This window comes from Spirosoma panaciterrae DSM 21099, assembly GCF_000374025.1.
Classification (GTDB): domain Bacteria; phylum Bacteroidota; class Bacteroidia; order Cytophagales; family Spirosomataceae; genus Spirosoma; species Spirosoma panaciterrae.
The window spans coordinates 57,672-167,624 of record NZ_KB893183.1 but is presented as its reverse complement, the minus strand read 5'-3'; the positions used below and the strand labels follow the sequence as shown (position 1 = coordinate 167,624).

The window sequence follows — 109,953 nt, the reverse complement described above, 5'->3', positions numbered from 1 at the left end:
GGTGTATATGCAGGAAGTGCTGCGGCAGTTAAAGTCGGAAGGTTATCCAGTTGATGAAACGCATTTCGAACACTTGTCTCCTTGCCGCTTTGAACACATCAACCGATTGGGGAAATATAGCTTTGAAAGTAGTTCTGCGTTTGATATTGGAAACCGACGACCTTTACGTCGTCCCGACAAAGAATAACTAAACCCTTAGTTGCTTAACGTGTAAATCTGCCCCATTGGAAGAAGAAGGCCTATAGGCATTGACATTGGGACAGATGGGACTGTTGATAGTTACTATAGACTACCAACTCCCATGGTGTGGATTTTTCGAATTCCTCACCCAGATGACGTAGAGACTTACACTCAAGTGGAGACGATTGTAACGAAAGTAGCCGTAAGCCTCATACCGGCGTCTGCCGAAAAAAAGGCTACAGCATGGGTGGCTCCCCTGAATGAAGACGACGAACCCGATATTAACGGGGCTTTAGCCTTTGAGGGAGTCAATTCGTATGAGGGGGTATTAGTCAAATTAGGATTTACTCCTGCTTTGCCAGCTAACTAACAAGTTAGCTACCCATATATTAATATTAATCAGAGGGACGTTTTTCTGAACGGTTTTTACAAAATGGCCAAATCAAAGCCAACTGCTTTATTTACAGACAGTAAATGGGTTTAGAAAATTAGTATTATTGACAGTTAATTGACCGATTTTGAATAGGGGAGAGGTTGGGTTGCTATTGACCGGTTTTGAATAACCGTCAACACTTGTTCATAGCATACGGTGTTCAATGGTAGACGCACAATCGAGCGATTTCAGGAAAAGTCACATTACAATCCTTCGATTTCAAGATAAGACAGTGCGTAGTATTGACAGCACCTGTAAGGGACCTCTATGTACGTAGTATCCACATAAATCTGATCTGCAAAAACGAGCAGCATAGCATCTGCCGAAAAATTGTGCATCACCCGCCAGTCGGTAGGTTCTACCAGAAGCGTTTGCGTGGGCGAATCAAGCCGAAAGTGCTGATCCATCTCTGAGTTCTGGATATAAATCTGTACCGAGCCTGTCAGGCAAGTTAAGACCATCCGACACGTCTTGTGACGGTGAAAACCACGAACGGTTGTTGCTGGGGTATCGTAAATAAAAAAGATTCTCTTGATGTCACTACCCCAATGCGAGCGTAACCAGTCGAGGTTTTCAATAGCCTGATGAATAATAAGTTTTGCCATAGTTAGGGGAGTATAGTTAAAGGTGTTGAGTCGGCAGAATTACGGTTCGGTTAAGGAATATGAATGGTCTGTTGCCCAGGCTTCAGGGATATGGTTTTCCCTTTCCAGTGCAAGTTCCCAGTCAGTGTCGCGGGTAAGGTGACGGTGCCTTTCAGACCACCTGCTGGTGTTTTGTCGAAATGAACAGCAATATCCCCCCACTGATGAGGTAATTTTCCTTCGGCAAATTGCAACGCCCCTAAATAAGGTTCGATACGGACCGTTTGGAAGCCTGGCGAGGCAGGGTTAATGCCGCACACGGTCGACAAAAACTCGTATAAAGGTGAGGCACTCCAGGCATGGCAATCAGATCGGGTGGGTTCGGGGTTTTCGGCGAAGGTGGTTAGGCCCATGGCCAGCATATCGTACCAGGGCTTTAGCTGCACGATGTACTCATCGCCTATGCCTGCTTTTTTCAAAGCTTGAAACAGGTAAAATTTAAAGTAAAACGTAGCCTGCGTCAGAGTCGAATCCTTGATAGTTTTGCGAACCAGAGCGGTTTGCTGACTGATCGGAATCGCATTGGTCAGTACGGCCAGGATGTTGGCATGTTGACTAAAGCTAGTCTTATCGGGCGTATCAGCGAACAATCCTTTGGCAGCATCCCAGCAGCGATCCAGCACCGCTTTTTTCATCCATCCGGCCATAGCGCGGTAATGAGCCGCTTTGTCCCGCTGCCCATAATGATCGAACAGCTCAGCTGCCATGCCCAACGTGTATACCTGTTGCAAGGTCAGCACGCTGGAACCACCCCGACGAGCACCGGCTGGAACGCCCCCAGCTGTTTCGTCGTTTGCGTTCCACTTGGCCCAATCCACAAAATTCCACCATTCCAGGGGGCCATTTAAGCCGTTCGGTGCCAGCCGCTGTTCGTGCCAGGCCAGCACGCTTTCGATGGCAGGCAGCATGGATTTAATGAATGCATCGTCCTGCCGGTGCATCCAGTAGTCATGCACCATACAGACCCAGAACAGCGAGAAGGGCGGAATTGTCTGAAAAATAGCCGATGGATACCGGCTTTGTGTAAGTCCGTCGCTAAAACGGCTCTGATAAAAATCGGTAATGGCTTTCCGCATCAGCCGGTCGTCGCCCGTTATGTAGAGCGAAATCAGGGCCTGCACGCGGGTATCGGCTACGTATTGGAGTTGTTCATAATACGGGCAATCATAGTAGTTTTCTCCCGCACATAGGAGAGCCGTCCGCCAGCCTACGTCCCAGATAGGCCGCAGGCTGGTGTCACTGCTGACAAACCGGGCTTTATTCTGAAATGGATAACCCGTGTATCGTCCAATCAGGTCGTTTAGAATCAGCGGTTTGTCCAGCGTTTCAACCGTAAGCTGGAGGTATCGGTAGGTTCGGAACCAAAGCGGCCGAAAGGTACGCTTCTGGCCACCATCGCTGATAAACTGGTCGTCGAAACCGAACAGCACCCGCCCATCAATCTCGTTGCGATTCCCTTTCTGGCGTTTGGCGTCCATCATAGCTTCGGCATAGGATAGGGTAATACTGGCTCCTTTTCCGCTACTGACGGTCAGTTCGGGATACGCATTGGTCAGTACACCATTGTCAAGCAGAAAAACGGATTTGGTTCGGGCGGGGATGGTCACGGATGATTTCCCTTGCAGGAAGGCATCCGTCATGGCACCATTGTCAACCCGCCGAACGCTATGGAGTCGTTGCGGATGGTCGTCCATCATCGGAATCGTGCGGGGAGTGAGCTGCCAGAAACCATCGTTGCCCAGGGCGCGGGGTTTGGCTCTAAAACGGAGGTTGGCAGCCGCCACCCAGTCCTGATCGTTAAACGTCGGCAACTCCCATCCCCAGGGGTAACGTTGCCCATCGACCCGGTCGCCATCACCAACCACCATAAATTGACGAAACTTGGCAATGTCGTTTTTGATCGGGGTATAGGCTGGGTTCTGATACACTTTCCAGCTTTCGTTGGTGTTGATCGGTTTTTCCGCGTCGGTATCGCCCTGTACAATAAACCCAGTCTGATAACTGATCTGGGCAACGGGCGTTCCTTCGCCCATGTTCCAGACCTTAGCGGCAACAATATTGGAGCCGGTTTTCAGGTAGGGAGCCAGATCGATAGTCTCGTAATACCAGCTTTGCCAGTTGCCACGAGCTGGCCCTGCCGATACTGCTTTTCCGTTGACAAACAGCTCGTAGCGATTATCAGCCGATACATGCACGATAAATCGAGCGGGTTTTTGCAGGATGTCGAGCGTTTTGCGGAAGTGATAAATGCCATACGCTTTACTCCCTGCCGTCGGGTGAGCAATCCACTTTGCCGTCCAGAAGTTTTGCTGCCAGAAACTTTTGCTAGACTGCGTCTGACCATAAGTAAATTGGCACAGTAATAAGAGGATTAACAAGTACTTTGTTCTCATGAAAAGGGAAGGGGGCAGAGGTAATTGAAGAAAGGATTTAGGGAAAGCTGATCCAGCTAATTGTCGTGCTGTAGCGAACCACATCCAATTCGTCTCTCTGCTGGGTAATAAGTGGCTCCATTGTGTATCCTAGTTATTCATACGCGGCTATTCCACCGACCAGTTTACATCTGACCAGTTCACATGCTGTGGCAAAAGATTCTTCTTTGCCGCTAGGGCTGCTACCCGTCCGGCTGCCTGCCCCATGTAGGCCGCATTGCCTGTAACACGGTAGCTCGAATGGGCCACAAAATCACCACTAATACACCGACCAGCCATCATCAGGCCCTGTACATCTTTAGCAATCAGGGATCGCACCGGAATGTCGTAAGGTTTGCTGGAAGTGCCCCGGCTGTATTGAGTGGTGGTTTCGTCTTCTTTCTTCACCGAATGCACATCTACCCCAAACGTAACCCGGCAAACCGCGTCCTCAAACCGTGACCCTTTTATCAGATCCAGGCGCGATACGGTATACAGTCCATGAATCCGACGGCTTTCCCGAACCCCAATTTGTTCACCCGTAGCCATGAGCCGCAGATTCTCCCACGGCCCACCTAATGATTGTAGACTGTGGATGATCTGATGCACTTCGGCCCGCCCTTTCAGTGTCGCTTCGGTCACTTGGCTAGCATTGGTTCCGTTATAACCGTACTCATGATTCGCCATCAGCATTAGCAGGTCGTCGTAAATCGGGTGCAGGCTGGGCCGGGCGTAGGAAGGTTTATGACCACCCTTGATAATGGCTTCCTCCAATCGTTTTTTCGATGGAGAACCAACTTTGCTGTCGGCTTCGTCGCGGATAAAGTCTTTGATTTCGTTGTACTTAACGCCCGAAATCAAACACAGCATACTCATGGGTTGCCCCTGACCGGCACTGTCGCCGTAGTCGAAGTTACAACCCGCACGAGCTGCCAAATCGCCATCGCCTGTACAGTCGATGAAGATTTTGCCGCCCCAGGCCTCCCGCCCGGATTTCGATTCGGTAACGATATGGGTTAGCCGTCCGTCTTTTTGCGCTGCCGATACCAGCCGGGTAAACAAACGTACCGTTACGTTGGCTTTCAGGCATAGTTCTTCCAGCAGAATTTTCATTTGTTCGACGTCGAACGAGAACGTGCTACCTGTAGGTACGGTAGCGGCTCCCTTTTTCAACCGAAGCCCGTCCTTGATTTCGGCAACCAGCCCTTTCTTATTTTTATTGTCGATGATCCAGGTCAGGCAACCCGACGTCCAGACGCCCCCCAGACACCCATGAACTTCCAGTAGCAGGGTTTTGGCCCCCGTTCGTCCGGCTTCGATAGCTGCAGCCACCCCCGCCGGGCCTGCTCCACAAACAATCACATCGTAGGTATCGACCACCGGGATTTCGCGGGCGGCTTCGCTGATCGTATTGGCTGCTGGTGCGGATACAGTCTGTGCCAAAGCGGCAGCCGGCAGTGAAGCCGAAGCGGCAGCACTGGCCAGGGTTGCGGATAAAAAGTCTCTACGTTGCATATCGAAAAGAAGTTATTGATCTGTTTGTAAATTGGTTAACTCACTCTTGTTGCCTTTGCCACTTTGGTCGATCACGACGTTGCGCATCGTCACCAGCCCGATGGGTTTGGATGGCACACCCACTAACCACCAGCCATAATCACGTGCCGAGCGCACATGAACGTTTTCAAACGTAATCTGGTCGAAATCGGGTGGGAAGTTGCCACCCCGGTAGCTGTGGTAGTCCATTTGCATCCGAATGGCCGCCTGCCGACAACTGTCAATCGTGACATTACGCACCCACACATTACGTACAAATCCACCCCGGTCGAGGTTGGCTTTCAGCGTGATACCCTGCGTGACATTTGGCATCGTGCAGTGATCGACCCAAACGTTTTCGACCCCGCCCGACAGTTCGGACCCTACACAAAAGCCGTTGGCAATCCGCGACCGCAGCGTACAGTTTCGCACCACCACGTTACGGGTCCCCCGGCGTTTCCAGGCATCCTGATCGCGACCGGCCTTGATAGAAATCGGGTCATCATCCGTACTGATATTGCCGTTTTCAATCAATACGTCTTCGCACGAATCGGGGTCAATGCCGTCGTCGTTGGTGATGCCGTGACCGATGGTAAGGTTGCGGATCGTGATGTTTTTCGAGAATACCGGATGAATGGTCCAGAATGGACTTTGCCGGGCCGTAAACCCATCGAGCAGAATGCCTTCACAGTCGTAAAATTCGAGCAGCGTAGGACGTAATTTGTAGCCTTCGCCAAATATCCGTTCGCTTTCCGGTACGCCCGTTTCACCCATTTTTCGCAGGATTGTTTTAGCCTTTTCCTGATCATCACCGTTGGGTTGTTTTTTCCAGGCAAACCAGAATTGGTCGGCCTGCCCGTCGAACGTACCATTTCCCGTAATGGCGATGTTTTTCTGTCCGTTAGCGTAAATCAGGGGCGAAAAATTGTAACAAACGGTGCCTTCCCAACGCACCTGCACAACGGGCAGATAATCAGCCGGATTTGTTCCAAACCGAATGACTACCCCGTCAGACAAATGTAGATTTACGCTCGACAGCATCCGAACCGGACCATTGCAAACGTACTCGCCTTTGGGAACGACAACCCGTCCACCTCCGGCCTTGTGACAAGCTTCAATAGCATGATTCACATCCCTCTGAAAATCATCGCCCGCCTTAACCCGAAACTCTTTTTTAGGGAACGTAGGAGCTTTAATAAGCGCCAAAACAGCCGCTACCTGCCGGTCGAACGTATCGCTGGACGGTGGGTTTTGCGGCTGACCTATCGTGACCAGCCCAAGTAGCAATCCAATATAGATCAGTCGCTTTGCCAAGACGGAAAATGTTAAACGTTGAACAGTTTTTTTATTTCATCAACCATTCCACCAGCGCATCACTTGTCCCCGTTACGCTCACGTGCTTCCATTTCTTCGAATACATAGTCTCTAGTTCCGACATAGTCATCGGTTGTCCACTGCCGTTTACAACGCCTGATAGCCATACCTTTCGGGGAGCAAGTGCTGCAACCAGATCGGGCAGGTCATACGTTGTAATAGCTCCGGCCACCACCGACGGGACGTAACGCGGCAAATACTGTTCCTGCTCAAGCAACGAACGATACGTTGCCAGACCATTCAGCAACGCCAACCGACCGATGGACGGGTTGAGTAATGTAGCGTGCAATACGTCTGGCACAAACGTACCGACACCCACCGCCGAAATCGGCGTTGTTCCCGCTTTCTTCTGGATAAATTCGGTCAATAACTGAATCTCCTCCATCCGGACCGCCACCAAACTTTTCTGGGTCAGTATCCCCGCAAACCATAGGTTCAGCGACGTACTGTCAATCTGCGAGTCGCCACCGGGCAGGGCAGCATTTGCCAATTCGCCCGCTCCGCTCAGGTCGGGAAGCACGACGTTGTACCCCGCCCTGACCAACTGCTCGGCTACCCCGCCTTTTCTGGCGGCTGCGGCCTTCCCTTTCGAGTCGATATACACGATGGTGTTGTTAGTAGCTTGCTGCGGTTTGAACCACACGACGGGCAGGTAATACGCCCCCGGACCTTTTACCAGATACCGTTCCAGATCGTAGCCTTCGTGCGGAAATTTCCCGGAGAAAATCACTTCCTCCAATTTTGGGGGAGTGTATCCTGATGACGCAATTATCTGTTTAATAAGACTTTGCGATGGCATATTGATGGCCTTTTCCGGAGCCGCCGATACCGCTCGTTTCTGGGTCAACGATAATAACGTTTCGCTTTTCAATGACGTAAAAACGTTACCCGTTGGCGTTACCTTAAGTTCGTCGGCACTAAACGGTGGGATTTTCTCATCGGCACTGGAACCTGGATTCTGGAGGTGTTTCTGAAAAAACGCGTAAGTAGCTTCTCGGTTTTTGGGCGTTGACGCATGACCCGCATCATCCTCCACCTTGTCCAGACTGGCTTCGGCTCCCAGGGCTTTGTAGGGCTTTTGGGCTTCGTCGAACAATTCGCGGGCACCGTCCATGCTGAACATATCGCGAGTGGTGGTCACCATTAGCGTCGGACGTGGGGCGCGTACCTCCACCAGATCGCCCAGGTCCAGCCCTTTTGCCAGCATACCGGTCAGAATTTGTTCGGCATCCTGCGGGCCGTTAGAACGGAGCAATTTATCATAAGTAGTGAGGTAACATTCCGGGGCAGCCGCCCGAATGCGTGGGTCCATCGCGGCAATATAAGCACTTTGTGTGCCGCCCCCCGACCGCCCCGTTACACCAATCCGCGTACCGTCGATTTCAGGCCGGGTCAGTAAATAATCGACCGCCCGAATGCCATCCCAGATGAAGTATAGGGCTGGCGCAACCCCCACTATAAACGACTGAGCACCGGGGTACGAATGTTCGAGCGTGGGTTTCAGATCACTAAAACGCTTGCCGCCGTCTGACTTGCCATACTGGATTCGCTCGCCCTGCCCGATGGGGTCGAAGGCCAGCACGGCAAACCCTTTCCGGGCATAGTTCAGCACCATCTGCTGATACACGCCACTCCGAAACGCCGGGGCACCATGACCGCTGCAAAACACAATGGCGGGTAGTTTTTCGCGTTTACCGGCTGGCATGAACAAAGCCGCCGTGACGTAGTAGTTTGGCATCGACTCGAAATACAGCTTTTCAACTGTGATACCGTCCCGTTCGACTTTGCCCGTTACGACCGGGTTGAGGGGTGTTTTTTCGGGAAACGTGCCAATGGCTTCCTGCAACTTTTGCCGTACCAGCGTCTGTCGTTTCTGCCAATCCTGCTGCGTTTTTAGGCTCTGAATCAGTTTTTTGCGCGCGGCCAACTGCCCAAACGCCTGCTCACACAAATGCCGATACAGTGCTCCCGGTTGATTGTTGTAATATTTCCAGTACGGCAATACGGACAGTTCATCGGGCGCCTGCGCCGAAGCGGTTAGATTGAGACAAAGGCCAGCCAGCAATGTTGGCGCAAACAGTTTCATAAATAGGATTTACTACCAGAAGACAAGTAATGACCTAAGAACTACTTACAGGATATTTGACAATTTTTAGTATTTCATGGATAAATCCTTTAGCGCAATTTAGGACAGGAACCCAATTGTATTAGTTTTTTCCGGTTGTTGCCTGGTTGTAATCTGGATTGGGTAGGGGCATTTGCGCCTGTAGCTGGCTGCGCCAATCGGACAGCAGTTTTTTCAATTCGCGGGTTTTGTCGGGCAGTTTCGTCGAGAGGTCGTTGGCTTCCGGCAGGTCATCCCGGAGGTTATACAGTTCGAGTTTGCCCGTTTCATACAACTCTACCAGCTTGTAATCGCCCACCCGAACCGCCCCTGCTGGACGACCCATCTGGTTTGAAAAGTGCGGATAATGCCAGAACAGCGGACGTTGCGAAGCCGGAGTTTTGTCTGGTTGCTGAAACAGTGCCCATTGGCTCTTGCCGTCTACATCCGTGGGCAGCGACGTAATACCCGTCAGTTCGCAAAGTGTTGGCAGATAATCAATGCTGCTGTAATACGTATCCGACACAACGCCTTTCGGCAATTTTCCGTCCCAGCTTACAATGGCCGGAATCCGGGTTCCACCTTCATATACGTGCCCTTTCCACTTCCGTAACGGCTCGTTGGTGGTCGGTGTTGGGCCTAGTTCGGCCATCCCCAGACCGCCGTTGTCGGAGGTGAAAATGACAAGCGTATTCTCCAGCAGTCCCTGCTCTTTTAATGTTTGCATAATGCGTCCAACGCCATCGTCCAGACTTTCGAGCATAGCTCCATAGTTGGGATTATACTTGCCACCGAATTTTTCGTACTTCTGCATATACTTGCTCAGCTTGTCGGCACGGGGAATCAACATAATGTGCGGGGCGGAATAGGCCAGATACAAAAAGAAGGGATGGTTCGACACTCGACGGTCCGACGCTTGACCGTCGGACATTCGGTTTTGGGCATTCTGCCGGATAAACTCAACCCCATAGTCGGTCAGTTTATCGGTCAGGTAAGTTGTGCCCTTGTCCTCATAGTCAGTTTGTTGAGGTGAATCTTTGAGGACGGAATAGTTGTAATAATCCAGCCCGTTTTTACCAATCATGCGGCTGTAGTCGAAACCCTGCGCCCACGGTCCCTGGGTCTGAAGCTTTCCCGCTTCTTTCGATTGCAGGTGCCATTTGCCAATCATGCCCGTCGTATAGCCTTTGTCTTTGAGCAGTTCGGCAAGGGTGGTTTCCTTTTCGTCGAGTTGTGCCTCCCATTTCGGCGGAATCACGGGCGATGCTTTATCGACCCGATTGCCCGCGATATAATTAGTGAGCCGCAAACGGGCTGGATATTTGCCAGTCAGGATCGACGCGCGCGTAGGTGAGCAGACCGGACAGGCGGCATAGGCCTGCGTAAATCGAACGCCGTTCTGCGCCAGTTTATCCAGGTTGGGCGTTTCATGAAATGGGTTGCCATAGCAACTCAAATCTTTCCAGCCCAGATCATCGGCCAGAATGAATACGATATTGGGTTTGGTTGATTGCTGCCCAAAAACAGATAATGTAGTTGCCCACCAAGCTATTAAGCAGACATTGATAACGATTTTCAATTTCATGCGGCTCGAAATTTATACACGTATTATTTATCGGATTTAAGTACTTCAATGGTCGAATTGCCAGTCAGTTATTCGGTTTTCACGTCCAAAACAATTCAGTACACGACGTTGCCCAACGCCCGTTTTAGTTTTGGGGCGTCAATCTCTTTCTTTTCAACCCTAGCCGCCATACTATTGGGGTCATAACGCATCAGTAAATCGAAGTCGCTGCCTTTCAGGATTAGTTCACCCGCTTTGGGTTGTTCGCTGGCTATGGTGGTTAGAAAATGCAGACGGGAACGTAACGTTGGCCATTATACGACCAACGTTACCCTTAAGATATCGTCTACAGCCGTTACTGCTTGAGCAATTTCAGATGCTGTACCTGCTGATCCTGTACTACCCGTAATAGATAGGTGCCTTGTGGCAGTTGGCCAACCCGAATCGGTGTTTTGAAATAGGTCTGCTCCCGTTGCATCGTCTGACCTGTCAGGCCAAAAATCGTTATGTCGATGACTTTTTCAGTGTTGCCCCCATCCAGAATGACCTGATCGTTAGCCGGATTGGGGTAAATCGTCCAGTTTTCCGTTACATTCTCGGCATCGACAGCCGCTACCCGCGCACCGCCCGACGCTGGCTCCGATCCGTAGAGCAACTGGCCTTTGTAGTATACCGTGATCTTGCTGTTAGCCGTCATCGGCCCCACAACTTTGTAGGAATGATCGTCGGTTTCATTAAACGAAGACCAGTCGTTCTTGGCGATCCGATACTGAATGTTACCCGTCGAACTGGAGGGTTCCAGGCTCCCCAGACTCGCCGAAAAGTTGAACTCCAGATACGTGTCGGCACCGGTGCGGGCGGGGCTTGGTTTCACAACTTGCCCTGTGATGTTGTTGCCGCCCAGTGCGGCATAATCGATCCAGTAGTTTAGCGGCTGATTCCCCTCGGCGGTGAACCAGTAACGAACTTTCAGGTCTTTGTAAGCCAGTGCTACGTTGCCCGTGTTCTGAAGTCGCAGGTACGTATTGATCGTGTTGGAATTGGTTGTCTGGTTCTTGTTCTCCGACTCGGCTACCACCTGCGTAACTGAACTCACCGCGCCGGGTTCGACTCCCCAAATCAGCGTTCCATTCCGATACAGAGTTACTTTACTGGTTGTGGCAAAGTCAGTATTGTTCACATACGAATAATCGTCCGCTTCGTTAAAAGCCGTCCAGGTTTGTTTGGCAATTCGGGTTTGAATCAGGCCAGATTGGCCGCCCGCAGCCAGTTGTCCGGCCCCGGCCTCGAAGCCATACTCGACATAGCCATCGGCTCCCTGATGTGGGTCACTCAGCCGAACGTACTGGGTTTTAACCTGCGAGGTTCCCAGTTGCGCCCAGTCGATAAAGGTATTGATGGACGCGTGATTCTCGCTGGTAAACCAGTACCGAACAGTTAACTCCTGATACGGTACAGCCGTACTACCCAGATTCTTGAGTTGGAGCTGGGGAGCAATCTGGTTGTTGGTCAGTTGGCCGTTATCGCCATCTTTGTGCAGCACCTGCAAGGTCGGTGTCGTTAGGTCAACGGTGTTGGAGTAGGCCGACTTCCCCCCGTCGTTCGACGCATAAACGCGATACGTATACGTAATACCGGGTTGCGCGTTAAGGTCGGTAAAGGTAGTGATATTGGCCGCCACAGTTGCCAGATTGGCAAAGCTACCTCCAGCCGGTTTACGCTGAATGGTAAAGCCTGTTTCATTACTGGCGTTGTCGCTCCAGGTCAAAACGGGCTGTGCATTCCCCGACAGACTGAGATTGGTGGGGGCGTTGAGGAGGTCTACGTAAAGGGTTAACAAGGGGCGCTGGCTGGCGTTTGAGGCTTCTCTACTACCCAATGTCAATAAGAGACTCTCCAAGACACTGATTTTCATCGTTAGTAGTCCGCCAAGCTGATCCTGAAACAAATCCGTCTCCAAATCGACTGTATTGACACCTAAAAAGGGGTCCCAGCGGTGCAGTTCTCCCAGCGATGTAAAGGAGCGGCTGTTGTTCCAGGTAATGGTCGTTTCATCCCAGTCATTCTGCTGAATCAAATCCAGCCGTGCGGTCAGGGGATTGGTTGTACTGGCTTCAATGCCACTTGCATACAGACGCAACGTAGCTCGCCGAATGCGTTTGGTAACACTACTTAGATCGAATCGCATAAAGGATTCCCTGGTGGCACTGTTGGTTGCTCCGGCCCACTTCACATTCAGGAAGGTACGAGTTCCGTAATTACTTCCGCTGGTACTAGCCCCCGCCTGCACATACGCATCGGCTACCGGGGTAAAGCTTACCGAATCCTGTGCTACCAGTGGTAGCGTTTCGGCAGTTGTCAGAATGACCGGAGAAGAACCCGCCAGATTAAACGCCGACAAGCGATATTCATAGATCGTTTCGGGTTGTAGGCCCTGGTCAACGTATTGGGTTGTATTAGCGGGCAGATTACTTTGAATATCCTGAAACGAACCATTGGGCATTTCTCGACGCTCCAGCCGGAAACCTGTTTCGGTCGTGGCGCTGTCGGCCCAGGTCAGGGTTAGTTCACGCATCTGAATATTGGATGCCGTTAGGTTAACAGGGGCTTCGGGAGCCGAAACCTGTTCCAGTTCCAGATCATCGATTAGCACCTCTGTCGAACCCGAATTGGTGATAATGAGTTGATCGCCACTGGACGCTGTCAGATCGGCTATGGCAATAACCGCCGTTTCGTCGGTACTAAAACTACTGTAGGTACGTAACACCTGATCGTTCAGTTTCACCGTTACGGAAGGCGAACCCTCGCCTGACAAATTGCGTACTTTGAACCGGATGATTTTAACGGGTTTGGTTAGGGTCGAACGGAGAACACCACTGTTGGCCGCCAAGGCGATAAACTTCGTATCGTTGGGTTTTACGCCCGATGCACCTGCCTGACGGGCCTGGGTGTAGTTCCACACTAGCCCCTGATTTCCCGTAAACTGCCCATCCGAAAAACTGCTGCCGAGCGTTACGTCCGTAAAAGACTCGGTTAAGGTTGGCGACATCAGTTCGAGCAGGTTCATATCCTTGCGATCCCAGAGGTAATTGATCCAGATATCCTTCAGGAAAATATAGCCAAAGGTGATGCCCGTCGGCTCCGTGTGCGTCAAAAATTCACCGTTCGAGCGACCCCGATACCCCGCCTTATATTTATAAAGTAAGTCGATGGAACCGACGCGTATCCGACGGTCAATGTCCTGATGTGCCGCCGTGTTACCCCACAAACCCAGTGTTCGCAAGGACGCATACGTCAGAATGCTGTTCGACCAGCCATCATAGGTGTACCGAACCGAACTCCGCTCGCCAGACCCATCCGACCCTTGTAACTCGTTACACATACCCATAAGCCCCGTCATGGGCGAAATCCGGTTGTTGAGAATATAGGCTTGCCCGCTGTTGGATTGATTGTGGGTGATATGCCGATACATCCGCTCGGTCAGTGCCTGATAAATCTGAAAAGGCTCGTAGGGAACCTCTGCAAATGGGCTGTAATAGCTTTCAAACGTAAACGGCCGTTTAACTCCCTGCTCATTGATGGTACCCCCGCCCTTGTCGGTGCCACCGTTCTCCATCAGGCTTTTCATCTGAGCACGACCTTCGGGAGTGTTGCCATAAGCATAGGTCCAACCGAAAATGATGTTGGTAAATCCCAGACTTTCAAACGTTGCCAGATACGTATCATAGTTAAAATCAGCCAGTAGCTGATTGACCGCAGCCGCGCCACCCCAATACCGGTGAGCCGTAATCATAATACCCACGTAGCCCTCTACGATGTTTGGCGCATTGCGTTTGCCCGCATATTGAAACACATTCAGCAGGCACACCTTTGGTTCGTTATAGTAGTTCTGGAAATAGTTACCCGCCACGGTCAGCGCCCGCATTAGCCAATCACATTTATTGATTTCAGCGGGGGTAAGCTGCCCCCACACGGCTGGAGTATTCTTGGCCAGGGTTAAACTCTGAGCCAGTGCATTGTCGGTCCAGCCCAGAATGGCTCCCCGGCAGGTGGGTTCGTTTCCGCCCGCAATGACACTGCGAATCTGAGACAGCAATCGATTGACAGCGGCCGTATTCGAGGGATTATGGTAGGCTACCAATGCCAGGTAGTTCATGGCCTTTGCCGTGGCCAGCGCGTTATAGGTTGTGTATTCGGGGTTGGTTTCGGGGTCAGCTTTCCAGCGAACCAGATTGGCGTTCAGTGCCTCATTTAGCACATCGGGCGAGGGCGTAAAGGTTTGCGCGTGAGTCGCTATCGTTGCCAGAAAGCAGAAGGAGGCCAGCCAAAACCAGCGGAGTTTGATGTTCCTCATAAATTGAATAGTTTAGAAATTGAAGGAAGAGAAGGTTTATTGTTTGAGGAATTTGAGCTGTTTCACCGTATTTGCTTGCTGAACTTCAAGTAGATATAGGCCTGTAGCGAGTTTTTCGATCCCAATCGGCTTCTGGAAATACGTATGCGATTTCATCAGAACATGGCCATTCACGCCCCGAATCGTTACGTCGATGGGTTGGTCAGGGTTACCACCACTCAGCATAAGCTCTTCACTGGCTGGATTGGGGTAGATGGCCCAGTTTGTACTCACTCCTTCCACATCAATAGTCGCTATACGCGCTCCTGATGCCGTTGGCTCCTTGCCCCAGATGATCTCTCCGTTTCGATAGACAGTTACCTTATTGGTTTGCACAAAACTTGTATTACTTACATAAGAGTAGTCGTCGGCTTCATTGAAGATGGTCTGATTGATCTTACGTATTCGGGTTTCAATACTCCCTGAATTGCCTGTAGCAGGCAGCATACCAGCCGCCGATGTAAAGGTGTACTCCATGTACCGATCTGCTCCCTGACGACCAGGCGATAGGGCATAGTCCTGCATGAGAACATTCCCCGTTCCTATACTGGCCACATCGACGAACGTTTCCAGCGTATTGTGGTTTTCGCTGGTAAACCAGTACCGTAGGGTCAGTGACTGATACGTAATCGTATCTGTAGTCTGTTTAGTCAAGCGAAAATGGGGTCTAAGCTGGTACGTATTTGGAGAACTGGAATTGCCATTTCGTAGCTGGACAAAAACCGCAGCATCCTCCAGTTCGACATCGTCGATCAGAACTTCAGCCGTACCTGTATTATCGATCATGAGTTCCTGCCCCGTCAGTGCGTAGATATTGGGTACATGAACCACCTCAACCTCCGTCGATGAGAAGCTGGTATAGGTGCGTACCGCTGTTCCATTGACCCGAACGGTTACAGCAGGAGAACCAGAAGCCGTCCGGGCACGCACTTTGAACCGAAGTCCTTTTAATGGTTTGGTAAGCGTCGTTCTGAGGTTGCCATTATTGGTAGCTGACAGCGCGATGATGTTGTTATCATCTGGTTTTACCTGATCGCCATTCCCTTTCCGGGCTTGCGTGTAGTTCCAGGTAAGTCCCTGCGCACCGGTAAATGTACCGTTGGTGAAACCACTACTAAGTGTAACAGAATTAAACGACTCGCTAACCGTGGGCGACATGAGCTCCAGCAGGTTCATGTCCTTGCGCGACCACAGGTAATTAGTCCAGATATCCTTCAGAAAGATATAGCCCAACGTGATGCCCGTCGGCTCTGTATGCCTCTTAGATTCGCCGTTTGAGCGACCCTGATAACCTGCTTTGTATTTATAAAGCAGGTCGATAGAGCCTACTTTCATCCGACGGTCAATGTCCTGATGAGCTGCCGTGTTACCCCACAAACCCAGTGTTCGCAAGGTCGCATACGTAAGGATACTGTTCATCCAGCCATCATAGGCATACCGAACCGAACTCCGCTCGCCAGCCCCATCAAGCCCTTGTAACTCATTACACATACCCATCAGCCCCGTCATGGGGGAAATCCTATTGTTAAGTATATAAGCGTACCCGCTGTCCGATTGACTGTGGGTAATGTGCCGATACATGCGGGCGGCCAGTGCCTGATAAATCTGAAACGGATCGTAGGGGATTTCCACGGCTGGCGAACTATAGTCGCCGAAAGTGAAGGGGCGACGCACACCCTGCGTGGCAATAGTGCCACCACCTGCGTCAGTGCCTCCGTTTTCCATCCGGCTCCCCATCTGCGCCCGCCCACTCGATGTATCCCCGAAGTTGTAGGTCCAGCCATAGATAATGTTGGTAAAGCCCAGGCTGGTAAATGCCGCCAGATACCGATCATAATCAAAATGGGCCAGCGTGTCGTTGACGGCAGTCGCTCCTCCAAAGTACTTGTGAGCGGTAATCATAATACCGACGTAGCCTTCCTGAATATTTGGGGAAGTTCTTTTTCCTCCAAACTGAAATACGCCCAGAATACATCTGGCGGGATTATTATGGAAATTCTGATTGTAGTTACCCGCTACGGTCAGCGCCTTCATCAGCCAGTCGCATTTATTCTTCTCGGCAGAGGTGAGTTTAGACCAGACAGTAGACGTATATTTAGCCAGGGTCAGGCTTTGAGCCAAGGCATTGTCGGTCCAGCCCAGAATAGCTCCCCGACAGGTAGGCTCATAGCCTCCCTTAATAGCACTGCGTATCTGCACCAGCAGCCGATTGACAACGGTGGTGTTCGAGGGATTATGGTAGGCTACCAGCGCTAGGTAGTTCATAGCCTTAACCGTCGCCAGCGTGTTATACGTCGTGTATTCGGGATTGGTATTTGGGTCGGCTTTCCAGCGAACGGAATCAGCGCTGAGGGCCTGTGTCAGCACATCGGGTGAGGGTGTAAAGGTTTGCGCGTAAGTCGCTTTTGCGAGGTTCAGGATGAAATAAAAAGCGAGTATGGATGTAAAGCTCAGGAATTTCATAACAAGACAAAGTTGAGGTTGAAGAATTTACGCAAAGGGTAATAGCAGCCAGTCCAGCCCGATTTCGGGTCGGCTGTTTACGTTCGATCAGTCCACTAAAACGGATCAGGGGCGTTGATTGGAGTGCCGGTAAAAGGCGCTGTCAGAAGGAATGTTTCATCTCATCCAGTCTGCAAAAGTTGTTAAGGGCTTGGTTGTCTGTATTGCTGGTTAACCGATGGATGGTGTGTATATAGTTGCCCTGCTAACAAGGTATGTCACAAACGCCAACAGGTTCTGACTCAACGCAGCACAACGGATAACGATACTCTATAAACGTCAGGCATAGGCCATGCAGGAAGAAAGCCAGCCAGCATTGCTATACCGGCTTTCTGATTACCAACAGCACGGGCCGCCCCGCTACATAACATAGATCTTACCAGCCCGGATTCTGAGTCAGGGCGGAATTCATCTGCCGATCGGTAAATGGAATAGGCCACAGGTAATCCCGGTCGGTGAATTTGCGCGTAAAATGCGTTTCGCCAAACAGGTTCTTGATGATGGTACCATCCAACTGGGCCTTCGCAATACCCCACCGCCGAACATCGCTGAACTGATGACCTTCACCGGCCAGTTCAACCTTTCGTTCGTGAACAATCCGGTCGAATAGCTGCGCTTTGGTCGTTACTGCCAGCACAGCAGGGCCACTGTTCAGCCCCGGCATGCCGACGCGAGCCCGAACTTTGTTAAGTTCCACGATGGCTTTGGCTAGCTGCCCGGCTTCGTTGTAGGCTTCTGAAAGCATTAGTAGTACATCGGCGTAACGGATAATGGGGAAGTTGAAAGGCGTGTGTTCGCGGACACTCATGGCTCCGTTTTCGTTTCCCTCCGGCACAAATTTGCGCCACAAGTACGTATACCAGCCCGAATTGTTCCGGCATTGCCCGAAGTTTTCGCTCACGCCGGCTGCTACCACAAACTGCAAGGTCCGAACCTGATTGGCAACAAAACCGATGTGATAGGAATAGGGAACAATCAGGGACGCCGTCATCCGTGGGTCGCGGCTCCGATAAACTTTACCCAGCAGCGCCGTGTCAGGAATCGATGTGAGTTTGCCATTGGTATGCGTCGCCCAGAAAGCCTTGCGTTTGACCGTATTGTCTTCGTTGAATTTAGGAATAAAGTCGTTCCAGTTGAACTTCGAGCCATCCTTATTTTCGTAACTATCAGCCAATTCAGTGGTGGGTATGCTGAAGTTTCCTCCACCAAAAGAACCTCTGAATCCCATATAATAGGCGAATGGAATGCCGTACTCTAAGCCAACCCCCGCCAGCGTTTGAACCGAAAAAATCATTTCATTGCTTTTATGCCCGGCCAGCTTGAACAGATCGGCATATTTCGGATAGAGTGCGTAGCCGTAATTGTTGGACTTATTATAAACGATCTCTTCAAAATCGGCGATGGCTTTTTGCCAGTCTTTGGCGTATAGATAAACCTTACCACGTAACGCAAAAGCAGCCCCTTTCGTAGCGCGGCCATAGTCAGCCTGCGGCCAGGCAACGGGCAAATCGGCAATGGCTTCAGTGAGATCTTTCACGATAAAGGCCCGCACTTCCTCGATTGTACTCCGTGGGTTTTTCAGGTCATTGAAATCGGTATTCAGGTCGACGGATTCATTGTAAAGCGGTACGCCCCCGAAATAACTGATCAATTCGGCGTAGTGAAGTGCCCGCAGGAATTTGGCTTCGGCCACGACGGGCTTTTTTACTGCTTCGTCAATGGGCATACCCGGCACCCGGCGAATCACCTGATTGGCCCGCTGAATTTCGTCGTACTGGTTTCGCCAGAAATTGCTGATGTACGTCGTTTGTTCGTTAGCCGTTCCCAGCATGGCACTCAGATAGCCACTCTCCTGCCAGCCAAATGCCAGGCCACCCATGTTATCATGTAGGCATTTCTTGCCGTACAGGTCGTCGCGTCGCAAACCGCCATAAACACCCATAATGGCTTGTTTGGCATGTTCGGGCGTTTGCCAGAACGTTTCGGAGCTGATTCGGTCGTAAGGTACTGTATCTAATTTGACGCAGCTACCCAGCAAAGCCAGTGGGGCGGTTAGGAACAGAAATTTAATGTATCGTTTCATGGTTGGTTCTGGTTTAGAAATCAATGCTTAGCCCCACGGTCGACTGTTTCATGGTCGGATAGTTGAAACTGTCGATACCCGAATCGCCCCCCCGTATTTCCGGGTCGAAGCCTTTGAAATTGGTGATCGTTAGTAGGTTTTCCAGTGAGCAGTATACCCGAATCCCCTCAATCGACATTTTTTGCGTGACTGCTTTGGGAAGACGATACCCAAATTGAAGATTTTTGACTCGTAAATACGACTTATCGACAATCCAGAAATCACTAATTGCTTTGTTAATGGTTGTTGAGTTAGTCAACAGACGGGGGTACGTAGCATCAGTACGTCCTGGAATCCAGCGGCCATCGGCAATGTCTTTATTGATTAAAAATTGCGTGGCGGGGGTAGGTGTCCGAAAGTCATCGAGCCAGTAATCCTTGAAGCCACCTGTGCCCTGGAGCAGGCAGGAAAAATCGAAACCTTTCCACTGAAGGCCCAGGTTGAGGCCATACGTAAACCGGGGTGAGGTGCCATTGCCGACTACGTATTTATCGTCGTTATTGATAATACCATCACCATTCAGGTCTTTGTAGAGCAAATCGCCCAGTTGTGGCGTACCGAACGCAGCAAACGGGTTCACTTTTGTCCCCGACGCATTCACGGGCGCATTGTCGATGAGTTGTTTCACCAGCGCCATATCGGCATCGGTTTGCAAAATGCGATCCGTGGCCAGCACGTAAAGTACGTTGGCGGGAAGTCCTTCCTGCAACAGGTTTTCGTTGCTGATGGTCTGTTCAGTACCTTTAAACTTCGTCACTTTGTTATTGATGAAGGCCATGTTGCCGCCAATCTGGTACCGGACTTCACCCGCCCGGCCGTTCCAGTTCAGGGCTAGTTCGACACCCCTGTTACGCACGCGGGCTGCGTTCTGCTGAGGCAGTGAGGCCGTTCCGCGCACGTTCGGAGCGGGTAATCCAATTAAAATATTGCGGGTATCCTTGTCAAAAAGTTCCAGCGAGCCCGACAGGCGATTACGGAAGAAACCAAAATCGAAACCGAGGTTCGTTACGTAGGTGCTTTCCCACGTAATGATCGAGTTGGCAATGGCCGTTTGGGCAAAACCGGTTTGCAGGGTACCGTTCAGGATGTAGTTCGACGATGCATATACCGCCTGATAATCGTAGTTACCGATGCTGTTGTTGCCCAGGGCACCGTAGGACGCCCGAACTTTGAGATTATCCAGCCAGTTAATCCCTTTCATGAACGGTTCTTCCGAAATCCGCCAGCCTGCCGAAACTGATGGAAATATACCCCAACGGGTATCCCCTGCTTTAAACCGCGATGAACCATCGTACCGGACGTTCGCTTCGAGCAGATATTTTTCTTGCCAGCCCAGATTCAGGCGGCCAAAGTAGGAATTCATACCCCAGTCGGAAGCATTGCCCGATGCATCGGCATCTAGCGTAGCTGCATTCAATACGGTCAGGGATGGGTCGGTTAGGTCATATTTAGTCGTTTCGAACCACGACGATTTGTAGTATTCCTGGCTGGTTCCGGCCATTGCCTGGAGATTCAGCCCATTGGCGAAGGTGTTCTGGTACCGGATAATACCGTCCATGTACTTACGATACGTCCGTTCGCTCCGGTTTAATACGTAGGTTCGGCCCGTACCCGCCACCACAATCGAATTGGTGCGAAAACTCCAGCGATCCAGAAATACCGGCTGTTGTTCTTTCAGGTAACCCGTTTGTTCGAGGTTGAACGAGCCTTCGAGCGTCAGCCCTTTTACGGGGTTGAAAATACCGAAGAAGCGCGTTGCCAGGCGGTTCTGGCTAATGTCGCCTTTGCGGGCGTTGACCGTGGCCAGGGCATTGTTAGTTACACCACTGCCATCGGGACTGTTCGATGCCCCGTAGCGTCCGTCTGGCGAGCGATAGACCATCGCTGGCGACGTAGTAGCCGCCCATCGAAACGCATTAGAGCCGTCCAGCGCGTCGGTGCCAATATCGGTGCTGGAGTTCGTTCCGCTGGCCAGCAATCCCAGCGTCAGGTACGGTTTCACTTTGGCCTCCAGATTGACCCGGCCTGAATACCGTTGGAAGCCCGTATTTTCCAGAATACCGGGGTTGTTCAGATAGCCGAACGAGCTAAAAAATTTGATTTTGTCCGTACCGCCGTTGATCGATATGTTATGGTTCTGCGAAATCACGTTCTGTCCAAACAGGTCGCGCCAGTCGGTGTTGGGATACATCAGGGGATTTTGTCCGGCATCGTTTTTCCACAGATCGATGGACGATTGCGGGAAGGGGGGCGTAACGCCGGGAGTCGTGTTTAGCACCGACTCGTTATACAACTCCATGTGCCGGACATAATCGCTGACCATTTCGACCAGCCGCGTGGCTTTCTGAGCGGCAACGTAGCCGTTGTAGTTGATTTTTAGGGTACCTTCCTTGCCTTTTTTGGTCGTAATCAGGATGACTCCATTGGCCGCCCGCGATCCGTAAATAGCTGCTGAAGCGGCATCTTTCAGCACCGAAATCGTTTCAATATCCTGCGGGTTGAGGTTATTCATATTCGATTCGACGCCATCGACAATTACCAGCGGGCTGGCATTATTGAGTGTTCCTGAACCCCGAACCAGCAACGAAGCTCCATCGCCCCCCGGTCGGCCATTGCCCTGATTGACCGACAAACCCGGAGCCAGTCCGTACAGGCTGGAGGATACCGACGTAATGGGCCGACTCTCAGCCACTTTCGTCATGTCGATGGTCGAAACCGCCCCCGTCATGTTTACTTTTTTCTGCGTACCGTAGCCCACCACGACCACTTCTTCCAGGGCCTTCGTATCGGTTTGCAGTGATACGTTGATCTGGGTCTGATTTCCGACTGCTACTTCTTTCGACAAGTAGCCAACGAACGAGAAAACCAGTATCGATTGTCCGGTGGGTACGCTGATGCTGTACTTTCCACTGCCGTCGGTGGTAGCTCCGCGCTGAGTGCCTTTCACCACCACACTTACGCCCGGTAAACCTTCACCCTTTTCGTCTGAAACGGTGCCCGAAAGCTGGATGTCTTTAGGAACGGACTCAACAACTACTGATCGATTGATTTCCTGCTGAACGTCGCTAGGCGGAGTAGAAAGTATATCCTGTTGAATCGCTTCGGGAGTACCGGATAGCGACTTTTTAATGGGCGCGTTGCCCGCTTCTTTCGGTAACGCAAAAATGACGTAGGACCCACCAGCCTGTTTAGAAAAAGACAGATTGTTTGGCTGTAGAATCCGGTTCAGGTTTTGCTCCAGACTTAAACTCCAGTTTACGGCTGATGGCAACACCTGAATACGGCGTACTACCCGGTCAGCATAGAGTACATCGACTCTGTAGTGGTTTTTTAACTCTTGGAGTAAGGTGCTCAGTTTTACCGCTGTCGTTGACTGCTCATACGTACGTTGCTGAACCCGTGATGTCGCTAAGGTCTGGGCAGGGCAAGCCGAAACCGACAGATTGGTCAAAATCAATAGCGCCTTAAAATGCGTAGAGGTCTTCATTGGCAGAAAGAAGGGAATAGGAATAAAAAAGACAGGCATTAATTGGCTCGGGCCGAAAAGGTTACTTTTTTGCCACGGCGAATGGCCTGAATGTCAAGGGCTTTGGATAATGAAGTGAGCAGTTCATCGGCGTTCGTGGCTTTGAATGAACCAGAAACCGTTTCTCGTGCCAGAGCCGGATCGGGAATATCCACTTTGAGGCCATAATTGTCGCGCAGGAGTTGGGCCACCTGACTCAGCGGAGTGGCTTCGAACACAAATAATTCGTCTTTCCAGGCCGAAAACCGTTCGGGATTGGCGACGTGTTTTCGTTGAATTTTCTGATCAACGAGCGTTACTATGTCGCCGGGCTTCAGCATAATGGGTTCGGTTGGTTTACTGCTTTCACTTTGTAGCGCCACCTTCCCCTGATTGAGCACCACCTGCATCCGGTTGGTACGGCTGTAGACGGTAAACTCCGTGCCCAGCACCACCACATCCAGGGCATTTGGTGTTTTCACGATGAACCGTCGATTGTCTTTTGTGTGCGTGACCGTAAATTGGGCCTCTCCCGTCAAAAATACTTCCCGGTTTTTCTGTCCGAACAATGCCCATTTTAAACCAAACCGGGGGACTTTGAGTGTCGAGTTGGCGTTCAGTGTCACGCGGCTACCGTCGTCCAGAGTCCAGCTACGAAACTGGCCGGGTTGAGTGGCGTATGTCCGGTTCATGATCTCCGACCGAAACCCCCAGGTAACTAACAAAATGGCTGATACAGAGGCCGCTATATACCAGCTGTTTAGGCGATTAAAAATAAACGTCCGCCTGTTAGGCGTGTTGAGCGGTTGGGATTGAACAGCGGGTTGCCGTGCTACGTAGTCCCGATACCGGTCGATGGCCGCGGGCACATCAGTCATATACTGGGGGTGTGCCAGTTCCCAATCGACCAGGCATTTGTAGAAAAATTCTTCGTTTTCTGGTTGCCTGGCCCATTCGTCGATGTATTGTTTTTGAACGGCTGACGCGCGCCCACTAAAATAATCGAACAGAAGGTCTTTCGTAATGAGAAGATTCATGGTGAGTCAAATGTTCAGGTTGACAGAAGCTGAAAGCACGCGGGTTAGTGGAGGGAAAACAGAGCCAGAATAGTGATCAACAACCACTTGTCTTTCAGAAGTTTTCGAATAGCCTGACTGGCTCGATATACCTGCGTTTCTACGGTTCGCACCGAAATCTGCAAGTCGTCGGCAATGTCGCGCAGTTTTTTGCCCTCGAACTGATAAAGCAGGTAAATCTTCCGGCGGTCGAGTGGCAACGTATTGATGGCCCGTTCTACGTCCTGGCAGAGTTCTTCGTATTGCGTTATGGCATCGGGTTGCCGGTATTCCTGTACGGAAAACGTGCTGGCGTCTTCCAATGGCGATTTACGGCTCAACTCCCAGCGCAGGTAGTTGTACGCCCGATTACGGGCCGTTCTGAACAGATAAGCCCGGTACGAAGTCGTGATCTGACTAAATAGCTCTTCTGAATAGAACTGATAAAAAATCTCGGAAACCAGATCTTCCGCTACCTCCCGCGACCCTACGAAGCGTACCGTGTGCGTACAAAGCGGTTGGTAATAGCGTTTATAAAGCAATTCCACACCCTGTTGCGGGTTGTCCACCAGGGTTTTTCGAATAAACAACTCGTCGTCGCTAAACGACGCCTGAAAAGGGGTATCGTCCTGATCCAAATCGGTTTCAATACGTATTGGCTGGTTTGGCTGCCGAAAAACAGATACAATTTGCCCCATAACTCAAAATTTATCTACGTGTATCTGGAAATACTACGTTCTCAGTTCTGCAACAAGACAAGTTAAGGGGTATCGACTACGTACAGAGGATTGAAAAATTTTGTTATTTTTTAGTAAAAAATATTGAGTGATGGTTCTGTAAATACCCTGGCGCGGCCTAGTGAGGTGTAGGGTTAAGGTATTTACGGCAGGGCGAAGGCTACAACCTGATTACCTTTTTTGGTGCCTAATTTCGTTCCGCCACAGGCAATGACGACGTACTGTTTGCCGCCAACCTGATACGTACTCGGCGTAGCGAATCCTGCGGCCGGGAGTTTGGTCTCCCACAGAAGCTTGCCCGTTCGTTTATTATAGGCCCGAAACATCCCATCCCGCGTAGCGGCAATGAACAGGACCCCTCCCGCTGTAATGACCGGACCACCGTAGTTTTCGGTACCCGTAGCTGGAATGCCAGCGGCTTTCAGTTCCGGATATTCGCCGAAGGTGTTTTGCCAGACCCGCTTACCCGTGTTCAGATTGATGGCCGTGAGCGTTCCCCAGGGTGGTGCAATGGCCGGATATCCTTTGCTGTCCAGAAACTTGTTGTAACCCGTCGTTTTGAACGGTAGTTGCGGCCGCTTCGTGGTGCCAGCCTTCGCGACGCCCGTTACTTCATGTTTTTCCTCGCCGAATAAAAAAGCGATGAGTGCCTGTTTCTCGCCAGCTTTTAAGGTGGTAAAACCCGGCATCATGCCTTTGCCATTGCTCACAATCTGCTCAACAAAGGCCCTGTCGCGCCGTTGCCCAATATCGACCAGCGACGGATAACCGCTTTGGACATTGCCTTTCCGTTCACGCCCGTGACAGGCCGAGCAGGTCAGCGTATAAATCCGTTCGCCTGGGCTCAGGTGCGCCAGTTCATCCTGCTTTGGGGCATCGATCATGGTTAATACCCAGGCCATTTCATTGGCATTGACGTAGAGAATACCATCAGGATCAACGGCCGAACCACCCCACTCGGCTCCCCCATCGTAACCCGGAAAGATCAGCGTTCCCTGCTTGTCGGGGGGCGCGAAGTAGCCTTTTTTGATCCGTCGGAAAATGGTCTTCAGCGAGTCACGATCGGTACTGTAGGGGTTCAGGTCGGCTTCGGTGAGCGATTGTCGCGAAAAGGCAACGGGTAGTTGAGGCTGGGGTTGAGTGGGCCAACTGGCTTCGCCCGGTAACTGACTTTTCGCTACAGCTACTTCCCTGATAGGGTACAACGATTTACCCGTCACACGGTCAAACACCAGTATATGCCCCGATTTGGTCGACAATGTAACGGCATCGATCTTCCGGGGTTTACCATCCGACCCGGTTTTTGTAATTGTAACCAGATTCGGTGGCGACGGGAAATCCCGATCCCAGATGTCGTGGTGCACAAACTGGTAATGCCAGAGTCGTTTGCCCGAACGGGCATCGAGCGCCAGCAAACAGTTGGCAAACAGATTCTGCCCTTTGCGGTTACCGCCATAAAAGTCGAAGGCTGCCGAGCCGGTCGGTACGTAAAGGATGCCCCGTTGCTGGTCGATGGCCATGCCTGCCCAGTTGTTGGCTCCGCCCACTTCCGTATTTTTCCAGGTATCCTTTGGCCAGGTTTCGTAGCCAAATTCGCCCGGATGCGGAATGGTGTGAAAAACCCAGGCCAGTTTACCCGTTCGGACATCGAAGGCCTGAACGTAACCCGGAGCCGCATCGGCCCCTTCCGACAACCGCACGGGCATCACAATCAGGTTCTCGAAAATAGTGCCGGGTGTATTGGAAATCACGAACTTATCTTTCGCCGACTCCCCCAGGCCACTACGTAGGCTGATACGTCCATTTTCACCAAAGCTGGGAATGGGTTGACCCGTTTGGGCATTTAATGCATATAGCCACACGCCACTGGTAAATAAAATCCGGTTATCGGTTTGGCCATCGGTCCAGTACGAAACGCCCCGGCTGGTGCTGGAGCCAGACTTGAAGGGGTTGCCGAATCGCCATAATTCGCGCCCGGTGGCGGCATCGAGGGCAAATACCTGAAGAGCCGACGAAATGCCATACAGGACTCCGTTAACGATGATAGGGTTCATCTGCATCTGGCCTGTATCAGGGGCCGAATACGACCAGGATACTTGTAACTTTGTTACGTTGTTAGTATCGATTTGAGTTAAGGTCGAATAATGGTTACGGTCGGGACCGCCGAGGTATTCGGGCCAGTCGGTACCATCTTTCCAGCGAGGAAAAAAGGCAAAACAAGCTATAAGAACGGCCAGCAAGAGAATCGGTCGAAGCATAAAACTCAGCGTAATTCTTTATTACTTTTATAGACTATAGACTAATCGCTCAAACAAAAAGCTACGTATCGATCCCCCGATTTGGTGTTCAATTTGCCACCCCCACAAGCGATAACAACGTACTGTTTACCCCCAATCTGGTACGTACTGGGCGTAGCGTAGCCAGCCGCCGGAAGTTTCGTCTCCCAAACCATCTGCCCTGTTTTGGTATCAAACGCCCGAAATTTCTCATCCCGACTGGCAGCAATGAATACCAGTCCACCCGCCGTCACCAGTGGGCCACCGTAGTTATCAGTTCCCGTAATGGGCACACCTTTTTTCGTCAATTCGGGGTATTCGCCCAGGGGCACCTGCCAGCGGTGTTCGCCCGTGTTGAGGTCGATAGCCGTCAGCGTTCCCCAGGGCGGACTGCTCACCGGATAGCCATTGTGGTCATACCAGCGGTTGTAGCCCGTATGCTGATACGGAATCATAGCTTTTTGGGTAGTCGCAACGGGTTTTTCGGGGATTTTATTGAATAGAAAATCGACTATGGCGTTGCGTTCAGCTTGCGAAATATGCGAAAACGACGGCATCATGCCCCGGCCTTTCTCCATCACCTGCATCACCTGCTCCCGCGAAATCCGGCTGCTCACCTGTAACAACGACGGGTACGATCCATCGTGATTGCCTTTGCGATCCTGACCGTGACAGGCTGAGCAATAAAGCTGATACTGGCTGTTGCCAGCCACCGCTTTGTCCAAATTGGCCGTCGGTTGCCGACGGGGAATCAGGGAGGTGTAAACCGGCACTTCTTTCGACGGTACGTAGAGAATACCATCTGGGTCAGTAGCCGCTCCACCCCACTGCGCACCGCCATCCGTTCCCGGAAAGAAAACCGTCATCTTACCGGTCAACGGAATGTAGGGCTGGCCAGTGTTGGCGGAACGGAGCACGCCCACCAACGAATCGCGGTTGGCGGCAAACGGGTTAATTTCTTTCTCGGTAAATGCCTGACGAGCAAACGGAGCCGGTAGCTGCGGAATCGGCTGGGTCGAGCTGGCCTGCTCACCTTCCACCACCTCCTGCGGGAACGGTGTTTCTTTGATTGGAAAAATTGGCTTGCCTGTTACCCGGTCGAATACGAACGTAAAACCCTGCTTGGTAACGATCGCCACTACGTCGATTTTCTGGGACTGGCCGTCTGAGTCTTTTTGACTGATGGTCAGCAGATTCGGCGGAGCGGGTGGGTCGCGATCCCAGATGTCGTGGTGAACAAGCTGATAATGCCATAGCCGTTTGCCCGTAGCCGCATCCAGTGCCAGTAAACAGTTGGCGTACAGGTTAGCCCCTTTCCGATTGCCGCCGTAAAAGTCGTGTGCTGCCGAGCCGGTTGGCGCGTAAAGAATTCCGCGCTGTCGGTCGATGGCCATGCCCATCCACGGATTAGCGGCTCCAATTCGTTCGCGTGGGTTTTCGGGTTGCCAGGTTTCGTAGCCGGGTTCGCCTTTAGCCGGGATAGTATGAAACGTCCAGACTAGTTTGCCCGTGCGGGTATCGAATGCCCGAATGTCGCCCAGCAAAGCTGTTTCGCTTTCGGCCACTCGCGCTCCCACGATAAGCAGGTTTTTGTAGATGGTGTTGGGTGTATTGGACGTAACGTAGTTGTCGGCTCCCGGACGTTGGATGCCGATTTTGAGGTCGATCCGTCCGTGGTCACCGAAGCTGTCGATGAGTTTGCCCGTTCTGGCATCGAGTGCGTGCAGCCACGATCCAGCGCCAAAGAAAATACGTTTATCTTGTCCGTCTGCCCAATACGTAACCCCCCGGCTGAGGGTGCCATCCTTATCCGTCAAGGCCGTTTTCCAGATGGGTTTGCCTGTAGCCGCTTCTACTGCAAATGCCTGAATATCCGCCGATACGCCATACAACAGGCCATCGACGATGATAGGATTGCACTGCATCTGGGTTCGGTTTCGGGCGGTATCGGCCCCACCTGATGCATACGTCCAGGCTACTTTCATCCGATTGACGGTAGTTTTGTTGATTTGGTCAAGGGGCGAGTAATGACTTCGGGCACCATCGCCGTTGTATTCGGGCCAGTCGGTATTGAAATCTGCCATCTGGAAGGCCAGTACGGCAGCGAACACCAGACCACTAAGAACGATCACTCTTTTTCTCATACTGGCTTTAGCCTAATTACTTCGTATTGGGGAGCGGTTTCAGGTACCCAAGGCGGGTCAAAAACTGATCGGTCAGGCCGATAATCTGTTTGTTAAGTTCTGGATTGTTGTTGAAGAAGCCATGTTTCTGCCCTGCAAACCGGTGTAATTCACAAAGATTACCAGCGGCTTTCATGCGCTCACAAAACTCTTCGGCATTCTGAATCGGTACGGTGGTATCGGCCTCGCCATGAAACACAATGGCCGGTGGCGTGCCGGGCTGCACATGCGCCACAGGGGAAAGGTCTTCGGCCCGGTCGCCCAGCCGTTCGTAGCCATAGCCACCAGCGGTCGTTTTAGTCACCGGATTGAACAAAACGAGGGCATTGGGTTTGGTGCTGACCGATGTATCTTCACCGGGTTCATTGATTCGATCCAGTAGAGCCGTAGCTAAAGCCAGATGCCCACCCGCCGAGCCACCACTGGCCACAATTCGGTCCGATTGAATACCTAATCGACTGGCATTTTTACGTACCCAACGCATGGCTGAACGAGCATCCTGAACGGCTTCGAACGGTGTGGTTTTGTGCCGACTCGACACCCGATAATCGAACGCTACCGCAATCATACCCCGGTTGGCAAAATAGCGACAGGCATTTTCAAACTGCGTGACACTGCCGCGTATCCAGCCGCCCCCAAAAAAGAAAACGATTGCAGGATAGGTTTTTCCGGACTGGTAATCTGGCGGATATACGATACTCGCCCGCAAATCGGTTAGTCCGACTCGTTTATAGATTTCGACCTGCGCTCCCGGCAAAACGCGTTGCGCCAGTTGCCCTGTATCACGGCTCTGTGCCGACGTTATACAGGGCCTAAGTAGCCACAGTATAACCAGCCCAAACGGGTACACAAACCACCTGTTGATTGCCTTCTTCATCAATTGATACGTTGCTGGCCCAGTAGCTAAAAATACGACTGGATGGCCTTCGGATAATCGGCAAAAGCGAGTTCTGGTTCAGGGATTTCAGGGTGCCACATTTTTTCCCATTCAAAACTATAGTAGCCTGAATACCCACCCGCTTTGAGCGCGTCGATGGCTTCTTTCAGGGGTGCTTCGCCTTTGCCAATGAACGTGTAGGCGGGTTTGCCGGCCACCATGCTGCCATCTTTGATATGGGTATGTCGGATGTATTTTTTTAGTGTCTGATACACCTCCGCCGGGGGTTCTTTGGTAATCGACCACATATTGAAAATATCCCAGATCAGTCCCACGTTCGGATGCTCGGCTTTTTGCATAATCTGGACCAATAAGTCTTTCCAGACCACCTCGCCGTGCGATTCGAGCAATACCGTTACGTTGGCACCCTTGGCGTACTGGCCCAGATCAAGCAGGTTTGCGCTGATGAGGTCGATGGTCTGTTGGCGATCCTGGTCTTTGGGTAAATCGTTAGGGAAAACCCGAACATAGGGGCAGGTCAGTTGGCCAGCCAGGTCGATAAATCGTCTGGCTTCGTCCATGTTTTTCTGCCGCCTGGTCGCGTCCATGTAGTGCAAGTTCGAGGATGCACCTAAGTTGCAGAGTTTAAGATTATTGTCAGCAAACAACCGGCGTGTTTCAGCAATAGCCGTACTGAACTCCGGGCGTTTAGGCAGGTACATTTCTTTCTCCAGCCCCCTGATTTCGACGGCCTCGTAGCGTTCGTCCACGGCCGTTTTAACGATTTTCGACAAGGGCCAGGTCGGGCAACCCAATGTTGAAAAAGCCAGGCGTGGTTTGGCTTTTCTGGCGCTAAAGCCCAACGCTGAGGCTCCAGCCAGCCATACGGCGGTTTTTAGAAATGTTCGGCGTGTTGTGGCCATACACATAGGTGTGAAAACCGATACTGGTTGTTTATGCAGTTTTTATTGGCCGGGCGGGTGGATTCAAATTCATAATCCAACGAATTTAGTGCCTTTAGATGGAAACTATCAAGTGTCAGCAAAACAAACCAGTTATGATTCATTGGAAAAACAACCGGTTCGTATCAACTGCCAGAAGACAAGTAAAGCGGCTTTAACTACTTACATGACATTTGACAATTTTTAGTACTACTTGGATAAAACACACTCACCAAGTAGGTATCCAGGAAATGTTCGGGTAATGTGTCTTGTGCTAAAATCGCTCGATTGTGGGGTGTCTTGCCCTGATTACTCTCGGACGTTTTTCTGAACAGTGGTCGAGTAGGAGGGAATGGGCTGGAAACGGCCCTTTTTGCGTTCAATAAACCCGTTCAGTTTAATAGTTCAGCACTTTTTACCAAGTAGAGATTTATCTGAACGAATGACCTCCATCTGAGTACCTTGCTTATATACTCTGATCGCCTATCCTTCATCCTTTATTGAGTAACTTCGCCGTTGGGAATTTGTGTCTGTTACGATCCCATTTTACTCAAAAAGACTTCTTTGCTTTCCCGTTAAATGGATCAATTAGTTTCTGAAATTCGGCAGATTATTCATCAATCAAGAGAAAGTGCGGCTCGCTCTATCAATCATGCTTTAGCCCTTATGTACTGGCATATTGGCCGGGTTATTGTCGAGGATGAACAGCAAGGTCAAGACCGGGCTACGTATGGTAAAGGGCTGATTAAAAACCTGTCAAGTCAATTAGTTGCCGAATATGGCGAGAACTTTTCCAGCCGAAATCTCCAGTTAAGCAGACAGTTTTACCTCACCTATCCAATTGTGAACTCACTGAGTTCACAATTAACCTGGACGCACTATAAAGTCTTGGTGCGCCTAGAAGACGCTAGTAAGCGAGCGTTCTACCTGGCTGAGACGGAGAAAAATGCCTGGACAGTGCGGCAACTGGAACGACAGATCAATAGCCTTCTGTATGAACGGCTATTAATGAGTCAGGACAAGGAAAGCGTTTTAGCTATTGCCCAATCGCAGGCTAAGCCAACAAAGCCCCATCAAGTGATTAAAGATCCTATGGTGTTAGAATTTTTGGGCTTAAAACCACAAGCCAGTTATTACGAGCATGACATTGAAAGCGCCATCATCACCCATATTCAGGAATTTCTGCTGGAGCTAGGCAATGGTTTTTCTTTCGTTGCCCGGCAAAAGCGGATCATCATTGACAGTGACGAATTCAAAATTGATTTAGTCTTCTACAATCGATTATTACAATGTTTTGTGCTGCTGGATCTAAAAATGGATAAGATCACTCATCAGGATTTAGGCCAGTTACAAATGTATGTTAACTACTATGACCGTAGTATAAAGGAACCCTACGAAAATCCCACCATTGGTGTTCTGCTGTGTGCAGATAAAAATGACGCTGTAGTCCGGTATACACTTCCAGAAAACAATACCCAACTATTTGCCAGTAAGTACCAACTCCATTTACCAACGGAACAACAACTCATTGACGAGATCCGTAAAGAATTAACAGATAACGAGAATGAGCCACTTTAGCTCATTCTATGCTATGTATTGCCTAAAGATTTGGGCATTTTATAAAACTTAAATAATTAAAATTGAATTGTATTCTCAATACGAGCCAGTTCGACAAAGTATTTAAAATACTGACTATAGATGGAACAGAACTTTCGTTGCTTTTGAGTTTAATTTTATGGCAATTAACGGAATCTAGGGCAGTTCCTATTTATAAGCTCCCTCTAAAGTAATAGTGTTAACGTTTTCAAGCTCCTCAAACGCTTCTCCTGCAATAATAACTTGAACTGTATTATTTGCCGATTCACAGAGTTCTATAAAAGGTTTTATTAAATAATTCTCGGAAGACTTTACGTCACCGTCGGCCAAAACAGGAGGAAAATCAATGATTAGTAATCCAGGGTAATTATAGGTGTTTTGTAAGCTCAGTTTTAATAACCCGTAATGGTAAGCGAGTAAAAAATATGTTTTAGGCTTGGCACCGATGGAATACCAATTGGTCCTACCAACTCGAAAGTTGAAGCGCTTGTCATTCAGGTATAGCCTGATCCGATTGTTTCCTTCCGTAAAAGGCCACCGATCCGGTCTAGTAGCGGCTATTTTATTGATGTATTCCATCATCCCATCACACAAGTCATCGGCTCCCTGTTCGTATTCTATGGTTTCGGTATTTTTAGGAAGATCATTAATTTGTCTTTGAATTAACGCATTGAGATCATCAATCTTTTTTGAGAGTTCATCTCTGTAATTTAAAGTCTTTAAGACGCGGTTGAAATTCTGAATTTGTTCTTCCAGCTTACCCCGACGTAGATCGAAGGCACTTACCTGGGCTTGTACAAGACCTGAAAGCCGTTGTTTCAAGGGAGCTAATTGTTGATCGATTGTGATTAACGAGTCATACAATAGCGTATGTTTATGCATTGACTCCTCCTGTTCACCTTTTATTCGCTCAATTAATTCCCGCAGTTCTTTTCGTTCACTGTCCAATTGATGAAGCTCAAACTCAACACGGTCTTCGTTCGCAGAATGATTTAAAGGTTGATGGCATAGAAAACAGGTATCTTCATCTACCGGTTTCGGGTCAATTTCCTGATCACAGGCTGGGCAATGCGTAATTTTAATGTCAGCCAGTAACTCACCAGCTGATTTTGCGCGATTTAGTTTACTATACTCGGAGTCAACCGACTTGAGTAAATTCGCAAAGCGATTCAACTTTTCAGCTTCTCGTTTCCGCAATTCTGCCGAAGTCTCTAAATCCTGAACGATACGGGCTCGATCTTCGGTTAACTTAATCTCTAAAGCTACATCCGGCTTAGCCTCATCTAACGAAGCATTAATCCCGTTGGCAATGACACTTTGTCGTTGGGCAAGTAATACCTGTGACTGATCGCGAAGTTCCCTAATGCGCTCATTCAAGGAATCTACCGTAACAAATGTTATACTCTTTTCACCGGCAGGAAGCAGACGTTTCGTGATCTGGTCAAGAACTTCCTGAAATTGATCTTTTTGGGCTTGAAGGCGAATTAACTCCTTGCGCTTGTCAATAAGTTCATTGCCCAAAGGAGAAAAGAGATATTCGGCTAAACCAAGAAATTGACAAATGGCCGCATGTTGTTCACTTTCCGGCTGCTTATCCGCCAAATCGCCCCAGAACCGTTCTTGACGATAGATATGCCTGAATAATATACGGAACGTAAGTTCAATCCAAGCACCATCCTGATAAGGGTTGCCTTTGGGAAATTTTATAACAGGGATTGATAGCTTTTCTAGAATAAATTTTGAGAATTCGGACGCATCATAGGCTTGGTTGTCAACAAGAATTTTAGATTTTAATCCTTTCTGTTTCCACTTGCGTTCGATTAAATAATCTACGTTATTAATTTCAATAACCACACTCAGTTCGTCGAAAATCTCATACAAAAATTGACCATCCCGGTCGTCTTTATTAAGCGCGTCTTCTACCGATCCGGCATCACCCAGCAGGTAATCCAACATCATCAGCCAAACAGTCTTTCCACTGTTTGAAGCACCAACTAATAAATTGACGCCACTAGTAAACTCAATCATCTCTTTTTCGCCTAAAGAGTTGATGCGGGTAATATTTTTAACCAGCAATTTTTCACTCATATGGTCGGTGGAATCAGATAAGATCATCTAAGTTTTTTTCTTTGACTTCTTCGTCAAAAACCTTATAAATAAGTTCTTTTAAAAAATTGCCTGTTTTCCCACCCAGTAATTTTTTAACGGATTTCATGCGTTCGGAGACTTCGCCAAACTCGTTATGGGCAAGGAGTTGTTCAGCAATGGACTTTCCCAAATTAGTGAGGACGAAATTATAGGCACTACCATTTTTTATAACCTTAATTAAGCCTCTAGCTTCCAAGTAAGGTATAACTTGGTAATATCGTTTATCCCAAGGCCCATAGTGAAACCGGACCATTTTTGATTCAACATCATCACTTTGTATTGAATCCGTACTGCTCAAATGAGCGGCTACTTTGTTGAAAAAAGCAGGATACCGAACAAAGAAATCAAGTTTAGCTAACTTAGTTAATCCTTCAATTTTTGACGTTTTTGTTTTTGAATCCTTAATGCCGCATACTTGGATTAGCAGTAATAGTCGAGAAGCATGAAACTCGATTAGATCATCTGAGGAAAGTGTCTTCCCTGATGAGAACCCCTTAAGATTAAGAATCGATCTCATCAGTTTTCTACAGTAAAACGCATCAAACAACGGTTCGTAACCTGATAAAAAAAGCCTACTGCAATATGCTCTGGTAAAGAGAATTCACGTAGTCTATCCTTTTCTATCACTTTGTAAACCTCATCAATGCAGAATTTATGAAATTGCAGCGAATCAAAAGAGCTGCTTAGACTATATTGATAAGATTGTAACCGTGGTAGCAGAGACATAACCTCGTCCTCTAGTCGTTTGAATGCGGTTGGACCACCGTAATAATCTGGATCCAAACGTGCTTCTCGGTAGCGCCAATGCAAATCTTCCGCTGTAAGGACAAGAGGGGCTGGTAAGCCTGCATCCTGCATTTTATCACGAAGTGGATTGTCAGATCGACTATAATTTAACAAAACTGATAGTGTCCTATCAAACCAGTCATTTAGGTAGCTACGAGTAATTTTATAACACCCGGGAAAAGCCGTCAAATTTTTTGATGAAGCTTCTTTCACTAAAAAGAGAAGCTTCATGTACAGTTCGTCCCTATGCTCAGGTACCAAGTTGACCCTTTTACTCTTGAACACTTGCTCAGAGAGGAGTTTATTGTGATTTTCAACTTGTAAAACGTCATCAGGACGTTTGTCCCACCGGCAGTTATCAACCCAGAAATCAACACCTACACCAGATTCCGGTACGACTACATCTCCTCCTAAACGCCTTTTTATCTTTGTAACTAATGCCTTCAGTTCTTCTGAATCATTAATACACGGACGACCAGAAAATCCAAGTTTTAATAGTTCTAAATCAGCGTGAACGTCATAAGCCGTTACAATCCGAAACGTTGAGGTTTCTGTACAGCGATACTGAAACAAGGATTTTTCAAGCAAAGATGATCCAGGACCACTATCACGATGTGTGATTGATTTTACTGACCATCTAGAAGGAAGATTATTGGATTTGACCTGAACAAACTCGACGCGAACTTCGGGTTGGTCACGCCATAAAAGCGTGATATCATCATGGGTTTCAAACCAAATTTCTTCGAGATCTTCCCGAAGCAGCATGTCCAAGCAAAAGCCTGCGCCAATATGGTCTTGATAGTCAAAACCAGTTCTCGCATGACGACCGCTGATATCAATAGGTTGTAGTTCGTAAATCGATTTCACCAAATCCTGCTCACTTTAAAGTTAGTCAACGTTAAAAAGGCGGCTATCTGCGGGCATGCCACGACAGATAGTAAGAAAATAAACCAGTGAGGTCTACTTAAATAGTACAATTTTTGTGAAAATAATTATCGGCAACTAAAAACTACATCTCAAGACACTTTTACTTGTAAGCTTTTGACTAGATGGTCAATGGGATGTAATTATGCAGTTTATTAAGTCAATCATCGAAACTTATACGTTTACTTGCCTCATCAATGTATTTTCTATGTTGATCCTTTCGTAACTGTAATGATTCTGCTTCTTGTTGCTTCTGCTTTAAAATCTCAGAGTAACGACTGTTGGCAACGTCTACGGCTAATTTCAACGTCTTTTTATGGTAGCGCTCTACTTCTTCTATGGTAGTACCGTCTAAATAGATTTTGTTACCAATGACAGAAGCTATACCTGGCCGGTGCATAGACGTAAATTCCGAGGGCCTGTCGAATGCATCAATGAACAAATGTATCCATTCGGAATTTGGCCGTTTGTTCAACTCAAAAGGTATTTTATATAGACTACTACCCCTTGAACCGTCATTTATTGGCTGTGTAACCTCATCAACTACTATTCCTTTTATTTTTACGTTATCATTTTCACCAGGAATTGATGAGTTTGCCGATATGGAGCTTTGTCGGAATCTATCAGGAATGAGGCCCAGATTAGGGGCAACTTCTCGGGCATTAAATATAGTAGTCAGTAAATCTTCAAAGTTGTGATCAAAGTGGCTGCTAGTTGATAGATCAATATAATATTTGCCTGCAAGCCAGGAGGGGAGTGACTCATGTTTAGTTCCATACTTTAATATTGGAATAAACTTTCTATGATTACTACCCGCTGCAACCTCAGCAGTCATTATATCTCCTTCATAGCCAACACCACCCGTTCTGTCCTCCGACTTCTTTTTGTAAGCAGGGGTACACACGATCAAGACATAAGTATTCTCTCTGATCGACTTTTCCATAAAGTGTGTCATCTGATCACCAGGGACCATTGCCCATTGATCTATTATCGCATCAACTCCGTTCTTTCTCAAATCAGTTGCTAACTGTTTCACCCATTTTTTTAATTCATCACTTTCCCAAGCATAGGAGATAAAAACGTTAGGATGTCCTGATGATACCGGTTTAGATGCCAGCTCTACTTTGTCTTTATCCGACGGTTTATGTTGATGAAACGAAATTTCATCTTGCGTATAAAACTCATCAGTTGGTTGAAAACTATTTTTCATTTCCTCTGCAGTCTCATACAATCTGTTGATTAGTATACTTCTATCTGATTCGTTCATTTCGAGAAGTATATCATAGAAGTAATCTTTCCTACTTGTACTTTTATTATCACTTTTTCTACTATTGATAAATTGAGTATAATCAGGAAAGTATGGGTCGATCTCTCTTACCACACTGATAAATTTACCACCCGAAAAATATGACTCCTTTCTGTTTAATACTTCCAGTAATTTATTAAATTCTCGAGCAAAAGTAAGATTGTTCATAGCTTTGTTGTCTATTGATGGTTGAACTACATTATATTCGCTTTGGAATAAAATGTTATATTAATTCATAAACATACTTTGCCATACCCGAAATTAATATACTTTCACAACTTTGAGCTCTTAATAACACTTCTCTTAAATCCTCCTGCTTCAATCTTAACTTTTTAAGACCTAGCGCTAATAAAAACTCTAATAATGCTTCACCGTCTTCTGTGTCAAACTTTTCAATAATACTTATTAGGAATTCTTTCATTTTTAAATTAGATTCAGCATCTAAATCATATGAAAAGAAATCAGATTTACCAGCTCTCAATAGCGACGCTTGAATTATTCCATCATTAAATCTATGAAAATTCCTAGGACTTAATATATTTCTAACGTAGTTAGTTTGTTTTAAAGTTGGGAAAGAATTAATATCGTTATTTTCTAAATTTGTAATTATAGTTGATATTGTAAAATACACCTCGGATTGAGATATATTTTCTTCACTGTAATCAGTAAAATTCCAAAAGGCAAAATTTTTCCTTAAATACAACTGATCACCATTGTATTTCTTTAAAAACACTTTGTCTGACAAACCTCTTGTTTCTTTGTTTTTTATTAAAGTATCTAATCTATCGTTAACATAATTATACAATTCTTCATCGGTCTCATCATTAAGGGTACTAAGCATTTTTTCAAAAAAATACTTTTCGCGCTCCCAAGAGGTATTTACTTGTTGTATTGAACAATTTATTTGTTCAACTGCTATAAAGGGTCTTTCATCACTCTTATCCTTACCCTTTTTTAAATCATTAATAAGATTTATAGAAAATTTTTCAGATATTGGTCGGTATATACCTACGAAGTATATCAAATTTATATTTTCGCGGCTTCTCATAAGCCTACTTATCTGTAGCAATTTTTTACCAGTTGAAATACAAGATGCAACAATTATTAGAGAACCACTTTCTTCTGTAATATTATTAATAAAATTTTGCTCCAATTTTATTAACTTTAAATTTGGGTTGGTTGGTATTTTTGTAATAATATACTCTGCAAGTTTTTTTGATGCAATATCAGGAAGATACAATATATATTTAGTATTGGCAGGAATAGTTTTATCAATATATCTATTTAATGACTCTTTGAATTTGCCAAATTTATCATCTTCAATATTTTCTATGAGATGTGTGAAATCTAAGTAAATCTCATAGTCAGCATTAGCATCATTTTCTTTATAAAATACTTTAATAATACTATCCTTAATAGAGTTTCCCCTAAACTTTTGAACAAACTGGCTAACAGGTTTAGGATTGTAATCGGTTGTTGTTTTTAAAAGATGAACTTCAACTTTAGGCTGAACAGTAAGAAAAACATCACTACGTATATTTATTGGTCTTGAATGCGCAACAGTACACAATTCACATTTATCAGAAGAACTATATGTTTTGAATTCTAACTCTCCTAAATAAAAGTTTTCATCTCTCGTTAAGTTACAAATTACATTCGAGGTATGATTTTGATATTTCTCAATAGGTCCCAAAAAGTATATTACCTGAATTTGTGACCTTTCGGCGCGTCTTTCTTTTAATATTCTATCTACTATATTACCAGATGTCGAAGCCGATATGAGTATTAAAGAATCAAATGGGAAGCTTTCTTTATAAGATTCAAACATCTCATAAGATGAAAAGCTGTGAACAGTTGGACATTCAAACGACAACTTGAATCTTCTTTGAAGTTCAAAAACGGCAAAAGGTAGAACATTAATCGAAGAAGTATCGCAATAAATGCTACTAACTTCTTTCATGTGCTTTAAGAGTTGTATGGCTAAAAAGAAAATTTCAGATTGATAGATCAGTACATTACCTGTCCTTAAAAATTTTGAGCTATGCTTATTTGATGGAAAAACGAAGTGATGATCAGGTGTTGACTCAACTAAACCACCGTTATTCTTAAATATAGTTGTTGAACCACTTCTTAGTAATAAACTAATAAATTTTTTTTCGTTCTTAGGCTTGCTCCCAAATAACAATTTAAATTCGCATGACGAATTAAATGAATATATAAGTAAACTTTTTTCAAAATAATCTGAAGATTTACCTGGTATTCGGACAAAGGTATCGTTCCTGTGCTCAAAGAAGTATTTTAAGGAATCTTTGTCAAGATATTCCGGAAGGATTACAATTAATTTTTCCGTAATACTATTTTCTTGAAAGAAATGACTTATTTCTTGTGATAATGAATTTTGGGAATGAATTTTTTCATGATGAATGAATATTACTGTTGCTCTAAATCTGTGCTTTGAAGAAACTAAGTCTTCATATTGAAATATAAAGTAGTTTCTCATTATTTGTAGGCTAGCGGAAAGAAAATAGAGATTAATGTACCTTCAGCAGGAGGAAACACCGAAAAATTTATATCGCTGTTAGTTTGCCAATCGTAAAGCTGTATATCTGAAGCGTTATCATGATGAATATACCTTTTAGACTTCATATCTCTAAAAATATCAACACGACCACTTTTAATCCTTACAAATCCTCGACCATCAATGGTTTGTAAAACACGATCTAAACCTATGCCTTTAGTATCAGACTTAAAGCTACTAGTTGAAGTATTATGCCTGTATAAACATTTTTTTATTATATCAACTTCTTCATTTATGCTCATATTATAGGTTGAAACGCCTTTATATCTTTTGACTAAGCCTGGCCCACTATCTAATATAGAAATTTCAATAAGATATAGGTCTCCCAATTGGTTTACATTAAATCCTGAACTGAAATATTCTGAAAGCCCTTTGAATTCCTTATAAGTCTCAATGTATTTTTCAACAGGCTTTTTATGGAATTTTAATTGCAAGGCTCTAATGTTAGGATATAAATTAAATCCTAATTCATTTGTCTTTGCGTGCTCATGTGTATTCGAAAAAAGCTCATGAATAACTGAAATAAATGAGTTTAAACTGTCTTTGATACTATTTTTATATACTGTCGGATTATGGAAACCAATTTTTTGAAATGCTCTAAATAAATTAAATCCCAATACATCTTCTGAAACTAATTCTCTATTCTTACTATAAAAATGTTTAGACAATCCTCTGTCTGATTTATCATGGTCGAAGCAATATAGAGGAACTGATGTTCCTTTTAAATCAAAATAATCCATCTTTTCATAATACTTTTTGCTCGGAATTTTAAGATGGTTTTTAAGGTTATTGCCATTTTCATCAATGATCTCTTTCTCCCACGAAAGAACAATTGATGGATAAACGAATTCGTTATCGTTAAGATAATTAATCGCTTCCTCGGAGCCTTTGATAGGTAAACACAATTTACCTGAATTTTCTTTTCTGATCCACGTGGCTAGAAACTGAAGTAGCGAAAAAAAGACACCAAAATCTAATTTTTCTATTCTCTTAGGTAGATAAATATCTATAGACAAATCATTATTTAATGATAAATCCGCATATAATTTATGTATTTTTGGTATTGTTATATTTCCAGGGATCTTAATCATAGGATTAATTTAAATTAAATAATTGTGTTAATTTCCATTATGTAGCAGCGCAATTAATGTTGAATTTTTCAGTAAGAGGATGGTGTTAAGCTTTTAAGCAAATTTTGATTACCCTTCAAGCAATGTGAATTAACGGTCATTTTAATGTTTTTATAAAGGTCCACATAAAATACAATCATGGTAGTAAAAGAATTTTTTTCTTAATTACCATTGCATTTTTTTACTAGTATATCAGAATACAAAAGCTTAAAGCACACTTATCCTAATGCTGTGATGATTACTTTATTAAGTATACAACTTAATTCTTTTGAAAGAGCTAGTACTTATTACAAAGGTCTTAGGTCTATTTGTTTGACGCTCATAGCCAAAAAACTCTTGTCCTCGTCGAGTTCTATAGCCTATCTGATTCATCCAATCAGTAATGGCCCGGTACCCATACGCATTTTTGAAGCCTAGAAAGACTGTTTGCTTTCGTTTGGATGTCCTGGATTATCCTTCTCCTCTTGACTAGCCCGTTCCACAGTTTCGACAAACTCCTCTGTTGATACAGTAGCATATACGGATCGTCAAGTTCTTCAGCCGTATCCGGGATGGTTGTTAGTTTAGCTATCATCATACACGCAAGCTAATCTTTTTGGCCTACCCGAAGTAGCCCCTACCTAAAGTTTCTAAAGTCGATAGCTCATTCCATATAATCTGTGAAAACCTGTTAGTCTGTCAACTTGTCAGTCTGAATCAAATTGAAATTGTTATTGTAACAAAGCCATGACGGACGTTGTGCGGTTGATTCACTTCCACTCCTCTTCCGATGTGGCGGAGAAATTAAGCTCAAACTGATTTTTTCTAAATTTTACGTATCATTTACGCTGATTCACGTTTAGTCATCCCCTGCTGACGGGCTTTTACTCGCGATATGATTTAACATTGAGAAGTTCGGCGAAAGTCCAAATATTAACGTTTTCAACAAATCTCGGAAATCCGTATTTCCAAGATGTTGAAAATACTTGTACATTGCTTCTTTTAAACCCTTGGCCATGCCTAAGCAATCGTGTACTCTTTCTAATGTTAATACTACAGACGGGGCTATCCAAACAAGTAGTGGTAAGCTGACACTTACCCAGGTGTTGACCTACTTTGCCGCCTGGTTACCCAAACCCGGTAACTATCCAAGGATCGTGCGACCATACTTGGTTTACTGTCTAACCAACAAGTATTCCATTGATCGATTCAGTCTAAGTTTATTTGCCGCTGGTTTGCCTGCTAACCGTATTTCCCCTCTGCGGAAATTTCTGCTGTTTTATCAGATTCAAGGCTTGCCCCAGCTGACCGCCGACCCTCCACCAACTTCTACCAAGATTCCAGCCGCCAATGAATTAATCCTTGGCTTCCTTCATGATTCAATCACTTTACGAGGGGAAGAGTCCAGAGATACGTATACCAAATCGCTGAACGCTTTCTTTCGTTATTTGGCTGATGAGCAAGGCCAGGGCAACCAGGCTTCTTTTAGTGGTCAAACGGTGGGTCGATACGTCGAATGGCTCAAGAAAGAGGGTCTATCTGCATTTACGGTCAATATTCGCCTTTCGGCCATTAAGCAACTAGCCGCCTGGGTGATTAAAAATCGCAGTCAGCTTGGATTAGTTGCGGATCAGGTCGATTCGCTTAGGGATGTCGATGCTGTGCGTGGCCTGACGACCGAACGTAAGTTTTATAAAGATAGTCTGGAACGGGCCGAGCGAGATGAACTCCTGAATTCTATTGAGGATGCTGCCGACCGGGCATTGGTCGCTTTATTGGTTATTGAAGGCTTACGGACTGTAGAAGTGACCCGGTTACGGGTGGGAGACATTGATTTTGAACGTAAACAGTTATGGGTCAAAGGGAAAGGAAAAGATACTCGAAAAGATGTCCACCTGTTTGATTCCTGCGCTCAGGCTCTGATTTCCTACTTACAGGATAAATCGTACTGGCCAATTCCACCACAGGCAGGCAAGGCCTTGTGGACCGATTTAAAAACCTATCAAATCAGGTATCGGGTTGATAAATATCTGCGGCAACTGAACTTGAAACGTCCCAGGCTATCCGCGCACAGTCTACGTCATACAACAGGCCAACTTCTTATTCAAGAAGGCGTTGAGCCAATTCATGTGCAGCGCCACTTGCGCCATGAATTATTTGAAACAACACAATTCTATATAAAGAAACAAACCGAGAAGGACTACTATATTAAAATAACGGATATACCTGTAAAGGATTGATTGTCAAAATTTTGTAATTGTTAACAACGTAACAAATTTACTTTGTATATTATATATTTTATTGCATAGTTAATTTGTTACATGAGATTTATAAGGAAACTGGACAGCGGGGAAAAAAAGTGAAGCGGCATGGTTTACTTTCTTTTTCCAAAAACTACAGTTATTCCATGATTATTTTGGTCGATGTCGATAGCTTTTACGTTAGCGCCGAACGGATTTTTCGACCCGATCTGGAAGGAAAACCCGTTGTGGTGCTTAGCGCGAACGATGGAAATATAATTGCCCGTTCTAAGGAGGCCAAGAAGCTGAAAATAAGAATGGGGCAACCCACGTTTGAATTAGGGGGCGTTGTTAAGCAACATAAAGTAGAGATTATAAGCGCCAATTTTACCCTGTACGGCGATGTTTCCGGCCGATTAATGCGAATCTTAAACCAATTCATTGAGAAGATCGAGATTTATTCAATCGACGAGGCATTTTTAGATGTGACTGGGTACGAGCGGATCTATACCGACTTAGTAGCATTTGGCCATCGGATCCGAAAGACAATTAAGCAGTGGGTGAGTTTGCCGGTTTCGATTGGTATTGTGCCAAAAGAAACCTTAGCAAAAGTGGCGAGCTGGTACGCTAAAAAGCAACCCAACTACAACGGAGTTTTTGAGCTACGGGAAGCGGATCGCATTCAACAGGCACTTGCTGATTTCCCCTGTTTGGAGGTGTGGGATATTGGTCACTAGTACAATCAACTCCTCAAAAAAAACGGAATTGAAACGGCGTATGCGTTAACCCAGTGTCATGATGTGTGGATTCAGAAACACATGACAATTGAAGGCTTACGTTTAGTCGATGAATTGCGAGGAAATACCCGTCGACCCGTCCAGCAATATCCTGCGCCGAAAAAGTCGATTTTAACCTCACCTTGTTTTGGTACGCCTGTTGACGATCTGAAAACACTGCAAGAAGGACTGAATACGCACGTAGTTCGATGTGGAGAAAAACTAAGAAGACAACAGTCGGCTGCCTGTTTAGTAACTGTGTATTTGCAGACCAATCCATTTAGAGCTGACCAGCCGCAGTATTTCAATAGCCAGGCTACAGCACTGCCGCATCCTTCTAGTGCTACCCCTGAATTACTTCAATATGCCATTGGTGTGTTAAATGCGATCTACAAGCCCGGATATAAATTTAAGCGTGTAGGCGTGATGCTATCAGGTTTTGTACCTCATGATTATCAAAAGCCAACCCTCTTTAATGACGTTTCCGATCCTCGACTACGAGCGGTAAGCCAAACCGCTGATAAACTCAACGCGAAGTATGGGCGGGACAAAATACGATTTGCCAGTCAGGGATACAGCGTACATTGGAAACCGCGCAGCAAGTTTTTAAGCGGACGGTATACGACTCGATGGAGTGAGATTTTGAGAGCACAGTAAACTAAAAACGACCGTATAAAATTAAAGGGTAAAGATTAGTTGAAGAGTAAATAAGCGTTTTGTCCAGAGTGTAGTATGTCAAAAATTATTTTAATAACTGGTGCCTCAACGGGCTTAGGAGAAACTATCGCCACCTATTTGGCGCAGAAGGGCTTTACCGTATACGGAACATCCCGATCAATTGAGCAGAAGTCAAAACCTTTTTTGACCATGGATTTGGATGTCTGTAATGAAGCAAGTATTCAAAAAGGGGTGAACCGAATTATTGAGAAGCATGGCCGAATTGATGTATTAATTAACAATGCTGGGTTGGCTATTGCGGGGCCGGTTGAGGCTTTACCGCTTGCCGAAGTACAGCGGGTATTCGATACAAATGTCTTTGGTACGATCCGAACGATTCAAGCCGTTTTACCTACGATGCGTCAGCAAAAGTCTGGTTTAATTATTAATATTAGTTCCATTGCGGCAGAAGCAGGGTTACCGTTTCGAGGAGGTTATTGCGCTAGTAAAGCCGCCGTTGACCGGCTGACTGAAGCACTCCGATTAGAGCTGGCCTCATTTGGAATTCAGGCTTGTTATATCCAACCAGGTGGTACGAAAACGGATATTAACAAGAATCGGCTTCGGGTATCTTTACCTGCCAACAGTGCCTATAAAGAAACGTTTGACCGCACGTATGCATTAATCGACGAAAGTGTTAGTGAGGGAATAGAACCCGACGTGTTTGGGCCACTGGTCGAAAAAATCATTCAGTCGCCCCAAGTTGATCGATTGTACCGGGTTGGTAAATCCCTGGAGAAATTTTCCGTTTTGTTAAAAAGTATTTTACCAACGGATATCTACGAACGTATGATTCGAAATCACTATAAAATGTGAGGCAATAAATCAATGAATAAGCTATGCCCTGGCAGATTTGTCAGGGCTTTTATGTAAACAATAATCAGTGAATACAAATGCCTAATTCTAACAGTTCATCGGGAAGAAAAGCAGATAATCAATCTCTAATTACATTTTTCTAATTAGAAATTTGCAATTAGAGAATTAATAGTTATTTTAGTACACGAAAGGTAATTGAACAGGCAAACACTATTTTGTATGGCATCCGTAAGCACAACCCCTTTAAAAACAGACAGTTGGAGCGACATTTGTTTCCCTGTGGAATCGGTAAGATTAATTGATATGCTACCAGGCTACCAGATTGTGCCATCGGACCGTCAGAACTCGATTGTTGGCTATCCAACTGGTAGTAACCCAGTGGTCTATGCGATTCAATCTGAGCAGTATTCAATCGTGCCTAACACCCTTTTGCGAGAAGTTGTGACTAAGTACATACCTCAGCATGAAATCAACATACGGTATACGGACCGAGGAGAATTTACTATAAACGTAATTACACCGAACGAGATCAGTATCGGCGACGAACGGTTGTACCGCAATCTGATAATTAACAATAGTTACACGGGTAAATCACCTTTTACGGTTCAGGGAACGATTGTTAATGAACGAACTGTGACAGAAACGGGCGTACGGGTTAGCTACTATCGACAGATATGTAGCAATGGTTTAATGGGTTGGGCAGATGAATGGTTGGAAATGGATGCTTACTTAAACTGGCTATTAGCTGGGAAGCCCAAGAAGCACAAAAAAGCTTTGGATATAAAGGAAAGTGGTATTGAAACCAAAACCTATACGAAGCAAGAAGTCGATGAAGTCGTTCATAAAAAACTGCATCATATTCGGTTAGATATAGATTCCCTAAGCTCCTATTTAGGAAAGGTTCTTACGCAATTTATGGCACATAAAGGCTCCCTAACCGCCCAAGTTTATCAGCGATTATATAATAAACCTGTCCAAGAAGCCACAGTCGAAAAATTAGCCAAAGAAGTTAAAATCCCGGTACAACTGGTAAAGCAAGCCCAGGAACGTATGAAAGTAGAAGAACGGATATTAAAGTCAGAGCCCACGATGTGGCTGTTGTATAACGCTTTTAATTACTCGCTGATGAATAGCCGCGTCAGCCTTTCTCTTTCAGATCGGTATGCTATGGATGAAAAGGTTTTTCATGAGTTAACCCACCAAGCGTTGAATGTGAATTAAACTAATATCAGGGCTGCTATTTCTTGCAGCCTTTTTATACTAACCTATTTTTTCTAATTAGAAATTTCTAATTAGAAAAAATATAGCCAAATCGATAGTTTAAAACTCATTAGGGATTGAAGCACGTATTGTAAGATGAATTTTGACTATAAAGCTGTTTAAACTTTCGGTTTTCGATTGATTTTTCGTAGAAAAATGACCGAGAATGCGATAAAATGTAAGCTCATCCAATTTTTTACAGAAAACTCAAACCGCACTAATAGGGCTTTGAAGCCGTCAATCCAAGCGTTTGCATGTTCAATAACGGAGCGATCTTGATAAAGAGCGTCGTCAAAAACGTGAGTGCCACGTTCGTAAGGCTGGCACCTCTGATGAAATGAATTGCGTGGGTTTTCCTGCACATTGGCAATGATCTCTTCTTTCTCACAAGCAGCCATAAAATCAGCCGAATCAAAACCTGAGTCGGCATTCAAAAACAGCCCTTTCAGATTGATCTCGGCTGCTTTAAGCAAGCCACAGATTTCGTCAAACAAAGCCTGAATGTCATATACGTCATGATGTTGGCCTTCTTGAGGAGTAGACATAGCCAACATAACCCCTTGATTATCTGACAGAAATAAAGCATTCGTGGTGTTACAGGCTTTGCGGCCCTGATAGCCCACCGCATCTCCCCCATTCTTGGCGGGCGTATGGCTACCATCAAATTCAACACTCGATAAGTCTAGATACTTCCGATTTTTAGTCAGGATATTGATCCAAATCGTGCGCCAACAGTCAGCTTTGCACCACTTATTATAGTAGTAGAATACCGAATTCCAGCAAAGCACCTTGTCCGTAAAAAACTGTTTGGTAGGTAACTCTCGCCATTGACAGCCAGTTTTTAGCCGATGGAAAATGCATGCTACCACTTCTGTCAGAGGTACGGTGGTGTCAAAGCCACGTGTTCCGACGGTAAGATGTGGTAAAATCCACGTTTCAATCATAGCTTTGTGTATGATCCCCATTGTAGTGTTTATTTGAAGTTCGCACCTCAAAATTCACACAGCTTTGGGGGTTTTTATTAAAGTTTAAACAGCTTCTATATAATCAATTGGCACTATAAAAACTTTAAAGACTGTTATTTCATCAGTCTTGGTATAGTGATTGAAGCTAGTGCGCGCACTTGTGGAGACGGTATCGCAGTATCAATTTACAGATAACTATCAATGGATACCAAGGCGAATGAATTTAGAAGACCAGTCTATAAAGCAGAATATTAATAGAATTTCTCTACACCAATTCATTTACCATCTTTTCGAACGACTTTTCTATCAATCAGTTGATATAAGGATTTCCGGTATGATTCTCCTACAGGTAATTCCTTCAATTCTCCTTGTCGAAGAATACTGACGGTGTTTTTATCCTTATTGACCACTCGTATTTTAGTCCTGGCAGCAATGAAGGATTTATGAATTCTAGAAAAGAAAGTATGAGGTAATTGGGACTCAATGTCACTAAGTGATAAATGGGAGGTTAGACGGTCATTTTGCGTAAAAATATGAATGTAGTTGCGCTCTGGAGCTGTTTCAATCCAACAGATTTCGTCAAAGTACACGGCGATCAAGTTACCTTCTGACTTCACATAAATAAACGATTCTCTAGGCAGAGCCGGACTCGGTTTCGCTGAAGGCTCTAGGCTAGTTTGGGCTTTTTGTACAGCTTTTAAAAAACGATCAAAGCCAAATGGTTTGTGCAGAAAATCAATGACATCTAAATCGTAGCCTTGTAGTGCGTATTGAGGGTATGCTGTCGTCAGGACATATTTCTGAAATTGTCCAACGATTTTAATAAAATCAATTCCATTAATAGCATGATTTGGCATTTCGGCATCGACGAAGATGAGATCTACTGGATTTGCCTTCAAATAGACAATGGCTTCGGAAGGGTCAGAAAATGAGCCTTTTAACTCAAGGTACGGCACTTTATGGATCAAATCCTCAAGATACTGGATAGCAAATTCCTCGTCATCAATTACGATACAGGTCATGGCAATAAAAATTAGGTACTTACGCTAGGATCGATAACCAACAAGAAAAGGAATCCTCATCTTGTTCGATTTTAAAGGTATAGGAGGAAGGGTACGTCAAATCAAGTCGGCGCTGAATGTTCGCTAAACCTACATGCGTTGAATCTACAGTCGGCTTATGACCTTTCTGATTCCGCATATAAAACTCGATTCGGTCTGTATAGCAGTTCAGATTAATAGTAAGCGGGAAATCCATATTTGTCATCCGTCCATGTTTAAACGCGTTTTCGACTAAACTGATTAATATAAAGGGAATTATGAACTTCTGATCGGTAGGGCCTTGGACGTTAAATTCTATTTGAAGCTTATTTTTATATCGCATCTGGTGTAAGGCGATGAAATCTTTTAAATACGTGATTTCTTCCTGAACCAGCACGAATTTTGAATCCTCCCGCAAACTATAACGCATAATGTCAGACACCTTTAAAAGTGAATCAGCTAAATCGTCAGAGTATTCGCGGCTCTTTACATACAAATAGTATAAGGTGTTATAGAGAAAATGGGGATTCAACTGAGATTTTAAAAAGTTAAGCTCAGCATGCAGGGTTTCCTGTTCAAGACGCATTTTCTGCTCTTCTTGTAAATTCTTTTCCCGCTCCCGTTCCAGCTCCTGCTCTTTAACCGTATCGATGGCATTTGCTAACCGTTGGGTAACGGACGGAATGATTTTTATCATATCCAGCGAAATACCCGTAAAGAAATAAGCCGTGAAGAAGGCAATCAAGATAAAGACAATCCATTCATTCAGATACCGGACTACTTTGGGTGGGTTTAAGCCTTCCCGTTGCAAAGTAGCTTTTCGTTGTAAAGCCCAGTTTTCATTCCGTTCAAGGGCTTTTTCGTAACGAGTTGATTCGGCCTTAGTCAAGTAATTATATTGATAAGTAAAGCCTATACTATACGCTTTTAGAAAAAGAGTACCTAGGACAATCAAAAACCAGACAAAGGCAGCTTTGCGGCCAAGAAGGATAGCAGCTAGAACAATTAAAGAATGGCCAAAGGCAAAATCGACCAAGATTGAATCATTAGAAGGGTTTTCAAATCCGATCATGTTTAGGAAAGCCAGAAACATAATGGAAACGATACTTACCCAACGGGAGGCAATATCAAACTTACTTTCAGGGTCTAAATCAATCTGTTGACCCACTAGGGTAATTTTAGTTTTTCCAGCTAAAATCCAATAGTTGTAAAGGGCAGAAAAGAAATTCGCAGCACCGACGAATAAATAAACATAGGCCAGTGCGACATGAGGGACAAAGTTTCCAGTTTCTATTTTTTCAAAGGACAGAAAAAATATGGCCAGTGTGATATAAGCAATATTGAGATAGGTAAGCAATTTGCGTTGCTTATGCGCAAAAGGTTGGGACAAGTGTTGCCTTGCTTGTTCCAATAATTCTGTTAGCTGCGTTGAGTTCGAAGTTTCCACTAATTACGTAAAGTCGAAAGAAGAGCAATAAACCGGAGATACCTGTAGCTGAGCTAATTGGTTAGCGGATAAGCCGCAGGCTTTAACCATGGCATGTGTGGTAACATCGGCCTGATAGCCGCTGAGTAAGCCCATCCGGGCGAGCATGGCTGTTAATCGCTTATCCTGGCAGTCAACCTCGAAAAGAGCGCTGTTTAAGTTGAAAAAAGCTAGTATACTTTCGATGAGAATTGGGAACAAACCCTCTTGCCCGGTAGCCAGGTAAATACCTTCCAATGCTAAAAACGAATAGTCTGGTTGAAATAGTTTTTTTAGGTAGGGTATTCTTGGTAGGATATTCATGAGGAACCAGCCGGTCCAGTGGGGCATTTGTAAAAAATTCCAAGTAACGGGATTGGCTTGTACCCCTCCTACAACTTGCTCCCCTACTGTCAGTGTAAAGTAATTTCCTTGGTAGCCTATTTTATCAAAGTTTACCAATCCATAATCAGCGTAATAGGTCGCCAGAAAAGATTTGATTTTGGGAAGTTCTGCTGATGAGGCCCTTTTCAGTCGCACATCTGCTTTTGGATTTAGGCTACGGAAGACAAACGTTTTAAGTTGTGCAACACTTGCAAAATTTGTTTGGTTTGACAAGGAGAGGGAACGTGTGTTTTTCTCTTCGATGAACGAGTACAACAGATAAGGTGCATGAATTGTCTCCGTAATGTAATTGACAGCCGAAGTTTTTAAAAATCGACCATATCCCTTTCCCTGGGCTGATTCATGGATGGCAAAATAGCGCCCATAAAAGGCATTCATACTACTAAATGGATAGGTAACAAGCCGATGATCGAGGCAATAAAAACCTTGAAGGATGTCAGAAATATATAGATGAAAGAAAAAAGGGTTGGACAGTTGGTTTAGTTTTTGGTCTTGGCCAGTTTGTTGATAACGAATACCGCTTGTGCCGTAAACAGCATTTTTTAATAAGACAATAGACTCTGCATCAGCCTCTGATTTTACGACCAGCTTAACTGATCCTATTTGGCTAAGAATCGTTTCTTGTGGAGCATATACTGGTTCTTTGGAAATCGACATTGAGTAATCAAATAAGTTGAAATTTCGAGTTTTAACTGATCTTCCTGACCGGTTGATTTATGAGTAATCAAGGAGATTAAACACTGTAGAGCCAGCTAAGAAATGGATGTAGTGTTCACTCCGCAACTAAAACGACTCATAATTAAATCATTTATATGTAGCCTATTTGAGTGTACAGGATTCATCACGCATCTAGACCTGTATAGCACAAGTTTATACCTGTTTAGCCATCCTCCCATTCATAATTGGGGTTTTATGTAGATCTTGGTTTAGTTCTTTATCTAACCATAACGATCATGAATCAGATTTCAACCATGCTCTCCGTTACAGATGTAGAAAAATTGATTGTGCACCCTGAAACCTTCACTGTTCAAGATATTATTGGTATAGCCAAGTTGCTTAGGAAATCGCCAACAGAAGTTTTTGAATTAATACTTAATGAATTAGAAGTGGGTAACATTTGTGAATTCGAAAGATAATATAACAAAAGGCCGCTTAATCAAAAGTGGCCTTTTGGCTAACCATTCTACAGCCACAAGTACATAATACTTGACTGAAAACTTTGAATGAATAAAAAAGCTTAATAGTTGACAGAGGTTTGCGTTGTTTTCAAAACTCAGTCTTCAATTAATCCTTATCCTTTTACATGTCACTGAACCATTTAATTAAACGGATTTATTGAACGCACAAAGGGCCGTTTCCAGCCCCTCTACCCTCCTACCTGAGTATTTCGGAGTAAATTGACCCACCTACCACGGAATGTCACGTCCTGGAAAAACCTTACAGATTCCGAAAGTTAATCCTAAATAGCACTTGTCACTTCAAAGCCCTGAGTACTTAATTATTCGCTTTTGCATCTAATCTACTCATACCCTGTATTATCACCCTTCTGTAAACCATCAGACGGTCAGTTCATTACTGGCTCGACTCTATCTTCCTGCCTGATCGGTTTCGGTCTTCGATATTGCTTCCACCGTTTTTTCAATAAGCCACTTCGCTCATGAGCGACTTCGGGGGTCAAGTAATCCAGACTAGAATGCGGACGTTGAGTATTGTACCGAGCAACAGCTCGGGTGATCGCTAGGTCAGCTTCCTGGTGGTTTTGGTAAATGGTTTGGGAGAAGAACTCAATTTTAATAATTCCATTTACCCGCTCGGCTAGGGCATTATCGTATGGACTGCCGGATTGAGTCATACTAATCGCAATCTGCTCGTTTTCCAACAATGAAATATACTGAGCTGAACAGTATTGAATACCACGGTCAGAATGGTGAATCAGTGTATAATCGGTTATGCGTTTTCGATCCTTTAGGGCCATTTTTAAGGCTAAAACACAGCCTGTTGCCTCTAGAGTTGGATAAAGCGCATAACCAACAACTTTTCGAGAGTAGGCATCGGTGATCAAACTAAGATAGCTAAAACCTTGTACAGTTCGAATGTAAGTCAGGTCACTAACCCACAATTGTTCAGGGCCGTCTACCGTCAATTCCTTGATTAGATTGGGGTATTTTTTTAGCCAGTGATGCGAATCAGTCGTCTTGACCATGCGCTTGCGTCTGCGAATGAGCAGGCCGTGAAACCCCAATAAATCAAACAATTGGTCTCTGCCCATCTTTATCTGGTGGTTGTCTAACTGGGGCTGCAATAGATGAAACAGCTTTCTGGTACCTAGTAAGGGCATATCTCTGCGCAGGTCACTAACCAATCTGAGCACCACTACGTGGGCAATGCTGGTTTTCTTCTCTTGAGCAGCCGCTTCATAAAAAGCCTGACGAGTCACACCAAACAGATCACAAAGCTGCTCCAGGCTTACTTGAGGATGGCTTTGCTTCATTCTTTTGACCGTTTGGTACCAGACTTTTTTCGGATCTTGATCTTCAAGTCTTCTTCAGCCACCTCGATAACCGTCTGTAAGCTGCTGATTTTTAATTCAGCTTGAGCGAGCGCCTTGGTTAGGGCTTTCACTTGCCGAGTTAATGTTTGGTCCAATTGAGGGTCGGGCATGGTGGTAGACGGCTCAGGAGTAGCCAGTGTGTCCGTCGTTGGCAAAGAAAACACAACCAGCCAACTTCGCAAGGTATTGCGGTTAAGTCCGTACTTACGGCAGGCGGCTCGTATGCCGATGATTCCCTGGTTTACTTCGTGCACAATCCGACGCTTTTCTTTTTCGGTTCGTCGCTCGAATGGATGTCGGCTGCCCATTCGTAGTCCCTGTTTTTTCGTGTTCTTGTGAGTCATCCTGATATGCTTAATGTAAAGCTATTTCAGGACTAGACAACCCGACCACCGTTCAGAAAAAACTTCCGATTTACTCAATCCACTGGGAGGAGTAGTCTTGCCATTGTTCAAGTAAGAAATCAGCTAAGTCCGCTCCGGCAACTCGTTCATCATCCGTCGCATTATCTTCCAAATAAGTCGAAACGGTGATATCAAACCCCTGAGCCAATAGTTCACCCGCTACCCGATTCCAGCGATCAAATGCACTTCCATCTTTGGACAGGTCAGGGTATAAAACGATTCGCCGTCCACGCAGTGGAGCCAATCGTTCAGTATTCAAATACGATAAAGCTCCCACGGCCATCCAGATAAATCCCGGGAAATAAGGAGTACAGATGACAGCGGTTTTGGGTGCTTCAACAATTGCAATTGGTTGACTTATATCGGCGTTTAAAAGTTGCGGTAAACCAAATAGGCAGGGGGATTTTTGCACGTCATTTTCCTCATCTAGATAAGCCGTCAGCCAGGCTGGATAGGGCTTATTTAATTCATCACAACGACGTGCATACGATGAATGGACCCAGGTGGTTCGGCTACGTTTTTCGCCCGCTTTAATGACGTATTTGACCGTGTGAAATGTATCATCAAACAGTTTGATCTGCCCTCCACGTATTCGATGCCACTCATCGATATACCAAAACACACAGGCACCTGGCCAACGTCCAGATGTGCCAATATTAAAACGCTTTAACAGTTCATCGGCAACTATATTTCCAAAATGACGACTTAATAGTTGGGCAAACTGATTGCGTTCATAATGATCCAGTGACTGTTTAAATACATCCTCCGGAATAGTGCAAAGCTGACTGGCTTGAGCTGTCGAGATAGATTTTTTTGGTTCAATGGGTCGGTTAAAGGTCGAAGATTTTTCAAAAAGGAAATCCGCAACTCTTTCTGCTTGCTCGAGCCTGGCACCTTCCAGTTGCAAAAGATGAGCAATGATATCCTGTTTCAATACGCCAGCATGCTTCTGACGAGCTGCAAAGGTAAACCAAGATTTAGGGATTGGCCCAACCTGAGTCTGGGCCTTCATCTCCTCAAAATAGGACGTTCCAGACTCTCCTTTGTGGTATGGATTTAGATGATAACCACAATTGCTTTCCCTATCGCACCGGCCATACATTTCAGGTAAGGGTTCGCCGGTTTGCGTGTCTATATACCGACTTAACGTTTTGTGGTGTTTAGGACCGCAACTCGGACAATCGGATTTGATTGCTTTTTTGGGTAGCTGATAACGGAATATATTGGCAGGCATGGAAGTATATTACTAATAGCCTTAATTCATTTAAAATGATAGCCCCCGTATTCAAGACGCAAGTATTTCTTTTAAATTGTCGTACTTGGGCATGGCCAGAATGCCATATTAACGCAGTTGTTTAAAGCCCTTGAAAAATTGATTTACAAGTTTTTAATTGTCTCTACAATTTGTGTGATTTTTTCAACCTCCTCTTTACTCCACAAGCGAGGGTCTTTCTGCTTTCGATAAAAACTTGAAGGATCCGTGTCTAACTTTTTGCAGATGAACGTAATAGTCAAATCAGCCTCTTTTATATATTCGGCAATTACCTCGGAAAGTTGTTGAGCTAATGCCTGAGTCTTGTCATAAAGTTGAATCAGGGTATCGTCGTTAAGCAGCTTTGAGAAGGCAGCAATTTCGTTGGCGGGAATATTCTGCGGGTAATTCAATCGCTGGTAGTACATATTACCTGTTAAGCCTAGCTCCTCTTTTAAGGCCTTCAGCGATGAACTCGCTTTCACGCGACTCTTTAAAGTACTAGCTAGTTCAGTTAACGCACCTTTATAAACATTAAAGGCAGTTATTATTTTAGATTCCATGCTATTCGTTGTTTACCTGCGAAGCTTCTGACCAAGCCATATTATTCAATCGACAAGGTAATTTATGTTTCATCGGACAGTGGTTTACCACATTCTACATGAAACGCATAGTCTTCTTCGCTCAGATTTTGCCGCAGAAACTCGTCCATACCCAGGTCGTGTCGTTCCAGAACGTAACGACGGAACGGATAGCTATTTTTCGCTTTATCAAGACCACCCTCCTTTTCTATTCGTCGGAGTCCATCGTGAGGCAATCCTGCCAAGTATTCTTCAAAATAGACATCCAGCAATTCACGGGCCGATCGACTTTCCGTCTGTACTCGGTCTCCCTCAGATACACCGAGATGCTGTTCCAACCAATCCAATAAATCACCCTTTGGCTGATCACTTTCACTCTCCTTACCAAATACCGTGAGCTCTTTAACTTGATTATAATAGGCATAGGACGCATTCCCAATTCTAAACATTCGTGCCATATAGTCTCGCTGGTCCTCGGGCAAACTTGCTAGAGCTTCAGCTTGTTGCTGATTGTATTTTTCAATTGGGTGTCGCATGTTAAATCCTACCAAAATAAGGAGTGAATAAACCCCTTTGAAAATCACGTTTAAGTTTACCTACATTTTCAAAACTATACGCTAAATCAGTTGACTGATTAAATTCCAGAAATTTCCAGGTTTCAGGCTCCCAGCCCCCTAGATTACGACCATCTTCCGCAAGCAGACTAATTCCGTAAGTATCTTCAGGCCGGTCATAAACCTCATACACTAAGGCTCTTATACCTTCTTCACTTGGGTGAATGATGGTTACTAAATCACCCACCTGCCAAAATCGTAAAGACTGCACTTGCTCAACTCTAATCGGATGTAAAGCCAAATCAGGCCTTTTTTCATCAACTGAATCTTTCACCATTGGGAACATGATTTCCTCAATCTCTGCTTCCAACCATTGCTGATCATTCTGTTCCCTTTCTAGAGCAATTTGCAACCGATCCCGGTGATCGATGAGGAAATCCGTTATATCGATTTCTTTCTGAAAAGGCGCTCCAACGGGTTGCCAGCGGCTGACAAACGTTTCTTTAAAGGATTGGTAGAGCCCTTCTGCTACGTGCTGGTTCTTAAAAATCGCTAAACAAATCGCCAGCGCGCTCTGAGCAGGTCCGGAACCGCTGTACCCCCAACTAAAGCCATCGGGGCTGTGATTATATAGTTTCTGGCTTTTTTCTGGCAGAATTTCGACGCCATCCACAAACAACCTTTGGTTTCCTCCGATGGTACTGACACCATTGATTACAAAGGTCGTTTTCTCCAGATAAAAAACAGGTGCTTCCTTTTTCATGAGTTTCTAAACAATCCGGCGTAGCCGGACAATTTTACAGGTTTTTACGGATAAGCCCGCAATTCAGATGATTGCGGGCTCGTTTAATGCTGCTTATTCTTCCTCAGTAGGTTGCCAGTCAGTCAAGTTTGGGGCAATGAATTGAACGGCCTTCTGCGCTTCCTTAGCGGCCCAAAAGATAAATTTCTTATCCTCTTTCAGGGGGCGTAACCACCCCTTTAGGTAAGCCGCTGCATTATCTAACAGCTCCGGCGATGCAATCCCGGTAAAGGTGGATAGAAACGATGCGCCCAGCTCCGCCACTAATTCCTCTTTACTGTAGTTGGTCGATCCAAAGCGACAAAGCTGGGTAACTCCCTCCCGGTTTAATCGGCTTTGATGACCAGTTGCATGGGTCAGTTCATGAAATAATACTTTATAGTATTCAGCCGAACAAGTAAACTGCTCCAGGTCTGGCATATTCACGTAATCTGCAGAAGGTACGTAATAGGCAGCGTTTTTATTCGTATGGCGGATCAGTGGTGCCTTCGGCATAGAAGCGACCAAGTTTTCACAAACGGCAATGGTCCGATTCTTCTGCTGAGCCACTGTAAGCTGAGGAATCACAAAGTCTATTCCCTCTACATCACGGACATTAAAGACGTTATAGTATTTAATAAACGAGTTTTTCTTTGGTTCCTCCTTCCCATCGCGGGTCACGGTTTCGGTTTTACTGTCTACGACATTCCAATATACAACCGGCAAACTTTTAGCCCCTGCACGAATCTTACCGCCCTGCGCTTTGACCTGATTAAACGTACAGAAAAAAGGAACGTCATACGGGGTCAATGCCAGCAAGAATAAATTAATCCCCTGATAGGTAGTTTTGGTAAAATAGTTTTGTGGAGCGAGACCCGCTGTTGACCACGTTTTGTTCCAGGGATTAACACCTTCTTCAATTTTTTCAATAAACAGATTGGTGATTTTCTGGTAGATATCTACACTTTCTGACGAATTAGCAGTGGTTGAAACGGTCGATTTAGGGGTGAATTTCGTTTTCATAAGATTAAGTATTTAGCCGTTTAACTGATTGACTATGAAGTAAATTTACTCATTTATTTCATATTTTACAATGTAAATAAACTTATATTATGAAATATGTAAACATAATCCCCTTTTTTTCCCCGTCGTTCTTTTCTTGTTTTAACTGATTAATAAAAAACCCACGTTTCCGTGGGTCTACAATTTTTGGGTACAATTAGCTTATGGTTTAACTTGCTGATTTCTGGCTTGATAAAAATGGTTATACGTCAGCTCAAAGGCTTTATAAGGCGATATTTTCAAGAAACGGGCTAATTTGGAAATTTCCTCGATGGATACATTTTTGCAGCAGACCTGACGGTTTTTATACCAGGTTGTTGCTTTCATGTCCATTGATTCAGCAACTATTTTGTGCTTTAGCCCTTTGCGCCTTACATAATTTACTATGGTTTCATTGGTGGTTTTCATGGAGCTATGATGAATGAATTTACATTGACAGACCGCGTTTGGCTTCCTGCTCCTGGCTTATATCCTGCTTTGTATCCTTTAAATCGGCTCCATCCAAATTCCCTTTACCCGCTCCTGTGGCACTAGCGACTTCTTTATTCATAGCCGTTTGCAATTCTTTACCTGAGGTGCCCTCCCTGGTTAATTCATCCTGATCATACTGTGATTCTTTTCGCAGTTTTGTCTGACCATTAGTCGATACTTCAACTGTGTATTCTGTCCTAGCTACTGTATTGCCATCACCATCAACCACTTTAATATCACCAGTATTCGCTTTTGCTGAGGCTAGGGTTATTTGTTGAGTACGGTCTTGAATTTCTTGTTGTTTCTGCTGCTCTTCCACTCGCTTGCCAAATTCCGGCGTAGCAACCACTTTTTGACTCTCCTGATCATAATGGGCTAATTCTACTTTTTTGGCCCCCTCTGGTGTTTTGATTTCCATATAGGCTGACACCTGAGTTTGCGGCTTTTCCTGGGCTTTTTCAGCAACTGCGGCATAAGCTTCTACTTCTTTCTTATAGCGCCCGGCAATATTCTCCCGTCCATTAGGTTCCTGATAGGCTACAATGAATGGGGTAGCCCGCTTTAAATCTTCATTATAGTCCTTTTCAGTAGGCCGCTGGACTTGCATGTAATTGGTAAGACCACGTTCCTGAAGTAAGGCCTTTTCCACTCGAATTAGATTTTCACGGTTGGCAGTAAAAGCTATCTCCAGCTCGGAGGAACGTGTACCATTTTGAATGATTGTGGCTTTGGCTTCTTTCTCAGCACCCTCTGGAATCGTTTTATTAATGGCCGTTGTGAACCGTTCCGCCAGTTGGGTGAGTCGCTGCTGTCCTTCCTGCTGATTCTGATGAACAAGCGTGATCAGCAATCGGCCGTCTGTTCGTTCATGCACATTTAGCTGAGCATGGATGCTTTCGCTTTCCGGTGACATATTCAATCGACCGGCCAGGTTTATATTCTGTCTGATCCCCCCCGGATCATTATCATTCGCCAGAATCAGTTTGTCGGCTTGGCTTTCCTTCACCAGCTTTTCAATGAGCACCGGTTGCTCTCTGGAAATATTACCGGCGGTAGCGATATACAATCGTTTTTCATCTGCTGCGGGTGGATTTAGTTGGTGGTAAGACAGTGAATCTATTGGGCTTTCATGAATGACTACTGTGTTAACCGGTCTTTTGTCATAATCTGTCCTGGATGACCACACTGCGTTTTCTTTCGACTGCTCAATACGGTTATATTCACTGTTTCGATTGATGGCCGCAATAACATGCTCTTCATTCCGTAAGGGGAACGATGTATTCACGATTACTCGGTCAGTAGCACCTTCCGGTGCTTTATAACCATACGTATTCCGCAACGATTCTAAATAGTTGTCGGGCAACTGGCCGGTGTCTTTTACGTGGCCCTGGATCGTTTTAAGCTGGTCAAAAAATGGTTTTGAATAGTATTTCTCCAGGCCAATTTCTTGAATGGCTTTTTTCTCAGCCTCTGGTATTGGTGTCAACTTACTTAGCTGATTGACGCCCCGCTCCAAAAACTCTTTGTAACTAAATTCCTTGTTAAAAATCCGGTCCTTAAACTCCTCAGCATAAATAGTGGCTTTACTTATCCCTCGACTTTCCAGATAGTCCGTCTCCGTGATCGTCTGGAACTTGAAGTTATGCTGAAAAGCCTGGTTATGCGAATGCGTATTCACTACTTGAGGTACTATGCGTTGCTGATCGACATCTCCCACATAGCGGGCTAATTTGTCATTTATTTCCTTCCAATCCGTTCCGTTTTTAATCCGCTCAAAGCTAATAACGTCTCCTTTCTCCCGGTCGTGGTTGGGTGTATAAAAGTAATCATGATCTTTTCCTTTATACACAACAATCGTATCCTGCGTCTCGCCGAGAACCTTTTTATCCAGGACCGTTGCCGAGTTCGTTGATTTATCACGGTCAATCTCCCATCCCTGACGCTGGGCATATTCGCTCAGGTCTATTCGCTTCTTATACTCATCAAAGGTCGTCATACAGCTTACTTAGGATTAATGTAGGAACATTTAATAATGCTACTTATTTCTACCATTTTTAAAGTAAAAAAATATTTTTATTATGGTATAAAAAAGTAGCATGCAATTCTAAGGAAGTTTTTGGTATACTTGCTAAAGAATGGGCTAAATATGTCATAATTTTCAGTTTAATTGTATTAATATAATATTTAATATGACTATAAAGAATAAAATAGGAGTTTATTGGCCTGTTGCTATCGCAACTATACCAGTCATTTTCTATTTTTATTTTGGTATAAATTTCTTCCACAATCTTTATAGTTTTTCAATTGGAGATTCTTACGACGGGTTTGGTGTTTTTTGGGCTATACTCTGGTTCACAGGCATCGCCTGGGCTCTTCTTAAAGGAAATCAGACAAGCTATTTACAGGCAACCAGCCAGCGTGGTAGCCTATACCAAATTACCGGCTTGCGTGAAAAGCAGTTACTGCACGTTTCCGCGCTGGCCTACAATGAAGGCAGTAAACGAGTGATTAACCGCTTTCAACCCGATAAAAATAACGAACATGACCCAAGCGCGAAAACCCAGGCTTTATCAAAGCAGGAACCTGTAGCCACGTCAATCACCGGCAAGTTCCAAAACGGCGGGGTAAAAAAAGAAGAACCGCAGTCCAATTCACACGCCCACGACGCTGGATATACTGGAGTCAATCAACCCGCAAAGTCCATTGAATCAGGCCCGCTGGCAACCATCAATACGGCCCTAAAAGGGGTAAGTCAGTTTGACGAAGAGAAAGCAAAAAAACTAAGGGCCAACCTAAAAAACTTTGGCCCCAAGCGTAAGGAGACAACGCAATCCTAACTCTAAACCATAGCTAAACGCATGATGCTCCGTTTATTTATCCTGAATGCTAAAAGGCTAACAAGCTGCCCCCTACCCAATCGATTCCTATGGCAAAGCACCTATATAGATGTGCTAGAATCAATGGGTGATGCTTTGATCGACAGCGTATGTACAGTGCTGTTTACCGCCCTTTTCCTTTCAGTTTCCGGCCACTTACTCAGCTATATCTCATCGAAAAATTCAAGGGCTTTTATCACTCGTCTAGGGATAACAAAAATGCCAGTTCGGCCCTAACCATTGATGCAGATCCTTACTATCAATCACTGAATATCAGCCAAATAAAAATTTCATTCGATTTCTTAATCAATTAATTCACCTGTAAACACAACACGTTATGTTACTCTCAGAACAAAGAAGTACGCAGCAAGTAACGCGATCGGTAGCCTTTTTTATCATTGCCTTTGGGCTGATTATCCTGGGTCCCGAGGCTTACGCACAGTCAGGAGTATCGGGTTCGGTAAAAAACATTGCCAAGATTATCCAAACGGCAGCCAATGCACTTTTTATCATACTCATGGTAGTCGGCCTGATTCGAACCGTAGCGGGTTTTATTTCCAACTCCCCCAATGCGGCCCGAAACTTACTAATGCTTGTCGTAGGAGCAATTCTCTGGTACGGCTTTAACACCATTGTAGAAGATATCACCTCATCGGTTGGGGGCAGTTCAGCAGGTGGTTTTGAGCCTAGATAAGCTAGCGATGGAAGTACGGAAATCACTGGAACAAAAGACGCTGATTCTTGGCATTGAAATCCGCGATTTAGGCGTCACACTGGCCTTATTTTTTGGGATCATGATCTTTATTGGCATCCTCCGCATGTTTATTCCCATATCGGTCTGGTATAACATTGCGGGCATTGTAGCTATGGGCATATACATAGGAATTGTCCGCTATGGGCTAAAAAACAAGCACCCTTCATACATCGTCAGTTTGCTCTCCTATCACTTCTTTCAGCCCAGACGGATTTGGATGAAAAAGTTAAGTTTCCTTGATAAACGCAACCAACCCCATGTTCAGCGTCGACAACAACACAAAAACAGTTGATGAGATTATACCCATCTTTTCGGTAGAATCGAACCAACTTATTTTAAAAGATGGCCGGGTGGCAGTTGGATTTTCAGTCAATGGTATTGAGGCCGAAAAGCTGTCCGCTAAGCAGTACGATTATTTGAATACCCTTCTTTTCGGCGCATTGAAAGTACTACCAGAAGGAACTATTGTTCAAAAGCTTGACGCCTATTATTTCAAGGAGTATCAGGTTTCAACCCGTGACAAAACCTACTTTCAGCGCCGAACCATCGAGCATTTTTCCGAACGACAACTATTACTCCATGATGGCTATCTGCTGATCAGCATAGGACCCGAACTCGAACGGGATCGCAATGCAGCCAATACCTTATTTGCCCTAGGTCGGAGTTTAACGAAAAATCCGTTTGACCGAATTGAGGACCGACAAGCTGCAATTGAGCAGGTAGCGGCCGATTTTACGACCACGCTGGCTTCGTTTGATGGTATTTCGTTCAATCGCCTGGATGATGAAGGTTTACAAAACCTCTATCTGCAATATTATAACCTGGAGTTTGACAAGGATTATCAGCCAACCGATGCGTTAAGAACGTTCTCCCCTTCTTCAACCCATGCGGCCATTGGTGAAAAGCGGGTGAATGTGATCACGATGTCTGGTCAGGGTAGTCCGCTGGAGCCCTTCGCGCGCAATGCCAGAAACATAATGTCGCCCTGGTTGTATCCACTGACCAATTACCTCTACTTCCCGCATGTACTAAGCGTGTCGATAAAGATCATGAATAAAGAAAAGATCTTATCCGACATGGACACAACGGCAAAGGTCATTCAGAACCTCGACTTTATGATGACGCAGGATAATCGAATCAAGCGGGAAGAAATCCTTGACTTTACTGAAGAAGTCCGTAGTGAAAATAAAAACATTGTTTCGACTTCCGTTAGCGTCATTCTCTATGGGGGAAACACCTCAGAGCTGGAACGTCATATCCAGCGTACCGTGGCTGCTTTCCGGGAAATGGGTTCATCGGACTGTTTTATTGAAAGCATGGATACGGCTAATCTATTCATTGCCAACGCACCCGGCAACTCCGACCAAAACTACCGGTGGCTGACGATGACGGGCGATAATGGGGCCGCCTATCTAAATTTTTTGACCAAATACACTTCGGATGTGAAAGGTGATTTACTGTGTGATCGCTTTGGGGTTCCAGTTTTAGTCAATCTGTTTAATACCGAATTAGAGAATCAAAATGCCCTGGTAATCGGGCCGACGGGGAGTGGTAAATCCTTTACGATGGCCTGGTTTATCCTGCAACGATTTGACCGGGGCGAACCACAAATCATCATTGATGTGGGCGGCACCTACCTCAGTGCATCTATTGCGCTCGGCGGCAAATATTTTGAGTACGACCCCGAGCGACCGCTAAAATTCAACCCCTTTTTAGTGGAGCGAAATCCAGATGGAACGTTCGTTCTGAATGGCGATAAAAATAATTTTCTAACGAATTTATTAACTGTTATTTGGAAAGGGCAGAACGGCACCGTTCGGCAGTCAGAACGGTCTGTCCTAAACGAGTTGCTTTTACTCTATTACGTACACTACAACAAGCAGTCCTTAGCTACAGATTCAGCGATTACGGTACCTTCTTTAGCTGGCTTTTATGAATACATAATAGACTATATGGATTCAAGCAGTGCGGATCGGGAGTATCAGAAGCAGGCCGGATCTTTTCATTTTGACGAGTTCTTATTGTGCCTAAAACCCTTCGCCATCGGGCACTATAAGGAGGTCTTAAACTCGGATGAGTACGAGGATTTAGCGGAACAGAAGCTGATTATTTTCGACATGAAAAAAATCAAAACGAACCCTATTCTTTACCCCGTTGTGGGCATGCTCATTACCGAATTAGCTGCCGATCAGCTAGCACGCTATCCCAAAATCAATAAATGGATCTATATGGACGAAGCTTGGTCAATGCTTTCGGACACCATGACCGACTTTATTGAATTGATGTACCGCACGATTCGGAAGAACAACGGCAGTATGACCATTATTACCCAGGGTATTAATGAAATCATCACCTCTCCGATCGGTAAGGCCATCAAAGTAAATGCATCGACCAAATACATTCTACGCCACACCGATACGGAAGAAATTGATGTGCTTTCCAAAGAGCTGGCCTTCACCCAGCACGAAAAAGATAAAGTGCTCTCGCTACAACTTGACAAGCACTACCGGGAAATCTTTTTAAAGCAAGGTGAATACGGTAAGGTATTCCGCTTAGAAGCTCCATTTGCCGTCCAGGCCGTTTCCACCTCAAAGCCCCAGGAACGAGAAACATTGCGACAGCTCACAGCTGAATACGGGGACATTTACGCGGCTATCCAACAATTTGTCGAACTTAAAAAAACGGGAAAACTATGAACATGGCCGGATTAATTCTGCTTCAGGCTTCCTACAACATAGGCGAAATTTTCTTTCGCGCGGCTCAGAAAATTATTGACGGGATGGCTACGAAATGCCTTACGTTCATTCCACTCATGCTCTTTCTACACGTGGTGATTTCGCTGGCCAAAATGTATTTTGGCGATATGCGGTTTGATCCATCAGCTATCATCAAAGTGATAGCCATATGGATTTGCCTGGCCGCTTACTCCCCTTTAGTTTACGCCATTTATGACGCTACCCTGTGGTTCACAAGCTTAACAGGAATTGATAGCAGTACAGATATTTTAAAGTCTTTAAACACACTCTCAGAGACGGGTTATTTAAAGAAACATACGTCTGAATTTTCCTTTCCGAACGTCAAAGTGCCCTTCGACGATGCCACGTCGTTTTTTACCTGGTTGATTCTGGCCGTTGAAAATGGCTTAGCGATGATAGTCCGGCTGTTTGTTGAGCGGATAAAAAGTATGCTCTTGGCCTTTACCTTAGCCTGTGGGCCGGTTGCCTTTACCATAGCCACTATTCCAGGCTTTGGTGGAACCATTGGCCACTGGCTGCGCATCTTTATCTCTACATCACTTTGGGGTTTAACCCTGTCCATTCTGGATGCCATCATGGCCGGTTTTATTCAGGAATTCGATATTCCAACAGGAACAACGCTCTCCGAAGCCTCAGCCGTCCTTGACGTCTTAGTCATTAATGGAGCTGTTATTCTCATGTACTTAAGTGTCCCCCTGTTAACCTCCTTCTTTATTGGCAGTGCGGCATCAGCGTCATTTCTACGTGCAGCACAGGGTGCTGCGGGTTCAGCGGCCATGATGGCGGGTGGAGCGGCCAACAAAGCTCTGAATGATTATCGTCAGGATCGTGACAAACGAAAACAGCAGCAGCGTGAACGCCAAAAAATGCTAGAAAGCAGTGATCAAACAGCCTAAACGAGCAATCATGGTAACAGAAACGAATAAACTCGGTGTGGCCGTCAATTTTAGTAAGGCATTTACGGCTCTGAAATGGATTACAATCGTTACAGTCTTACTTTTATTTATTTCCAATGCCTTTTGGGGATGGACCTATTCGACTAGTTTAAAGGAAGCTCGCCAAACAGTATACGTCGTTTCAGATAAAGGTACGACGGCTGCGGTTGAATCGCCCACCGCTACTCCTTCGGTGTATGAAGCCCGAAATCACATAAAAAACTTTATGCGCCTGATGTTCAGCCATGATGCGGAAACCTTTAAAGACCGCATCGATCTGGCCTTTAAGCTAATTAACCGGCAGGATGGATTAGCCATTTATCAGACGTTTCGGGAAGGCAAAGTCCTGGAGAATTATAACCGTTATTCGATTCGAACGGAACTGCAAATTGATAGCGTCACAGTCAATGTGTCCTCCCAACCGTATACGGGTATTGTCTACACGCAGCAGAAGGTACTTTATCCCGACGAAGTTCAATACGTCCCGATCGCAGCCAAGTTCAATCTGATTCAGACGTACCGCTCCGAGGATAATCCATTCGGATTACAGATTAAAGAGTTCAATTTCATTGAATACAACCCAAAACGAGAACCCTGATGAATATCCTATGGACACTGGCGTTTTGGTCCATCCTGCTTCCGGCCACAGCGCAGCATTTAGACACGATCACTGTCTCTGTCGAAGGAACGAGCTACGTCATTTTTGACGAGCCAATTAGCTTGGTAAACCTGGGAACGAAAGCCTACGTGGGTAAGGTGGAAAACGAACGTATGCTTTTTTTAAAAGCGTTAGCGCCCAATGCGACACCGACTACCTTATTAATTCAAGCGGGGTCCAGGCTGTTTACCGGTTACATTCGATACGAGCGAAACCCATTAAAAAGCTTTTATGATTACCGGGTATTGGATGAGGGAAATACCAGGTCTAATCAGCTTTCATCAACGGTAGCTCCGGCGAGTTCGAAGCTTACCCGGATGAAGGTAATCAAGCCAAATACCCATATTCGGGAAGAGAAGGACGGGATTGATCTGGAATGTGTACAGCTTTTTAACGATGCCGAACGCACCTATTTAAAGATTGCTTTTCACAATACGACCACAGTTGCCTACGTACTGGACATCGTTTCGTTCACCTACAAGGAAAAATTACCCCGTCGACTGCGCAACAAGGTCGCTCCACAATTTGAGGAAATGAAACCGGATGATCGGCTAGAACCCGCCCGAATTGAAGCGGGGCGGACGGAAGCGTTTTATTATTCCCTTCCGCTCTACTCCACCACGGAAGATGGCTATCTGGAAATCATCTTCCGGGAAAAAGTAGGTGCCAGGGTCGTCACTCTGGAAGTACCTGCTCAAAAAATCATGAAAGCCCCCTTGTTGTAACTCCAACCTGTTTCCAATATGACACTCCAAGCCAAACTATTAGGCATTCTGGGGATTCGAAAACGACCCGAGATGAAACCGAATCCTCCAACGGCAGATAGCTCGTTAGGGGATTATCCAGACCAACGGGTTCAAAAGGCCCGCGCAATAGCGGCAAAAAACAAGATGACCTTGCTTATCCTGTTGGCACTCGTTTTAATCGCCGGTGCTTTGTTCGGTTTACGAACGGTCAGTTTGGGGCTAAGAGGACTGCGAGTAACTCCAGATGACCCAAATCTGTATAAAACCGTAAAAACCAGTACAGGAAAATCGAGTATGGTTAGTTCCGTTGAGGCTGAAATCAATAACAACAACCTGAATGGGCAATCAGCAAATCCTGATGTAAACTATATAGCCCGTAAATGGAATTACAAACCGGTCGGTCAACTCCCGTCGAAAAAACTCCTTGATACAGCTCAACTAAAGACAACTCTGCCCATCCCTGTTCAGGCAATCAAAAAAGATTCATCAGTAGCCACTCCTTCTAAAGTAAGAATAGCTGCTCGAAAACATTATCCTAAGCGCCAACAGTCAAGGGATGTTGCCCTGAATGACGATCCGTTTAATACAGTTCATGTCACCTCGGCAGAATCAGTTACTGCTTCTGAATCGCGTCCTTCAGCTACACCATCGGTGGTCAGCTCCAGCAAAGAGGTTGACGGAGTACGCTATATTCCTGCGGCTGTTTACGGCAAGCAAATGATACGAACGGGCGGAAAAGTTCGCTTTCGTACCACGGAAGCTGTAACCTTTCAAAGTGTATATATACCCCGTAATACCATTTTAACGGCGGTGGCTTACTTAGGCTCCGGGCGAATTCAATTTCAGGTACCGGCCCGTATGATAGCGGGTCAGAAGTTACCCGTTGATTTGATGTGTGTTGATACCGATTATCAGACAGGTATTACCTACAATTATGATTATGTCAATGACAATATGCGTCAGGTCGGCGGCTCAACTGTTAACGATGCCGTCAGTAGCGCTTCGACGTATATACCCTATAGTTCGGCGTTGGGTGTAGTAGGTTCGCTTGGGTCTTCAGCAGCTCGTGGAATTGCCAACGCCGTTACATCTGGCAGCCGCCAACGCTCAATACAACAGGTAGAAATTCAGGATGGCTACCAGGTTTTTTTCAAATCAACTAAATAGAAATCAAGATCATGAAACGGAAAATCATTTTAGCAGGTGTACTTTCTTTCTGCATGTTGATCACCAGATCCGTCAACGCGCAAATCGCCATCGACGTGACAGCCATTCAACGATTAATTGAACTTAAGAATCTGGTTGATAAGGCAAAAAAACAACTTGGTGAATTACAAAAAGGGAATACCATTAACAATGGTACCCGACAGAATACCAGTGCCTTGCTTGAAACAGAGATTGAAATTGAAAACCTGTTACGGACAGCAGACGATTTTCTCAACATTGCTGCCCGATTCAATAAATTTTCGGACGTTGGCAAACTGGATACCTTCGGTGGGTATTCAAAGGTTCCTTACAATGAATACATCCAGCCGCTTTTATGGGATCAGGCCTATATTTTCAGTATTGTTCAAAGTAATCAGGACTTGAAGGAAACAGATGGCATGAAATTGTACGATTACATCCAAACGGGTAGAACCGCCGAAAGTCAGGCTGAGGTCGCGGATTTGGGGGAATATTTTGAAGTAAAGCGGAATACGCTGAATCGGACCTATGGCCTACAGACCGTTATGCAGAAACGCAAGATCCAGCAGGCGCTCGTCTATTATAAAATGGCCGAGGAGATCGAGAAAAAAGCTTTCGCTATGAATCTGGCCGTAAAAGGTGACATCAAAGGTACGCCCCTGATGGTCGCCAATAAAGGCCTTTTTAGCACCGGCTCCTTAGCGAATGGCGATGTCTTCAATGATCCTTTTTCATTTGACAATACCTGGAATGATGGTGCGATGCAGAATATGCTACAACTTCAATCAGGAGGGACAGGAACGGGGGGGCTTCTACAGGCGATTGGCGATTTGTTTAAAGGACCTGACCAAAAAATGATGGAACTCCAGGTCCAGAATATGATTGCCCGTGCGCAGGCTGATGCTCTTAAAACGGCGATGGCTTCCTTTCAAGGAAGTTCAGGCGTGAATTATGGAGCTTTTTCGCAAGATCCATCGACCGGCGCTGCGGCCTTTGGTACATCTTCGGCCGCAACCAGTCTTCGCATGACGACCGGTGAACGGATCGCCAATCAAAAAGGGGCCATCGATCTTTACGTAAAAGCGGCTGAGCTACGTCAGAAGGGCGACGAATTAATGTTTGAAGCGGTTCAGCGGACTGCTGAACAAAAATATGTCGATGGGGCGCGAGAACGAAGTTTCCAACGGTATGCCTTAGCAGCCATTAAGTTATGAAACCCTGTCTGTCTATTCTGCTCATCAGTTTAATGAGTATGGGGTGCTCGTCTAATCCGAATACACCTGAGCATATTTGTGAAGTTTACCTGAGCTGCATTAATGCGCAAAAATGGGAGCTGGCGTCCAGGTATGTATTCGATGCGACGCCTTCACTTCTGCAACTGTCACCCCTGCTGACCAAAAATTATCAGTACAGGAAGTTCAACTTTTACCGGGCTGACTACGGAAAAGATTCGAGTCGGGTACGAGTTAAGGGTGTGCTCATCTATGCCGATGAGACGTATTTAGATTCTGTTTTTTTGTTAGAAAAAGACTCAACCCAAACACCAAATGCATGGAAAATAAAATCACTCTAAAGAGCAGGTTACCCCTCATTACGTTTATAGCCTTGGCATTACTGGGGTTTTCGGTCATGGTGGCTGAACTCATCGTACATGTTTCAGCTAAGAAACATAAAGCCATGTTGCCTACCTTAAGCCCAACCTCAATGGAGCCAAAGCAGGTGTTACTGACGGTTTACCAGGAGGCTAATAAATACTTTCTTGGCGATAAAACGGTATTGAATCAGGCTGTCTTTAAATACTGTTCTAAACCGCTTATCCATGAATTCAGTAAAACGCCGGGTATTATGGAACAGACGTTTGCCAGGGAAACGCGCATTGGAAGATTAAAAAAGGTCGAGGTGATATCGCAGCACAATCAAGGTGTCGATTCAGCGATGGTCAGTGCAAGAGCATTCTATAGCGATGGCTTTTCCAAGACATTTAACCAGCTCTTCGTCAAAGAGAATGGTCAGTGGAAATTAGGACTATCCTATGGGCGTGATATTAACTAATTCGGTAGGAATCTATTTATGTACAGCGCCATTCAGCTGATCTTATTACAGACTAGTTTACATTTCCCTCTGGTTATGCATATTAATCAACTTAAAATTGGCGTCTGGAGCCTGACACTTTTACTACTGGCTTTGCTTGGCCTGGAGGGGATGGTTCAATATAACCCGCTCCTATTTACTCCTTTCGTCTTACTTCAGGTTTTTAAAACGGGTTTCGTTCTTCGGATAGGGTTTATCATCCTGTACGCCTGCTGCTTTTTACTGCCTGAAACCTCTTTACAGGCCGAACTAGAGCGTAAAAAGCAAAAGAGTTTTTTCAGTGTGGGCCGGATTGTCTTACTGCTTTTAGGAGGTTGTTTTCTACTGGGTTGTCTGCTGCTGTTTAACTATGAATTCTTTTCTTACAGCTATTACGTGGAACTGGTGGGGCTCCTTCTGGTGATTCCCTCAACCCCATTTTTAACTCATTTCCTAAAAGGTGATCAAACGAAGTATAAAATACCAACAGATAAAAAGCAGATCGACAACCCAGATTCGTTCAGTTTTCGGGGGGCCAATGGAACATGGGTAAACATTCCGAATCCGGCGCGGGGCGTGGGAATTATTGGTTCCAACGGTTCAGGTAAAACGGCCTCGGTCGCTCACCAGATTATCGCTCAGGCTGCCTATAAGAATTACACGGGGGTGTTATTTGATTTTAAGTTTCCTTCCCTGACTGAGTATGCTTATAATCACTATAGCCGTTCTGAATGCCAGGTCGATCTAGCCATCGTCAATTTTGTCGACCTTTCCAGAAGCCACCGAATTAATCCACTCCTACCCGAACTGTTATACTTCCAGGCGTACGCCTATGAATTTGCGGCTGCATTCTATTGCACCCTCAACCGAAAAGCCATTCGGGAAAAAGACTTTTGGGATACATCTGCCATCTCCATCTTAGCGGGTGTCATCTGGTATATGAAGATTCATTATCCGAATTACTGCACACTACCGCACGTACTCAATATGATCTTGGGTCATGATGTATATCAGTTGATCGGTCTATTAGAAACCAACTATGAGACCAAAACGATTGTGGCTAGCGTCAGTACAGCCATTCGAACTAAAGCAGAACCTCAGTTAGCGGGTCAATATGGTACCTTACAAAATGCGCTGGGGCGAATGAATACCAAGGAAATTGCCTGGGTACTGTCGGGCGATGATTTTGACATCAACTTGAATGATCCCCAATACCCCAAGCTGCTTTGCATCGGTACCAAACAGGATATTATTGAAGCTCTTTCACCGGTTGTTTCCTTACTCATTACGGCTTCGCTAAAACAGCTAAATAATCCGGATAAATTACATAGTATGGTTCTGCTGGATGAGGGGCCTCAGTGCTACATACCGAATTTATCCGATCTACCCGCAACGGCGAGAAGCAATAAAGTAGCTACTATTTATATGGCACAGGATATAAGTCAAATGATTAAAGCATACGGGAAGGAAGAAGCTTATGCGATTATATCCAACTTAAACACCCAGTTATTTGGTAAGAATCCCAATATCGAAACGGGCGAGTATGTGAGTAAGCTGTTTGGGAAAGAGGAAATGCTTCAACGGAATGAAAGCCAGAACCGAAGTAATCCCAACGGTATAGATTCAAAGTCTGGCTCCCACAGCCAAGGCGTAAGTTTTTCTCTTCAGGACAAAGCATTGTTTAAACCTCATGAAGTTAACCGAATGGAAACCGGCGAATTTGTGGGCATTACAGCCGAAGCGGTTGAGCCCGTTTTTCATACTCGGTTAAAGCTGCCTACTTATACCTTTGCCGAAGGGACGAACCGTAAGCTACCCGTTTTTTATACGGACGTCGATGCTGATTTAAATTTTGAACGCATACGGGTTGAGTGCGAAGCCATTGTAAAAGGACTAATTCAGCCAGAGAACGAACATAATTTGATAGGCGGTAATTTGCGCTAGTCTATTACTTAACTTTAACTGGGATTCTTATCGCACCGGGGCGTAAATTATCGATTCCAAACTAGATTTACAGTTTACAACTACTGGTTCTGCGTCTCAATTAGGAGCGTTTTCGTAAGACGATCACTTTCAAATGACTGTCACCTTTAGTTAGTAGCATACGGGGCCTCTTCCTAGTATTCGAGGGGACCTCAATAGAAAGATTAGAGTATTAATTTTTCTTTGTCTAAGATATTGATAGCTTTGCTAAGAGGTCAACTAGTTTGCTGGTTCTGTGGCTGATCAGGATAAAGTTTTATGGGCTAATTTTAGACAAGGGGATGATAAAGCCTTTGAGGAGCTTTTACATGCCAACTATAAATCGTTACTTGAATACGGAATTCGATTTATTAAAGATCGGGAAGCAACCCAGGATTTTGTCCACGATCTGTTTGTTAACCTCTGGGAGCGTCGGGTCTTTTTAAATCCTGATATCGACAATATTAAACTCTATCTGTTCGCTACGCTTCGAAATCAGATTTTTAAATCCTGGCACAAAAATACCCATCTCGATGGTTTGCCCGACGATTGGCAGGGCCAGGAACCCGAGAGCGATAACCTGATTGAAACCAAACTTATCGAACAGGAGAACACGCTGGAAAATGAGTTTCGCCTACAGCAAGTGGTTAGCCGTTTATCCAAACGGCAACAGGAAATGCTTCACCTGAAATATTTTGAAGGCCTGTCTCATGAACAAATTGCCGAGTTAATGAATATTTCTCAACCAGCAGTGCGCAATCTGTTATCCCAATCTCTAAAATCGTTTCGAGAACAATGGCGAATTCTGCTGTTAGTGTTGTATGTATTTATTGCTAATTGGCTAGCGAATTAACCTTCTGATAATCAATGAAAGAGGTAATAATTTAATTTTTTTTGGTTTTTTTCATTACGTTCTGCCCTTTTCTGGATCATCCTAATAGATATGTACTCTAAATGGTGATCTGTCATGAAATCATATAAGGATTATAAGCTTGAGGATTTTCTGACAGATGACGATTTTCAGCAATGGATCAAGTCTGGAGCGCCAGCCAGTGTATCACAATGGCGGGAGCTTCTTGACAAGTATCCCGACAAAAAGCCAGATCTGGAAGAAGCCCGAACCTGGATACTGTTCTTTCAGCAGCAAGCATATTTTACCGAAGCGGACGTAGAGCAGGGGATTCAACGGGTCTTGGCCAGTAAATCACCCCAGCAGAATTGGAGGACTACCTGGCTAAGCAGCCGCTGGAACAGATGGCAAATTGCGGCCGCACTACTTCTTTTGATTGGTATCGGATGGGTTGTCAACCAAACGCTGGAAACAGACAATCCCTATACCTATGCGGCTTTAACCGCTCAGTCGCCCATCGCCCTGAATGAGATTATCAATACACAGGCAACCGACCAACGGATCAATTTACCCGATGGGAGCCGAATTGTGCTGACCCCAACCAGCCGGGTCAGCTATTCTACCCAGATGAACAAATCGCCTTCGCGAGAGGTGTTTTTAAAGGGGGAAGCCTTTTTTGAGGTGACAAAAAATCCGTCTCATCCGTTTTTAGTCTACGCGAACGGGCTAGTCACCCGGGTTATTGGCACCCAGTTCAGCGTAAAAACAAGTCCTGAAAATGGCTCGGTCGTTGTCCGTTCCGGTCGAGTTGCTGTTTACTCGATGAAGAATCAGCAGTCGGCTAAACAGGTTGTCTTGACGCCAAATCAGCAGGTAACGTTCCAGGCTAAAAAAAATCAGCTAACGCCAGCCATTTCCCCCGAACCAGGCATTATTGGATCAGATAATCAGGCCATTAGCTTTCAATATCATGATACGCCCGTGGCTAAGGTATTTGCGCAATTGGAACAAACGTATGGAATTACCATACGCTATGATTCGACTACGTTAAAAAACTGCCTGCTGAACGTTTCGCTGGATGGCAAACCGTTTTTCACCAAACTTGATGTTGTCTGCCTGACGATTGGCGCCACGTACAAGATTCAGGGAACTCAGATTCTGGTTTCCGGACAAGGATGTGACTAATTAGTTAATTTTTCAATGTAACCTTAACCGCTATTGACTGGATGCGAAAAAACTGTTCTTCCTAAAAAAAGTCGCCAGGCTACCGATCACAAAGGGTTCCAAGCAATTGTGATCCAACCTGGCGACTTGTAAGTAACTCCCTGCTATGGTCTGACAAACGATAGTTCCTTTATCAAGGAACCAGGGAGGGTTTTGTTTTCTAATTGCAAAAAACCGTGGGTAATTTATGAAAAAATGTAGTACTAAATGCAAACAAATTGAGCTGCTTATGAAAACGAGTATGCCTCTAATGCTGATTATCCTGCTTACAAGTATTGTGTATGGTCGGGATGGGTTAGCGCAGGATTGGCTGAACCGGTCCGTAACTGTTCAGGCCGAACAGCAGGAGTTAGGGGTGGTGCTTACCAATTTAGAGCAATCAGCAAACGTCCGTTTTTCCTACGTCCGTTCACTGGTCGGAAAACACAAAGTGAGCCTGGTAGCCCGTAACCAGCGATTAAGTGACGTACTGGAAAAGTTACTCCGTCCGTTACACATTCGCTATCTTGTGTCGGGCGATTATATTGTTCTTAGTAAGGAGGTTAGCCATAACGAAACCCCCGGTTCCGTTCCCTTTACCACCAATAGAGAACTATCCGTAAGTTCCTCCGGTGAGTTTTCGGGCGAACCGTCAATTGCCCAACCCGAAGAGATCAACATCAGTGGAAAAGTAACTGACGAAAAGGGAGACGCGATACCGGGAGCCAGCATTGCTATAAAAGGAACCAACCGGGGCACAACAACGGATGTAAGTGGCGCGTTTCGGCTGGCAGTGCCGGATCGGTCGGCCATACTGGTCGTTTCGTTTGTCGGCTATCAGGCACAGGAGTTGACAGTAGGTAACCAGACCGTTTTTAACGTTCAACTACAGAATGATGTCAAATCGCTCAATGAAGTGGTTGTAGTGGGGTATGGCACGCAAAAAAAACGCGATGTTACCGGCTCCGTAGCCTCTATCACCAGCAAGGACATTGCCAATCAACCCGTTCCCGATGCAGGGCAGGCAATCCAGGGAAAAGCCGCTGGTGTGCAGGTAATTTCTCCGGGTGCGCCGGGTAGTAACGTAACCCTGCGGGTACGCGGAGTAGGAACCATCAACAACAGCGATCCACTGCTGGTAATCGATGGTGTTCCGACTGATATACCACTAAATACGCTGAATCCCGACGACATTGCTTCCATTGACGTATTGAAGGATGCTTCGGCTTCGGCGATCTACGGCTCACGCGGAGCCAATGGCGTTGTGCTGATCACCACGAAAAAAGGGGCTGCGGGTCAGGGACATCTTACGTTCAATACGTTTGCGGGCGTTCAACAGGCAAACTCGATGGTTCCTTTATTGAATGCTTCGCAGTTTGTGGCGCTCAACAATGAACTGCTACGTAACAATAACCAGGCTACCAATCCAGCTTATGGCGATGCCGCTAGCTTTGGAGCCGGTACGGATTGGCTGAAAGCCTTGTTCAGAACGGGGCCTATCCAAAACTATAGCCTGGCCTATTCGGGCGGTACCGATAAATCTGACTACTACGTATCGGGCAGTATGCTGAATCAGCAGGGTATTATCATCAACACGGCCTACAAACGGTACGCCATTCAGTTCAACACCAACAACCGAGTGTTCAGCTGGCTTAAATTCGGCAATAATCTGACGTTGAATCATGATGAAAAGCCCAGCGGTTCTTACGATGTGCGGAATGCAATGGCGGCAAACCCGGCCTTACCTATCTACAATGCCGATGGGAGCTATGCGGGGCCGGTTGGGCAACCCCAATGGGTGGGCGACGTGACCAACCCGATTGCTCAGGCCACACTGGTTCAAAACAATACGATGGGCTATAATATTCTCGGATCGCTTTACGCCGAAATTAAGTTCCTTCGTGACTTTACATTCCGGTCAACGGGCGGTATCCAGGCCCAATTCTGGAATACCCGAACCTGGTCCCCCAAATACAATTACCAGCCCATTCCTCAGCCCAATTCCTATCTGGCCGAAGGATATAATAAAAACATTACCACAAACTGGGATAACCTGTTAACCTACGACCGACTGCTTGGGGGCGATCATCATGTAACCCTGCTGGCTGGTTCGAGTGCACAACAGAATTCATTCAATTTCATTGCGGGCAACATCAGCAACTTTGCCAGTGATCTGACTCAGCAACTCAGTAATGGAACAACCCAGATTGCCTTGAGCGGCAATGGATCTCAATGGGCGCTTTTATCGTACATGCTCCGGGGCAATTACGCGTTCAAGGATCGCTATCTGGTTACTGCAACAGTGCGCCGGGACGGTTCTTCCCGGTTTGGAACTAACAATAAGTGGGGAACCTTTCCTTCGGTATCGGTGGCCTGGCGATTGTCGGATGAGCCGTTTTTAAAAAATAGCCGCTGGTTAAATGACTTGAAACTTCGTGCAGGTTATGGCGTAACGGGCAATCAGAACATTGGCAACTATTCCTTTGCTTCCGTGCTGACCTCAGCCGTGTATAACTTCAACGGAAAAGTTGTACCAGCTCAGATTGCGCTCAACGCGGCCAATCCAAACGTGCGCTGGGAAACCGTTCAGCAATCCAATGTGGGTATCGACGCTACGTTTCTCAACAACCGGATTACGGTGACGGTTGATGGCTATTTGAAAAATACGTCAGGAATGCTGGTACCCGTAACGTTACCGATTTCTACCGGCTATTCAGGGGCGGCTCCCTATATCAACGCAGGTGAGGTCAAAAATAACGGGATCGAGCTGAGTGTGTTTTCTCGGAACACAACTGGTAAGCTAGTCTGGACCACAAACGCCAATTTCTCGCTCAATCGGAATAAACTGGTCGCTCTTAGCGATAACACACCCCTGTATGGCGGTAGCATCGGACTTAACGGATTCATATCGACCAACACCGTTGGCAGTCCAATCAATTCGTTTTACGGCTTTGTAACCCAGGGTGTTTTTCAAACGCAGTACGACGTTGAAGCTCACGCCAGCCAGGTTCCGGGCGCTGATGTATATAACCGCACCTCGCCGGGAGATATTCGTTTTAAAGACCTGAATAACGATGGCATCATCAATGACAACGACCGGGCCATTATTGGCAATCCAAACCCCAAGTTCATCTATGCGTTGACCAACAACATCACCTATAAAGGGTTTGACCTGACTGTTTTCCTCCAGGGGGTTTATGGTAACGACATTTTCAATGCCAACAACGTTTACCAGCAAAGCATGGCTGTAGCCCAAAACCAGACTACCGCCGTACTGGGCCGCTGGACGGGTCCCGGCACGAGCAACACCATGCCGAGGGCTATTTTTAATGACCCCAATAAAAACGCCAGAATTTCAAATCGATTTGTTGAAGACGGCTCCTATCTGCGAATTAAAAATGTGACGCTGGGCTACACGATACCCAAAACACTTACCCAGCGGATTAAGCTCAGTTCTGCCCGGCTCTATGCTTCCTGTCAGAATTTATTGACGTTCACCCGTTATTCGGGTTTCGACCCGGAAGTGCCCTCAAATGGCATTGACTACAGCGTCTATCCGGTGACCAGAACCATCAGTGCAGGCCTGAATCTCTCATTTTAAAGACAGAACATAATGACGATCAAAAATTATCTGGTTGCACTTAGCCTACTACTTGCGGCCACCAGTTGTAAAGAAGACTTTCTCGAAAAAGCACCCCTGGATTCGGTCAATACCGCTAATTACTATCAAACAGCAACGGACGCTGTAAATGCGGTTAACGCAGCTTACCAACCCCTGCAACGGCCTAAACTCTATAACCTACGCGTATGGGCAACCGACATTATGGCCGGTAACAGCGTGGTGGGGGCCGGTGGCGGCACTGATGGGATTGAAACGCAGGATCAGGCCAACTTTGTGACAGCCACCAATAATGCGGGTGTTCTGGATTTGTACCGGGGACCCGCACCGGGTATTCTTCAATGCAATATCGTTCTGCAACGTGTCCCGTCTATTAGCATGGACGAAACGTTGAAAAACCGGGTACTGGGCGAAGCTAAGTTCCTGCGGGCTCACTACTATTTCCTTCTGGTCCAGTTGTTTGGCGACGTTCCCCTTATCTTATCTCCCCAGGTCGTGGGCGATGACCTGAAAGTAAAGCGTACGCCAAAAGCGGATGTATATGCACAAATTATTAAGGACTTAACAGAAGCCATTGATCAGCTTCCTCTCCACACTACGTATTCGGCTAGTGATCTGGGTCGGGTTTCCAAAGGAGCCGCTACTGGTTTGCTGGCGAAGGTATATCTCGTGCTGGGAAATTATCAGAAAACGGCAGATCTGTGTCAGCAGGTAATTTCGATGGGGTACGCCCTGAACGCCAGTTACGCGGATAACTTTACGGCTCAGAAAAAAAACACGCCGGAATCCCTTTTCGAGGTGCAGTATAGTGGAGCAACGACGTACGATTTTTTTGGATCAGACTTTAACCAGGCTTCCTGGATCAGCGCCTTTACTGGTCCCCGAAATGCGGATTTTGTGGCAGGAGGCTACGGCTGGGACCAGCCAACGCAGGAATTTGTAAACGCATATGAGGCCGGAGACCTTCGCAAAGATATGACCGTTTTTTACGAAGGAGGCCCTACTTTCGACGGCGCAGCTTACAAAAAATCGTACTCCCTGACGGGCTATAACTTACGTAAATTCCTAGTACCTAAATCGATTTCGCCAGCCTACAATACGAGTCCGGCTAATTTCCCAGTACTCCGCTTTTCGGATGTACTCCTGATGCAGGCCGAAGCACTCAATGAACTGGGTAAGACCACGGAAGCGCAGGCCCCGGCAACGGATAGTAACAGTGGCGGGCCGCTCAACCGGGTTCGTAAACGGGTGGGTCTACCCAATGTACAGGGTTTATCGCAGGCAGCCCTGCGTGATAAAATCCTGCACGAACGCCGGATGGAGCTGGCTTTTGAAGGCCACCGCTGGTTCGACCTGATCCGAGTCAACAACGGTCAGTATGCGTTGGATTTTCTTCATTCTATCGGTAAAAGTAACGCGGCTACCAAGCATCTGCTTTACCCAATACCTCAGCAGGAGATCGACGCCAATCCGAATTTAACCCAAAACCCTGGTTACTAATTGTTATGAAAACGTTTTATTGGTCAAATTCAGGCTATGGCCTTAAGGTTATAATTGGCTTCCTGATTGGGCTTGTAGCCCTGCAAGCCGTTTCCTGCACTACGAACGAAGTTGCACCACAGGTTACAGCCACGCCAATCCTGACCGCTTCAACGGCTCAACTGACGCTGAGTCAGGCCAACGCAGCCAAACCCGCCGTTAGTTTTAGCTGGACGCCAGCCGCCGTGAGTCATATGGAAGGAAAGGTAACGTATTTTATCGAGTGGGATCGAAAAGGAAATAATTTTGCAAACAAGGCTTACCAGTTGATCGGCCAAGACTCTTCGCGCTACACCTTCACGGTGGGTGCGCTAAACAAATTCCTGGGTACGTTGCTGCCCGGCGCGGCTACGGACCTGGAATTTCGGTTGGTGACGGCCACACCAGACGGCTCGGTGCCCGTTTTTTATTCCAACGCCGTTCCGCTTTCGATAACAACGTATTCACCGGTTGTCGCATTATACGACGCCTTGTGGATGGTAGGCGATGCCACGCCTGCCGGTTGGAATATTGATAAACCGACGCCGATGGTGCAGGACCCCGGAAACCCGAATCTTTTTACATACTCCGGAAATCTGTCTGCTGGTGAGTTTAAGATTCCGGTGGCAACTGGCGACTGGGGGACAAAATTTTACCGGCCACTCGTTAACCATCCTGCCCTGACTGAAACCGGCGTACAGTTACGAGCGGGCGACCCCGATACCAAATGGGTCATATCCACCGCTGGCAGTTACAAAGTATCGCTCAATATCAAGGAACTGACGATTTCCATTGTCAAACAATAACCGCGTAAACTGGTCAACGAGCTAGTCGGATCAGGCTAGCTCGTTGACCAGTTTAGTCTAAATCCTGCTTTACAATGCAAATCAATACATGGTTGAAAGGGAGCTTTTGTGGCGTCATGGGGCTACTACTCTGGAGTTGTAGTAAAGAGCCAGTTATTGACAATACGGGTACTACGACGCCTGGACAGACGATATCAACGAGTTATCTGAATATCAGAACGGACAAAGCGGTCTATAAACCGACGGAAACGATCCAGTTCACTGTAGATGGTAACGTGCCCCCTACGGCCAGAGTACGCTACAAACAATTAACCAGCGTAGTTGATGAAGCTGCCATTACGGGAAACACCTGGAGCTGGAAAGCGCCAGGTACCGATTTTACGGGGTACATGGTTGAAGTTTACGGCCAGGAAAGTGGGCAGGAGAAACTATATGGTACGGTTGCCGTCGATGTTTCCTCGGATTGGAGCCGATTTCCCCGATATGGGTTTTTGTCTAAGTTCGGCCCGTTACAGGAAGCGGACATGGATGGAGTAATGGCCACCCTGACCCGGTATCACATGAACGGTCTTCAGTTTTACGATTGGGCTGAAAAACACCACAAACCACTGGCTGGTATGGTATCTATGCCTGCGACCAGTTGGTTCGATATTGCTAACCGACCTACCTCAAAAGCAACCGTAGACGGTTACATTAAGCGGGCGCACCAAAAAGCAATGTTTGCTCTCTCGTATAACCTGGCTTACGGAGCCTTGCGGGATGCGGAAGCCGATGGCGTGAAGACAGAGTGGTCTATGTACGATGATCAATCGCATGTGAAAAGAACGGTGCTCGATATCGGGAGTTTTCTCAAAAGCCCAATCTACCTGATGGACCCAGCCAATACAAATTGGCAACAGTATCTGGCCGCTCGAAATTCGGATATGTATTCGGTGTATAGTTTCGATGGCTTCCATATTGATCAGTTAGGGGACTGGGGCACTAAATACAGCTACTCCGGTCAGCCCCTCAACGTAGCGGGTTCATTTGGTCCGTTTATTCAGAGTATGAAAGCAGCTCATCCCGACAAGCGGCTGGTCATGAACGCGGTCAATCAGTATGGCCAGCAGGCTAGCATTGCCCACTCGCCCGTCGATTTTCTGTACACCGAAGTCTGGAGCCCCAACGAGCGCTACGAAGACCTGGGCCGCATCATTCAGGATAACGATGCCTTCGGGAATGGCAGCAAGCGCACGGTGCTGGCGGCTTACATGGACTACAAGGCCGCTGAACAGCCGGGTTATTTCAACCCGGCGGGGGTGCTGCTGACCGATGCGGTGATTTTCGCCTTTGGGGGTTCCCACCTGGAGTTGGGCGAGCACATGCTGGGCAAGGAGTACTTTCCGAATGCCAATCTAGCGATGAGCGATGAGTTGAAGACGAGCCTGATTCGGTATTATGATTTTCTGGTGGCGTATCAAAACCTGCTTCGGGATGGGGGCACCTTCAACAAACCAGCGCTTCTCTCGGCTAACCCACAGATTTCTCTGGCCAACTGGCCATCGCAGGCAGGGCAGTTAGCCGTACTGGGGAAAGAAATGAAAAATCAGCAAATCCTGCATTTACTCAATTTTACCAATACAAAAACGCTGGACTGGCGAGACGCGGAAGGCACAAAGCCGAAACCTGATCGTATCGATAAACTTGACTTGGTGTTTACCGCGCCAAAAGCGGTCAAGCATATCTGGTTTGCTTCGCCCGACTGGCAAGGAGGCCGCAGCCAATCCATTCCATTCCATCAAACCGGGCAGCGAGTGACCTTCACACTTCCTTCGCTTCACTACTGGGACATGGTTGTCATTACCTACTAATCACTCTTATGAACAAGTCTCTCATCGGTCTTAACCTGAGCCTCTGCGCGCTGAGTCTGTGCCCAGCTTCTGGACAGCAAGTACCCACCAGGCCGATTTACCAGTCAAGCCAGTACACGCTCTATCCTGACCGAGTGCAGCAGGGTGAATTTACGGCACAGGCCCGCTCGGCCACTGAAATTAAGTCTGACTACAAAAGCTCGGCCAATGAGTTTGTAAGTCCCCGTGTTACGTTCAAATTCAGCATTAATGGCAAAGACAATGAGATGAAATCTGGGGTCGATCACAGTTTTGTGTGTCTTGGCAGCGCGGGTAGCTGCGAGACGCCCATCCTGTCGTTTGGCAAGCAGTTCGTTGACCCCACTCCGATACCAGCCAATACGTATCTGAAGCCAGGAACGACGCTTACCTTTCGGCTGGATATGCGGCAGGTACTTCACCAGTTGAAAACGCAGGGATATTACACGACTTACAACGGCGATAAGATTTACCAGTCTGACTTTAAAGGAGTTTACGTAGCGGGCGGGACCGCGCCACTGAGCTGGGATTTCGATAACCTGTCCACCAAATACGCCAGGACATCCGAACTGGTCGATAAAGATGGTGACGGTATTTACGAGCTAACGCTGAACATGAATCGGCAACAGGATGAGAAACAAACAGCTTCTTCCTGGAAACTTTCGCGGGACCTATCGGCGGCCCCCCGCGTTCAGTCGCCTTTCCTCATTGCTGATGCTCTTTATAATTTAAGCCTGGAGGAAATGCAGCGGGCCATTGAAGCCGACAGTACGTTCCGGACGGGCAAGGAGTGGGCCGGTGTCTGGACGCGCGATATCAGCTATAGCATTATCCTGTCAATGGCCCACATGCAGCCAAAAGTTGCGATGTACAGTCTGCTACGTAAAGTAAACAAGAACAAACGGATCATTCAGGATACGGGAACGGGCGGTTCCTATCCCTGCTCGACGGACCGTATCATTTGGGTCATCGCGGCTTTTGAGGTGTACAAGGTGACTGGCGATAAGGCGTGGCTGGCGCAGGCTTATGAGATTGCGAACAACACAATGGCCGATGACCGGCTCATCGCGCTTGACCCGAAAACGGGGCTGATGCGGGGCGAATCTTCGTTTTTGGATTGGCGCGAACAAACCTACCCGCTCTGGATGCAACCGGTCGATATTTACGAGTCCGAAAATCTGGGTACGAATGCCGTATTCTACCAGGCCAACCAGGTACTGGCCCAAATGGCTACGTTGCTGGGTGATGCTTCGGTAGCCGCTCAGTACACCCGGTTCGCCCAGAAACTGAAGGAAGCTATCAACCAGTATTTCTGGATGCCTGAGAAAGGGTACTACGGGCAATATCGCTACGGAAGACTCTTCAAATCGCTCTCCCCACGATCCGAAGCATTGGGGGAAGCCCTGTGCGTTTTGTTTGGCATTGCCGATACCCGCCAGCAGGCTCAGATCGTGTCCCGAACGCCGACTACGCCTTATGGCATTCCCTGTATCTATCCTCAAATTCCATCCATTCCCCCTTATCACAACAATGGAATTTGGCCGTTTGTGCAAACCTACTGGCTGTGGGCTTCTGCCAAGGTCGGCAACGAAGCGTCAGTCCTGGAAAGCATCGCGTCGATTTATCGGCCAGCAGCTCTCTTTCTGACTAACAAGGAGAATTTTGTGGCCCAGAACGGCGATTTTGCCAGTACGCAGATCAATTCCAGCAACATGCTCTGGAGTCTGTCGGGAAATATCAGTGTGGTACACCATGTTCTATTTGGCATACACCTTCAAACCGACGGCATCCTGTTTGCTCCGTTTGTACCCCAGGCGTTGCAGGGTAAACGTAGCTTAACCAATTTTCACTATCGGGATGCCGTACTGGACGTAGAGATGGATGGTTTCGGCAACCAGATCGAATCGTTCCTGTTGGACGGAAAAGCTACCAAACCCTACGTACCGGCTACCTTAAAGGGCAATCACAAGATACAGATTAAGCTGGCCAACAAACCAGCCGCTCCGTCCTCCGTTCATCGGGTCGCCGTGGTATTTAGTCCGGCAACACCGGATGTTTCGTACCAACGGAATACACTGAGCTGGAAGCCCGTCAACGGGGCTGTCAATTATCGGGTACTCAAAAACGGGCGTCAGCTTCTTCAGACCAGGCAAACCAAACTTGCCGTACCTGTCGGCGATTACGCAGAATACCAGGTTATTGCCATCGATAGTCAGGGGCTGGAGTCCTTTGCGTCGGAACCCCTCAGCGTGGGAGAACCTGCCCTGACCCACCGAATCGAAGCCGAGCAGGTCGCTGAGGTAGCCCCCTATACCTACAAAGGCTTTTCGGGAAAAGGGTTCGTCGAGATCAGTACTGATAAAAACACATCGCTTTCGTTCACGGTCACGGTTTCAGAAACGGGAACGTATGCCATCGACGTCCGATACGCCAATGGCAACGGCCCGATCAACACGGATAACCGCTGTGCGATACGAAACCTGCTGGTCAATGGTAAAACAGCTGGCCCGCTGGTAATGCCGCAGCGGGGCCTCGATCAATGGAGTGACTGGGGGTACAGTAATGCCATCGTGGTCAGACTCGAAAAAGGCGCAAACCAGGTTACGATACGCTACGAACCGTATGACCAAAATATGAACGGCACCGTCAACCAGGCAATGATAGACGCGTTGCGGGTGATCAGGGTAAATCCAGGTAAAGCGTCGGTTAAATAAATCAAAATGGGTCTTTTACCTGCGCGTCAACAGGTAGAAGACCCATTTCTATAACGGTGTCACTCCGAATAATTCACGTTCAGTTTCCCTACCCCTTACGTTCCCCACATCCGATTTTTTAGAATATCGAACGTTTGTTTTAAATGCTGGTTAACCGCAATCAATAGGACAACCATGAGCAGGCCGTAGCCCACAAACGTAAAAATCTCCATATTCGACAAAAGGAGTGCCTGCCGGGACACCGCCTTGAAAACCTGTTGCAGGGCAAGCCGGTCGGCCTCACCTGATGAAAACCCCTTGACCATATAGCTTTGCGCTGACTGGGCCAGCCGGGCCTGGGTTTCGGGGCTTTCGGGCACGACAAACTGTTGTAATTTACTGACGTGTTTTTGCTGAAAAAAAACTTGTAGATTCTGCATCAGGCAAAAGCCCAGCGTATTTCCCCAGAAACGGCCGCTAACGCCTGCTGTCCCCGAAAAAGGGGCCATTGACTTTGGTACCGATGAAACCGTAAACAACACTAGCGGCACAAATAAAATGCCCACCGCCACGCCCTGTAGCAAATAAGGCGGAGTTATGTCGTAGAGTGATACGTCGGGTACGAACAAAAACGTAAACCATAAATGATGGACGGCCATTAAGCTGAATCCCAGTATGAAAATATACCGGGTAGCCGTTTGCTTTGCCATCAATACGCCGGCAATAAATAGCCCAATTACGTTTCCCAGTACGTTGATAAACTGCACATTGGCTAAAAAAATGGGTTCCCAGTTCCAGACTTTGCTCATGGTAGCATGGCAAATGTTGAGTGTCGATCTGGAAATATAGAACAGGATAAAAAGTACAAACCCAGTCTGTAAATTAGGGTACCTGAACACATGCATGTCGAAGCAAGGGCGCTTCACCAGCAACTGCCGTATCATAAAGAAGAAACCTGTTGTACAAAAGCAGATCATCGCCAGTACGATTTGGGTAGACTCGAACCAGTATTTTTTCTCTCCGTAGACCAGCACGAATGCCCCGGACAGAATAGCCGCATGAACCAGTACAAAACTAGCCCAGTCGATCTGGTACAAAGGCGTTTTTCGATGGACCCAATGCCCGTTGAACGTAAGCAAGACCAGTGTTGCACACAGGAACTGAAAAAAGGCGGAACCGTAGGTCATATAGGTCCAGTCGTAGTTTTCCAGTAGCCACACCGCAATGTTCATGATGAACGGTGAAGCCATGAGCAGCATCCCGTAAGAGCAGGAAAAGACGATGATCGTCGCATTTCTGGACGTAAATCTCGACAGGAGCAGTGTTCTGAGGGGAATCCAGGGTAAGGCCATCAGCACCCCTTCGATTACCCGGAGTATGATGAAGGGAATAAAATCATGCGTGTAAGCAGAGGCAATGAACGTGAACGCTGCACCCAGATAAATGGCAACAAAATAAGTCCGTGTCGGAAAATACTTGAAAATCCGACTTTCAATCATGATCGTTGCCAGGAATGTCCCGTAGGTGATGCTCATGGCGTACTGAAGGTCTTCTGCTTCCACATCCAGAAAGCTGGCCGAGTAGGTAACGTTGGACGTGTAAAGCCCCAGCAACACCATCGAATGAAGCATGCAGATGATGAGAGTAGCCTTAATGAGCCAGTCGGGTACCCAGGGCTTGAATACGCTGTGGTTGTTCATTCGATTAGCGTTTATGCTCTGTGATGACCGTAACGTTCATCCCCGCTCTTAAATAGGCAACCAGCGGTTCGTTATCCGTCAGCCGAATCCGAACCGGGATGCGCTGCTCGATTTTTACAAAATTTCCAGTGGCATTGTCGGGCGGCAAAAGCGAAAACCGCGCTCCGCTTGCCGGGGAAAATGAATCGACAATACCCGTAAACACCCGGTCGCCAAACGCATCGGCTTTAAACGTTACGGGTTGCCCAACAACGATGTCGCCGATCTGTGTTTCCTTGAAATTAGCCGTGATCCATTTTTCCTTACTCACTATCGAAAGCAGCGTCTGCCCTTCTTTGACCAGTTGCCCAGGCTGGATTGTTTTTTTGCCCACCCAGCCGTCGTAAGGAGCCACAAGTACGGTATAGGACAAAAAGAGCTGGGCATTATCGACCGCTGCCTGTTTCAGTTGAATCATGGATTGCGCCGTTGGTACTTTGGCCAGTGCTTCCGATGTACTGACTTCGGTGGCATGGATGGCGTTCTGGATTTCCTGTTCCTGGGCTTTGGCGGCTTCATAGTTGGCTTTCATCTGCTCTACCTGCTGCTCGGTGGCGGCTTCTTCCTTCAGTAGCGCAACGTATCGGTTATATTCTTGCTGGGTTTTCCATACCTGTGTCCGGGCCGCTTCCAGTTGCGCCTGCTTTATGGCGATGTTGCTGTTAACGGTATTCACATTTTTTCGGGTCACGGTTACAGTTCGTCTGGCGCTTTCGATGTCGGCGGCTGCCATGTCCAGATGGGTTTTGTATTCCCGGTTGTCGATCACAACAAGCGTATCGCCTTTGTGTACAAATTGGTTTTCTGTATACCGTACTTCCTTGATATAGCCGGTTATCCGGGTCAGAATGGGGGTAACGTATTGCTCGACCTGAGCATCGTTCGTTTCTTCGTGGGTACTATGAAAAATAAAAAACCAGATGCCCAGGACTAGACCACCCAGGGCGATCAGAGTGGCAAAAATGGTAACCAGATTATGGAAAGTGCCGTGCTGGGCAGTTGTCTTTTGTACGCTCATGGTAATGGCTGATTGGTTTCCCAGAATGATTTATAGTAGGCCCGAAGCATGGTTCAGTTCGTATAGCTTCATCACGGCGTCGATCCGGGCGGAAACCGCGTTGAACCTGGCTTGCAGCAGCGCATTGTCGGCGTCGATCATCTCGGTGATCAGGGCCAGTTGGTTCAGGTATTTTACCCGGACAATCCGGTAATTTTCGCTTGCCTGAGACGAGGCTTTTTCGGTGACGGCTATTTTGTCCCGGATGTCTTCCAGTTGCATGTACTTCCTGAAAACGTCATCCGAAACTGCATTTTTAACTATTTCTGTCTGGACCTGCTGTTGCTGTATCCGCTTGTCGGCCAGGTGCATCCGGGTTTTATTTTTATACAGGCTGGAGATGTTGAACGTTGCTTCAATCCCGACCCTGCCCAGCGTGTACAGGTATGGGTCGGGCGGGAAAAACATGTAGTTGGGGTAGTTGAAGGCGTAAGCCGCAAATAAATTGATGGTGGGGTAGTAATTCCCTTTGACGATCTTCCGTTCAGTCTGCCGAATGGCTTCCTCCTGTTGCGCCATGCGGATTTCCTCTTTTTTCAGGGATGCCTGAGCATACGCTTCCTGACTCAACACGTTGAGCGGAGTAGCGAGGAGACCAGTTGTGTCTATTTCAAGGGCTTCGTTTTCATCCAGTTGCAGGATCGTTTGCAGATCGTGGGCTCCGATGGCAATATTTCTCTTATTGGTCATCAGCGTCAGCTGCATGTCGGACAGTTGCAACTCCGCACGAAGCACCTCATTTTTAGTAACCGTACCGTGTGCTTTGAACGCTTTCACTTCCTTCAGGCGATCCTGTTCTTCGTTTATGTTTTCCAGAATCAGCTTCTGGAGTTCCATCATTTTATAAATGCGTAAGAAAATCCCGATTACGTCGATTCGGACGTCATTGATGGTTTTTCCCAGGTTCATTCCGGCTACTTCCTGTGCCTGTTCTGCTCTAAGAATCGTGTGTTTGATGCGCCCACCACTATACAAGGGCATCTTGGTGGCGGTTGTGACATCGGCAATAACCGGAATGGTATGCGTAATCACTTTATCGCCAAGCCCGTGGCGAAACTCAGTCAGGTTCGTAATCTGTGCGTATGCGCTATGGAAGTCGATTTCAGGCAGTTTCAATTCCTGCTTTTCCCGGACATCTTCCTCGGCGATATCCGTTTCAATGCGCGCTTTTTCAATCGTCTTGTTAGCCGTTACGGATAGGGCCAGAGCTTGCTGGAGCGACAACCGGTTCACCTTCGGCGGCTGCGCCTGGGCGCATTTCAGCGTGAAGCAAACCAGATAGGTCGATACCAGACAAAAGACGAAATGACGGGAAGGAACATAACCGATATCGGCGCTGTGAACAGGCAATCGCATCACTGCTAATTTTTGTACTTTATTTATGGTAAAATAGTTTTTTAATCTTTCAGGCTCCATTAAAATTGGATGATTTGTGTATTTGCAAAACCATGACAAAGGTCTGATCTTTGTAAATGGTCTGAATATCGAATAAGGTCAAACATTTATCAATTTGCGCCAGTGGTTCCTCCTGCTCCCTATTACCTTACCGAAGTAGATAAGTACGCCGATACCGTTTATTGTATGCACGAGCGGATGGGAGAAAACGACATTCCGCCCCATACGCACCGGAAAGCCCAGTTTTTATATACGGAAGGGGGTATTGTACACGTGGCGATACCAGGTAAAACCTTTTTTCTACCTGCCAGGCATTACATGTGGATTCCGCCAGGTATAGCGCATAGCATCCATGCCAGTTCGCCGGAAGTTATCATGCGCAATCTCTATTTTCCTTTAGAGGAGGACGATCCGGCTTTTTATTTTGAAGCCGGTATTTATCCCGTCAATGATCTGCTTTTTCAGATGATCATTTTCAGTAACAGGTGGAGTGGCGATGTAGATCAAACGAATGGGAACTGGAGCCTGTTTGCTAGGGCAATCAAAGCTGTTTTACCCGAAATCAGTAGTTATAATCTGCCGCTCGCACTGCCCTATGCCAAGGATAAACGGCTGAGTGACATCATTGACTATATGGGCAATAATTTACAGGAGCCTCTTACGTTTCCTGATCTTGCACGCCGTTTCGGCTTTAGTGAGCGTAGTTTATCCAGGCTTTTTCGTCAGGATTTGGGCCTGTCTTTTATTCAATACCTGACTATTCAGCGTATGCTGCTTGCTTTGGAATTGCTGCTGGATAATCATACATCGGTAAAGGAGATAGCCGCGCTGGTCGGTTATAATAGTGTGCCGACGTTCAGTACTACGTTTTATAAACTAATTGGCATCAGGCCGTCGGATTACGTAAAACTTAACGACAATGGCCTGAACGTTCATCGAATGGCAAGCGAATGAAAGTTGACTTCTCCGCTTCATGTGCTACCCCTATTCACAGGTTTACGGTAATCTTGGTACGTAGCCCGGGCAAAATAACTGGCTTTTAATAACGTCGAGCTTGTCAATTGATAGGATGGCTGTCTTATCGCCCTAAATAGTTAGAGACAAAATCGAAAAAGGAAAAGCGGCCAACCATTGTGCAGAGAGAACTGGGTCGTATATTTTTTAGCGAGTTTAAAGCGCTTAAAAGGCTCTTTTCACTACGTCAGCAGACCGGTCGAAAATGGCCCCAATTATTGATACCCCTCGTCTCAGTTGGGAGCGTTTGAAGAGAATTGAGAACTCCTAAAGGAAACGGACTACTATTACCCTCACCGGAAGCGGTAGCTCCTGCTCATTTCTTAACTCTTCAATCGGACCGACGATCAGGGAAAGTGGCGTCCGAAATTCGTGAGAGGCATCGGTGAAAAAATGAAGTTTTGCCTGCTCCAGTTTCTGAAGGTGATCCCTTTCCTGCTGGTCATTGAGCAGTTACTGCCGTTTGCAGCTCTGGCTTAGCACGTAGCGAATAAACTTGAACAGCAGAATATACAAGCCAATCGCCCAACCGGTTCTTCAGGGAGGAGGCAATATAGTGATGGTCAGTTGGGCTAGTTGGGAACTCCACTGTCCGGCGTTGTTGGCCACTTTGACGACAAACTGATAGGTTCCCGAATTCAGGTTGGTATACGTAGCCGTTCGATTGGTATAGGTTGTATTGATCCAGTCTTTGTCAAATCCGGCCAGGCGATAGGCATACTAGTTGGCTGATGGATTGGCAAAATGAAGCGCTATAAAGCCGACTATAAAACGGAATTCCATTAGTTAATTCGCTGGTTCCTATTTATCATTTATTTGCCCCACTTATTTATTTAATAAAGGATAGATTATCTTTGATCTATACCATAGTACTTTTTAATGAACTGTTCGCTCAAACTCATTTCAGCCTTTTCGCCGTGCAAACGGTTTCCGTTAGATAAGGTAATCGCTGGTTGCTTATGGTGGGCGATATTTCTACTTTTTAGTGGCTGTCAGTCCTCGCCAGATAAAACGTATCGCATTGGTTTTTCCCAGCGGACGCTGGCCGATAACTGGCGCAAGTCGATGCTGGTCAGCATGAAGCAGGAACTGGCATTTAATCCGGAAATCGAATTTGTCGTTAAAGATGCGGAAGGACAGAGTGACAAACAGGTTAAACAAATTCAGGAATTGATTGATCAACAGGTTGATCTGTTAATTATTTCCCCCAACGCTGCTCAACCAGTTACCCCAATTGCTGAACGAGCTTACCAATTAGGCATTCCGGTTATTATTGTTGACCGACGGACGGCGTCCGACCAGTATACGGCTTATGTTGGCGCCGACAATGTTGAGGTAGGCCGAACAGCGGGTCAGTATGCAAACTCCTTACTGAAAGGCAGGGGGAAATTGGTGGAGATTGGCGAATCGCCAGGCTCCTCAGCTGATATTGATCGGCAACGTGGTTTTGCGGAAATCCTGAACGCACATCCGGCTTTACAGTTAGTGAAAAAACTAGATGGCGACTGGGATAAGCGTTCCTTTACAAACGAGTTAACGGGGCTTATCAAGTCGAATCCTGATATACAGCTCATTTTTGCCCAGAACGACCGCACAGCGCTAAAAGCCTATGACGTATGCCGACGCCTGGGCGTAGACCGACGGATACAAATCATTGGTGTCGATGGATTGCCTGGCAAAAATGAAGGCATCGACCTGGTTGATCGCGGTATGCTTACGGCAACGGTATTGTACCCAACCGGTGGTAAGGAAGCTATCCGAACAGCCGTTGCGATTTTGAAAAAACAGTCCTTTCAGCGCGAAAACCGGTTACCAATCACCCTCATTGATTCGTCGAATGTGGGGATTATGAAACTACAGAATCAGAAAGTAATTGAACAGCAGGCCGATATTGAGAAGCAAAATCAGAATATCGAAACGCTGACCCGGACCTATGCGTCGCAGAAAAACACCCTCTACCTCACATTAGTCAGCTTACTGATCGTTCTGTTGTTAGGTACCTGGGCTTTATATCTGTTTCGGACCAAACAGGTGGCCTATTTGAAACTGGCCAGACAGAATGAACTGCTGGAAAAACAAAACGAAGAAATCAGGGCACAAAAAAATCAAATTGAGGTTATTTCACAACAAGCCAGGGTCGCCACTGAAGAAAAACTACGGTTTTATTCCTACATCTCGCATGAGTTTAATACCCCGCTCAGTCTGATCCTGATTCCGACGGAGGACTTGATGGCGAAAAAGGCCGTTGGCACCCACGAACTTCGAAGTAGTCTGTCGCTGGTTCAGAAAAATGCGTATCGGCTATTGCGGCTGGTCGATCAGATGCTGGACCTGCGCAAGACGGATGCTGGTAAACAACAGCTACACGCGTCAGAACAGGACCTGATTGGTTTCGTTCGGGACATTGTCGCGGATTTTGGTCGAAAGGCGGAAAAATCACGAATTGATTTACAACTAATTACGACTCTTTCCGCGCTTCCGGTTTGGTTCGATACCGAAAAACTGGATAAGGTCCTGTTTAATCTGATGTCGAATGCTTTTAAGTATACCCCCAAAGGCGGTATCATTCACCTTCGGATCGATACCATTGACCAGCAGGTCCGTATTCAAGTGATTGACAATGGAGAGGGCATGACACCCCAAGAGCTAGAGCATGCGTTCGACCTGTTTTATAGTGGTATGCCAACCTATAATCTGTCGAAGGGGATCGGTCTGGCTCTGTCGATGGAATTTATTCAACTGCATCGGGGTGACATCAGTGTCACTTCGGAAAAAGGACACGGTACCGTGTTTACGATTACATTGCCGTTGGGCAGTGAACACCTATTGGCATCCGAACGCTCCAGTGCTACCAGTCGACATCAATCCTTCGTCGAAACGGAAGACGCCCGTGAGCTGGATTCCTTACCCTTGCAGCCCACTCGGCATACCGGCACAATAGTCGTCGTGGAGGATAATGACGACCTGCGCACATTTCTTATGAATCGCCTGGGGGCAGAGTTCGACATTATCGCTGAAACCAATGCGGAGCAGGGCTGGGAGCGAATTCTCGAAACGATTCCAGACCTTATCTTAACCGATATTATGCTACCGGGCATGAACGGTATGCAATTAACCCAACGGATCAAAACCGACTGGCGAACCTCGCACATTCCGGTTATTATGCTGACGGCCAAGCGCCAGATGGAACAGCGCATCGAGGGAACACGCGCCGGAGCGGATGTCTACATCACCAAACCATTCGATACGACCTTCTTGCTGGAAACCCTGCGGACTACGCTAGCCAATCGGCGAAAGCAGCAACAACGGTTTGGGTCAGATGTCTTGCCACAATCGGAAAACAGGCAGGAACGAAAATTTTTAAACGAACTGACCGCCTTGATCGAAACGCACATCGGAGATCCTGCCTTTGGCGTCGAAAAGTTAAGCCGCGAAATGGGCCTGTCGCGTGTGCAGCTGTATCGGAAGGTGCAAGCGCTATTGGATAAAAATGTGATGGACGTTCTATCGGAAATCCGGCTAAAAAAGGCCAAACAGCTTCTGCTGGAAACTACGAAAAACGTAGCCGAAATCGCCCAGGAAACTGGCTTTAGCTCACCGACCTATTTCACTACTTTTTTTAAACAGCATATCGGAAAAACCCCGTCAGAATACCGTCGGAATCAGATCAGTGCCTAAACGAAGGAGGTGGCTTGTTATTCGTCAGATTACACAGGTTTACGAATGAATCAAAACCGGAGCCTGACGTAACAAAAGTTAAGGCGACCTTAGATGAAAATCCACAACTACCTGCAAACCAACGTGTTGCGCATTGTGCAATTTCTTAATGTATTTGAACAATTTCTTAAGCTTCTCCTCTAAAGTCGCCGACTAAGTTTGTTTCATGGACTGCCAGCGAAACCAGGTCCATGTAAACAAGTATGAGTCAAAGTCAACGTATTTTCTTCTGGTCTTTAACGGCTGCATTAGGTGGTTTTCTGTTCGGCTTCGACACGGCCGTTATCTCGGGTGTTGAGCAGGCACTTCAAACCCAATGGCATCTAGATGTATGGGAGCATGGCTTAACGGTATCCATTGCCCTCATCGGTACGGTCATCGGCTCCATGACAGGTGGTATTCCCGCAGAACAACTGGGCCGCAAAAAAACGCTGTTCTGGATTGCCCTTTTATACCTGGCAGCTTCATTAGGAACGGCGCTGTCACCGAACTGGCATATCTTTCTGATTTTTAGATTTCTAGGCGGTTTGGGCGTCGGAGCTTCATCGGTAGCGGCTCCCATGTACATTACGGAGATTTCGCCTGCTAAATCGCGTGGGCGGCTGGTAGGCTTATTCCAGTTCAACGTGGTATTTGGGATTCTGATCGCTTACCTGTCCAATTACCTGCTGGCCGATGTCGGGAGTGAACCCTGGCGGTGGATGTTAGGTATTCAGGCGGTACCGTCTCTGCTTTTTCTGCTGGCCGTTCTGACAATTCCTGAAAGTCCGCGCTGGCTCCTGCTAAAGAAAGGCGACGAGACTCAGGCACGTAAGGTACTGCTGATGATTGACGCCGATACCGCCGAACAGACCTTCAATGCCATTAAGCGGAGTCACTCGCCCACTGACACATCGGCCCGCTTATTCTCAGGGCAGTACAGTAAACCGATCCTGTTGGCCGTACTGTTTGCCGTTTTCAATCAGGTGTCGGGTATCAACGCCATTATATACTACGCCCCCCGCATTTTCGAAATGACGGGTCTGGGCAAAAGCTCGTCGCTGCTCTCGTCGGCGGGTATTGGGCTTATCAACCTCGTTTTCACCCTGATTTCGATGAATCTGATTGACCGCTACGGCCGTCGGACACTGATGAAAATCGGATCAGTAGGACTCATTATCACACTGGGTCTGGTGGCTCGGGCTTTCTACGTGCAGGATTTTGGGACCACTGTACCGTTCCTTCTGTTTGCCTATATCGCCTTCTTCGGCTTCTCCCAGGGGGCAGTAATCTGGGTCTTTATTTCTGAAATCTTCCCGAATGAAGTACGGGCCAGTGGACAGGCGCTGGGCAGTTTTACGCACTGGTTCATGGCGGCTATTATCACCTTCACCTTCCCGTATCTGGCTGAGCACGTGGGTGGAGGCAACACCTTTCTCTTCTTCGCCCTCATGATGGTCCTGCAACTCCTGTTTGTCTGGCGGTTAATGCCTGAAACCAAAGGCACCAGCCTGGAAAAAATTGAACGGACTGTTTTTGCTCACTAACCTTTCTCAGACCATGACACCAACCATAACCTGTTTCGGCGAAGTTCTCTGGGACGTACTGCCTACCAGCAAACAACCCGGTGGAGCTCCCATGAATGTAGCCGCCGACCTACGCAACTTTGGCCTGAAGGCGCAGATGATTAGCCGGGTAGGGAGCGATGAGCTAGGTCACGAACTGCTCCAGTTTATTGATCAGAAGCACCTGCCGCTGGACCTGATTCAGATTGGGCAGACGCACTTGACGGGCGTGGCGAAAGCGAATATTTCCGATACGAATGAGGTGACCTACAAGATTGTCCAGCCCGTTGCCTGGGACTACATCCACCTCGAACCCAACCTGATCGATGCTGTTCAGAAAAGCGATGTATTTGTGTATGGTAGTCTGGCCGCTCGTAGCCCGATGACCAAAGAAACGCTGCTGGTTCTGCTCGACATAGCCAACCTGAAAGTATTCGACGTAAACCTACGCGCTCCCCATTATGATTCTCCCACTGTAGAGAACCTATTACACCAAGCCGACATCGCCAAGCTCAATGAACATGAACTCATTGAACTCTCGGGCTGGTACGGCAACGGAAATACCGACCTGAAAGAGGCTATGCAGGGCTTATATGAACGCTACAACCTGAAAACACTCTGTGTAACCCTGGGCGAAAAAGGCGCTGCCTTGCTGGACGCTACAGGGTTTGTTCGACAGGAAGGTTTTCCGGTTGAGGTTGAAGACACCATTGGCAGTGGCGATGCCTTTCTGGCTGCTTTCCTCTACAAAACCTTGCAGGGCGAACCCGCTCCAAAGGCGCTGGCGTTTGCCTGTGCTACCGGCGCGTATGTCGCTATGCAGCAGGGGGCCACGCCCGCATTCACGGAAGCAACGATCACCAATACCTTCCTGCGGAATAAGCCGACAATACCCTTTCTTTTTTCAAACAAATAAATACGTATCCCTATAACCACTTATTCCTTATGAGGCAGTTTAAAAATTACCTGTTTTCGCTGGTCGTCCTGCTCCTTACAGTAACGTTAGTACAGGCCCAGCAACGAACCATTACGGGGGGCGTTTTCGACGCCAAGAACAAGGAACCGCTACCCGGTGCCAGTATCATCGTTCCTGGTACCACAACGGGTACGGTATCCGATGCTACCGGAAAATTCTCGATTTCCGTACCGCAAAGTGCCACGGGTATCACCGTATCGTTTATTGGCTACGCAACCCAGGAGGTATCGATCAGCACTAGTAACAACGTCAAGGTTTTACTAAGCGAAGGTGGGCAGTTAGCCGAGGTGGTTGTGCTGGGGTATACAACCGCACGCAAGCAGGACCTGACCGGCGCGGTAGCTGTTGTGGAAGTCGCGGCCACGAAAAATACCAGTTCCGGTAACCCCATGCAGGCTTTACAGGGCCGCGTCCCCGGATTGTATATCGAGAAGTCAGGAACGCCTTCCGGCGAAGCCAGCCGCGTCCTGATTCGGGGAGCCAATACGCTCGGCAATAATGATCCACTCTACATTATCGACGGTGTGCCAACCAAGCGTCCCTTTGTGTTCCAGAGCCTGAACTCAACCGCTATCCAGTCCATTCAGGTGCTGAAAGATGCGTCGTCGGCTTCTATTTACGGCTCAAGGGCATCGAATGGGGTCATCATTGTAACCACCAAAAACGGAGCCAATACGAATGGGAAACTGAATGTTCAGTTCAACACCAGTATTTCGGCACAGTCCGAAAAATCGGAGCGTTTCAAGATGTTGAACGCGGTTGACCGAGGCCGGGCGCTCTGGCAGGCATCGGTCAATGATGGCGTCGATCCGGCATCGGCCTACGGCGAAATCTACGCCTTCGACTGGAACAAGGATTTCAAAAACCCACAGCTTAACAAAGTAACGGTACAGCCGTATGTGGGTGGTGATCAGAACGTACCGGCAGGCGATACCGACTGGCAGAAAGAACTTTATAAAACCGGCTACGTCACCAATAATGACCTGACCATTTCGGGAGGGACTAAAGCATCATCGTTACTGATTAACCTGAGTTACCTCAACAACTCGGGGATGGTGCAATACACCGATTATCGACGGCTCACGGGACGTATCAATGCCGCCACCAGCCTGTTCGACGGACGATTCAAATTCGGGGCGAATGTGCAGATGACCTCTTCCCGCGAAACGCCCGTGACGACCGATCTGGGTGGAGCCCCTACGCCAGGATTGGCCGTTACCCTAGCCCCAACTATTCCGGTTTACACCAAAACCGGTGAGTATGCCGGTCCCATCGGGTCGGGTTATTCGGATCGGAACAACCCGGTATTTATGCAGTACATCAACCGGTGGGATAAGATCAACCGCACATTCGTTTTCGGGAATATCTTCACCGAGATTGAGCCAATTCGCGGACTGGTTTTCCGCTCATCGTTAGGGATGGACAATGCCGATTACGCGAACAAAAACATTGAGCAGTCCTTCAAAAACGGTTTTATTGCCCGTACGCTCAACAGCCTCACCCTCAACACGAATAAATTCCTGAGCCTGACCTGGACCAACACCCTGCGCTATAATTTTGACCTGGGGGCTCATCGGTTCAATGTGCTGGCGGGTGTCGAAGCCATCAAGGATAATCTGGATAATGTGAACTCCTACCGGGAAAATTTTGCGGTGCAAACCGAAGATTTCTTCGTGCTGAGTGCGGCTTCGGGCAATGCCAGTAGTACGGGTTCATCGACCGGAAGTCGGTTGCTGTCGCAGTTTGCCCGGATCGACTATGGCTTCGGCGACCGGTATCTGGCTGCGTTGACCCTGCGTAGGGATGGTTCGTCACGCTTCGGGGAGGATAATCGGTATGGCTTTTTCCCGGCGGCTTCGGTTGGCTGGCGCATCGATAAAGAAGCGTTCATGCGGGATGTCAAGCTGATTTCTAACCTGAAACTTCGGGCTGGCGTTGGCCGAATCGGGAATCAGGATATTGGCGATTTGGCTCGTTTTGGTCTGTTTGAACCCCGGTATGGTACACTGGCGTCGCAGGTTCCCAACGGACATGACGGCTTTTTCGATCAATACTGGAATGTTGGTACGGCTTATGACCTGAATGGATCGAACAGCGGAACCCTACCGTCTGGATTTGTACAGACGCAGGGCGAAAACACGGCGCTCAAATGGGAAACTACTGATGAAATAAACGTAGGGCTGGACTTTGGATTTTTGAACGGGAGTCTGGTTGGCTCGTTCGATTATTTCACCCGCGAAACCAAAGATATTCTTATCAAGCCTCCCGTAGCGTCGGCTGTGGGCGAAGGGCAACTCAAATTCGTGAACGGTGCTACCAAAACGAATAAAGGATTTGAACTGCTGTTAACCTACTACGGGAAACCCAAAGGCAACTTTACGTACAATGTATCGGCCAATTTCGCCCGCTTCCGGGATAAAATAACGGTTCTCCCCGAAGAAGTCCGGTCGGCTTTTGCGGGCAACGCCGTAACGACCATTCTGGGTCACTCGCAGTTCGATCTGTTTGGCTACCGGACGGATGGTATCTTCCAGAATCAGGAAGAAGTCAACAAGCATGCTACCCAGGTGGGAGCCGCTCCGGGACGAATTCGGTATCGGGATTTGAACGGCGATGGTAAAATCGACGCGCTGGACCAGGAGTTTTTTGGCACCACGTTGCCGGGTCTGGAATACGGTCTCCGGGTTGAACTGGGGTACAAAAATTTCGACTTCTCGATTTTTGGTTCAGGCGTTGCCAGTCGGACTGGATTCGACCCCTACACGTTTTATAACAATTTCATTCGGGGTCGCGACAACATCGGACCGGGCGTATTCAATGCCTGGACCCCGCAGAACACGTCCTCCCGGATTCCGGCTCTGACACTGGCCGATGGAAACAACGAAACCCGGTCGTCGGATTATTTCAACGTCAATACGTCTTATTTCAAGATTCGTAATGTCCAGTTGGGGTATACCTTGCCACGGGCTATGATGGACAAAATTGGTCTGACGAGCCTGCGTCTGTACGCAATGGCTGAGAACGTCATCTGGTTCAAGAGCAAGAGCTTCGAAGGTCCAGATCCTGAGCGCACCGATGTCAACACCGTTCCCGTACCCCGCACGATTACGTTCGGTTTAAACCTTTCCTTCTAACTCATTCGTCACTGGAAATTCGCTAAAAGACGTTTACGATCATGAAAAATAAATTTCTGGTTTCATTTCTTCTGATTGCGGGAGGCACCCTGTTTGCTTCCTGCAAAGAATATCTGGACTATCAACCTCAGGGGACCCTTTCGTCGGATAATGTAAAAATCCCTGAGAATGCCGATGCGTTGGTCACGGCCGCCTATGCCTCGCTGGGCAATGGTGAAATGATTGGTCCTATCGCCAGCATGTGGGTGTATGGGAGTGTTCGCTCCGACGATGCCTACAAAGGTGGTGGTGGCGTAGCCGATCTGGAAGACATTAACTTTTACGAGCAGCATAATCTGACGCAGCCTCAGCAGGGCGGTGGTTTTTATCACCCTTACACCTGGGAAAACTACTACAAGGCAATCTCGCGGGCCAACGTGGCGCTCCGGTCAATCAATGACCTGTCGGAAACGAGTTTCCCGTTGAAAAAAACACGTCAGGCTGAGTTGCGTTTCCTGCGGGGACATGCGCATTTCATGCTGAAAATGCTGTTCAAGTACGTGCCTTACGTTGACGAAACCCTATCGAACGACCAGATTCTGGCTACGTCGAACCGGGCATTGACGAACGATCAGCTATGGGATAAGATTGCGACCGATTTTCAGTTTGCGGTTGATAATCTGCCGGTTTCGCAGACGCAGGTGGGCCGGGCCAATAAGCTGTCGGCGGCTGCCTATCTGGCCAAACTACGACTCTATCAGGCGTATGAACAGGACGACAATAACAAAGTGATCAACATTAATAAAGAGAAGTTGCAGCAAGTGGTCAATCTGACTCAGTTGGTCATCAGCTCAGGCAAATACAGTTTACAGCCTGATTTTGCAGAAAACTTTTTGCCGGAGTATGACAATAATGTTGAATCTGTTTTTGCCGTTCAGTACTCCATCAATGATGGTACGACACTAGGACGACTCAATTTCGAGGATGGCCTGAACTACCCGCACGGTGCTCCGCAATATGGTTGCTGCGGGTTTCATCAGCCCAGCCAGAATCTGGCAAATGCCTTCGGAACCGACGCTAATGGCCTGCCTAAATTCGATACCTTTAACGACGGCATCATTGACTTCAAAACGGCAACTGTCGATCCGCGCGTTGACCATACCATCGGCATTGACGGGCATCCGTATAAATACAATGCCTCATTGCCGTTCAGCAACAGTTGGGTGCGTGACCCTGGCGTATACGGTTTCTTTCAGGCGATGAAATCGCAGCAACTGGCCACTAGCTCGTCCTACAAAAAGCAGGGGCCTTTTATGGGTGTATCGAAGAATATCGATATTATCCGATATGCGGATGTGCTGCTTTTTCAGGCCGAAGCGTATATCGAACTGGGTCAGCAGGCGCAGGCTCTACCCCTGATCAATCAGATTCGGGCCAGGGCTGCCAACAGCACAGGTCGCACCAAAAAAGCCGATGGAACGGACCCGTCGAAATATCTGATTAAGCCCTACAGTGCTGCGAACTGGACACAGGCATACGCCCGACGAGCTTTGCAATGGGAGCGTCGCCTGGAGTTTGCGACGGAAAGTCCTCGCTTCTTCGACCTGGTTCGCTGGGGTATGGCTGCCGAGACGCTGAATGCATATCTAGCCGTAGAGAAAACCAGACGATCTCATCTGAGTGGTGCTAAATTCACGGCGGGGCGCGATGAGTATCTGCCGATTCCACAGCGGGAAATCAACTTTACCAAAGGGCTCTATAAGCAGAATATTGGTTTTTAACCCTTCTAGATTCGTTACTTAAAATAGGATTTCACATTAGGTTGGTAATTGAGGTTATGCATGGGGAGGCACGCCGTAATGGGCGGCTCCCCACATACTTGACCAGCCATCATCCATTTGTTAGTTATGAAACATATAGCTCTTCTGGCGATTGTCCTGCTCTTCTTGATCAATTGTTTGCAGGCGCAAACGAATCCAGGTACATCGCCGGAACCTTACCGCCCGCAGTTCCATTTTTCGCCCAAAGCGCATTGGATCAATGATCCGAATGGGATGGTATTTTACAAAGGAACCTACCATCTGTTTTATCAATACTATCCGGACGGAACGGTCTGGGGGCCTATGCACTGGGGCCACGCCACCAGCAAGGACATGGTCCATTGGCAGGAGCAACCTATTGCCCTATATCCAGATAGCCTCGGCTATATTTTTTCGGGGAGCGCGGTGGCTGATGTTCATAACACCAGTGGTTTTGGTAAAGATGGGCAGGTGCCGTTGGTGGCTATTTTTACGCACCATAATCCCAAGCTGGAAAAACAAAAACCTGATCAGGTAGAATCACAAAGTCTGGCTTACAGCCTTGACGAAGGCAAAACATGGACGAAGTATGCCGGAAATCCAGTATTGCCGAACCCAGGCATTACAGATTTTCGTGATCCTAAAGTTCGGTGGTATGAGCCGCAGAAAAAATGGATTATGACCCTGGCCACCAAAGACCGCGTTACGTTCTATTCATCACCAAACCTGAAAAACTGGTCGCGCGAAAGCGATTTTGGGAGTGATGCAGGCGGACACGGAGGAGTATGGGAGTGTCCTGACTTAGTTCCGCTAAAGCACAATGGGAAAGAGGTTTGGGTACTCATTGTCAACATCAATCCGGGTGGCCCAAATGGAGGTTCTGCGGGGCAGTACTTTGTGGGTGATTATGACGGCAAAACGTTCCGGCCCTATTCCAAGCAAACGAAATGGATCGACTACGGAACCGACAATTATGCCGCCGTGACCTTCGCCAATACGGGCAACCGAACGATTCTGATGGGCTGGATGAACAACTGGCAGTATGCGAATAAAGTACCAACGGCCAACTGGCGCGGAGCCATGACCCTACCGCGTGAACTCGGGTTGGCCCAGGTCGGCAAGGAGTTATGGCTTACCTCAACCCCCGTAAAGGAACTCGATGTGCTGAACAAGCCAGGGATTTCGCTGAAAAACCTGTCCATCAAGGAGTCGTATGACCTGACGGCAAAAACTAAAAGCAATACAGGCTTATTCCGACTGGAACTAACGACACAGAATACAGCTGATTTTTCTGTTGTGTTAGCCAATAAGCAGGGAAATGAATTACGTATCGGCTACGACAAAAGCACCAATTCGTATTTCATTGACCGAACAAAGTCAGGCAAAACGGATTTTGAAAGTGGGTTTGGCAAGCGACATACAGCGCCACGGTTGTCTTTAGATAAGAAAATTTCGCTGACGCTGCTAGTCGATGTCGCGTCGGTAGAACTGTTTGCGGATAATGGCCTTACGGCGATGACGGATATTTTCTTTCCGGATACCGACCTGACGAAATTGTATCTTCAGTCAGCTACAGGTATTGTCATCGATACATTAACCTATAAACCCCTAGCGGCATCGGTAAAAGCGGACCTTGAATAAAGGTGCTGATAACAGACGATCATGCATACGCTTATGTGCTAAACCCTGGCGCATAAGCGTATTGGCTTTTCTGATAGTTTATAAGAGAACAGGAGTCATTACGGGGCGAGTCGAGTCCTGAATCACTAGCGCTGCTTCCAGATTAGCCTGTATCATTCGATTATTACTGTTCAGAACGTCCAGCAAAATCTGGGTGGCCAGTTCCCCTATTTCCTGCACAGGTTGTTTGATATACGTAAGCGGTGTTTCAAACAGTTCATAGGCTTCCGCTTCGTCGAAACCAACCACTGCCAGATCGGTAGGAACCTTCTTGTTAAGGCGTTTTAGTTGTTTCAAACCTGCTATCGTAAGTGTATTGGATGCAAAAACAATCGCTTCGACCGGCTTAGGCCCTAAAACCAGTTCCTGTATTGCTTTGCTGACTTCAGAGGCAATATGGGCGTTATTAATTTCCTTCTGCCAGCTTTTTCTTACGGGTAATTTAGCTTCCTGCAGGGCCTGACGATACCCTCGACCTCGTTCGCAGATGTGGAACAATGAGGTATTAAAGGAGACCAGACCAATATTTTGGTAGCCCGAGTTGATCAGATGCCTGACTGCTTTATACATTGCCTGGGCATTATCCAGCGCCACATAACTAGTCTTTAATGCCGGAAAATAGCGGTCGATCAATACGAAAGGAATAGCTTGTTTCTGGAGTTCGGCAAGCTGAGACTCAGTACCGGCAGGAGCAGCAATCAGCAACCCGTCTACCTGTCGGTTAAGCAGCGTTGTGGTTAATTTTTGGAATTTTTCAGGGCTCTCTTCTGAGCTACCAAAAATGACCGTATAGTTCTGCCGGTCGGCTTCGTCTTCGATAACGCGTGCCAGGGCTGCTGAAAAGGGATTGGCAATGTCGGCGACAATCAGGCCCAACGTTCGCGTTTTGTTCAGTTTCAGACTTTTGGCAATCTGATTCGGCCGGTAGTTTAAGTCCTGCGCGGCCTGCCTGATCTTTTGGGCAACCTCTTTGCTAATCCGGTTTTCTTTCTTATTATTCAATACATACGAAACTAGGGTCGTAGAGACGCCTACAGCCTGAGCAATGTCTTTGAGCGAAGTCTTTCTGGTCATCATATCGAGTGGCCAAAAATACAATAAAATGTTTAAACGTTTAAATATAGCTGCTTAGTAATTATAATTTATTATATAGTTTATGGTCTAAAATGTGGCCATAAATTGTATTATATAAAGAAATTTAACAGGAATTATAAAGTATTTTAGCCATTTTGGCTATATTCTGTTGAAACGTTTCAACAGAATGCAGTTATTTTGCGTTTACAAAATGAGTGCCTGCAACTAGTGATGCTCAGCGCATTAACTATCAAGCTACTCTAACAGGATAAGCTGGTTGAGGTACTGCATTTATCAACAACACAATACGAATATGGAAACGACATACGCACCTAATTTGCTCCAGGAGAAAGTGCCATCAAGCCATGACTGCCCATGTACTGGAGAAAGAATGGCTCTGTTGCAACAGCAGCTTGGTGTATTGAGTCGGCAGGTGGCGATCCTGAAAACGCAAATGCCTGTCCAGACTGAATCGACAGAGCAACCCAAAACCATTGGTTTAAATCGCTTCCGTATGATACGGACTGAGCATTAAGTGCCAGGCAAATACCCCACCGCATTATACTTAGAAGACAAACTGAAAATCTTACCACTATGAAACGATTCTCTGTTCTATATCAGCTCAAAGAACAGTACAAGCATATAGGGGCTTCATCGCAGGAAGAAGCTAAAAAAATCCTGCAGAAACTAGGTACTGACAAACGACGTATTCCAGTTGGCATTTATGATTCAAAAACGGAACTGATCAACTGGGCGCCAGCGTTCAAGGTCATCTATGACCATGCTTCAATTAGCGAACAAGGAAGACGTACCGAGGCTATAGTGCGGGTGGCGCAGGCATTATGGCGTCGCGATTCAAGCTGGAACCCAGCCGCAGGATTTTCTCCTCCCACGCTGTTTGCCTGAAGTGATATGGTCCTAAAAATCCGGACACGAAACTTGTTTAACTTCGTGTACCGACACGTCGGCCTGGCATGAATCAATCCCAACGCCCCAAACGAACGAAAGTACACCGCCAAGTTTAAAGCTGATGTGTTGCGGTTAGTTGCCAATAGTGAACCCATCATGGCCGTAGCCCGCAAAATGGGCATTAGCATAACGGCAGCTGTTCATAGATCTTTTGGGACAACTCGCGCCGATATGGCAGCCGTCGTGTGCTGGAAGCTCTGAAAGAACAGGGCATCGGCGATATTACTTACTTGGCGCTTTCCAACGGGGAATGGGCCTATCTAGCCAGTTGGATGGAGTGGTCCGCCACCCCGGCTATTATAACGTGCGTCGATGGCATTCGGGCTTGGGTTACCGATCTCCGATTGATTTTGAAAACCAATTTTATCAAACTAATCAATTAAACTCTCAAAAGTAAAGTGTCCGGCCAAACAGGACCACCCCATGGAATTATTTTCGTACTAATCTAGGAAGTATGTAAGGTAGGCGGTGTCGCATTAAACGCCCGTTTTTCCATGCAGGCCTTCTTACCACTTGCACACATTAACTAGGTTATCTTATTCTGGTAATGAGAATTGACATATTAATCGCTGAAATCAGGGCCTAAAAAAAGTGACAAATAGGCCCATCTCTGTTTCAATGTGAACAATAAATTTCTCAGTTGGGCGTTCTATGTCTGTTACGTTTCTTCAGCCTCATTGGTCAACCCAGTGGGGCTTTTTCGTTTATCGCTTATTTTTGGGGCATGGAAGCGCTACCCGATCAACCAACTCCACAAGCGGATCCCATAACGATCCAGAAACAGCGCGTGGAAGATGCTACTGATTTTCTGAGCATCTGTGATCGCCTGTCGACGGGTTATGACAGTGGCTACTATTGGGAAGATGTGCAACGAGCTTTACGAATTGCCGCTGGTATAGAGAGGTGGCCTGATTAGTCCTTTGCATCGTATTCATTCCTGGCACGCTGAGCCAGGCGCATCACTTGGGTTGCCTGAAAGGCACTACCACGTGCCGTCTTGAAACCCGCTTGATTCAACTGATGGGCAATGGCCAGATAAGAGAGTTTCGCGCCAAGTAAGGCCAGGATCAAAGCGGTTGCTTTCCGGTTGTTTTCATTCTCAACGGCCCGGCTTCGATTCGATTGAGCCGCTTTTGCCGAAACCACGGGGTCCTGGAATACGCGGCCACTCCTTCGCCACTGTCCAATCCGCAGGAGTTTTTCATCCAGGGCTTTTTTGGTTCGTTCGCTAATCAGCTTCCGCTCCTGCTGGGCCAAAGCCGCAAAGATGTGAATGGTAAATTCATTGGCATCGGGCATGTCGGCGCAGACGAAGCTGACATGGGAGTCCATCAATGACGACACAAAGGTCATGTTACGGCTGAGCCGGTCCAACTTGGCAATCACCAGGCGGGCTTGGTGTTGCTTGGCATAGTCAATGGCTTTAAGTAGTTCCGGACGCCGATCCAGTTTGCCAGACTCAATGTCACAAAATTCAGCAACGATGAGTGCTTGGTTTTTGACGAAGCTGAGCACACTACTACGCTGGGCATCGAGTCCTAAACCGGACTGTCCCTGCTTTTTGGTACTCACCCGGTAGTAGGCCACGAAGGTTTGCATGCTGCAAGATAGTGTTCCACGCTTATTTTACATATCATTAACGACCGTAAATGATATGTAAAATTGAAAAAGGCATGAAGACTTAATCATTCTTAGGGTCTTTAGAGATGGAAATGGCGGAATGGGATTGAGAAGAGCGATAAAATTGCAGGCAAATTGCCACAAACCAGGGAAGAGCGTTCTAGCCTTGTGACAAAGCAAAGCTAAATCAATACTTATTAATATACCCAACGTAAAATCTGCCAGGTTGACAGTTTGAGTGAAATTTGTGAGCGATCGGGATTAAATCGGTAACAGATGAAAGAGTCGGGTGATGAAACGGCATTACCGCTCAATGGACAAAACACAAAAAAGCCCTGGTTGAACAGGGCTGTTAACTTTACTCGGCTTCGGAGGCCTGCCTTGGCTTCCGGCCTCTTGGCCTGCCCGTGTAAGGTACCTTGGTAGCCGCTGCTTCAGGAGCTACTTTTAGTTCAAAAGCAGTCGTGCCTTCATACTCAAAGAGACGAATGGTAAAGTCGTATTTGGTTTTGGTGAAATCAACGCCACTCTTCTTTAAGATAAAAGGCAATGCCAAGGTATAGCTCTTAGCTGCTTTCTCGAAGGTGAACGTTTCCTCATCTATACTACTTGGTACTAAATACAACGATTTGGCTTTGCGCTTGCCCTCGTCCATGCCTACTTTGAAGGACGTTTTGTCTAGATCGACACCTATATGGTCCACGGTCTTGGCTGGTAAAACGAGTTTACCCGCCGTGGAGACGTAACCGGTTAAAATTATTTTAGCTGGCTTTGGGGCCTTTCCGGGCTTGAACGTAGGCTGTTGGTTTTCAGTGGGCGAAAAAAAACGGATATTGGATGCTTTCATTGACTTGTCTTTGAGACTTTTACCAGCAAACAAAGGTAGGAAATTAAGTATTGAATGAAGACAAACCACGAGTTCAAGCTGAACGACTTAGTGACGCTCATTAATCCAAAGGCGGCTCAAGAGTTAGAAGCGGCCAATGCTGATATCGACTGGCCTGTAACGGTGATCAGTCAATATGGCCAGAGGGTACACTGCTGGAACCGTCCACGGCGTGAATTTACGATCACGCTCAGTGCGAACGAAATTAAGAAAATTAATTGACCTTTTTTAAGAAACTATTCTGCAATAAATTGCTAATCAATAGCTAGTTAAGTACTATTTAGAACGGGTAGATGAAACTTTTGTACCATTTTTTACAGGATACCCCTAAGTAGTACAAAACGAAGAAATTCTTACTTTTAAACTGACCAACCTTATACTTAAAACTACCACACCAAATATATAGATGAACTTTAAAGAGTTGTTAGATACTTTAAGCCTATCTTCTCCAGAAGCAGTTGTCAATGGTGAGACCAATTCCTTTGACGACCTAAAGCGGTATTTACATATAGAGCGAACAGTCGAACAAGATCTAAGCAATCTAATAATGAGTGCTTTGACTACTAGCTACCCTCAACTAATTTTTATAATTGGTAATGTAGGAGACGGCAAATCTCATTTGTTAGCCAGAATGTGGGAAAAGCATCCAGTAGAAATGAATGCTTTCTATGTTCACAATGACGCAACCGAAAGTAAATCCATACATAAGACTTATCTGGAAACATTGAGAGATGTTTTGCTTCCATTTTCAGATAATGAAATTGGAAATATATCCAATACATCAAAAACAATAATAGCTATCAACTTAGGTACACTTACCAATTTTCTACATGAAAAAGGTAACGAATTTAATTGCCTGAGAAACTTTATTGAAAGTAATGGAATCCTACAGGATAGTGATCAACGATCAAAAGAAGATCGCTATATTAAATACATCAATCTTGCCGATTACCATCTTTACTCATTAAGCGAAGATGGCCCTTTCTCAACTATCCTTAATGAAATTATTTGTAAAATAACCCAGAAAACAGAAAAGAATCCATTCTACCAGGCATACAAAAACTATTATAAAGAGCATTCGGCACCCGATAAGTGCCCATTAAAGTATAATTATGATTTACTTGGAGAGACGAAAGTAAAAGACAGAATTATCCAAATCATTATTGAAGCAATAATCAAATATAAACTCATCGTTTCGGTTAGATTAATGCTGAACTTATTATATGATTTAATCGTACCACCAAAATTATCTACCTTGTCAGAAAAAGAAATTTTAAAAGAGTGCACTAGCATAAAATCAGAATCTATATTTTATAAATGGACACTTCCATGGTTACTATTTGAAAGTACAAGTACATCTCCAATATTGAAACAAATAGCCGAGCTTGATCCAGTAGGAAAAACCACTGAAGAAATGGATCAATTAGTGATAAAGATGGGAACTACATCTAATCCAAATTCTTATTTTTTTGATAATAAACTGCTAACCACAGACGATCCTTTGACCAAAAACTTGGCGGATATGCTCGTGTTTGACAGGCTAAAGTTATTTATAAGGCTAAATTATATTAAAGGAACGGCTCTAGAGCTAATTCAACTTGATACTGTGTATTATGAGTTTATGAAAAATTTATATTTTTTTCACGCTCATCATACGTCAAAGCTTTTCAACTTATATCAAAAAGCTCAAAAAGCTATTTTTCAATGGAATGGCATGCTGAAAATGGGAGAAGACTATTTAAATATTGACATAGGACGACGTCAGAATCGTTATAGAATTTCTCAAAAAGTAAAACTTGAGCTTAGGCCAGGAGAGATAAAAACCCCAGTATCAGGCCCTATAAATCGCTTTTCTAGTACAATCACATTAGGATTCAAAGTAATGGAGAGTCCTGAGACCTATTACGTAAAGGTTGATTATGGTCTCTTCTTGTTGTTGTCAAGCATTAATTTAGGCTACAGAGCGAATTTAATAGACAAAAGTAATCATGTTGATTTTAAACAATTTGTTAGCAAACTATCAAGCTCAGGAGCTCAAAATAAAGATGTTATAATTCAAGATATGCATGGTGTAAAACACGAAAAATTTAAATTAGTGTTTACTCCAGGTTTTGACATTTTTCACTTTGAAGAAATAAAATAATGTACGAATTAGATTTGACTTCCCTAGAAAACAATATGACGGATAAAGTTGATAAAGGGAAGATATCTCATAAAACTGGAAATAAAATTCTTCTTTTCCCATTTCCA

General features: G+C 46.4%; 85 protein-coding genes (1 of these 85 cut by a window edge). 42 read left to right on the top strand and 43 right to left on the bottom strand.

Annotated elements, in window-relative coordinates; translation table 11 throughout:
• Positions 1–187, top strand: a 187-nt coding sequence (locus B153_RS0114145; protein WP_026262149.1) for a Tn3 family transposase, incomplete at its 5' end; no start/stop codon positions are given.
• A 114-nt stretch (positions 188–301) separates the two neighbouring features.
• Positions 302–550, top strand: coding sequence for a hypothetical protein (locus B153_RS0114140; RefSeq protein WP_020597381.1), 249 nt, complete (start codon positions 302–304; stop codon positions 548–550).
• 266 nt (positions 551–816) lie between these two features.
• Here B153_RS0114140 and B153_RS35200 read toward each other — a convergent pair whose 3' ends face one another.
• From B153_RS35200 to B153_RS0114060, 16 genes are all read right to left on the bottom strand, one after another.
• Complete coding sequence (locus tag B153_RS35200) at positions 817–1,218, bottom strand: sugar 3,4-ketoisomerase (protein ID WP_020597380.1); 402 nt, start codon at positions 1,216–1,218, stop codon at positions 817–819.
• Positions 1,219–1,268: 50 nt separating this feature from the next.
• The gene (locus B153_RS0114130; RefSeq protein ID WP_020597379.1) at positions 1,269–3,650 is read right to left on the bottom strand and encodes a family 78 glycoside hydrolase catalytic domain; all 2,382 of its coding nucleotides are present in this window, start codon (positions 3,648–3,650) and stop codon (positions 1,269–1,271) included.
• A gap of 147 nt (positions 3,651–3,797) precedes the next feature.
• Positions 3,798–5,183: an FAD-dependent oxidoreductase gene (locus tag B153_RS0114125; RefSeq protein ID WP_020597378.1), complete on the bottom strand. Its 1,386-nt coding sequence runs from the start codon at positions 5,181–5,183 to the stop codon at positions 3,798–3,800.
• A 12-nt stretch (positions 5,184–5,195) separates the two neighbouring features.
• On the bottom strand, positions 5,196–6,515 hold the full coding sequence (locus tag B153_RS35195) for a glycoside hydrolase family 28 protein (protein ID WP_020597377.1): 1,320 nt from the start codon (positions 6,513–6,515) through the stop codon (positions 5,196–5,198).
• A gap of 31 nt (positions 6,516–6,546) precedes the next feature.
• Complete coding sequence (locus B153_RS0114115; protein WP_020597376.1) at positions 6,547–8,661, bottom strand: alpha/beta hydrolase; 2,115 nt, start codon at positions 8,659–8,661, stop codon at positions 6,547–6,549.
• 121 nt (positions 8,662–8,782) lie between these two features.
• A complete protein-coding gene (locus B153_RS0114110) occupies positions 8,783–10,264 on the bottom strand; it encodes a sulfatase (protein WP_020597375.1) in 1,482 nt (493 codons plus the stop codon).
• Between the two features lie 334 nt (positions 10,265–10,598).
• Positions 10,599–14,597, bottom strand: a complete 3,999-nt coding sequence (locus B153_RS0114105) for a cellulose binding domain-containing protein (RefSeq protein ID WP_020597374.1) — start codon at positions 14,595–14,597, stop codon at positions 10,599–10,601.
• 36 nt (positions 14,598–14,633) lie between these two features.
• A complete protein-coding gene (locus B153_RS0114100) occupies positions 14,634–17,099 on the bottom strand; it encodes a cellulose binding domain-containing protein (protein ID WP_020597373.1) in 2,466 nt (821 codons plus the stop codon).
• A gap of 415 nt (positions 17,100–17,514) precedes the next feature.
• Positions 17,515–19,221, bottom strand: a complete 1,707-nt coding sequence (locus B153_RS0114095) for a RagB/SusD family nutrient uptake outer membrane protein (RefSeq protein WP_020597372.1) — start codon at positions 19,219–19,221, stop codon at positions 17,515–17,517.
• Between the two features lie 13 nt (positions 19,222–19,234).
• Positions 19,235–22,747, bottom strand: a complete 3,513-nt coding sequence (locus B153_RS0114090; RefSeq protein WP_157634691.1) for a SusC/RagA family TonB-linked outer membrane protein — start codon at positions 22,745–22,747, stop codon at positions 19,235–19,237.
• Positions 22,748–22,785: 38 nt separating this feature from the next.
• The gene (locus B153_RS0114085) at positions 22,786–23,802 is read right to left on the bottom strand and encodes a FecR family protein (protein ID WP_020597370.1); all 1,017 of its coding nucleotides are present in this window, start codon (positions 23,800–23,802) and stop codon (positions 22,786–22,788) included.
• A 44-nt stretch (positions 23,803–23,846) separates the two neighbouring features.
• Positions 23,847–24,518 carry an RNA polymerase sigma factor gene (locus B153_RS0114080; protein ID WP_020597369.1) on the bottom strand — a complete coding sequence of 224 codons (672 nt, stop codon included), beginning with the start codon at positions 24,516–24,518 and terminating at the stop codon, positions 23,847–23,849.
• A gap of 182 nt (positions 24,519–24,700) precedes the next feature.
• Positions 24,701–26,815 carry an outer membrane protein assembly factor BamB family protein gene (locus B153_RS0114075; protein WP_020597368.1) on the bottom strand — a complete coding sequence of 705 codons (2,115 nt, stop codon included), beginning with the start codon at positions 26,813–26,815 and terminating at the stop codon, positions 24,701–24,703.
• Positions 26,816–26,856: 41 nt separating this feature from the next.
• Positions 26,857–28,977 carry an outer membrane protein assembly factor BamB family protein gene (locus B153_RS0114070; protein ID WP_020597367.1) on the bottom strand — a complete coding sequence of 707 codons (2,121 nt, stop codon included), beginning with the start codon at positions 28,975–28,977 and terminating at the stop codon, positions 26,857–26,859.
• A gap of 16 nt (positions 28,978–28,993) precedes the next feature.
• The gene (locus B153_RS0114065; RefSeq protein ID WP_157634690.1) at positions 28,994–29,893 is read right to left on the bottom strand and encodes an alpha/beta hydrolase; all 900 of its coding nucleotides are present in this window, start codon (positions 29,891–29,893) and stop codon (positions 28,994–28,996) included.
• 26 nt (positions 29,894–29,919) lie between these two features.
• The gene (locus tag B153_RS0114060; RefSeq protein ID WP_020597365.1) at positions 29,920–30,816 is read right to left on the bottom strand and encodes a sugar phosphate isomerase/epimerase family protein; all 897 of its coding nucleotides are present in this window, start codon (positions 30,814–30,816) and stop codon (positions 29,920–29,922) included.
• A gap of 10 nt (positions 30,817–30,826) precedes the next feature.
• On the opposite strand from B153_RS0114060, the gene B153_RS38230 reads away from it, so the two are divergent.
• The gene (locus B153_RS38230) at positions 30,827–31,042 is read left to right on the top strand and encodes a hypothetical protein (RefSeq protein WP_211221680.1); all 216 of its coding nucleotides are present in this window, start codon (positions 30,827–30,829) and stop codon (positions 31,040–31,042) included.
• Between the two features lie 371 nt (positions 31,043–31,413).
• Positions 31,414–32,412, top strand: coding sequence for a PDDEXK nuclease domain-containing protein (locus tag B153_RS0114055; RefSeq protein ID WP_040761378.1), 999 nt, complete (start codon positions 31,414–31,416; stop codon positions 32,410–32,412).
• Positions 32,413–32,598: 186 nt separating this feature from the next.
• On the opposite strand, the gene B153_RS0114050 is transcribed toward B153_RS0114055, so the two are convergent.
• The 6 genes from B153_RS0114050 to B153_RS0114025 all read right to left on the bottom strand — a co-directional run bounded on the left by B153_RS0114050 (position 32,599) and on the right by B153_RS0114025 (position 41,263).
• Positions 32,599–34,518, bottom strand: a complete 1,920-nt coding sequence (locus tag B153_RS0114050) for a hypothetical protein (protein WP_211221679.1) — start codon at positions 34,516–34,518, stop codon at positions 32,599–32,601.
• A 13-nt stretch (positions 34,519–34,531) separates the two neighbouring features.
• The gene (locus B153_RS35190) at positions 34,532–35,095 is read right to left on the bottom strand and encodes a hypothetical protein (protein WP_020597362.1); all 564 of its coding nucleotides are present in this window, start codon (positions 35,093–35,095) and stop codon (positions 34,532–34,534) included.
• Positions 35,095–36,231, bottom strand: a complete 1,137-nt coding sequence (locus B153_RS0114040) for a dsDNA nuclease domain-containing protein (RefSeq protein WP_157634688.1) — start codon at positions 36,229–36,231, stop codon at positions 35,095–35,097. The genes B153_RS35190 and B153_RS0114040 overlap by 1 nt, the downstream gene beginning before the upstream one ends.
• Before the next feature lie 217 nt (positions 36,232–36,448).
• A complete protein-coding gene (locus B153_RS0114035) occupies positions 36,449–37,762 on the bottom strand; it encodes a toll/interleukin-1 receptor domain-containing protein (RefSeq protein WP_020597360.1) in 1,314 nt (437 codons plus the stop codon).
• Between the two features lie 55 nt (positions 37,763–37,817).
• On the bottom strand, positions 37,818–40,094 hold the full coding sequence (locus B153_RS0114030) for a hypothetical protein (RefSeq protein ID WP_020597359.1): 2,277 nt from the start codon (positions 40,092–40,094) through the stop codon (positions 37,818–37,820).
• Entirely contained in the window at positions 40,094–41,263 is a 1,170-nt protein-coding gene (locus B153_RS0114025; protein WP_020597358.1) for a hypothetical protein, read from the bottom strand. The genes B153_RS0114030 and B153_RS0114025 overlap by 1 nt, the downstream gene beginning before the upstream one ends.
• Positions 41,264–42,438: 1,175 nt before the next feature.
• Here B153_RS0114025 and B153_RS0114015 point away from each other — a divergent pair.
• The 5 genes from B153_RS0114015 (at position 42,439) to B153_RS0114000 (ending at position 47,051) form a co-directional block, all read left to right on the top strand.
• Positions 42,439–43,521, top strand: a complete 1,083-nt coding sequence (locus tag B153_RS0114015) for a tyrosine-type recombinase/integrase (RefSeq protein ID WP_245564886.1) — start codon at positions 42,439–42,441, stop codon at positions 43,519–43,521.
• A gap of 167 nt (positions 43,522–43,688) precedes the next feature.
• Positions 43,689–44,258 carry a Y-family DNA polymerase gene (locus tag B153_RS37260; RefSeq protein WP_020597355.1) on the top strand — a complete coding sequence of 190 codons (570 nt, stop codon included), beginning with the start codon at positions 43,689–43,691 and terminating at the stop codon, positions 44,256–44,258.
• An 81-nt stretch (positions 44,259–44,339) separates the two neighbouring features.
• Entirely contained in the window at positions 44,340–44,954 is a 615-nt protein-coding gene (locus tag B153_RS37255; RefSeq protein WP_020597354.1) for a DinB/UmuC family translesion DNA polymerase, read from the top strand.
• Between the two features lie 75 nt (positions 44,955–45,029).
• Positions 45,030–45,830, top strand: a complete 801-nt coding sequence (locus B153_RS0114005) for an SDR family oxidoreductase (protein ID WP_020597353.1) — start codon at positions 45,030–45,032, stop codon at positions 45,828–45,830.
• A 219-nt stretch (positions 45,831–46,049) separates the two neighbouring features.
• Entirely contained in the window at positions 46,050–47,051 is a 1,002-nt protein-coding gene (locus B153_RS0114000; protein ID WP_040761374.1) for a hypothetical protein, read from the top strand.
• A gap of 158 nt (positions 47,052–47,209) precedes the next feature.
• Here the strand turns inward: B153_RS0114000 and B153_RS0113995 are convergent, their stop codons facing one another.
• The 4 genes from B153_RS0113995 to B153_RS0113980 all read right to left on the bottom strand — a co-directional run bounded on the left by B153_RS0113995 (position 47,210) and on the right by B153_RS0113980 (position 51,622).
• Entirely contained in the window at positions 47,210–48,034 is an 825-nt protein-coding gene (locus tag B153_RS0113995; protein ID WP_245564885.1) for a transposase, read from the bottom strand.
• Positions 48,035–48,330: 296 nt separating this feature from the next.
• Positions 48,331–49,077, bottom strand: coding sequence for a LytR/AlgR family response regulator transcription factor (locus tag B153_RS0113990; RefSeq protein WP_020597350.1), 747 nt, complete (start codon positions 49,075–49,077; stop codon positions 48,331–48,333).
• 19 nt (positions 49,078–49,096) lie between these two features.
• Positions 49,097–50,542, bottom strand: a complete 1,446-nt coding sequence (locus B153_RS36665; protein ID WP_211221678.1) for a sensor histidine kinase — start codon at positions 50,540–50,542, stop codon at positions 49,097–49,099.
• A gap of 3 nt (positions 50,543–50,545) precedes the next feature.
• Positions 50,546–51,622: an N-acetyltransferase gene (locus B153_RS0113980; protein WP_020597348.1), complete on the bottom strand. Its 1,077-nt coding sequence runs from the start codon at positions 51,620–51,622 to the stop codon at positions 50,546–50,548.
• A 296-nt stretch (positions 51,623–51,918) separates the two neighbouring features.
• On the opposite strand from B153_RS0113980, the gene B153_RS0113975 reads away from it, so the two are divergent.
• Positions 51,919–52,101 (top strand): hypothetical protein, encoded by a 183-nt coding sequence (locus B153_RS0113975; RefSeq protein WP_020597347.1) that lies wholly within the window; start codon positions 51,919–51,921, stop codon positions 52,099–52,101.
• Between the two features lie 428 nt (positions 52,102–52,529).
• Here B153_RS0113975 and B153_RS35175 read toward each other — a convergent pair whose 3' ends face one another.
• The 9 genes from B153_RS35175 to B153_RS36655 form a co-directional block, all read right to left on the bottom strand.
• On the bottom strand, positions 52,530–53,456 hold the full coding sequence (locus tag B153_RS35175; protein WP_020597346.1) for an IS3 family transposase: 927 nt from the start codon (positions 53,454–53,456) through the stop codon (positions 52,530–52,532).
• The gene (locus tag B153_RS35170; protein ID WP_157634687.1) at positions 53,453–53,860 is read right to left on the bottom strand and encodes a hypothetical protein; all 408 of its coding nucleotides are present in this window, start codon (positions 53,858–53,860) and stop codon (positions 53,453–53,455) included. Before B153_RS35170 ends, B153_RS35175 begins: the two co-directional genes overlap by 4 nt.
• 70 nt (positions 53,861–53,930) lie before the next feature.
• The gene (locus B153_RS0113960; RefSeq protein WP_026262144.1) at positions 53,931–55,154 is read right to left on the bottom strand and encodes a DUF6371 domain-containing protein; all 1,224 of its coding nucleotides are present in this window, start codon (positions 55,152–55,154) and stop codon (positions 53,931–53,933) included.
• 143 nt (positions 55,155–55,297) lie between these two features.
• A complete protein-coding gene (locus B153_RS0113955; RefSeq protein WP_020597343.1) occupies positions 55,298–55,735 on the bottom strand; it encodes a hypothetical protein in 438 nt (145 codons plus the stop codon).
• 62 nt (positions 55,736–55,797) lie between these two features.
• Entirely contained in the window at positions 55,798–56,289 is a 492-nt protein-coding gene (locus B153_RS0113950; RefSeq protein ID WP_020597342.1) for a hypothetical protein, read from the bottom strand.
• 1 nt (position 56,290) lies between these two features.
• Positions 56,291–57,070 (bottom strand): DUF6166 domain-containing protein, encoded by a 780-nt coding sequence (locus tag B153_RS36660; protein WP_020597341.1) that lies wholly within the window; start codon positions 57,068–57,070, stop codon positions 56,291–56,293.
• Between the two features lie 93 nt (positions 57,071–57,163).
• Entirely contained in the window at positions 57,164–58,111 is a 948-nt protein-coding gene (locus tag B153_RS35160; protein WP_020597340.1) for an ArdC family protein, read from the bottom strand.
• Between the two features lie 201 nt (positions 58,112–58,312).
• Entirely contained in the window at positions 58,313–58,558 is a 246-nt protein-coding gene (locus tag B153_RS0113935; protein WP_020597339.1) for a hypothetical protein, read from the bottom strand.
• Positions 58,559–58,577: 19 nt separating this feature from the next.
• Positions 58,578–60,617: a toprim domain-containing protein gene (locus B153_RS36655; protein WP_020597338.1), complete on the bottom strand. Its 2,040-nt coding sequence runs from the start codon at positions 60,615–60,617 to the stop codon at positions 58,578–58,580.
• A gap of 193 nt (positions 60,618–60,810) precedes the next feature.
• On the opposite strand from B153_RS36655, the gene B153_RS0113925 reads away from it, so the two are divergent.
• The 19 genes from B153_RS0113925 to B153_RS0113830 all read left to right on the top strand — a co-directional run bounded on the left by B153_RS0113925 (position 60,811) and on the right by B153_RS0113830 (position 85,141).
• Positions 60,811–61,458 carry a hypothetical protein gene (locus B153_RS0113925; protein ID WP_020597337.1) on the top strand — a complete coding sequence of 216 codons (648 nt, stop codon included), beginning with the start codon at positions 60,811–60,813 and terminating at the stop codon, positions 61,456–61,458.
• A 376-nt stretch (positions 61,459–61,834) separates the two neighbouring features.
• Entirely contained in the window at positions 61,835–62,191 is a 357-nt protein-coding gene (locus B153_RS0113915; protein ID WP_020597335.1) for a hypothetical protein, read from the top strand.
• A 7-nt stretch (positions 62,192–62,198) separates the two neighbouring features.
• Entirely contained in the window at positions 62,199–62,543 is a 345-nt protein-coding gene (locus B153_RS0113910) for a hypothetical protein (protein ID WP_020597334.1), read from the top strand.
• On the top strand, positions 62,509–64,947 hold the full coding sequence (locus B153_RS0113905; RefSeq protein WP_020597333.1) for a VirB4 family type IV secretion system protein: 2,439 nt from the start codon (positions 62,509–62,511) through the stop codon (positions 64,945–64,947). Before B153_RS0113910 ends, B153_RS0113905 begins: the two co-directional genes overlap by 35 nt.
• A 2-nt stretch (positions 64,948–64,949) precedes the next feature.
• On the top strand, positions 64,950–65,903 hold the full coding sequence (locus B153_RS0113900; RefSeq protein ID WP_157634686.1) for a TraJ family protein: 954 nt from the start codon (positions 64,950–64,952) through the stop codon (positions 65,901–65,903).
• Positions 65,904–65,913: 10 nt separating this feature from the next.
• The gene (locus B153_RS0113895; protein ID WP_020597331.1) at positions 65,914–66,540 is read left to right on the top strand and encodes a hypothetical protein; all 627 of its coding nucleotides are present in this window, start codon (positions 65,914–65,916) and stop codon (positions 66,538–66,540) included.
• Positions 66,540–67,325, top strand: coding sequence for a DUF4138 domain-containing protein (locus tag B153_RS0113890; protein WP_020597330.1), 786 nt, complete (start codon positions 66,540–66,542; stop codon positions 67,323–67,325). The genes B153_RS0113895 and B153_RS0113890 overlap by 1 nt, the downstream gene beginning before the upstream one ends.
• Positions 67,326–67,343: 18 nt before the next feature.
• Positions 67,344–68,513, top strand: a complete 1,170-nt coding sequence (gene traM / locus B153_RS0113885) for a conjugative transposon protein TraM (protein WP_020597329.1) — start codon at positions 67,344–67,346, stop codon at positions 68,511–68,513.
• Between the two features lie 11 nt (positions 68,514–68,524).
• Positions 68,525–69,745 carry a hypothetical protein gene (locus tag B153_RS0113880; RefSeq protein WP_020597328.1) on the top strand — a complete coding sequence of 407 codons (1,221 nt, stop codon included), beginning with the start codon at positions 68,525–68,527 and terminating at the stop codon, positions 69,743–69,745.
• A complete protein-coding gene (locus tag B153_RS0113875; RefSeq protein ID WP_020597327.1) occupies positions 69,742–70,104 on the top strand; it encodes a hypothetical protein in 363 nt (120 codons plus the stop codon). The genes B153_RS0113880 and B153_RS0113875 overlap by 4 nt, the downstream gene beginning before the upstream one ends.
• The gene (locus B153_RS0113870) at positions 70,083–70,583 is read left to right on the top strand and encodes a hypothetical protein (RefSeq protein WP_020597326.1); all 501 of its coding nucleotides are present in this window, start codon (positions 70,083–70,085) and stop codon (positions 70,581–70,583) included. Before B153_RS0113875 ends, B153_RS0113870 begins: the two co-directional genes overlap by 22 nt.
• Before the next feature lie 75 nt (positions 70,584–70,658).
• On the top strand, positions 70,659–72,545 hold the full coding sequence (locus B153_RS35150) for a type IV secretory system conjugative DNA transfer family protein (protein WP_157634685.1): 1,887 nt from the start codon (positions 70,659–70,661) through the stop codon (positions 72,543–72,545).
• A gap of 274 nt (positions 72,546–72,819) precedes the next feature.
• Positions 72,820–73,416, top strand: a complete 597-nt coding sequence (locus tag B153_RS35145) for an RNA polymerase sigma factor (RefSeq protein WP_020597324.1) — start codon at positions 72,820–72,822, stop codon at positions 73,414–73,416.
• Between the two features lie 114 nt (positions 73,417–73,530).
• Positions 73,531–74,598 (top strand): FecR family protein, encoded by a 1,068-nt coding sequence (locus B153_RS0113855; protein WP_020597323.1) that lies wholly within the window; start codon positions 73,531–73,533, stop codon positions 74,596–74,598.
• Between the two features lie 268 nt (positions 74,599–74,866).
• A complete protein-coding gene (locus tag B153_RS0113850) occupies positions 74,867–78,217 on the top strand; it encodes a SusC/RagA family TonB-linked outer membrane protein (RefSeq protein ID WP_211221677.1) in 3,351 nt (1,116 codons plus the stop codon).
• A 12-nt stretch (positions 78,218–78,229) separates the two neighbouring features.
• Positions 78,230–79,735, top strand: a complete 1,506-nt coding sequence (locus B153_RS0113845) for a RagB/SusD family nutrient uptake outer membrane protein (RefSeq protein ID WP_020597321.1) — start codon at positions 78,230–78,232, stop codon at positions 79,733–79,735.
• A gap of 5 nt (positions 79,736–79,740) precedes the next feature.
• The gene (locus B153_RS36650) at positions 79,741–80,559 is read left to right on the top strand and encodes a SusE domain-containing protein (protein ID WP_020597320.1); all 819 of its coding nucleotides are present in this window, start codon (positions 79,741–79,743) and stop codon (positions 80,557–80,559) included.
• A 74-nt stretch (positions 80,560–80,633) separates the two neighbouring features.
• The gene (locus tag B153_RS0113835; protein WP_157634684.1) at positions 80,634–82,409 is read left to right on the top strand and encodes an endo-dextranase; all 1,776 of its coding nucleotides are present in this window, start codon (positions 80,634–80,636) and stop codon (positions 82,407–82,409) included.
• An 8-nt stretch (positions 82,410–82,417) separates the two neighbouring features.
• A complete protein-coding gene (locus B153_RS0113830) occupies positions 82,418–85,141 on the top strand; it encodes an alpha-L-rhamnosidase-related protein (protein ID WP_020597318.1) in 2,724 nt (907 codons plus the stop codon).
• A gap of 95 nt (positions 85,142–85,236) precedes the next feature.
• Here B153_RS0113830 and B153_RS0113825 read toward each other — a convergent pair whose 3' ends face one another.
• Genes B153_RS0113825 through B153_RS0113815 form a run of 3 tightly spaced genes read right to left on the bottom strand, consistent with a single transcriptional unit; the run spans position 85,237 to position 89,272 of the window.
• Positions 85,237–86,820 carry an MFS transporter gene (locus tag B153_RS0113825; protein ID WP_020597317.1) on the bottom strand — a complete coding sequence of 528 codons (1,584 nt, stop codon included), beginning with the start codon at positions 86,818–86,820 and terminating at the stop codon, positions 85,237–85,239.
• Positions 86,821–86,824: 4 nt separating this feature from the next.
• Positions 86,825–87,877, bottom strand: coding sequence for an HlyD family secretion protein (locus B153_RS0113820; RefSeq protein ID WP_020597316.1), 1,053 nt, complete (start codon positions 87,875–87,877; stop codon positions 86,825–86,827).
• Between the two features lie 30 nt (positions 87,878–87,907).
• A complete protein-coding gene (locus tag B153_RS0113815) occupies positions 87,908–89,272 on the bottom strand; it encodes a TolC family protein (protein ID WP_169518481.1) in 1,365 nt (454 codons plus the stop codon).
• Between the two features lie 162 nt (positions 89,273–89,434).
• On the opposite strand from B153_RS0113815, the gene B153_RS0113810 reads away from it, so the two are divergent.
• The gene (locus B153_RS0113810) at positions 89,435–90,265 is read left to right on the top strand and encodes an AraC family transcriptional regulator (protein WP_020597314.1); all 831 of its coding nucleotides are present in this window, start codon (positions 89,435–89,437) and stop codon (positions 90,263–90,265) included.
• Between the two features lie 327 nt (positions 90,266–90,592).
• Here the strand turns inward: B153_RS0113810 and B153_RS38870 are convergent, their stop codons facing one another.
• Both B153_RS38870 and B153_RS38865 read right to left on the bottom strand, forming a co-directional pair.
• A complete protein-coding gene (locus B153_RS38870; protein WP_425423148.1) occupies positions 90,593–90,739 on the bottom strand; it encodes a histidine kinase dimerization/phospho-acceptor domain-containing protein in 147 nt (48 codons plus the stop codon).
• Between the two features lie 123 nt (positions 90,740–90,862).
• Positions 90,863–91,033: a triple tyrosine motif-containing protein gene (locus B153_RS38865; RefSeq protein WP_083928202.1), complete on the bottom strand. Its 171-nt coding sequence runs from the start codon at positions 91,031–91,033 to the stop codon at positions 90,863–90,865.
• A 171-nt stretch (positions 91,034–91,204) separates the two neighbouring features.
• Here B153_RS38865 and B153_RS0113800 point away from each other — a divergent pair, with 171 nt between their 5' ends.
• From B153_RS0113800 to B153_RS0113775, 6 genes are all read left to right on the top strand, one after another.
• Positions 91,205–94,003, top strand: a complete 2,799-nt coding sequence (locus tag B153_RS0113800) for a hybrid sensor histidine kinase/response regulator transcription factor (RefSeq protein ID WP_020597313.1) — start codon at positions 91,205–91,207, stop codon at positions 94,001–94,003.
• Positions 94,004–94,245: 242 nt separating this feature from the next.
• Positions 94,246–95,568: a sugar porter family MFS transporter gene (locus B153_RS0113795; protein WP_020597312.1), complete on the top strand. Its 1,323-nt coding sequence runs from the start codon at positions 94,246–94,248 to the stop codon at positions 95,566–95,568.
• Positions 95,569–95,581: 13 nt separating this feature from the next.
• A complete protein-coding gene (locus B153_RS0113790) occupies positions 95,582–96,502 on the top strand; it encodes a carbohydrate kinase family protein (RefSeq protein ID WP_020597311.1) in 921 nt (306 codons plus the stop codon).
• A 29-nt stretch (positions 96,503–96,531) separates the two neighbouring features.
• Positions 96,532–99,696, top strand: coding sequence for a SusC/RagA family TonB-linked outer membrane protein (locus B153_RS0113785; protein ID WP_020597310.1), 3,165 nt, complete (start codon positions 96,532–96,534; stop codon positions 99,694–99,696).
• 41 nt (positions 99,697–99,737) lie between these two features.
• The gene (locus B153_RS0113780) at positions 99,738–101,456 is read left to right on the top strand and encodes a RagB/SusD family nutrient uptake outer membrane protein (RefSeq protein WP_020597309.1); all 1,719 of its coding nucleotides are present in this window, start codon (positions 99,738–99,740) and stop codon (positions 101,454–101,456) included.
• A 126-nt stretch (positions 101,457–101,582) separates the two neighbouring features.
• Complete coding sequence (locus B153_RS0113775; protein WP_020597308.1) at positions 101,583–103,115, top strand: glycoside hydrolase family 32 protein; 1,533 nt, start codon at positions 101,583–101,585, stop codon at positions 103,113–103,115.
• Between the two features lie 78 nt (positions 103,116–103,193).
• Here B153_RS0113775 and B153_RS0113770 read toward each other — a convergent pair whose 3' ends face one another.
• Complete coding sequence (locus tag B153_RS0113770; RefSeq protein WP_026262140.1) at positions 103,194–104,231, bottom strand: LacI family DNA-binding transcriptional regulator; 1,038 nt, start codon at positions 104,229–104,231, stop codon at positions 103,194–103,196.
• A gap of 310 nt (positions 104,232–104,541) precedes the next feature.
• On the opposite strand from B153_RS0113770, the gene B153_RS38225 reads away from it, so the two are divergent.
• The 3 genes from B153_RS38225 (at position 104,542) to B153_RS0113750 (ending at position 106,113) form a co-directional block, all read left to right on the top strand.
• On the top strand, positions 104,542–104,763 hold the full coding sequence (locus tag B153_RS38225) for a hypothetical protein (protein ID WP_211221676.1): 222 nt from the start codon (positions 104,542–104,544) through the stop codon (positions 104,761–104,763).
• 59 nt (positions 104,764–104,822) lie between these two features.
• On the top strand, positions 104,823–105,134 hold the full coding sequence (locus B153_RS0113760) for a hypothetical protein (protein ID WP_020597305.1): 312 nt from the start codon (positions 104,823–104,825) through the stop codon (positions 105,132–105,134).
• Positions 105,135–105,837: 703 nt separating this feature from the next.
• Positions 105,838–106,113 carry a hypothetical protein gene (locus B153_RS0113750; protein WP_020597303.1) on the top strand — a complete coding sequence of 92 codons (276 nt, stop codon included), beginning with the start codon at positions 105,838–105,840 and terminating at the stop codon, positions 106,111–106,113.
• Here the strand turns inward: B153_RS0113750 and B153_RS35135 are convergent.
• Together B153_RS35135 and B153_RS0113740 are read right to left on the bottom strand one after the other, a co-directional pair.
• The gene (locus tag B153_RS35135) at positions 106,110–106,796 is read right to left on the bottom strand and encodes a recombinase family protein (protein ID WP_020597302.1); all 687 of its coding nucleotides are present in this window, start codon (positions 106,794–106,796) and stop codon (positions 106,110–106,112) included. The genes B153_RS0113750 and B153_RS35135 overlap by 4 nt on opposite strands.
• A 379-nt stretch (positions 106,797–107,175) precedes the next feature.
• The gene (locus B153_RS0113740) at positions 107,176–107,697 is read right to left on the bottom strand and encodes a hypothetical protein (RefSeq protein WP_342664803.1); all 522 of its coding nucleotides are present in this window, start codon (positions 107,695–107,697) and stop codon (positions 107,176–107,178) included.
• 21 nt (positions 107,698–107,718) lie between these two features.
• Between B153_RS0113740 and B153_RS0113735 the strand changes: the two genes are divergently transcribed.
• The 3 genes from B153_RS0113735 to dptG all read left to right on the top strand — a co-directional run.
• Positions 107,719–107,925: a hypothetical protein gene (locus B153_RS0113735; RefSeq protein WP_020597300.1), complete on the top strand. Its 207-nt coding sequence runs from the start codon at positions 107,719–107,721 to the stop codon at positions 107,923–107,925.
• Between the two features lie 184 nt (positions 107,926–108,109).
• On the top strand, positions 108,110–109,846 hold the full coding sequence (dptF, locus tag B153_RS0113730; RefSeq protein ID WP_020597299.1) for a DNA phosphorothioation-dependent restriction protein DptF: 1,737 nt from the start codon (positions 108,110–108,112) through the stop codon (positions 109,844–109,846).
• Positions 109,846–109,953: the beginning of a DNA phosphorothioation-dependent restriction protein DptG gene (dptG, locus tag B153_RS0113725; protein ID WP_020597298.1), read on the top strand. The gene runs 1,308 nt beyond the window's last position; only the first 108 of its 1,416 coding nucleotides appear in the window; the start codon lies at positions 109,846–109,848; its stop codon lies beyond the right edge, outside the window. Before dptF ends, dptG begins: the two co-directional genes overlap by 1 nt.

Bases quoted from the DNA above. Each gene is read 5' to 3' on its own strand.
- B153_RS0114115 (WP_020597376.1), bottom strand. From the start codon at position 8,661: ATGAAACTGTTTGCGCCAACATTGCTGGCTGGCCTTTGTCTCAATCTA.
- B153_RS0114100 (WP_020597373.1), bottom strand. From the start codon at position 17,099: ATGAAATTCCTGAGCTTTACATCCATACTCGCTTTTTATTTCATCCTG.
- B153_RS0114055 (WP_040761378.1), top strand. From the start codon at position 31,414: ATGGATCAATTAGTTTCTGAAATTCGGCAGATTATTCATCAATCAAGA.
- B153_RS0113795 (WP_020597312.1), top strand. From the start codon at position 94,246: ATGAGTCAAAGTCAACGTATTTTCTTCTGGTCTTTAACGGCTGCATTA.
- B153_RS35135 (WP_020597302.1), bottom strand. From the start codon at position 106,796: ATGCAAACCTTCGTGGCCTACTACCGGGTGAGTACCAAAAAGCAGGGA.
- B153_RS0113890 (WP_020597330.1), top strand. From the start codon at position 66,540: ATGAATATCCTATGGACACTGGCGTTTTGGTCCATCCTGCTTCCGGCC.
- B153_RS0113880 (WP_020597328.1), top strand. From the start codon at position 68,525: ATGAAACGGAAAATCATTTTAGCAGGTGTACTTTCTTTCTGCATGTTG.
- B153_RS0114140 (WP_020597381.1), top strand. From the start codon at position 302: ATGGTGTGGATTTTTCGAATTCCTCACCCAGATGACGTAGAGACTTAC.
- B153_RS0113790 (WP_020597311.1), top strand. From the start codon at position 95,582: ATGACACCAACCATAACCTGTTTCGGCGAAGTTCTCTGGGACGTACTG.
- B153_RS0113900 (WP_157634686.1), top strand. From the start codon at position 64,950: ATGGCCGGATTAATTCTGCTTCAGGCTTCCTACAACATAGGCGAAATT.
- B153_RS35160 (WP_020597340.1), bottom strand. From the start codon at position 58,111: ATGAAAACGAAATTCACCCCTAAATCGACCGTTTCAACCACTGCTAAT.
- B153_RS0113925 (WP_020597337.1), top strand. From the start codon at position 60,811: ATGACTATAAAGAATAAAATAGGAGTTTATTGGCCTGTTGCTATCGCA.
- B153_RS0113870 (WP_020597326.1), top strand. From the start codon at position 70,083: ATGGAAAATAAAATCACTCTAAAGAGCAGGTTACCCCTCATTACGTTT.
- B153_RS0113770 (WP_026262140.1), bottom strand. From the start codon at position 104,231: ATGATGACCAGAAAGACTTCGCTCAAAGACATTGCTCAGGCTGTAGGC.
- B153_RS0114095 (WP_020597372.1), bottom strand. From the start codon at position 19,221: ATGAAACGATACATTAAATTTCTGTTCCTAACCGCCCCACTGGCTTTG.
- B153_RS0114065 (WP_157634690.1), bottom strand. From the start codon at position 29,893: ATGAAGAAGGCAATCAACAGGTGGTTTGTGTACCCGTTTGGGCTGGTT.
- B153_RS0113835 (WP_157634684.1), top strand. From the start codon at position 80,634: ATGCAAATCAATACATGGTTGAAAGGGAGCTTTTGTGGCGTCATGGGG.
- B153_RS0114070 (WP_020597367.1), bottom strand. From the start codon at position 28,977: ATGAGAAAAAGAGTGATCGTTCTTAGTGGTCTGGTGTTCGCTGCCGTA.
- B153_RS0113935 (WP_020597339.1), bottom strand. From the start codon at position 58,558: ATGAAAACCACCAATGAAACCATAGTAAATTATGTAAGGCGCAAAGGG.
- B153_RS35175 (WP_020597346.1), bottom strand. From the start codon at position 53,456: ATGAAGCAAAGCCATCCTCAAGTAAGCCTGGAGCAGCTTTGTGATCTG.
- B153_RS0113875 (WP_020597327.1), top strand. From the start codon at position 69,742: ATGAAACCCTGTCTGTCTATTCTGCTCATCAGTTTAATGAGTATGGGG.
- B153_RS0114005 (WP_020597353.1), top strand. From the start codon at position 45,030: ATGTCAAAAATTATTTTAATAACTGGTGCCTCAACGGGCTTAGGAGAA.
- B153_RS0114000 (WP_040761374.1), top strand. From the start codon at position 46,050: ATGGCATCCGTAAGCACAACCCCTTTAAAAACAGACAGTTGGAGCGAC.
- B153_RS0114125 (WP_020597378.1), bottom strand. From the start codon at position 5,183: ATGCAACGTAGAGACTTTTTATCCGCAACCCTGGCCAGTGCTGCCGCT.
- B153_RS0113775 (WP_020597308.1), top strand. From the start codon at position 101,583: ATGAAACATATAGCTCTTCTGGCGATTGTCCTGCTCTTCTTGATCAAT.
- B153_RS0114035 (WP_020597360.1), bottom strand. From the start codon at position 37,762: ATGAACAATCTTACTTTTGCTCGAGAATTTAATAAATTACTGGAAGTA.
- B153_RS0114060 (WP_020597365.1), bottom strand. From the start codon at position 30,816: ATGGCCACAACACGCCGAACATTTCTAAAAACCGCCGTATGGCTGGCT.
- dptF (WP_020597299.1), top strand. From the start codon at position 108,110: ATGAACTTTAAAGAGTTGTTAGATACTTTAAGCCTATCTTCTCCAGAA.
- B153_RS0113955 (WP_020597343.1), bottom strand. From the start codon at position 55,735: ATGGAATCTAAAATAATAACTGCCTTTAATGTTTATAAAGGTGCGTTA.
- B153_RS0114130 (WP_020597379.1), bottom strand. From the start codon at position 3,650: ATGAGAACAAAGTACTTGTTAATCCTCTTATTACTGTGCCAATTTACT.
- B153_RS0113980 (WP_020597348.1), bottom strand. From the start codon at position 51,622: ATGTCGATTTCCAAAGAACCAGTATATGCTCCACAAGAAACGATTCTT.
- B153_RS0113825 (WP_020597317.1), bottom strand. From the start codon at position 86,820: ATGAACAACCACAGCGTATTCAAGCCCTGGGTACCCGACTGGCTCATT.
- B153_RS36660 (WP_020597341.1), bottom strand. From the start codon at position 57,070: ATGAAAAAGGAAGCACCTGTTTTTTATCTGGAGAAAACGACCTTTGTA.
- B153_RS37255 (WP_020597354.1), top strand. From the start codon at position 44,340: ATGACAATTGAAGGCTTACGTTTAGTCGATGAATTGCGAGGAAATACC.
- B153_RS35150 (WP_157634685.1), top strand. From the start codon at position 70,659: ATGCATATTAATCAACTTAAAATTGGCGTCTGGAGCCTGACACTTTTA.
- B153_RS36655 (WP_020597338.1), bottom strand. From the start codon at position 60,617: ATGACGACCTTTGATGAGTATAAGAAGCGAATAGACCTGAGCGAATAT.
- B153_RS0113905 (WP_020597333.1), top strand. From the start codon at position 62,509: ATGTTCAGCGTCGACAACAACACAAAAACAGTTGATGAGATTATACCC.
- B153_RS0114110 (WP_020597375.1), bottom strand. From the start codon at position 10,264: ATGAAATTGAAAATCGTTATCAATGTCTGCTTAATAGCTTGGTGGGCA.
- B153_RS36650 (WP_020597320.1), top strand. From the start codon at position 79,741: ATGAAAACGTTTTATTGGTCAAATTCAGGCTATGGCCTTAAGGTTATA.
- B153_RS0113995 (WP_245564885.1), bottom strand. From the start codon at position 48,034: ATGATTGAAACGTGGATTTTACCACATCTTACCGTCGGAACACGTGGC.
- B153_RS0113950 (WP_020597342.1), bottom strand. From the start codon at position 56,289: ATGCGACACCCAATTGAAAAATACAATCAGCAACAAGCTGAAGCTCTA.
- B153_RS0113910 (WP_020597334.1), top strand. From the start codon at position 62,199: ATGGAAGTACGGAAATCACTGGAACAAAAGACGCTGATTCTTGGCATT.
- B153_RS35190 (WP_020597362.1), bottom strand. From the start codon at position 35,095: ATGAGATCGATTCTTAATCTTAAGGGGTTCTCATCAGGGAAGACACTT.
- B153_RS0113915 (WP_020597335.1), top strand. From the start codon at position 61,835: ATGTTACTCTCAGAACAAAGAAGTACGCAGCAAGTAACGCGATCGGTA.
- B153_RS0114085 (WP_020597370.1), bottom strand. From the start codon at position 23,802: ATGAATCTTCTCATTACGAAAGACCTTCTGTTCGATTATTTTAGTGGG.
- B153_RS0113780 (WP_020597309.1), top strand. From the start codon at position 99,738: ATGAAAAATAAATTTCTGGTTTCATTTCTTCTGATTGCGGGAGGCACC.
- B153_RS0113820 (WP_020597316.1), bottom strand. From the start codon at position 87,877: ATGAGCGTACAAAAGACAACTGCCCAGCACGGCACTTTCCATAATCTG.
- B153_RS0113760 (WP_020597305.1), top strand. From the start codon at position 104,823: ATGAAACGATTCTCTGTTCTATATCAGCTCAAAGAACAGTACAAGCAT.
- B153_RS0113975 (WP_020597347.1), top strand. From the start codon at position 51,919: ATGAATCAGATTTCAACCATGCTCTCCGTTACAGATGTAGAAAAATTG.
- B153_RS0113990 (WP_020597350.1), bottom strand. From the start codon at position 49,077: ATGACCTGTATCGTAATTGATGACGAGGAATTTGCTATCCAGTATCTT.
- B153_RS37260 (WP_020597355.1), top strand. From the start codon at position 43,689: ATGATTATTTTGGTCGATGTCGATAGCTTTTACGTTAGCGCCGAACGG.
- B153_RS0114030 (WP_020597359.1), bottom strand. From the start codon at position 40,094: ATGAGAAACTACTTTATATTTCAATATGAAGACTTAGTTTCTTCAAAG.
- B153_RS0113830 (WP_020597318.1), top strand. From the start codon at position 82,418: ATGAACAAGTCTCTCATCGGTCTTAACCTGAGCCTCTGCGCGCTGAGT.
- B153_RS0113785 (WP_020597310.1), top strand. From the start codon at position 96,532: ATGAGGCAGTTTAAAAATTACCTGTTTTCGCTGGTCGTCCTGCTCCTT.
- B153_RS0113850 (WP_211221677.1), top strand. From the start codon at position 74,867: ATGAAAACGAGTATGCCTCTAATGCTGATTATCCTGCTTACAAGTATT.
- B153_RS0113895 (WP_020597331.1), top strand. From the start codon at position 65,914: ATGGTAACAGAAACGAATAAACTCGGTGTGGCCGTCAATTTTAGTAAG.
- B153_RS0114080 (WP_020597369.1), bottom strand. From the start codon at position 24,518: ATGGGGCAAATTGTATCTGTTTTTCGGCAGCCAAACCAGCCAATACGT.
- B153_RS0114090 (WP_157634691.1), bottom strand. From the start codon at position 22,747: ATGAAGACCTCTACGCATTTTAAGGCGCTATTGATTTTGACCAATCTG.
- B153_RS0114105 (WP_020597374.1), bottom strand. From the start codon at position 14,597: ATGAGGAACATCAAACTCCGCTGGTTTTGGCTGGCCTCCTTCTGCTTT.
- B153_RS0113845 (WP_020597321.1), top strand. From the start codon at position 78,230: ATGACGATCAAAAATTATCTGGTTGCACTTAGCCTACTACTTGCGGCC.
- B153_RS0113855 (WP_020597323.1), top strand. From the start codon at position 73,531: ATGAAATCATATAAGGATTATAAGCTTGAGGATTTTCTGACAGATGAC.
- B153_RS0114025 (WP_020597358.1), bottom strand. From the start codon at position 41,263: ATGATTAAGATCCCTGGAAATATAACAATACCAAAAATACATAAATTA.
- B153_RS0113735 (WP_020597300.1), top strand. From the start codon at position 107,719: ATGAAGACAAACCACGAGTTCAAGCTGAACGACTTAGTGACGCTCATT.
- B153_RS0113800 (WP_020597313.1), top strand. From the start codon at position 91,205: ATGAACTGTTCGCTCAAACTCATTTCAGCCTTTTCGCCGTGCAAACGG.
- B153_RS0113815 (WP_169518481.1), bottom strand. From the start codon at position 89,272: ATGCGATTGCCTGTTCACAGCGCCGATATCGGTTATGTTCCTTCCCGT.
- B153_RS0114050 (WP_211221679.1), bottom strand. From the start codon at position 34,518: ATGAGTGAAAAATTGCTGGTTAAAAATATTACCCGCATCAACTCTTTA.
- B153_RS0114075 (WP_020597368.1), bottom strand. From the start codon at position 26,815: ATGCTTCGACCGATTCTCTTGCTGGCCGTTCTTATAGCTTGTTTTGCC.
- traM (WP_020597329.1), top strand. From the start codon at position 67,344: ATGACACTCCAAGCCAAACTATTAGGCATTCTGGGGATTCGAAAACGA.
- B153_RS0113960 (WP_026262144.1), bottom strand. From the start codon at position 55,154: ATGCCTGCCAATATATTCCGTTATCAGCTACCCAAAAAAGCAATCAAA.
- B153_RS35200 (WP_020597380.1), bottom strand. From the start codon at position 1,218: ATGGCAAAACTTATTATTCATCAGGCTATTGAAAACCTCGACTGGTTA.
- B153_RS38225 (WP_211221676.1), top strand. From the start codon at position 104,542: ATGGAAACGACATACGCACCTAATTTGCTCCAGGAGAAAGTGCCATCA.
- B153_RS35170 (WP_157634687.1), bottom strand. From the start codon at position 53,860: ATGACTCACAAGAACACGAAAAAACAGGGACTACGAATGGGCAGCCGA.